Consider the following 111,352-nt stretch of genomic DNA (forward strand, 5'->3'; position numbering starts at 1 on the left):
CAAGTCCTTCCTTGAAGGGGCCAAGGCCGCGTATGAAATGATCATTACAGCCTATGCGGAAGGTGATCGCCAGACGCTCAAGAACCTCCTCGAAAAGGACGTGTTTGAAGGCTTCCAACGCGCCATCGCCGATCGTGAAGCTGCTGGCCATAAGGTAGACTTCACCTTTGTCGGTCTGCCAAAGATCGAGTTTTCTCAGGCTGAGTACGATCGCAAGAATGTGCTGGTCACGATCCGTTTCCACGCTGAAGTGGTGTCCGCGACGCGCAACGCAGCGGGTGACCTTGTCGAAGGCAACGCCGATCAGGTCCAGATGATTGCCGATGAGTGGACCTTCGCTCGCAATCCAAAGTCGCGTGATCCTAACTGGAAGGTCGTTACGACCAACCAGCTCGACTAATTCTTAATTCTTCTGTTGCGGCAGGCACATGTCTAAACGAGACCAACGGCGCCTGCCGCACGACTTTCACCTCTGGACCCAAGTCTCGGAAACGGTTGATCCGTTGCGGCGGAAAGGCTTAATGAAATTGGGGGGCGGTCCGCTCCCCGTTCCTGAGGAGTTTGCCCCTCCCACAGTTCCCGAGAAAAAGGCACCGCCGAAAAAACTCACACCCGGCAAGCCATTCCTTCCCCCTTATGTAGCGCCTAAGCCGATTGCGAGCGTGCCTGACAAGGCGCTAGACCCTGACATTCATAAGAAGGTGCGCCGTGGTCGGATTGAGATCGACGGCAAGATCGACCTCCATGGCATGACACAAGCTGAGGCGCGCGGGGCGCTTTATCGGTATATTGTCACGCGAGCGTCCTATGGAGCGCGGACTATTTTGGTCATTACCGGCAAGGGGATCAAAACAGACAATGACTATATCTCAGCGATGAGTGAGCGGGGGATTTTGCGCACAATGCTGCCAATCTGGCTTTCTGAGCCGGCTTTGGCTCCATTGGTTTCGGGCTGGAGCATGGCAGCGCGTGGTCATGGTGGCGAGGGGGCGTGGTATGTGCGCCTGCGGCGGACATGACACCACTGGGTATGAAGTTGCGTGCCATGCGTGAGGCGCGTGGCATATCGCTCAAAGAAATGGCTGCCGCGTTGAACGTGTCGAGCGCCTATCTCTCGGCCCTGGAACATGGCAAGCGCGGCGTGCCGACCAGTTTCCTTCTCCACCGCATCATCACATTTTTCAATGTGATTTGGGATGAGGCTGAGGAGCTCCAGCGCTTGGCAGAAATCTCTGATCCCAAGGTGACTATAGACACGGGTGGTATGGCGCCCGAGGCAACGGAACTATCCAATCGCTTGCGCGATAACCTCCACCGCCTCGAGCCTGAAGATTTTAAGTACCTTCGCGATGAGCTGATGAAGCGAGCCACGCGAAAGAGGTGAGATGTAAAAAGCCCCGGCACTGTGTCCGGGGCTTTCTGTTAGAGAACGTATTTCGACAGGTCGGTATCCCCGGCCAAGATGCCAACCTTTTCTCTTACGAACGCAGCGTCGATGCTAATCGTCGTCCCAGCGCGGTCCGGGGCATCAAAGGAAATCTCTTCAACGAGACGTTCCATAACTGTCTGCAGACGACGGGCACCGATGTTTTCAACGGTAGAGTTGACCGTCACCGCCGCGTCAGCGATGGCTTCGATAGCGTCCTTCGTAATTTCAAGAGCGACGCCTTCGGTACCCATCAGCGCAACATATTGCTTGATGAGGCTCGCCTCAGTGTCCGAGAGGATGCCGATGAAATCTTCACGGGTGAGAGCCTTCAATTCCACACGGATCGGCAGACGACCCTGAAGCTCTGGCAGCAGATCGCTTGGTTTGGCGACATGGAAAGCGCCCGAGGCGATGAACAGAATATGGTCGGTTTTGACCGGGCCATATTTGGTCGCAACGGTTGTCCCTTCGATTAGCGGCAGGAGGTCGCGCTGTACCCCTTCACGCGACGGACCACCCTGCGGGCTGCCTTCGCGAGCCGCGACCTTATCGATTTCGTCGATGAAGACGATGCCGTCGTTTTCGACCAGTTCGATGGCTTCGGTCTTGAGTTGATCCTGATCGAGCAGCTTGTCTGCCTCTTCAGCGATCAGCGGCTCATAGGCATCCTTCACCTTGACCTTGCGCTTAACCCCGCGACCGCCCATTGCCTGCTTGAACATGTCAGAAATATTGATCATGCCAATGCCGCCATTTGGCATGCCTGGCATTTCAAATCCGCCGGTGTTCGCCGCTGGCTGCAATTCGATCTCGATCTCTTTGTCGTCGAGCTCGTTATTGCGCAGCTTGTTGCGGAAGCTGTCGCGCGTCGATGGTGTGGCCGAAGTGCCAACCAAAGCATCGAGCACGCGCTCTTCTGCATTATGATGGGCCTGAGCCTCGACATCACGACGGCGCTTGTCGCGCAGAACGGTTATGCCGGCCTCAACGAGATCGCGGATGATCTGCTCGACGTCGCGACCAACGTAGCCCACTTCCGTGAACTTAGTCGCTTCAACTTTGACGAAGGGTGCCTGCGCAAGGCGGGCAAGACGGCGAGAAATCTCAGTCTTGCCAACGCCGGTTGGCCCGATCATCAGGATATTTTTAGGGGTGACCTCGCGGCGCAATTCGGGAGGAAGCTGCTGGCGACGCCAACGATTGCGCAAAGCCACGGCGACGGCGCGCTTGGCGTCGGACTGACCCACAATGTGGCGATCAAGCTCAGAGACAATCTCGCGCGGCGAAAAATTGGTTTCACTCATCTTTGTCACTTTCGGAAGTGCGCTGGGGCGAAGCTGGATGATTATCCAGGAAGCGCACCATCAGGTGTTCGTCGATAAATCGACCGTTCACATAGAGATAGCGGGGCTCTGTCCCATAGACCGTAAAGCCCAGCCGCTTGTAGAGTTTGAGCGCTGGTTCGTTCTCCGACCACACACCGAGATGAAGTTGGATAACGCGGGTCTGCGCATACTCCACAACAGTATTGATCAATGTTTCAGCCATGCCCGAACCGCGATGTTCGGGGCGGACATAGACCTGAATGAGCCAGCCGCGATGTTGTTCTTTCCTGCCTTCGGCTTGATAAAAGGCTGCAATACCACCGAGCGAACCGGTGTCGGTCTCCGCTGCAAAGACAGAGAGACTTTCAAGCGTTTCGGTCAGCTCGGCATCGGTCTTTTGCAAAAAGCCCTCTGCTGACGCGACGAAAGCTTCCGGATGATTGGTGAGGGCTTCAAGCCGAATGGCGCGATAGCTTGCCTCGTCCCCTGCCCGCAATTGCCGGATAGAATGGGTCACGATTAGAGCTCGATCGTTTCGACCGTCACATTGCCATTGGTGTAGACGCAGATTTCTTCTGCAATCTTCATGGCGCGACGGGCAATATCTTCGGCATCAAGTTCGGTCGCCTGATGGAGAGCAAGTGCAGCCGAATGGGCGTAATTGCCGCCTGAGCCGATTGCGATAACGCCATGGTCTGGGGTCAGCACGTCGCCATTGCCGGTGAGTACCAAAGTGTCGGTGTTGTCGGCAACGATCATCATGGCTTCGAGTTTGCGCAAATAGCGATCGGTGCGCCAATCCTTGGCTAGTTCCACCGCCGCCCTCATCAACTGATCAGGATATTGCTCAAGCTTGGCTTCGAGCCGTTCGAAGAGGGTGAAGGCATCAGCGGTCGATCCGGCAAAGCCGCCGATCACCTTGCCACCAGCCAAACGACGCACTTTGCGTGCGCCATGCTTCATAACGGTTGGGCCCATGGATACCTGACCATCGCCAGCTACCACGACCTTATTGCCCTTGCGCACCGACACGATGGTTGTGCCATGCCACCCGGGAGATTGATGTTCACTCATGTTGGGAAAGTCTCCAAACTGTTGATACCTATTTAGGAGCCTTAACCGAGATTGCAATGCGTGGTCGGTGCATCGACCAAAGCACAAAGCAACGCAATCTTTATGCATCCCCGCATATCTGGTAGGGACGATCCGTCCGCTCGGAGAAAAGACATATGCGTACCGCTTCCATCGCTCGTAAAACCAATGAGACCGAAATTTCGGTCAGCATCAATCTCGATGGCACCGGCGCGCATTCTATGAAGACCGGCGTTGGCTTCTTCGACCATATGCTCGATCAGCTTTCCCGCCACTCGCTCATTGATATGGAAATTGTCTGCAAGGGCGACCTGCACATTGATTTCCACCATACCGTGGAAGATGTCGGCATTGCGCTTGGCCAAGCAATTCGCGAAGCACTGGGCGATAAAAAGGGCATTTGCCGTTATGCCTCTTGCGACCTGCCGATGGATGGCACGCTGACCCGCGCCGCGCTCGACGTTTCAGGGCGCGCCTTCTTGGTGTTCAAGGCAGAGTTCAGCCGCGACAAGATCGGCGATATCGACACCGAGCTGTTCATGGAGTTTTTCCAGGCTTTTGCGGTCAACGCTGGGATCACCCTGCATATTGAGAACTTTTACTTCGACAATAACCACCATCTGGCGGAGTCGATGTTTAAGGCCGTGGCTCGTGCCCTGCGCGACGCAGTCGAGATAGATCCACGCACTGCAGATCGCATTCCCTCCACCAAGGGCACGCTCTAGCCCTTTTGTTCTCGGGCGTTTTGCACTAAGTCAGCCCTAACCCCAGCACTCTCGCTCTTTGCGTGAGGGTGCTCAGTTTCCTTCTGCGGCCCCTCGTGCGCAGAAGCTATCCTTGAGAAAGGCCATTACCATGAGCACAGTCGCCATTATTGACTACGGCGCTGGCAATCTGCATTCGGCAGCCAAAGCGTTCGAACGTGTGGCAGCAGAACGCGGTCATGGTGAAAGCGTCATCGTCACCAGCGACCCAGACCTCGTCCGTGCGGCCACGCGCATCGTCCTCCCCGGCGTCGGCGCCTATGCCGATTGTAAGGCAGGCCTCGATGGCGTCACCGGCATGGTCGACGTGCTGGAAGAAAAAGTGCTCAACGGTACCACACCCTTTTTGGGCGTTTGTGTAGGCATGCAATTGCTGTCCACCGAAGGTCGCGAGAAGGTGGTGAGCAAGGGCCTCGGTTGGATCGGCGGCGCGGTGGAAAAAATCACCCCGTCTGACCCAAGCCTTAAAATTCCGCACATGGGTTGGAACACGCTGACCATCACGCGCCCCCATGCGCTCTTGAAAGACATTCCGGATGGACCCGATGGGCTACACGCCTATTTCGTTCACTCCTACCACTTCAAAACCGACGCGGCAGAACACCTCTTTGCCACCACCGAATATGGTGGCTCGTTCACCGCATGCGTCGGCCGCGATAATATCTTTGGCACGCAGTTCCACCCGGAAAAGAGCCAAGCGCTTGGCCTGCGTCTCATCAATAACTTCTTGGACTGGACCCCATGATCCTCTTTCCTGCAATCGATCTTAAAGATGGTCAGTGCGTTCGCCTCAAGCTAGGCGATATGGACCAGGCTACTGTCTTCAACGATAACCCGGCGGCTCAGGCCAAGAGCTTTGAAGACCAGGGTTTCGAATACCTGCACGTCGTCGACCTCAACGGCGCTTTCGCTGGTGAAAGCGTCAATGGCGGCGCCGTTGAAGAGATTTTGCAAACCGTCAAATTCCCGGTGCAGCTGGGCGGTGGTATCCGCAATCTCGGTCATATCGAAAGCTGGCTCGATAAGGGTCTTGCCCGCGTGATCCTCGGCACTGTTGCCGTGCGTGATCCAGCCCTCGTCAAGGAAGCCGCGCAAAAATGGCCGGGCCAAGTTGCTGTTGGTATCGACGCGCGAAAAGGCATGGTCGCCGTTGAAGGCTGGGCGGAAACGTCTGAACTTTCCATCCTTGAATTGGCCAAGCGTTTTGAAGGCGCAGGCGTTGCCGCCATCATCTATACCGACATCGACCGTGATGGTGTTCTGGCTGGCATCAATTGGGATTCAACTCTTGAGCTTGCTCGCGCCACCTCGATCCCCGTTATCGCTTCGGGCGGTCTGGCGTCCATGGATGACATCGAACGCATGACCCAGCCGGAATATGCTGTTCTTGAAGGCGCGATTTCGGGCCGAGCGCTTTACGATGGTCGCATTGATTCACGTGAAGCATTGGCACGATTGAAGGCCAAATGAGTTCATTTCGGCACCACCTATTTCCCTGGTGGGGCTATGGCCAAGCCTTGGTTGTGATTGCTGTGTTTGCCTCAGCCCCACTTCTGGGGACGCTGGTTGCGAACACTCTTGCTGCCTTGGCTGGCTGTCAGCTCGTTGATCATAGTGTCATGAGCTGTCATTTATTCGGCATGGATTGGGGCCCCGGTCTCTTCATCCTGTCGTTGCTGACTTGGTTTACGACGATCACCTTCCCCATCGCCTGGGGCGCGCTTTTGGCGTTGATGGTGATCATCACCACCCACCGCATCGCCTGGCGGCTGATGCCGAAAGCGCACTGATCATGAGCCTGAAAACCCGTATCATCCCCTGCCTCGACGTTGCCGGTGGCCGCGTTGTTAAAGGTGTACAGTTTGTCGATCTCGTCGATGCTGGCGATCCGGTTGAAGCCGCGATTGCTTATGACGCCGCGGGTGCCGATGAGCTCACCTTCCTCGACATTACTGCCAGTCACGAAGGCCGGGACACGATTTTTGACGTTGTCGCCCGCACGGCTGAACACTGCTTTATGCCGGTGACCGTTGGCGGTGGTGTTCGCACGATTGAAGATATTCGCAAGCTCCTGCTCGCAGGCGCGGACAAGGTCTCGATCAATTCCGCTGCCGTGAACGACCCTGACTTTATCGCCCGTGCGGCTGATAAATTTGGCAATCAGTGCATCGTGGTTTCGGTCGACGCCAAGCAGCGTCTCGATGCCAAGGTTGGCGGTGACAATCGCTCTGAGTGGGAGATTTACACCCATGGCGGTCGCAAGCCGACTGGCATTGATGCGGTGGAATTTGCCCACCGCATGGTTGAACGTGGCGCGGGCGAGTTGCTGGTGACCTCCATGGACCGCGACGGCACCAAGTCTGGTTTCGATCTCCAACTCGTGCGCTCTATTGCCGACAGTGTCGATGTGCCTGTTGTTGCCTCGGGCGGTGTTGGCAATCTCCAGCACTTGGTCGATGGCGTGAAAGAAGGTCATGCGAGCGCTGTGCTCGCGGCCTCGATTTTCCACTTCGGCACTTACACCATTCCTGAGGCGAAGCAGTATATGGTCGATCATGGCATTCCCATGCGCATGGACCGCACCAAGCCCTAAGTCAAAGGTGGCGGATGACGCCTCCCCAAATGTGTGATTTAAGCCCACTTCAAAGGGGCGGGAGTAATCCATGACACTTGAAGAACTCGAACAGCGCGTCGCTGTGCGCGCTGCAGCTTCACCTGACGAAAGTTACACCGCCAAATTGATTGCGCGCGGCATCAACAAAGCCTCGCAAAAGCTAGGCGAGGAAGCCACGGAAGCCGTCATCGCTGCGGTGACTGGCGACAGGGCTGAACTCGTCAAGGAAGCGGCTGACGTTCTCTACCATCTCTTGGTTGTTCTCAAAGCCGCTGACGTGCCTCTCGCTGAGGTCATGGCTGAGCTTGATGTGCGCACAGCCCAATCTGGCCTCGCCGAAAAAGCCTCTCGCAAGGAGCACTAGTGATGGCTAAGCGTCAACGGCCTGACCCCTATCGCACTTTCTCAAAGGCGGAATGGAGCGCATTGCGCAACGGTCAGCCGATGACGCTGGATGAGGCCGATATTGATCGGCTGCGTTCGCTCTCAGACCCTATTTCTTTGGCCGAGGCTGAAGAGGTCTATCTGCCGCTTTCGCGCCTTCTCTCCTATTACGTCGAGGCGATCCAAGGCCTGCACCGCGTGTCGAGCCGGTTTCTAAAATCGCCCGATGCTAAGGTCCCCTTCATTATCGGTGTTGCGGGTTCTGTCGCGGTCGGCAAATCGACCACCGCCCGTATTCTGCAAGCCCTGCTCTCGCGCTGGCCGTCCAACCCCAAGGTCGACCTTGTCACCACCGATGGCTTCCTCCACCCCAATGCTGTGTTGGAAGAGCGTGGCATCATGCACCGCAAGGGTTTCCCTGAAAGCTATGATCGCGCTCGATTTGTCAGCTTCCTGGCCGATATTAAATCGGGCAAGCGCAATGTGCAGGTCCCGGTCTATTCTCACCTTGTCTATGACATTGTGAAGGGTGGCGATGTCACCATCGACCGGCCAGACATTTTGATCGTTGAAGGGCTCAATATCCTGCAGCCCGGCGAACTGCCCAAGACGGGTAACCCAATTCTGTTCGCTTCTGACTTTATCGATTTCTCGATTTATATCGACGCAGAGTTGGAAGACCTCGAGGCTTGGTTCCTTGAGCGCTTCTACCGTCTGCGCGAAACCGCATTCCGTGATCCCAATTCCTTCTTCCGCAAATTCGCTGAGATGAGCAAAGAGGAAGCGGGCGAATATGGGCGCAATGTTTGGCGCACCATCAACCTGCCTAACCTTCTCGAAAACGTACAGCCGACCCGGGGTCGCGCTGACCTCGTTTTGAAGAAGGGTAATAATCATCGGGTTGATGAAGTCCGACTTCGTCGTCTCTAACGACGCTATCCAAGCCCGCGCATGTCGCGGGCTTTTTTGTGCTTAGTAGGTGCCCTGTTGCGGTTGTGACAGCACAATCAGATTGCCGTCTGGATCACGAAATTTAGCCGTTTTGAAAAAGTCGCCAATCGCTTTGGATACTGGCTTAATGCCGAACATGTCGAGGCGGCTGATCTCTTCGGCAATATCGTCGACGATCAGGATCACCATGCTGGCCCCTGCCCGATCCTCATCGGTCACGACGTGCACCCAGCCTCCGCCGGGTAGCTTCCATTCAGCAACATTGCGCATGGTTTGAGCATCAGCGGGACGGCCGAACAAATACTCATACCACGCGAGCGACTGGCTCAAGTCCTCCACGGCGATGCCAGCCAGCACATTCGTCAGTGTCATGACAGGGTCGACTTTCTTGGCTTTTCTCCGAATCGTAGCACAGTGTTCGACTTGGAGCGACGCATCAGCACTGCTATAGGCATCAACCATATTCTCGTGGAGGTTCTTATGACCAAGTTGCGCACCATCGTTGCAGGTGCCGGGGGCCGAATGGGCGCTGCCAATGTGCGTGCTGTCGCCGCTCATCCTGAACTGGAGCTTGTTGGTGCTCTCGATCGGTCTGGATCTCCCGCGTTGGGCAAAGACGTCGGTGTACTCGCCGGTCTCGAAGAGCTTGGTGTCATCGTCAGCGATAATGCCGATAGCCTGCTCGACAATGCCGATGTGATTATCGACTTCACCGCTCCAGCAGCCTCCGTCGCTTTGGCGCAGAAGGCTGCTGCCAAGGGTATCGTTCACATCATTGGCACGACAGGGTGCCTTGAAGCAGACGACGCCGCCATTGCCGAAGCAGGCAAGGCCGGTGCGCGGATCGTTAAGTCAGGCAACTTCTCGCCAGGCATGGTGGCCCTGACGGTCCTCGTCGAAAAGGCTGCAGCCGCGCTGTCTGACTACGACGTCGAAATTCTCGAGATGCATCACAATCTGAAGGTGGATGCGCCTTCTGGCACCGCCTTGATGTTGGGTGAGGCAGCGGCAAAGGGCCGTGGCATTTCGTTGAAGGACAATTCGGTTCGCTCTCGTGACGGCCACACCGGTCCGCGTGAGTCTGGCACCATTGGCTTTGCCACCCTGCGTGGCGGCAATGTCATTGGCGATCACCACGTCATCCTAGCCGGTCCATCGGAGCGCATTGAGCTCAATCACCTTGCTCAGGACCGCACCATTTATGCCAATGGCGCCGCTAAGGCAGCGCTCTGGGCACACCGCCAGCCGGCGGGTCTTTACTCCATGGCCGATGTACTCGGCCTCAACAGCTAAGGGAATTTTCTATGACCGGCACGCTGATCCTGGTCCGTCACGGCCAGAGCGAGTGGAACCTAAAAAACCTGTTCACCGGGTGGCGCAATCCAAACCTCACCGAACAGGGTGAAGGGGAAGCTCGCGCAACGGGTAAGGCTTTGAAGGCTGCGGGCATCGCCCCCGACCTCTACTACACCTCGGGCCTGCGTCGTGCTCAGCACACGCTCGATTTGATGCTTGAGGAAATGTGCGTTCAGAACGTCACCATCACTCGCAATATCGCGCTCAACGAACGCGACTATGGCGATCTCTCTGGCCTCAATAAGGATGATGCGCGCGCCAAGTGGGGCGAGGAGCAGGTCGTCATTTGGCGCCGTTCGTTCGACGTTCCTCCACCAGGGGGCGAAAGCCTTAAGGACACGGCGGCTCGTACCGTGCCCTATTATGAGGCTGAAATCCTGCCGCAGCTCAAGGCGGGTAAGACTGTCCTCGTTGCAGCGCACGGCAATTCCCTGCGGGCTCTCGTCATGGCCATTGAAGGTCTGACCCCTGACGAAATTCTGGCGCGCGAAATTGGCACTGGCGAACCCACGATCTACAAGATCTCCGCTGATGGAAAATTCGAAGAGCGCGTGACGCTCTAAGCGACAAGACAAGAGTTTGATGAAGGGGCCGAGAGGCCCCTTTTTCATTTTGGATTCACGTGGAACACTTTTAGCTCCTGGTCGAAATCACCCCAGCTTCCCAACCCAATATGGCGCGTTTGCGAGGCACGCCCCAATGATAGCCGGTAAGGGCGCCGGTTGATCCAACGACACGGTGGCACGGGATGACAAAGCTAATGGGGTTCCGTCCGACGGCTGCCCCCACCGCCCGTGAGGCTTTGGGCTTGCCAATCGTGCGCGCCACCTCGGCATACGTCGCCGCCTGCCCCACCGGAATTTTGAGCAGCGTCTGCCAGACACTCACCTCAAAGTCAGTGCCGATCATGACGAGCTTGACGGGCTGTTCCGCCGACCAATTTTGTGGCGCGAAGATTTTTGCGACCTCGGGTCCAACACGGGCATCGTCCCGAGAAAAGCGTGCCATAGGCCATCGGCGGGCAAGATCTAAAAATGCGTCTTCGACACTGGTCTCTTCGTCGGCAAAACCAATGCCGGAAATGCCGTACTCGGTCATCGTGACCACAGCCGTTCCGAAGGGCGATGGCGCTGTGCCCCAGATCATATCCAGCCCTGCCCCGCCAGTACGGAAAACGCCAGGCGGCATGGCTTCATAGGTGACGAAGAGATCATGAAGCCGCGAGGTTGAGGAGAACCCAACTTCATAGCTCGTGTCCAATACGCTGACATTTTCCGAGAGAAGTTTCTTGGCGTGATTGAGCGCGACAGCTTGGGCAAAGCTTTTGGGAGATAGGCCGCACCAGCGCCGGAAAAGATCGGTCAGCTGGCGCTCGGTGAGGCCAATAGCGCGCGCAAAGCGGTCCAGCGCCAACTCGTCGGCACCCCGCTCGCTGAGATAGCGAATAGCAGCGCGGATGGTGTCATAGTCTTGTGCGGGAGAAATTTCGGGTCGTTGGTTCATCGCTCAATTCACCTCAGGGGCTGGGCTTAGTTTAGCCAGCTTGGAGTGGAACAAGCGACCCGTTTTTGACCTATTGATTACGTCGAGCTTGCCGCAAGGCGGCGCCAAAGGCTTTGGCAAAACTGCCCTTGTCATCCATCGATAGGAAGGCACCAAGCTCATGGATTTCGTCTTCATGCTTGAGCAGGATTTGGGTGGTGCGCTCAAAAGCATCGCGGTGCAGCACGAGACGGACAGTGTTGGGATCAAAGCGCTGCATGCGTTTGGGCTTGGCAAAACCCTGCTCAACAACTTCGAGCTGTTCGGGCCACAGCGTCACGGTTTGGGTTTGATGGGTTCTACGGCGTTGGCTCTGTCCGTAAATAATCAGACCTACTGCCGCACAAGCGAATGCTAAAGCTCCGGTGAGCAAATATTCTGACGCGATCATCAAGACCGGCATCACGCCCAAAAAGGTCACGACCAGTGCCGCCCAACCGCCGGTCAGTCGCACGGCGCGATCAGGGCGAAGTGTAGCAGCAAACAGGGGTTTGTTGGTCGTGACTTGCATGGTTATGCCTCTTACCGGAAATAGTGGCAGAGATTCGGAAGCGAGAGAATGGCAGCAACACAAAAAGTGAAGAGGCTCACCCGGGCTCAAGCCGAAGCTGTATTTGATCGTTTCCACGAAATCGAGCCCGAACCCAAGGGTGAACTCGATTATGTGAACGCCTTCACTCTGCTAGTGGCCGTGGTTTTGTCCGCGCAGGCCACGGACGTCGGGGTCAACAAGGCGACGAAAAATCTCTTCAAGCTCGCACCCGACCCGGCATCTATGGTGGCGCTTGGTGTTGAGGGCATTGAGAACGAGATCAAGACAATCGGCCTCTACCGCAACAAGGCCAAGTTCACCTATGAGCTTTCCAAGCAGCTGATCGAAAAGCACGGCGGGGAAGTGCCAGATGTGCGCGAGGCGCTAGAGGCCCTACCCGGCGTCGGTCGCAAGACGGCCAATGTCGTGCTCAATATTTTCTTCAAGCAGCCGACCATTGCCGTGGACACCCATCTCTTCCGCGTCGGCAATCGCACCGGCATGGCCATAGGCAAGACCCCGCTTGAAGTGGAAATGGCACTGACCAAAATGGTACCTGACCGCTATATGCTCCATGCCCATCATTGGTTGATCCTCCACGGTCGCTATATTTGCAAAGCGCGAAAGCCGGAGTGTTGGCGTTGCCCGATCATCGAATGGTGCAATTTCTCGCCCAAGACTGGGAACCCTGCACGCAGTTAATTGGACGTTTGTTGACACTGCCAACATCGCCGCGCGATATGTGGTTCATGTCAACATTTCATCTGAGCTCTTATCATCACGGCAATCTTCGCAGCGTCATGCTGGAGGTTGCCATGGGCATTTTGGAACGCGATGGCGAGCAAGGCGTCGGCCTGCGCGATTTAGCGCGATTGGTTGGCGTCTCCCCAGCAGCCCCATATCGGCATTTTGATAGCCGCAACTCGCTGCTCGAAGCTCTGGCCATCACGGGCTTTCATCGCTTCTCAGCGCGCATGGTAAAGGTTGCGGAAGAGCATCCCGATAATCCGCTGTCGGCCATGGGCAAAACCTATGTGCTGTTTGCGCTCGAAAACGCCAATCTCTTCCGTCTCATGTTCTCGCCGCAGCTGACCAAGATTGCGCGGCCAGGATTGAAAATGGCGTCAGACACGGCTTTCGATAGTCTGCGACAGGTTATCGGTGGCGACGATGAATTTGACCGTGTGAAAGCCCTGTCTGCTTGGGCCAAAGTTCATGGTCTGGCTATGCTCTTGCTCGATGGTCAGGTGAAGGTCGAAACACCTGAAGAAACCAAGGCGCTCATCGCCGATGTTTTGGCCAGCCTTTAGGCCAAGCTGGCCAGCTGCGACATGCTGACGGCATTGCCCGCACCGGACGCTTAGCATAAGACTTTTTCGGTTTTCCTATCACCTCGGACCTTTTCAATGACGCAGACTCGCTTTGACGTGCTGACTATTGGCAATGCAATCGTCGACATCATCACGCCAATCGAGCCCGGCTTTATTGAACGCGAGGGTATGACCGAAGGCATTATGCACCTCATCGATGGGGATCGCGCCGAGTATCTCTACGGCAAAATGCCTGCCAGCCGTCAACAGAGCTCCGGTGGTTCGGCGGGCAATACGGCCGCTGGCGTAGCCTCGCTCGGCGGGCGCGCTGCCTTTGTCGGCAAGGTGGCCGATGACGGTCTTGGGGATGTGTTTGACACCGATATGCGCGCGCAGGGCGTGCATTATTCGACGACCCGCCTCATTAACGGTGCGCGCACCGCCCGCTGCATGATCTTCGTCTCCGACGATGGCGAGCGCACTATGAACACCTATCTCGGTGCCTGCCATGAGCTGACCGAGCGCGATATTCTGGAAGATGAAATCGGCGGTTCAGCCGTCACCTATATGGAAGGATTTTTGTGGGATCCGGTGGAAGCCAAGAAGGCATTCGTCCGCGCCGCCCACTATGCCCATAAGCATGAACGCGCTTCCGCATTCACCCTTTCCGATCCGTTCTGCGTCGATCGCTTCCGTGCTGAATTCCTCGACCTCATTCGCTCAAAAACTATCGACTATGTCTTTGCCAATGTGAATGAATTGAAGTCTCTCTATGAGACCGATGACCTTGGTGCTGCGGTTCGCCAGATCGCTCAGGACGCCGAAGTTGCGGCCATCACCATGGGCGCCGAAGGTGCGATGGCGATCTGCAATGGCGAAGTGATTTCTGTTCCAGCCTTCCCGGTCGACAAGGTGATGGATGCGACCGGCGCTGGGGATCTATTCGCCTCAGGCTTCCTGCTTGGCCTCGCGCGTGGCCAGAACCACGAAATGGCCCTCAAGGCTGGTTGCCTTGCTGCGTCCGAGGTCATTTCGCACATCGGCGCTCGCCCGCAGCAAAGCCTTGCTGATCTGGCTAAATCCCACGGCCTCGCAGTTTAAAGCGATAGGCTTTGGCGCATTTGTGCCAGAGCCGCATCCGTTGATCCGGTGGGGCGGAATTCGAGCCCCACAAATCCATCATAGCCTTCACCATGTAGCCACTCGAGCTTACGCTTGAGATCGAGCTCACCACTCCCCGGCTGATTGCGGCCGGGGTGATCGGCGATATGAAGATGGGTGATGGTGTCGATATTGCCCGCCATAATTGCCTCTGGGTCCTCCCCCATGACCATCGAGTGGTAGAGGTCATAGGTAAGCCCAATCTCCGCCCGGTTCACATCGCGAATGATATCAAGGGCTTCGCGCGTGTCGGTGAGGAAATAGCCTGGGTGATCAACGAGATCGTTGAGCGGCTCTAGCGCCAAGCGTACGCCTGAGCCTTTCAGGACATCAGCCGATTTTTCCATGGCCAGCGCCAGCGCGTCGCGTTGGGCATTGCGATCCATGCTTTCGAGCAAGGGGCCAGATTGGCAAATGAGTATCTTGGTGCCGAGATCGAGCGCCACGTCACGGCTCTTTTCGAGCCCGGCTAGAAAGCGACCGTGGTCAGCGGATGTTGTGAGCTTGGCAAAGGGTTCGGCAACAATCCCGGCCAAGGCGACCCCGGTTTCTGCCAGTACGTCTTTGATCTGGCTGAGGTCTTTATTGGACCACAGCCAGAATTCCACGGCGTCAAAGCCAGCGGCTTTTGCTAGCCTGATCCGATCTGCCACCTCTCCAGTTTCGGGGACGAAGAGCATTTCGACACAGGCTGAGAGTTTCATGATGTTAGGCCAAGCTGATGCGAGGGCCGTTCATTTCTGCAAGAATTGCCTTGGCAGCTGCGGCCGGATCGGCAGCTTCTATGATTGGACGCGCGACGACAAGATGGGTCGCACCAGCATCGAGCGCAGCACCGGGCGTCATGGCGCGCTTCTGGTCGCCCAGAGGGGCGCCGGATGGGCGAATGCCTGGCGTTACGATGGCCATTTTGGGGCCCAGGATGGGGCGTACCATGGCCGCTTCCTGCGCCGAGGCCACGATGCCACCAATGCCAGCAGCCCTTGCCTGTTCAGCACGCTGCGCGACTAGACCGACGGCGTCACGTTCATAACCGGCTTCGCGCAGATCAACATCGTCCATCGAGGTCAGCACGGTCACGCCGAGCACGCAGAGGGTCGAGCCCGCTGCAGCCTTCGCGGCCGAGCGCATGGTTTTGGGATAGGCATGGACGGTCAGCATTGCTGCGCCGGTTTCCGCAATCGCGGCCACGCCCTTTTCGATGGTGTTGTCGATGTCGAGGAGCTTGAGGTCAAAGAAGACCTTCTTGCCGGCAGCGATCAGCTCTTTGCCGAGCGCAAAACCATCGGCGCCATAAAAGCACTGATAGCCAATCTTGTAGTACTCAACGCTATCGCCGAGGAGCGAAACGATCTCTTCAGCGCGTGCACGCGTCGGGACGTCAAGACCCACGATGAGATGGCCAGCCATTATAAAACTCCGCGATGTCTAGTGTTGGTGCTGTATGGACCAAATCGCATTTGCCGACAAGGCGTCACTCCGTCCAAGACGCGGTGAGGCTTTCCATAGCCATCCAATCGGATTCCAGCGTCTCGGCGTGCGGATCAAAGATGAAGCAATTGCCGCCACCGGCGGCGCCCAGATGCTGCTGATCTTGGCTGCGAGAAATCGGGAGCGCGCCAAGGTGGCATTTGAGAAGTGTTCCAACGCCACCATGGCCGCAAAAGATCAGGGGGCGATCGGGTTCGGCAAAGGCGATGGCGGTCCGAATGGCCGCAACAATTCGCGCTTGCGCATCGACCGCCCTCTCCCACCCGGCAACACTTTGATCTGGGTGTGCGAAGAATTGGTTGGCGTGCTCCTCAAAGAGTGGCCCGGCCAGAAACCCCGTGGCGGAGCGATCATTCTCATCCATGCTGGAATGGGAAATGATCTCCGCGCCCAAGGGCGCACCGATGATGTGAGCCAACTCGATGGCTTTGCGTTCCGCGCTCGAAAATATCTGTACCGAGCTCGGCAGCAGATTGCGTTGCGCAAAGTGTTGCGCGCGGTCCCGACCGACAGATGAAAGCCCCCATTGGGGGACCGCAACATCTGGATCGATCTCTACCTGCGGGTGGGTGATGTAAAGGGCGCGAATGATTAGCCTCGGTTGAAGTGGGTCATCTCGATGGCGATGGTATCGATCTTTTTGATCACGCCAGCTTCTGTGAGATTGCCCGCCTCGTCAAACGCTTGGCTGGCCGGACCAATGCCCAAAAGTGTTGGCACGACCAAAGCGCCGACCTTGGTCAATGACTCGCGGAGGTGGCTGAGGCTCCACAGCGTTCCATATTTGCCCGAGCTGACGCCGCCGATGCCAAAAGTGGCGTGACGGAAGGGGCTTGGACTTTGGCGCGAGAGCCAGGCCAGCGTGTTGACCAAAAGCGGGGTGTGCGAGCCGTTATATTCTGGGCTAGCGATGAAAATAATGTCGGCCTCGCGCCAAAGCTGGGCGAGTTTAACCGCTGCCTCCGGAACATTGTCCGGCTCTAAGTCTTCATTGAATATCGGCATTGGGAAGTCGCCGAGATTGAGTGCATTGACCTCCACCCCTGCTTGGCTCAGCTTATCGCTGACGATGTGCTGCAGTTTTTGGTTATACGAACCGGCGCGAATAGAGCCGGAAAGAGTGAGTGCTGTCTTCATTGTGAATTCCTAAAACCTCTATCGAGACGTTTGGGCAGCTCGGATGTTCCATTGCTCGAGGAGAAAAATGCGAGGAAGCCGTTATGCCTGAAATGATCTTCATCAATGTGCCGGTGCGCGACCTACCAGCCGCTATGGCTTATTATCGTGCTCTGGGGTTTGCACATAATCCGCAATTCACCGACGAGACTGCGGCCTGTGTGGTGATCAGCGAGACGATTTTTGTCATGCTGCTGACCCATGACAAGTTCCGCTTCTTCTCCCCCAATCCCATCTCTGACACAAAATCCTCGACCTCCGCTCTTTATGCTTTGTCGCGCGAAAGTCGCGCCGATGTCGACAAAATCGCTGAGGCAGGGCTAGCCGCTGGTGGCCGCGAATATCGCGACATTCAGGATCTCGGGTTTATGTATTCTCGCGCGATTGCCGATCTCGATGGGCACGTCTGGGAATATATGTACATGGATATGAGCCAGATGGGTCAAGGCTAACAGCTCTGCTCGATCGACACAAAAAAGGCGACCCTTGGGCCGCCTTTCGTTTTGGGACGCTTAGGCGTCGAACATTTTCTTGAGCTTGTCGAAGAAGCCACCCGAGGTTGGGCTGGTGTCGCTGGTTTCGAGCTTGGCAAATTCTTCCAGGAGCTCGCGCTGGCGCTTGGACAGGTTCTGCGGCGTCTCAATATCGAGCTGCACGTAGAGATCACCAACATCCTTGCTGCGCAGAACTGGCATGCCCTTGCCCTTAAGGCGAACCCGCTGGCCCGGCTGCGTGCCTGTGGGCACCTTTACCTTGGCGCGGCTATTGTCGAGGGTCGGCACTTCGAACTCGCCGCCCAGCGCTGCTGTGGTCATTGAGATCGGGATACGTGCGTAAAGATCGGCACCATCGCGCTGGAACAGATCATGCGGACGGGTGGAGACGAAGATATAGAGGTCGCCCGGAGGACCACCGCGGACCCCAGCTTCACCTTCATTGGCGAGGCGAATGCGAGTGCCGTCTTCAATACCCTTTGGAATATCGACCGAAAGCTTGCGGCTCTGCTGGCGACGGCCCTGACCACCGCAATCGGTGCACGGCTGGTCCATCATCTCGCCACGGCCGCTACATACTGGGCAGGTACGTTCGATGGTGAAGAAGCCCTGCGCTGCACGCACCTTGCCATGGCCATTACACTGGCGGCAGGTGTGGGTGCCGGTGCCAGGCTTAGCGCCCGAACCATCGCAGGTGTCGCAGCCAGCAAGCGTTGGCACGTCGATTTCAACCGTGCGACCCTCAAAGCTTTCTTCAAGCGAGATTTCGAGATTGTAGCGCAGATCCGAGCCGCGTGTTTTGGCCGAACCGCCGCCACCGCGACGACCACCGCCCATGAAGTCACCGAAGATGTCTTCAAAAATATCGGACATCGAGGAGTTGAACTCCGGACCAAATCCGCCACCGCCACGACCACCGCCGTTTTCAAACGCGGCATGACCAAAGCGGTCATAGGCCGAACGCTTCTGCGGGTCCTTTAGCGTGTCATAGGCTTCGTTGATTTCTTTGAACTTGGCTTCAGCCTCTGCATTCCCCGGGTTGCGGTCCGGGTGGAATTGCATGGCGAGCTTGCGATAAGCGCTCTTGAGGGCGGCATCATCGGCACCCTTTTGTGCGCCGAGCACCTCGTAGAAGTCGCGTTTGGCCAAGGTAGTCTATCTCCTGGATCGCGCCGGTCATGGTCGTCGCGCTGGACTTGAAACTGAAACAGCCGGTGTCATCCCGGCGAGTACTGCCGATATGGGCAGTTGTATGCGTCTTAGCAAGGGGTAAGGCTGCGATCAACCGGCGCAGGCTTTTGTCTTTTTGTCCAAAACGGATTCACGTGAAACTATAGCGATGGCCTGTGCGAGCACCCGTCGCCCAAAATGGCTTGGGATCTGCGGCAGGCAGGTCCTGAAGCCGAGCGCGCTGATGTGGGCAGCGGGCCAATACCCCAAAACAAAAAAGGCCCGGTGTTGCCACCGAGCCTTCAAAAACGCCGTCGAAGTTATTCTTACTTCTTGGTGTCGCTGTCGTTTACTTCTTCGAAGTCGGCATCAAGGATGTCGTCATCGTTGTCGTCAGCAGTACCAGCGGCCTTGGCTTCAGCTTCAGCCTGCGAAGCCTTGTACATGGCTTCGCCCAGCTTCATGGACGCTTCTGCCAGAGCATTGGTCTTTTCCTTGATCAGCTCTGCGTCGTCGCCGTCGATGACAGCGCGCAGATCGGTGATCGCGGTTTCGATCGCGGTCTTGTCAGCAGCAGGAACCTTGTCGCCGTAGTCCTTGAGGGATTTTTCGGTCGAGTGGATGAGCGATTCACCCTGGTTCTTGGCTTCAACCGATTCGCGCTTGCGCTTATCGGCTTCAGCATTGGCTTCTGCGTCCTTGACCATCTGCTCGATGTCAGCGTCCGAAAGACCACCCGATGCCTGAATGCGGATCTGGTGTTCCTTGCCAGTGCCCTTGTCCTTAGCGGACACGTTCACAATGCCGTTGGCGTCGATGTCGAACGTCACTTCGATCTGCGGAACGCCACGCGGTGCTGGTGGGATGCCGGCGAGGTCGAAATTGCCCAAGAGCTTGTTGTCTGCAGCCATTTCGCGTTCACCCTGGAACACGCGGATGGTCACAGCCGACTGATTGTCTTCGGCGGTCGAGAAGGTCTGGCTCTTCTTGGTCGGGATGGTGGTGTTACGGTCGATAAGACGGGTAAACACGCCACCCAGAGTTTCAATGCCGAGCGAGAGCGGGGTCACGTCGAGCAGCAGAACGTCCTTAACGTCGCCCTGCAGAACGCCGCCCTGAATTGCTGCGCCAAGGGCCACAACTTCGTCAGGGTTTACGCCCTTGTGTGGTTCCTTGCCGAACAGCTGCTTTACAGCTTCCTGGACCTTAGGCATGCGGCTCATACCGCCAACGAGAACGACTTCGTCGATCTGCGAAGCGGTCAGACCCGCGTCCTTCATCGCCTTCTTGCATGGCTCGATGGTGCGCAGGATGAGGTCTTCAACCAGCGTTTCGAGCTTGGAGCGCGAGAGCTTGAGGGTCAGGTGCTTTGGACCGGAAGCGTCTGCAGTGATGAACGGCAGGTTGATTTCGGTCTGAGTGGCGCTCGAGAGTTCGATCTTTGCCTTTTCAGCAGCTTCCTTGAGGCGCTGCAGAGCAAGCTTGTCCGAACGCAGATCGATCCCCTGTTCCTTCTTGAACTCGTCAGCGAGGTAGTCGACCAGACGCATGTCAAAGTCTTCACCGCCGAGGAAGGTGTCGCCATTGGTCGACTTCACTTCGAAGACGCCATCGCCGATTTCGAGGATCGACACGTCGAAGGTACCGCCGCCAAGGTCATAGACCGCGATGGTGCCGGAATTCTTCTTGTCGAGACCGTATGCAAGCGCAGCTGCAGTCGGCTCGTTGATGATGCGCAGAACTTCAAGGCCGGCAATCTTGCCTGCGTCCTTGGTGGCCTGGCGCTGGCTGTCGTTGAAGTAAGCCGGAACGGTGATGACTGCCTGAGTAACGGTCTCGCCGAGGTAAGCCTCAGCGGTTTCCTTCATCTTCTGCAGGATCATGGCCGAAACCTGGCTTGGGGAGTACTGCTCACCCGAAGCTTCAACCCATGCGTCGCCATTGCTTGCGCGTGCGATCTTGAACGGAACCAGACCCTTGTCCTTTTCGACCATCTTGTCGTCGAAACGACGGCCGATCAGGCGCTTTACAGCGAACAGGGTGTTTTCTGGGTTGGTAACGGCCTGGCGCTTAGCCGGCTGACCGACCAGACGTTCGCCGTCCTTGGAAAACGCAACCATAGATGGCGTGGTGCGTGCGCCTTCTGCGTTCTCGATAACCTTCGGGTTGCTGCCGTCCATGACGGCGACGCAGCTGTTGGTCGTACCGAGGTCGATGCCGATAACTTTAGCCATTCTCTAGCCTCTCTTTCAGCGAACCCGCCGTGAAGTCCTTTGCAACGAAAGCAACTTCTGGCCCTTCGGGGCCGGGGTCCCTCGTAGGTTCTGGATCAGTGCCCCGTTCGGGGCCTAGGGCCGTATATAGGGGGGTGTGGCGAGGGCTTCAAGCGCGGGGGCGTTATGATTTTCGTCCCCGCACAATCAGTGGAAGACCCGGTGGATTACTCGGGTCCTTTTACCGCTTAGTCTTGGAGCGTGTAGCTTGCCAGCGAGCAGATATCGACTTCGTTGACGATCAGCTCTTCCTCTTCGGCGCCAACAAACTTGAAGTCATAAAGGCACTGGTCCGAACCATCACCGATGGTGGCGGTGGCTTCGAAGCCAGCCTCGAGTACCCCGAGGTTTTCGAGCAGGTCTTCACCCCAAGAGTCTTCATTGGACGGGGTGGTGTAGAAATAATGCAGGTCAATGGAGCTGTTGTTGATGATTTGGAACTCAACAGTTTCTGCCATTGCAGGGGTAGCAGCGGCCAGGAGTGCGACAGCACCAATGGCGGCTAAGATATTCTTGGCCATATAAAACTCTCCAGAAAATAGGCATATAAAATCGCGTCGTCTTTTGCCATTTTCGCAAAACGGTGCCAAGGGGGGCAGTATCGGACAGCCGAGAAATCTTTTAGAAGGCGCCATGATTTCAAATGGCACAGTGCTGTTGCAGGACAGCGCTCACGCAGACAGTAAGAGCCTTTTATTTTCAGCGCCCTACCGCGTGCTGAGCGCCCATAGCTATGATCAGGCGCTATTGGTCATGGCGGAGATGGCCGAACTGCAGGCGCAGGGCTTCTGGCTGGCCGGCTATTTTGCCTATGAAATGGGTTATGGCTTTGAGGAACGTTTGCGCGGCTTTTTGCCTGCGCATTCTGCGTCCCCGCTGCTCTGGTTTGGCGTGTATGACGCCCCGAAATATCTTACACAAGATTCCGTCAACGCGCTTTTATCAGCAGCGCCTGTGGGCGCAGCCGCACGTTTGGCCCCTCGCACCGATTTCCAGACCTACAAATCAGCATTCGATCGGGTGAGAAATTATATCGAGGCGGGCGACGTCTATCAGATCAACCTCACCCTCAAGGCCGAGTTCGATTTGGTTGGCGATAGTCTCGGGTTCTATCGCAGTCTCGTGCAAAGCCAGCCCACCGCCTTTGGCGCCTATATCGATGCGGGTGACCACAAAATTCTCTCGGCCTCACCGGAGCTGTTCATCTCGGCAAAAGATGGCGCGCTCAGCGCGCGGCCGATGAAGGGGACGTTAAAACGCTCACCCCGCGCCGCTGACGACGCAGCCTATCGCGCTCGCTTGCAGAGTGACGAGAAAAACCGCGCCGAAAATCTCATGATCGTTGATCTCTTGCGCAATGACATGGCGCGGATTTCTGAGATCGGCTCGGTGCGGGTGACAGACCTTTTTACGGTGGAGACCTATCGTACGCTGCACACGATGACTTCGGGCATTGTTTCGCGCCTGCTTCCAGAGGTGACCGCCATTGGTGCTGTCGAAAATCTCTTCCCGTGTGGCTCAATCACCGGAGCCCCAAAATTGCGGGCCATGGAAATCATCCATGAGGTCGAAGACGGGGCGCGGGGCGTTTACACGGGCTCTATCGGCTTTATCGCTCCAAATGGCGATTTCAGTTTTAACGTCGCCATCCGTACCGCGGTTATTGACGCAGCGGGTAAGGGTGAGATCGGCGTTGGCGGGGGCATTGTTGCCGACAGTGTTGCCGAAGACGAATATCAGGAGGCTTTGCTCAAATTGCAGTTTCTGGCTGACCCGGCCCAACCGGTGACCCTTATCGAAACCTTTAAGTGGAGCCCCGAAGAAGGCTTCGTGCTGCGACAGCGCCATGTTGAGCGTCTGCTTGCCTCGGCTGAATATTTTGGCCTACCTGTAGAAGTCGACGCGATTGAAAAACTCCTCGACGATAACGCCAGCGCTTGGACGCAGCCCATGCGGGTTCGTCTCACTCTTTCTGCAGCTGGGCTCGATTTGACAGCGGTGCTTCTACCTCCGAGCCCAAGTCTCTTCCGCTTCGATATCGCCAGTGACGTTTTGCAATCGTCATCGGTGTGGGTCGCGCACAAAACCACCAATCGCGCCTTTTACGATGAACCGAAAAAGCGCGCCCATGATGAGCGTGGCTTGGATGAATTGGTTTTCACCAATGAGCGCGGAGAGCTGACCGAGGGCTCTTTTACCAATCTATTCATCGAGCGGGATGGTCGGCTGCTGACCCCTGCCCTCAGCTCCGGCTTGTTGCCGGGAACATTACGGGAAGAAGTTTTGGCGAGCGGGAAGGCGGAAGAAGCCATCCTGACCCTTGCGGATCTCGAAACGGCTGATGCAATCTATCTCGGCAATTCCGTGCGCGGTCTTATCCGCGCCGAATGGGTAAGGGGCAAGGCATGAGCTTTGAAATCAAATCCGACGACGTTCTGGTCGTTGTCGATGTGCAATATGATTTTCTGCCCGGTGGCAGTCTCGCCGTTGCCGATGGCGATGCGATCATTCCAGTGGTCAACGCCTTGGCCAAGAAGTTTGCCAATGTCGTGCTGACCCAAGACTGGCACCCTGCCGATCATATTTCCTTTGCCAGCCAGCATGTGGGCAAGTCGCCGTTTGAAACAGTAGATCTGGATTATGGAACACAGGTCTTGTGGCCGGACCACTGCGTATGGGGCACGCGCGGCGCCGAAATTTCGGCTGATCTCGACATCCCACACGCGCAAATGATTATCCGCAAAGGCTTTAATCGCGCCATCGATAGCTATTCGGGCTTTCAGGAAGCGGATCGCACAACGCTGACCGGTCTCGCCAGCTATCTCGGCGAACGCAATTTGGGTCGGGTTTTTGTCGTTGGCCTCGCCACCGATTTTTGCGTGGCCTGGACGGCTATTGATTCTGCCGCTGGCGGGTTTGAGACTTTTGTTATCGAAGACGCCACCCGCGCCATTGATGCCAATGGTTCGCTTGAAAAGGCTTGGGCTGATTTGGAAGAAGCGGGCGTGACGCGGATTACGTCTGCTGAGCTACTCAGCTAAGGATTCACGTGAAACTAAGCTGATTATCGTTCGGCAATGAGCATCGCCTTGATCGTGGTCGCTTTGACAAAATGATCAAGGCGGTGGGTTTTTATCCACCACGTCGCCATTTCCATCAGCAGATCAGGCGTGTCATTGCGGTTGGCGAAAAACGCATAAAACGAGAGGCCAACGCCCTCGCCCTTTAGTGCGATCTTGGCGGTACACACCGCGATGGCTTTTTCACGCAGTGCCGGTGTCATTGATAGTCCGTTCCCTGGATACATAAAAAAGGGCACCCCATGGCGCCCTTTCGAGTGTGAAGACAGAGCGCTTAAGCGTTCTTGTCAATCGCGTCGCCTGCTTCAGCAGCTGGACCGCCCTTGGCAACACCAACCATGGCCGGGCGCAGGACGCGCTCGCCAATGGCAAAGCCTTCCTGAACGACCTGCACAATGGTGCCTTCTGGAACGGCTGGGTTCGGCACTTCGAACATCGCCTGATGCTTATGCGGATCGAACTTCTGGCCAGCGGCTTCAATCGGCTTGACGCCATGCTTGGCAAGAAGACGGTTGGTTTCGCGTTCAGCCAGCTCAATGCCTTCGATCAGGCTCTTGAGTGAACCTTCAGCGCTCTCACGGACATCGGCTGGGATGACCAGCAGCGCGCGCGACAGCGCGTCGGTGGCGCTCAGCATATCGCGAGCAAATCCAGCAATGGCGTAGGTGCGGGTGTCAGCGACTTCGCGCTCCGTGCGCTTACGCAGGTTTTCCATTTCCGCAATGGTACGCAGAACGCGGTCCTTGAGGTCGGCGTTTTCCGCCTGCAATGCCTCAACGGGATCGACTTCTGGAGCGGTTTCGGTGGTCGGGATCTCGACTTCCGGATTTTCGCCCTGGGCGGCGTTTTCGTCGCTCATTGTGTCTTCTTCCGTTCGTTAAAACTTTCTGTCCCGCATATCGGTCAAGCGAGACGGTAATTCAAGCTCTCACTCACCGCGCTGCGCGCTTACGCGCAATCATCGCGGAAATGACGTTGGCCGTGTAGTCCACAACGGGGACAATGCGTGCATAGTTCAATCGCGTTGGCCCGATAACGCCCAAGACGCCAACGATCCGATCATTGGCATCCTTATAGGGCGAGAGAATCACCGAAGAGCCGGAGAGGGAGAAGAGCTTATTCTCTGAGCCGATGAAAATACGGACACCCTGCCCGCGCTCCGCATCGCCCAGGAGATCGAGCAATCCGTCCTTGCTTTCCAGCTCATCGAACAATTGCCGCATCCGTGCCAACTCGTCGCTGGCCATGGTGTCATTGATGAGATTGGCGCGGCCGCGAACGATCACCGTGGGAGCATTGCCCGACGCAGGGGTGGACAGGGTCGCAATGCCAGCGTCGACGAGTTTTTGTGTGAGCTCGTCCAATTCGGCGCGTTGTTCATCGCGTCGCTCATTGAGCAGCTTTTTGGCTTCCGCCAAAGTGCGCCCGACAATGTAGTTGGAGAGATAATTGCCCGCCTGCTGCAAGGAGCTAGCGGCGTAGCCGGGTGGCAATTCAAGGATACGGTTTTCGACCTGCCCATCTTCGCCGACCATGATGGCCATAGCCCGTGAATTATCGAGGCGCACAAATTCAATATGCCGCAGCACCATATCGGCCTTGGTGGCAATAACCACGCCAGCGCCATGGCTAAGGCCTGAGAGGAGCGAGGAGGCTTCAGTCAGCATGTCCTCGACCTGCCCGCGCCCGGCAGTGTGTTCCATCTGGCGGGCTATCCGGCCGCGCTCATCTTCATCCACCGCGCCCACTTCGAGCATCGAGTCGACGAAAAAGCGCAGGCCTTGCTGGGTTGGCGCACGGCCAGCGGAGGTGTGTGGCGCCGCAATAAGACCGAGGTCTTCAAGGTCTGCCATCACATTTCTGACAGAAGCGGGGGAAAGCTCCACCTGCAAAAGTCGGCTAAGATCACGCGACCCCACGGGCACACCGGTGTCGAGATAGCGCTCGACGAGGGTCCGAAAAATCTCCTGGGAGCGCGTGTTGAGCACGCTAAGGAAGTCTTCTGCCGGTCTGGTCATGGCTTTTATGCTAAATCTTTCGCTTTAACCCTGTACTCTCATTTAAGCGCTTCCTCCCCAAGCGCCAAGCTGCCGCAGCTTGTGAGTGGGGCCGTTGGAGGTTAAGAGGCGGTTAACACCATTTTCTAGCGGACAAAATATGCGCCCCTCCGGTCGACAGCCTTCAGATATGCGTACGGTGACCTTTGAACGTAAGGTCTCCATGAAAGCAGAAGGCTCGTGCCTTGTAACCTTCGGCAACACCAAAGTTTTGTGCACTGCTTCGGTTGAAACCAGCGTTCCGGGTTGGCTGCGTGGCAAGGGTCAGGGCTGGGTCACGGCTGAATACGGCATGCTCCCCCGCGCCACCGGTTCGCGCAATCGTCGTGAAGCCACAGCCGGCAAGCAGACGGGCCGCACCCAGGAAATCCAGCGTCTCATCGGTCGCTCGCTCCGCGCTGTTGTAGATTTGGCGGCGCTCGGCGAAGCTCAGATCACTCTCGATTGTGACGTGCTTGAAGCCGATGGCGGCACTCGTACCGCAGCCATCTCGGGCGCTTATGTGGCACTGGTTGATGCCATCGCCTGGATGGAAGAGCGCAAGCTGACCAAGGGCAAGGTTCTCAAGGACAGTATCGCAGCGGTTTCTTGCGGCATTTATCGCGGCACCCCGGTTCTCGATCTCGACTATCTCGAAGACGTTGAAGCGGAAACGGATGCCAACTTCGTCATGACCGGTTCGGGCAAGTTTGTCGAAATTCAGGGCACTGCTGAAGGCGCCCCGTTCGACCGCTCGGAGCTGGAAGCCCTCATGGGTCTGGCCGAAAAGGGCATTACCGAACTTTCCGCGCAGCAGCGCGCAGTTCTGGGTCAATAATGCACTGGTTGCGGAAGAAGCTACCGTTTCGTCTTGCTGACCGTCCTGCTCGCCCTGAGCAGGCGGCGCGGCCCAATGGCGAACGCCATTTTTCCGCTCACAATTCTCGCGTATGGAATGACATCGTCCGCGCACTCGAAGGTACAAAGAAATGACCATCCCTCGTCTTCGCCCCGGTGATCGTCTTTGCATCGCGACCCATAACGCGGGCAAGCTCAAAGAATTCCGCGAATTGTTTGAGCCCTTCGGTTTGGTTCTGGTCTCGGCGGGCGATTTGGGCCTCCCGGAGCCAGAAGAAACCGGCACCACCTTTGCCGAAAACGCGCGCACTAAGGCCCATGCTGCAGCGACGGGCGCCGATATGTTGGCTCTGTCCGACGACAGCGGCCTTTGCGTCGACGCGCTCAATGGCGATCCGGGTGTCTACACTGCCGATTGGGCTGGTGTGCCGCGCGATTTCAACCGTGCCATGAAGCGCGTGGAAGATGCCTTGCAGGCCGCTGGCGCGGGCTCTCCCGGCCAGCGTCGTGGCTCGTTTAATGCCACGCTTTGTCTCGCCCATCCTGATGGCCGCGATATGCTTTTTGTTGGCAAGTGCGAAGGGACGTTGATCTGGCCGCCACGCGGCGATGTCGGTCATGGCTATGACCCGATGTTCATGCCCGATGGCCACGACATCACTTTTGGTGAAATGGCGCCTGAGGTGAAGCATTCTTGGTCGCCCGGTCAAACTGGTCTTTCCCATCGTGCGCGGGCCTTTGCCCAATTCGTTGAGAACCAGATAGAGCATGCCTAGTCAGACCAATGTCTGGGCAGTAACAATTCTTCTGTCCCCGATGGGCGGGGCGGATCGGTGCATTATGCGAGGCGTTCGACCATGAACGGGAATGATCTCTTCGGCATTTATGTGCACTGGCCTTTCTGTGCCTCCAAATGCCCCTACTGCGATTTCAACTCGCATGTGCATCGCGGCCCCTTTGACGAAGATGCCTTCGTTGAAGGCTATAAGCGTGAGATCGCCCATATGGGGTCGCTCACGCCCGGCCGTCTGGTGCAGTCGATTTTCTTTGGCGGCGGCACGCCTTCGCTGATGTCGCCAAAGGCCGTTGGCACGATTTTGGATGCCATCTCCAATGAGTGGCAAATCGACAGCAATGCCGAAATCACCCTGGAGGCCAACCCAACCAGTGTTGAGGTGGATCGCTTTCGCGGCTTCCGGATGGCTGGCGTCAACCGCGTATCGCTCGGTGTGCAGTCGCTGCGCCCTGGTCCGCTGGCCGAATTGGGCCGTCGCCACTCTGTCGAAGAAGCCATTGCTGCCGTGCGTATCGCGCAGTCGATTTTCGATCGATCGAGTTTTGATCTGATCTACGCGCGTCCCAAGCAGACGCTTGAAGATTGGGAAGATGAGCTCAAGGAAGCCATCTGGCTGGCCGATGGTCACTTGAGCCTTTACCAGCTAACCATTGAGCAGGGCACGCGCTACTACGATCTCTATAATGCCGGTAAGCTCATCATGCCGAATGAAGATCTCGGCGCGGATTTTTATGAGATGACCCAGGAGCTGACGTCGGCTGCTGGCATGCCCGCCTATGAGATTTCCAACCATGCTGTGCCCGGCCAAGAAAGCCGGCACAACATGCTCTATTGGCGGTATGGCGAATATGCTGGCATTGGTCCGGGCGCACATGGCCGCCTCATGGTCAATCATCAGCGCTACGCGACAGCCTGCGAGAAAATGCCATGGCAGTGGCTCGACCTGACGGAAAAACACGGCCACGGCATGGTCACCAATGATGTGCTGAGCTGGGAAGAACAGGGCGACGAATATCTCGTCATGGGGCTGCGTCTTAAGGAAGGCATTTCCCCATCGCGTTTCATGGCTATTTCCGGCCGTGGTTTGGCGGAAAGGCAGATCGAGGTTTTGAAGGGCTATGGCTTCCTCGAAACCCTCCCCAACGGCAATCTGCGCGTCACGGAGAAGGGTTTTCCTGTTCTCGACGCGGTTGTCGCCGATCTCGCAGCGTAAAACCTTTTTGGGTGATGGCGCCCGGCGCCCTCACATGCTCCAAGTTTTGACTATTCATAAAAGGCGTTGTCATGAGTGAGACCAGCAAGAATTTCTTTATTGCGGGCAGTAGCTTTGACGCGCCGCCCTTGTTGCCGGGGCTTTATGTCGTTGCGACACCCATTGGCAATCTTCGCGATATCACCATTCGTGCGCTCGAAACTCTGGCTGCTGCCGACGCGATCCTTTGCGAGGACACCCGCACCTCGGCAAAGCTGCTCGATCATTTTGGTATCCGCGCCCGCCGCGTCGCCTTTCACGAGCACAATGAGCGCGAAAAGGCCGAAGATATCGCCAACCGCATTCGTGCGGGCGCGGTCATCGCTCTCATTTCTGACGCAGGCACCCCCCTGCTCTCCGATCCGGGTTTTCCGCTCATCCGCGTCTTGGCTGAACAGAACCTGCCGGTCTTCCCCATTCCCGGAGCCTCGGCGTTGCTTTCGGCTTTGGTGGTGGCGGGGCTGCCAACCGATGCTTTTGCCTTCCATGGCTTCCTGCCGCCCAAGGCCGGTGCGCGTAGCAATGCGCTCGGTCGCCTGAAGGATTCACGTGAAACCTTGGTGTTTTACGAAAGCCCCCGCCGCATCGCAGACACGCTTGCCTCCATGGCTGAAGTGTTTGGCGACCGTCAGGCTTCGGTCTCTCTGGAGCTGACCAAGCGCTTCGAGCGCACGTTTCGCGGGCCTCTTTCCGAATTGGCTCAACAGTTCGCCGAAGATGACACCAAGGGCGAAGCTGTTATTGTCGTATCCGGTGCGAGCGAGCCAACCGCCCCAGCGGCAGAAGATTGGCAGGCAGCACTGACCCAAGCCATGGCCGATGCGCCCCTGCGTGCCGCCGTCGATGACATCGCCGCGCGTTTCAATTTGAAGCGCAAGGAGGTTTACGATGCTGCCCTCGCGATCAAGGCGCAGTCGGAATAAGAGCATTCTGGCCGAGAAATTTGGCCAGCGCAGTGAGGCGCTGGCGGCGCTCTATTTGCGTCTCAAATTCTATCGCATTCGCAATCGCCGCTACAAAACCCCTGTGGGCGAGATCGACATTGTTGCCGAAAAGTCCAAAACCTTGATCTTCATCGAGGTCAAAGCGCGGGCAAAGACCTCGGATTATCTTGAGGCCAGCGAAGCGGTTAACCGCGAACGCATCACACGGGCCGCAGAATTTTGGCTCATGCGCCACCCCCACGAAGCGGGCCGAGATTGCCGCTTTGACGTAATTTTCCTTGCACCCGGCCGTTTGCCGGTTCATCTCATCAACGCTTTCTAGTGCGAGATTTGCTCATGTCCCTCAAAGTCGCCGTCCAAATGGATCACGTCTCAACCATCAATCCCAAGGGTGACAGCACCTTTGCTATGATGTTGGAGGCGCAATCGCGCGGCCATGAACTGGTGCACTATACCGCCGACACTCTGGCGCTGCGGGACAATGTGCTCAGCGCTTTGGTCCAGCCGATCAAGGTCATTGACGCCGATAAGGGTGAGCACTTTGAGCTCGGTGCGGCCAGCCGCATTGATCTGTCGAGCCAGGACGTGGTGCTGATGCGCCAAGACCCGCCGTTCGACATGAACTACATCACCATCACCCATATGCTTGAGCGCATTCACCCCAAGACCTTGGTGGTCAATCCGCCAGCGGCGGTGCGCAATGCACCAGAGAAAATTCTGGTCACCGAATTCCCCGAGCTGATGCCGCCAACGCTGATTACTCGCGATCGCGCTGAAATCGAAGCGTTCCGCGCTGAGCACGGCAATATCATCGTCAAGCCGCTCTACGGCAATGGTGGCGCTGGCGTCTTCCTCATTCAGGAAAACGATCAAAACCTCGCCAGCCTTCTTGAGCTGTTCGAAGACAAATATCGTGAACCCTTCATGATCCAGCGTTACCTGCCGGATGTGCGCAAGGGCGATAAGCGCATCATCATCATCGATGGTGAGCCTGTCATGGGTCTCAACCGCGTGCCGGCAGAGGGCGAAGCGCGCTCCAACATGCATGTTGGCGGTCGTCCGGAACTCTCCCCGCTGACCGAACGTGAGCTGGAAATCTGCGCGGCCATTGCGCCAGCGCTGAAGGCTCGCGACATGATCTTCGTTGGCATCGACGTCATCGGCGGCTATCTCACCGAAATCAATGTCACCTCGCCCACCGGCCTGCGTGAGATTAAGCGCTTTGGTGGCCCCGATATTACGGCCATGATCTGGGACGCAATCGAAAAGCGTCGCTAAGCGTTTTTGTGAAGGGGGCGAAGGCTCATGGATGTTTTTCTGGTCGCTTTCGTCACCCTCTTCGCAACCGTGGGTGTCGCCGACATTCCCTTTATCTTTGCGGCGCTGACCAAAGATAATACGCCTGCGGAACGCAGGATTTTTGCCACGCGCGGTGTGCTCATCGCGCTGGGCATTCTTTTGTGCTTTGCCTTTCTCGGCAATTCCATTCTCGAAGTCTTCGGCATCACCATTCCGGCTCTGCGCACGGCAGGTGGCATCCTGCTGCTGTTGATTGCGATCGACATGGTGTTTGCTCGCCATTCCGGTGCGACGGGCACCACCTCCGAAGAAGAAAACGAAGCCCGTCAGTCCAACGATATTTCGGTGTTCCCACTGGCTATGCCGCTGTTGAGCGGTCCCGGCGCTATTAGTGCCGTCATCCTGCTGACGACCGGAGCCGACAATCGTTTGGCGTTCTGGATGGTTGTTGCGGCTATCGTCGCCATTATGCTGGCGGCCTGGCTCACCTTGCTGGTCGCTATCCCGATCCAGCGCCTCCTCGGTATCACTGGGCTGGCAGTGGTCACTCGTGTGGTCGGGGTGCTTTTGGCAGCCCTTGCCGTGCAGTTTATCTTCGATGGCGTGCGCACCAGCGGACTATTGGGTGTCGTCGCTAGCTGACCCCACTCCTTGAACGCTGGTCGTGGTGCACGTGACGCATCATGACCAGCGCCTTAGAGCGCTTCGGTCTCACTGCGCGCCCGCTCGGCTGGATCATAGCCCAAGCCAAAGTCATCCACACGGCCGTGCGGAGCATCCATCAGCTGCTCGAGCGTGAAGGCTGGTGCCGTGTGTGTAGCGCTCAGGTCCATCAAACTGTTGGCGCGCTGGGCTAGGCGCCCAAGCGGGAGCACGGGGCCGGCAACTTCCAGCAACCGGATTTGCCCTAGGCCCTGATAGGGCGGGCGCTGCATTAAGGCGGCATCTGTGCCAGCGAGCGGATCAACGGCCGCAAGGGTAATGGTACCACCGCGATAGAACACGCTGAGACTTTGGCTGACGTAAAACGCGATCTTATCGGCGCCCGCATTGGCAAAGTGAATGCCATCGTCTTTGCGCATGCGTGCGTTCTGCCCGTTCAGATCCGGTCCGAACGCGGTGTAGCGGCCGTCCTCGCTCAAGAAGCGGTCAAAAATATCGATGAACTCTGCGCCGCCAGAGAATGCCGCCATGCGTTGCAGGGCATTGATCTGGGCGATGTCGGCAGAATATTGACTGCGCTCCATAGGCGGCAACCCAACCCAGAGAACAGGTTTGCGGGCGCTCCTGAGCTGGCTCAGAAACTGATTCAACTGCGCCTGATAGCTGGCCGACCAGTTTGGTGAGAGAACAATGTTGTCGGATGCAGCGCCGGGAAACTCTTGGCGATCGTTGACGCCAATGCTGATAACGGCGACGTCGAAGCTATTTTCGGCAATAGCGCTGCCGATCTTTGCGCCCCAATCAAAGAAATCCGCACGAACAAATCCTGAGGCGCTGACACCTTCATCGAGGACCACAAGGTTTGGATCTTCTGCATAGTGTCGTTCGAGCGCCTTTGCTAAATCAATGGCCAAGCTGTCGCCGAATACGGCCAAGCGCGTTGCGTCTACGCTTTTGACGACCACTGGCTTGGGCGGGGGCGGCGGCGGGGTTGGCGCGGCTTGCCGGCGTGGCTGTGTTCGTTGGACCGGCGGCGGCGCAGCGGGCTCCTCACCAAACAACAGATCAAAAAGCGTGCGGCGGCGCGGTTGTTCCTGCTGGGCAATAACAATCCGCTCGTCCCCGACCACCTGCGCCCACGCGGGTGCGGTGTCGAGCCCGACAATGCTCAAGAGCACTACAAATACGCCTAGCCGCTTCATCGGCCTCTCACTGCAATTTTCGCCGCGAGTTTAGCATAGCCGCTTGGCTCAAGACCATGCGCTTCTTGGCTTAACGCAGTGCCTCATAACTGGCGCGCGTGACAAAGCCGTCGGCGCGTTGGCCTTGCGCTGCCTGAAATCGCGCATAGGCAGCCTGGGTCACCGGCCCGATGCGGCCGTCAACAATGCCGTCATAATAGCCAAGCTCTTTCAGTTTTTGCTGGATGTGCTGGCGCTGGGCGAGATTGGGAAATTGCGTATTGCGTGGCCAGTTCGTGGCAAGATTGCCCCCGCCTTTGAGCCGGTCGGTGAGATGGCCAATGGCCAGGGCATAGCTGTCGGAGAAATTATAGCCTTTGAAGGCAAGGTAATTGGCGGTCAGCAGAAATTTGGGACCCGTATGGCCTGCTGGAACGTAGAGAAAAACCGGCGTTTCGAGCGATTGAAATTGCCGCCCGGCAACGCGCGCAATGCCGCGTTCGGCGAAGAAGCGGATTGGGCGAAGCTGGTCGCGCGTCGCCAGCAGATAGTCGAACCCTTCCGGCACGTCCACCTCAAAGCCCCAGTCCATACCGGGCTGGTAGCCGAGCGCGCGCAGATAGGTCGCGCTGGTGACCAGAGCGTCGGCAAGCGAGTTATGAAGATCGACCTGCCCGTCGCCGTCTCCATCCTTACCATGGGCAAGAACATTGCTGGGGTTCACTTGGAGATGGCCAATCGCCCCGGCCCATGACCCCATCGGCGAAACACCGCCACTGCGCTCGGTCAGTTTTAGTGCCGCGATGAAATCGGCCTTGTCTTCGGCAAAACGAACGCGTCTTTGCCAGACAACTGTTGCGAGCGAACGGACAATGGGGCGGATCAGCTTTGTCTGACTGAGCACAGCGCCATAATCGGTTTCCATCCCCCAGATCGCACCGAGCACATAAGGATCGACGCCTGAGGCCGCTCCCACGCTTTGGAACAGATCTTTTTGGCGGGCCATAGCCGCCCGGCCCCGTTCAACGCGATTATTGGATATGCGCTGATCGAGATATTCCCAGACCGGCGTGGTGAACTCTGGCTGGCTCGCCACCAGATTGGGCACGTTGGGATCCGGGGTGAGCCCCGCAGTGGCGCTATCATATACAGAGGCGCTGACCCCGTGGGTGAGCGCCTCTGCGCGGAATTCACCGATAAACTGCTCAAAGCTCTCCCTCGGTTGGGCGAGTGTGGCGCCGGTACAAATCAACCAGATCACAATCGCCAAACGCATGGGAAAGCTCCTTTAGCGGTTTCGCGTCATCAAGTGACGTTCCCAAGCATACGCTGTTTCGACGATTTCGTTGAGATCGTCGTGTTCTGGCACCCAGCCGAGAAGCTGACGCACTTTTTCACCAGTGGCTGTGATGGACGCCGGGTCGCCAGCACGGCGTGGGCCTTCTTCGGCAACGAAGTCGACGCCGGAAACCTTGCGCACGGTGTCGACGACTTCACGAACGGAATAGCCACGACCATATGCACAGTTCAGGGTTGTGCTTTCGCCACCTGAACGCAGATGCTTGAGCAGCAAGGCATGGGCACTGATCAGGTCGGTAACGTGAATATAGTCCCGAACACAGGTGCCATCCGGTGTTTCGTAGTCGGTGCCGAAAATGTTCATTTTCTCACGCTGACCAAGCGCCGTTTGGCACGCGACCTTGATGAGGTGAGTGGCCTCAGGCGTTGACTGACCCGAACGCTTGCCCGGATCCGCACCAGCAACGTTGAAATAGCGCAGGACGCCATAGGTCATGTCATGCGCATCGGCGACGTCGGCGAGCATCCACTCGGTCATGAGCTTCGAGCGCCCATAGGGCGACATCGGGTTGAGCTGTGTATCTTCGACAACCGGTGCAAGCCCGGTCATGCCGTAGACTGCGGCGGTCGAGGAGAAGATGAAGTGTTTCACGCCACCCTTGACCGCAGCCTCAATCAGGCTGCGCGAAGTAGACGTGTTGTTGGCGTAGTATTTTAGGGGATTGGTCACCGATTCCGGCACGACAATAGAGCCGGCGAAGTGAACGATCTCCGTAATGCCATATTTTTCGATCAGCGATATGACGAAAGGAATGTCGTTTGCGTTCCCTTCAACGAACTTCGCCCGAGCATCAATGGCCCAGTCAAAGCCGGTAACAAGATTATCCAAGACCACAACGTCTTCGCCAGCATCAGCGAGATTGAGGACCATGTGGCTGCCGATATAGCCGGCGCCCCCAGTAACCAGAACGGCCATGAAAGCTCTCTCCTATGGCGAAACGCTAGTTTTAAAACTTATCCTGTGGCAGATAGCTGTAAAGTTTTATGCCGACTACCCCTAAGAATTCATTTGGAGTGCCCACGTGACCAAGCGTGTACGTACCGCTGTCTTTCCTGTTGCCGGACTTGGCACGCGTTTCCTGCCCGCCACTAAGGCCATGCCTAAGGAAATGCTGACGGTCGTTGACCGCCCCCTGATCCAATATGCCGTGGATGAAGCGCGAGAAGCTGGTATCGAGCATTTTGTGTTCGTGACCGGTCGCAATAAGGCTGTGATCGAAGACCATTTTGATCGTCAATTTGAACTTGAAGCCACACTTGAAAGCCGCGGCAAGAATGCGGCTTTGGAAGAGTTGCGCAAGGATCTGCCCTCTGCGGGTCGCACCAGCTTTACCCGCCAGCAAGAACCGCTCGGCCTTGGCCATGCGGTGTGGTGCGCGCGCGATATCGTTGGTGACCAGCCATTTGCGCTGCTGCTGCCCGATATGATTTTCCGCGCCAAGCCGGGCGTGTTGCGTCAGATGATGGACGCGTACGAAGAAACCGGCGGCAATGTCATCGGCGTTGAAGAATGCGCTTGGGACGATGTTTCGTCTTATGGCGTTGTTGTTCGTGGCGATGGCGATGACAAGGGTTTTGCGATCAGCGGCATGGTTGAAAAGCCAAAGCGCGAAGAAGCCCCGTCTAATCTCTTCATCTCCGGCCGCTATATTCTGCAGCCAGAAATCTTCTCGCTTTTGGCTGAACAGCCACGCGGTGCGGGTGGTGAAATCCAGCTCACCGACGCGATGCAGACCCTTATGGGCCAGCAGAAGTTCACCGGCGTAAAGTACGAAGGCAAGGTGTTCGACTGTGGCTCCAAGCTGGGCTTCCTCACGGCCAACGTCGTCTTCGCGCTCGACCGTGAAGACATCCGCGCTGGTTTCCTTGAGGAGCTGCGGGCGCTCGATCTGAGCGACAAGCTTTAAGGACTACCGCTTGAGCGTCACACCGACGCTGAGCTGATGACTATCAAATGTGCCCGTCGCGCTATTGGTGCGGTGGGCATAATTGTAATCGGCGCTGAGTTTTGTGCGCGTGTTGAGGCCATAATCGGCCCCGAGGCCCGCACTGCGGCGATCTTCAGTCTCGCCACTATTCTCAACGCGAGAATGTGCGAGCTCGCTACTGGTGCGCAACGCCAGAGCGTTGTTCACCTGATAGCTGGCTGACAGCTTAGCGCTATCAATCACGCGCACAGAACCTGCACTATCCGCCCCTGTCGGCTCGATATTGCGCGCCAAAAGGCCGGTAACGCTCAGGGTTGGATCGGGCTTCCAAGTCACACCCGCTTCATAGAGACGGGCCGTTACTTCCGGCTGCGTCGCCGAGGTGAATATGTATTGGCCCATGCCAACGGCGGCATGGGCGGTAATCCGCTCTTGCCAGTTCCCGCTCACGCCCATTTTGACGTTCCGCGTATAGGCATCTGCGAATTGGCCGGAGCTTTTCCCTGCCTGGTCAAACCAATGGCGGCCGAGCTGGCCTTCGCCATAGACTTCAACGATTGGGGTGATCTGATAGCCGAGGCGCAGTGTGCCCTCCGCGCTCCATCGGTTCTGATCGGAATTATCGGTTGTGCCTGTGTCGCGCCTCTCGGTCGGGCCATAGGCAACGCGCTCTATCTGGCCATTGAGCCTGAGATTGAACTGGCCAAAGCGATGAGCCATGCCAGCATCAATATGGCCGGTGGTGATATCTGCGGGTCGAATAATTTGAGGATCAAAGCCGGGCGTGCCGAGCAATTCACGATCGAATTTTAGGCTGGCCTCGCCCTCTACCCGCGTGTTTTCGTTCAACTGCGAGCCTGCCGTCACCGAAATTGCCGCGGTGGTTGGGGTGATCTGCGGGTCACTGCCGCGCGCCAATTCGGCGTGGGCATTGATATGAGTATCAACGACATTGCCCAGGCTGCGCAAATCGAGCTCGGGGCGCAGGTGGGCGCTAAAACTATTGCCATCGCTGGACGAGATCTGCGTGCCTCTTAGACCGAGTGACCAGTCTATCTCAAAGGGGGGCGCCCCTTCCTCTGTCGGGACAAAGCTTGTAGGCGCAGCCGGGTAAAGCCCTGGCTGTAGGCGGTCGTCACTAATGGGGTCGGCAAGCACTGACCCCGCGCACAGGCACGGTGCCAATGCGAGCAGCGTCAAATTCAGCTTCTTTACCAACAAAACTCATGGCTCCGCCGTCAAGCAGGGCGTTTCTTCGACCGCGTCGAAAACCCCTGTCATGCCCATAAGGAACCCTTGCACGTCATGGTTAAATACTGGTTGAGACGGGCCTAAAACGCCTCCACTCTGAGGATATTACCGTCGGCGCCAACTACTCGCACTTTGCTCCCGGTGGTCAAGTCAGGCCCTGAGACACGCCAAACCGTGTCGCCGATATGCATTCGGCCCAAGCCGCTGATGATCGGTTCGGAGAGGAGCCCTGTTTGCCCGATCAACTGGTCAGTCCGTTGATTGAGCAGTGGTTTGTCACTGTGTGCCTGCCGACGCTTTGCACTCTTGGTCCAGATGAAAATAGCGCTCAAAGAGAGGGCCGCGAAGGCTAGCCATTGGAGCGGCCAACTGACCGCGACCACCAGCGTCAGCGCGCCAATGACCAGAGCGGAGACACCGAACCAAATGAGGAAGCCGCCCGGCACTGCCAACTCAAGGCCGAGCAAGATCAGGCCAAAAACCATCCAGCTCCATGGTCCAAAGCTAGCGATAAGAGCAATAAGGTTCATGTTTTAACCCGCGTTTGGAGGACGACCAGTGCCGCGGGGCTGGGACGAACCCGAGCCAAAGGCTTCGCGGGCGATTTCGGCAATGCCGCCGATCGAGCCGATCACGCTGGCGGCTTCCACGGGCAGCATCAGAACCTTTTGGTTTGGCGAGGTGGCGATGCCCTCGAGGGCTTTGATGTAATTGTTGGCGACAAAATAATTGATCGCCTGCACGTCACCCGAAGCAATTGCCGCCGACACCAGCTGGGTCGCGCGCGCTTCGGCTTCCGCCGCGCGTTCACGCGCTTCAGCGTCACGGAAGGCAGCCTCTTTGCGGCCCTCCGCTTCGAGCACTTGCGCCTGCTTTTCGCCTTCCGCCTTGAGAATGGCAGCTTGGCGACGGCCCTCGGCTTCCAAAATTGTCGCGCGTTTCTCGCGCTCCGCCTTCATTTGGCGACCCATCGATTCGACAAGATCCTTGGGTGGATCAATGTCCTTGATTTCGATGCGGGTAATTTTGACGCCCCAGGGCGAAACAGCGGTGTCCACCACCCGCAACACGCGGTCATTGATTTCATCGCGATGGCTGAGCAGCTCGTCGAGATCCATGGAACCCATGACGGATCGGATGTTGGTCATGGTCAGATTGAGGATGGCATTTTCCAAGTTCGACACTTCGTAAGCAGCTGCTGCAGCGTCGAGAATTTGGTAAAATGTGACGCCGTTGGCTGTCACCGTGGCGTTGTCGCGTGTGATCACCTCTTGATGTGGAACGTCGAGGACTTGTTCCATAACATTGAGCTTTTTACCGATGACATCGATAAAGGGCACGATCAAATTAAGCCCGGGCTTCAGTGTGCGAATGTAACGGCCAAATCGCTCGATGGTGTAGTGGTAGCCCTGCGGCACGGTCTTGGCGCCAGCAAACAAGACAATGATCAGCAGTATCGCAAGTGCGATTAGAACTGTGTTCAAACCGCCTAGGCCCAATTCATCCAAAAATCCCATCGCCGCGCTCCCATAACAAAAGTGCTGCCACGTTACCGCAGCAGCACTCTATTGGGGATAGGCTATTCGCTAAGATTTACTGAGCCTGGCTATTTGGCGTAGCCGCAGCGGCCAGTCTGCTGCAGCGCTGGTATGGCGCGTGGATCACAGCCGGTCGAGAGGAAGGTCATCCATTCGTTCTGTGAGCCATAGAAGACGTTGCGATCCACCTCGCCCCGCACACCGGCCACAAGCCCAGTCTGGGTATACTGCCAGAAGGTCCAAGGACGGTTCTTATAGCGCTCATGCGGCTCGGCAGCGGTGGAGCGCAGCCAGAAGCTATTGGGGAAGTACTCGCCTTCGAGAATGTCGCGGTGGAAGTTCATGTCAGTGTAGATGATTGGCAGCTTACCGCTGTGGCGCTCCATCACATCCAGCATCAGACGAATTTTTTCCAAGGCATCGGCCTTGCTCGGCTTGGTCTTGCAGCTCGAGTGATTGTTCCATTCGAGGTCCAGAACCGGCGGCAGTGCCGATGGGTCTGCTGGCACATTGGCAACGAACCAAGCGGCCTGCTCGGAGGCCAGCGAACACCACGTCATAAAGTGATAGGCGCCGCGTGGCATGCCGGCCTGAGCGGCGCGCTGCCAGTTCACACGGAAGTCAGGGTCAAGATAGTCCTTGCCCTCGGTCGCTTTCATGAAAACGAATTGAATGCCAGCACCACGAGCGCGGGGGAAATCGACGTTTTCCTGATAGCGCGCGACGTCAATGCCCTGCACCGGCATCGAGCGGGCTCGATCAACGGCCTTATGCGGACGGTTGTCGCCCGGAATAGCTCCATAGAGCCCACCGCCAGTAGCACAAGCAGCCAATGCAACGCCGACGAGGGCGAAGACAGCGCCTTTCGCAAGGGTGGAGAGGCGGGGAGATTTCAAAACCGGTTTCATCAATGAAGGCACACGCTACGCACAACTTAAGCTGGCCTTTGTTTCAACATTTCTGGGTTAATGGAGTTTTAGGGTAACCAATATGGCAGTTCGCATGGTTAATAGACCATATTGCGTTCTCTTTGCGTTCTGTTAGCCTGCCTTTGGCTAGGGGGACATACCTATGGTGACACGCGTTGGCACCGTGGCGTTTCAGGGGATCGAAGCTGTTCCGATTGAGGTGCAGGTTCAGATAGCGCCGGGTTTACACCGTATTTACATGGTCGGGCTGCCGGATAAGGCAGTCAAAGAGGCCAGCGAGCGTGTCCGCGCGGCGCTCGTCGCCTCGGGACTTGGTCTGCCCGCCAAGCGCATTACGGTCAATCTGGCCCCCGCTGATCTTCCCAAAGAGGGTAGTCATTACGACTTGCCGATCGCGCTGGCGATGATGGCGGCTATGGGCGCCATCCCCAGCGATGCGCTCGATGGCTATCTGGTCCTGGGGGAATTGGGTCTTGATGGCCGCATCGCTCATGTCAGTGGCATTTTGCCCGCCGCACTTGCCGCCAGTGAAAAGGGCATGGGCGTTATTTGCCCCGCCGCCTCTGGTCCTGAAGCGGCCTGGGCGGGCGAAGACATTGATATTATTGCTGCCGATAGCCTGCTTGCGGTAGCCAATCACCTCGTTGGGCACCAATTGCAGGCTCGGCCCAAGCCTGCCCGCCAATCCGATGAGCGCAGCAATTTGCCCGATCTCAGCGATGTGCGGGGACAAGCTGTCGCTCGTCGTGCCCTCGAAGTGGCCGCGGCCGGAGGGCATAATCTCCTATTCGTTGGCCCGCCCGGTGCGGGAAAATCCATGCTGGCGGCCCGCCTACCCTCTATTTTGCCACCCCTTAGTCCGCGGGAATTATTGGATATTTCCATGATCCAATCCATTTCCGGCGAGTTGGTCGGCGGCGTCCTCTCCGATCGTCGTCCCTTCCGTGCCCCGCACCATTCTGCCTCAATGGCAGCCCTTGTTGGCGGCGGCTTGCGCGTCAAACCCGGAGAGGTCAGCCTTGCCCATAATGGCGTGCTCTTTCTGGATGAGTTGCCAGAATTTGCGCCCAATGTTTTGGACAGTCTGCGCCAGCCTTTGGAGAGCGGCGAAACAGTCATCGCCCGGGCAAATGCCCGCGTCACCTATCCTAGTCGCTTCCAACTCATTGCCGCTATGAACCCCTGTAAATGCGGTTACGCCGGAACGCCGGGTCATATTTGTAAGCGTGGCCCGGCCTGTGCCGGTGATTACCAGGCCCGTATCTCTGGCCCTTTTCTGGATCGCATTGATATCCGCATTGATGTGCCAAGCGTATCGGCCGCCGAGATGATCGGCGCCGTTGGGGAGGCCGAGTCTTCGGCCGTTGTGGCTGGCCGTGTGGCACGGGCACGAGAGTTTCAGCGCCAACGCTATGACGCCGCTGGACACCCTGAGGTCCTCACCAATGCGTCAGCCACGTCAACGCTGATAGAGCGACTTGTTGAGCCTGATCGGGAAAGTCAAAACTTGCTGCTGCAAGCGGCAGACCGGTTCAATCTTTCGGCTCGCGCCTATCACCGCGTTCTCAAAGTCGCGCGGACCCTGGCTGATTTGGCTAGTTCTGAAAAAGTCTCTCGCCCGCACATCGCGGAAGCGCTGAGCTATCGATTGAGCTTTGAAACACGTTAGCGTTTAGGCCGATACAAAGCAGTTGTTTAAGCTTTGGCCTTACCACTTGAGGACCGGCAATAAGGACGAATTGAATGGCGAAAAAGCACACGAGCAAGTTTCGCTATTTTTGCGTCGCGGCGCTGCTTTTGGCGCTCTGCTTTGGCCTTGTCACGTTCCGCCTGCCCTTCTGGGTCGCCGCACTGTATTTCGGCATGGGACTCGTTAGTCTGGTGCTTTATGCCATCGACAAATCATCTGCGCGCGGGGGGCTTAGACGTATCCGGGAGCTGCATCTGCTATTTGCGGACACAGCGTTTGGTATTCTGGGCGGGCTACTCGGGCAGCAATTGTTCCGGCACAAAACGCAAAAGCAGCTTTTTGTGGTGTCGGCGCTCGCACTTACCGCGTTCCATTTGCTGGTTATTTTCGCTGTCATCGAGATGACACCAGGTCCGGTGCGCTCGCTCAACTAGTGCCGTGTTTCACGTGAATCCAAAATTCCAAATCCGTGATTCACGTGGAACATCAGGTGTTCCCTTCGGTGTACTTCACATCGTGCTCCCACGAGGCGCGCCATTCCTTTTCGAGCTGTCCCCGACGCTTGCCGTAGCGTTCTTCGGTGAGCTGAAGGCTGACAATACGATCCGTGCGGAAGTTTCGGAACGCGTTGCGTAGCAGGCACCACGCTGCAATGGTTTGTTTTCCTTCGTAAAACGCGAGCCCGACAGGCCAGATCGTCCTTGAACTCGCGCGCGCCTGCTCATCTTGGTAGTCGATGATGACAGCGCGCTCCTGCCGCATAGCTTGGCGAATATCGCCGAGCACGGGCACGGGTTTTCTCTGGCCCCAAATGGCGACGGGCCAAAGAGCGGTGTCGCTGATCCGATCGCGCAAATCATCCGGCGACGCGGTCGCAATTTTTGCCAAGGCATTGCGCGCGGCTGCACCCAAGCCATCATCGGGTTGCGCCTCGACCCAGCGTGCGCCGAGGACGAGTGCCTCTAGCTCTTCGGGCGTAAACATGAGCGGTGGGAGGAAAAATCCGGGTTTCAGCATGTAGCCAATTCCCGCTTCGCCATCGATTGGGGCGCCCAGCCCAATAAGGGTTTGGATGTCGCGATAAAGCGTGCGCACAGAGACTTTTTGTTCCTGCGCCAAAGCAGCGGCAGTAACCGGCATACGGTGACGCCGCAAGGCGTCCATGATCGAGAAAAGTCGCTCGGTCTTATCCATAGAGGCGTTCCCATATTCCGCTCCTGAGCAGTGTGGCTCAGGAGCGTAACGAAGGGAACGCTCATATCTTGTCAGCAGAGCACTGCGTTAGGAAATTTCGATTTCGCACCAGTGGCTGTACGGCTTGTCCGGACCGCAAATGATATTGGGGAAATGCGGGTTGTGCAGCGCGTCGGCTGGGCACTGGTCTTCTAGGCAGAAGCCAGAGTGCTTGCCGTAGATTTTGCCCTCAAGGCCCGGCATTTTCATATCGGTCCATACCGCATTGTAGAACTGCACGCCCGGACGATCCGACCACAACTTTAGGGTCAGATCCTTGTCTGGCGAAACAACGGTTGCGAGCGGTTCGGAGAATTTTCTACCGTTATCAAGCACCAGCCCCATATCGTAATCGACCCCCGTGCCCTTTTCGTCGCGCATGGTGCGCGGCTTACGGAGATCGTAAATTGTGCCGCGCGAGGGGAGAATGGCTCCGGTTGGCGCCAGATCATCACCCAGGATCGTATAGGCGCTCGAGTTGATCTGAACGGTGTGGTCGAGGACCGTGTCGGTCGTGCCAAGATTGAAATACTGGTGCTGCACGAGGCTGATCGGCGTGTTGCGGTCCGTGGTGGCGCGAAGCTCCAACCGCAGGCGGTTTCCGATCAACGTATAGGTCGCATAAAAATTCACATTGCCCGGATAGCCCATGGCTCCATCGGGCGAGAAATGGCTGAAGCGAACCGAGTTGTTCGACGAATCAACTTGGCCCTGCCAGACCTGATGGCCCAAGCCATCAGTGCCGCCGTGCAGCTGAAGTTTGCCAACATTGGCTGCGAGTTGATAGGTCGTGCCATCGAGCTCGAAACTGGCGTCTTTAATCCGGTTGGCGACGCGTCCCGCGATCGCGCCGAAATGGGCGCCATGGTCCAGATAGGCCTCAAGATTATCGAATCCGAGAACGACGCTTCTCTCGCCCCCATTGACTGGAACGCGCCAATCGCGGACAGAAACGCCATAGCCGATAATGTCGACAGAGACGCCGGTGTCGCTGGTCAGGCGAAACTGATCGACCCTCTGGCCGCCGATTTCGCCGAATTGTGAGACGGTTACGCCCATAATGTCCTCCACTTTGGCACAAGGGTCTAGCTTTATTGTCTCTTCACCGCAACGGGACACTTGACCTTTGCTAGGCGCGCAACAACTCTGCAAAAGCAGACGCAAGTGTGGGGAAGCAGTTTGTCAGAGGAAAGCTTGAAACGTCGAGCAACTGTACATGACGTTGCTCGTGCAGCTGGCGTCTCTCTCGCGACTGTCGACAGGGTGCTCAATGGCCGCCCCGGGGTGCGCGCGGCAACAGCCACGAAGGTCGAAGACGCTATCGCCGAGATCGGGTTTACCCGTGATCTCAACGCTTCGCTAATGGCCCGAGCGCGCGATCTGCACCTCGTTTTCTTTATCCCCGAGAGCACCAATGAGTTTATGGAGAGCCTTGCCGACGCTGTGTCGCGGCGTGTTCTGTCTGCCCAGTCGGACAGAATTCATCTCGAGTTGGTGCGTATAAAAGCTTTTGACGCGGTCGGCTTGGCGGAGCGCTTGGATAGGCTTGATCCCAAAACCACCGATTACGCCATTGTCGTTTCGGGCGATGAACCAGAGGTAATCGCGGCAATAGATGGCGCTCATCGTCGCGGCATTAGTGTCATTACGCTGGTTTCTGACCTGCCCTTGTCGGCGCGGCGGAATTTCATCGGCGTTGATAATGTTGCGGCTGGACGCACGGCAGCCTCGCTCATGGGGCGTTTCCTGCCCCAAGGGGGCAAGGTTGGTGTTATGGCGGGCTCGCTCCACCTGCGCGATCACCTGGATCGTCTCGAAGGGTTTCGGAGTGTGATCGCATCCGAGTTTGCGCACATCGAACTTATTGGCCCCAAAGAAGGCCATGATGAGCGCAGCTTAACGCAAGCCTTTGTCGCAGAACTTATCAAAGAAAATGAGGGACTTGCCGGCATTTATAACTTGGGTGCAGGCAATGCTGGTCTTGTCGCTGCGCTAGAGGCGTCTGGGCGCGGTGGTGATATCAAAGTGATCACACACGAACTGACCGGGCCAACACGTTTGGGGCTCATGGGTGGAACTATCGATGTGGTTCTGGATCAGAACCCTGATGGTGAGATTCGTGAAGTTATTGCCGCTGCGCGCAGCCTAACCTTGTCAGGCGCTCGACCTGTACAGAGCGAGTCTATTGAATTAGCGATTTTCCTTCGCGATAATTTGCGCTAGATAGCGCTATCGATGTCAGCGGTGCGCTCCAAAACGGAGCTTGGGGAGTTGAGATGTTTTTGTTGATTGCTTCTGAGGTACGTGCCTCATGACCTTTCTTGGCATTGATATCGGCACTTCCGGCGTTAAAGCGCTGTTGATCGACGCGTCCGGGAAAGCGCTGGGCGAAGCGACGGCCGCGGCCGTTGAGCCGACCCGTCCCCATCCCGGTTGGTCGGAACAAAACCCTCAGGATTGGTGGGCGGCAACGCTTGCCGCGATCGACAAGCTTCACGCCTCCCATCCGCAGGCTTTGGCGGCGGTGAAGGGCATCGGCCTTTCCGGTCATATGCACGGCGCGACCCTCTTGGGGGCCAATGACGAAGTTCTGCGCCCCTGCATTTTGTGGAATGACGGTCGCTCGGCCGCCGAATGCGCGGAAATGGAAGCGGCCCTGCCCAGTCTGCGCGATATTGCTGGCAATATCGCCATGGCGGGCTTCACTGCGCCTAAGATTGCTTGGGTGCGCAAGCACGAGCCAGAGATCTTCAAAAAGCTCAAAAAGGTTCTTTTGCCTAAGGCCTATGTGCGCTTGCTGCTGACCGGCGAGCATGTCGAGGACATGTCCGATGCCGCTGGAACGCTCTGGCTCGACGTCGCCAAACGCGGTTGGTCTGATGAACTGCTCGCAGTGACAGGTCTCACGCGCGAACACATGCCGCGTCTGGTCGAGGGCTCACAAAGCTCGGGTCAGCTTAAGGCTGAATACGCCGCGCGTTGGGGCATGGCGGGTCCGGTGATCGTTGCTGGTGGCGCAGGCGACAATGCTGCTGCTGCTTGCGGGATCGGCGCTATTCGTCCCGGCGAAGGTTTTGTCTCGCTGGGTACTTCGGGCGTGTTGTTCGTCTCGAACGCCAAGTTCAGTCCGAACACCAATGGGGCCGTACACGCGTTTTGCCACGCGATACCAGATACTTGGCACCAGATGGGTGTTGTTCTTTCGGCGACCGACTCGCTCAATTGGCTCGCCCGCATCACCGGCAAAAAGCAAGCGGAGCTGGCGGGCGACGCGGAGGCACAGTTCAAAGGTCCGGGCGAAGAAATCTTCCTGCCTTACCTCTCCGGCGAACGGACGCCGCACAATGCGCCTAAGGCGCGAGGCTCGTTTGTTGGCCTCAGCCAATCAAGCGATACCGCGCAAATGGCGCAAGCGGTCATGGAAGGCGTCGCTTTCGCCATGCGCGATAGTCAGCGCGTTTTGGCTGATGCGGGCACAAACATCTCGCGGCTGTTGGCCGTGGGCGGCGGCACCAGATCCGCGCTTTGGCTCAAATTACTCGCCACCAATCTCAACATGGAAATCGCCCTACCCGCGGACGGTGATTTCGGTGGGGCATTGGGCGCAGCCCGGCTCGGGCTCTGCGCTGCCACCGGCGCTTCGCCTGCAGAGGTGATGACCATGCCGCCTGTCAAAACAGTTATCGCACCCGACACAAAGCTGTCGGCTGCTTATTCCGAACAATACGAGCGCTATCGCGCCCTATTCCCGGCTATTGAGGAGATACGCCAGTGACCGACTTTTTCCAGGGTCTGAGCCAAGTTAAATTCGAAGGTCCAGAGAGCAAGAATCCGCTCGCTTACCGTCATTACAATAAGGACGAGCTTGTTGCTGGCAAGCGGATGGAAGACCACATCCGCCCGGCCATCGCCTATTGGCACACGTTCGCGCAGGAAGGCGGCGACCCCTTTGGCGGCCGTACTTTTGATCGTCCTTGGTTCGATAAGGGCCTCGAAGGCGCAAAGCTCAAGACCGAAGTTGCCTTCGAGTTCTTTAATCTCATCGATGTGCCCTTTTTTGCCTTCCACGACGTGGATGTGGCACCAGAAGGCGCAACTCTAGCCGAGAGCAATAAGAACCTGCGCATTATCGGCGATCTCATTGCCAGCAAGATGCAGAGCTCGGGCAAGAAGCTCCTGTGGGGCACTGCCAATCTCTTCTCTAACCGTCGCTATATGGCGGGCGCTGCGACCAATCCAGATCCAGAAATTTTCGCCTATGCCGCCGGTCAGGTGAAGGCCGTTCTCGAGCTAACCCATGAATTGGGTGGCGAGAACTATGTGCTTTGGGGCGGCCGCGAAGGCTACGAAACCCTGCTCAATACCAAGATCGGCCAGGAACAGGACCAGATGGCCCGCTTCCTGACGCTGGTTATCGAGCATGCCGAAAAGATCGGCTTTACCGGTCAGATCCTCATCGAACCCAAGCCACAAGAACCGTCCAAGCACCAGTACGACTTTGACGTCGCAACGGTGTTCGGCTTCCTCCAGAAATATGGCCTCGACAAGAAGGTGAAGTGCAACATCGAAGTTGGCCACGCCTTCCTCGCCGGTCACTCCTTCGAGCATGAGTTGGCTGTGGCCTCCTCGCTGGGCCAGCTTGGCTCCGTCGACGCCAACCGCAATGACTTGCAGTCTGGCTGGGATACCGACCACTTCCCGAACAATGCCGGGGAAATGGCCCTCGCCTTCTACTACATTCTCAAGCAGGGTGGTCTTGGCAAGGGCGGCTTCAATTTCGACGCCAAAGTGCGCCGCCAGTCGCTCGACCCAGCAGATTTGTTGCACGGTCATATTCTGGGTCTGGACACCTTGGCTCGTGGTCTCAAGGGCGCAGCTGCCCTGATCGCAGATGGCGAATTCGATAAGCTGCTCGATGACCGCTACGCCGGTTGGGACAATGGCTTGGGCAAGGATATTCTGGCTGGAAAGCTGTCGTTGGCAGACATTGCCGGCAAGGTTGACGCACAAAGCATCAATCCGCAGCCGCGCTCTGGCCGCCAAGAATATCTCGAAAATCTGGTCAATCGGTTCGTCTGATGATCCGAGCGATCGAACAGAGCGACCATCGGGTGTGGACCCAATTGTGGACTGCCTATTTGCAGTTCTACGAAACGGTACTGCCGCAAGAGGTTTTTGCCTCGACGTGGTCGCGCCTGCTCGATCCTAACGAGCCAACCTGGGGCGCGCTCGCGCTCCAGGACGGCCAGCCTATTGGCCTCGTTCACTGGCTATATCATCGCACCAATTGGGCGGTCGCCGACAATTGCTATTTGCAGGATTTGTACGTCATGCCCGACGTGCGTGGTGGCGGCCACGGTCGCGCACTGATCGAACATGTCGCGACAATCGCGCGGGCCAGACCCTGCGCGCAGCTCTATTGGACCACCCACAAAACCAATACGACCGCTATGCAGCTCTATGATCGACTGGCCAGCCAGACCGGCTTCGTCCCATATCGCATGACGCTGTCGGTCTAGGATTTAACGATGCCACAGATCACCAATCCCATTCTTCCCGGTTTTAATCCGGACCCGTCGATCCTTCGCGTCGGCGACGACTACTATATTGCCACGTCCACGTTTGAATGGTTCCCCGGCGTGCAGATCCACCACTCAAAGGATCTGGCCAATTGGGATCTGGTGACGCGTCCGCTGACCCGCAAAGCTCAGCTCGATATGCGTGGCGACCCGGACAGCTGTGGCGTGTGGGCGCCGTGCCTGAGCCATGATGGCGAGCGTTTTTGGCTGGTTTACACCGATGTGAAGCGCAAAGACGGCTCGTTCAAGGACGCCCATAACTACATCGTCTGGGCGGACAATATTGAAGGCCCGTGGTCAGATCCGGTCTATACAAATTCCTCGGGCTTTGACCCCTCGCTGTTCCATGACGACGATGGCCGCAAATGGTTCGTCAACATGGCCTGGGACCATCGCGTCCGCCCGCTGCTTTTTGCGGGCATCATGCTGCAAGAGTTTGATCCGGTGGCCGGAAAGCTCGTTGGCCCGATCACCAATATCTATCAGGGCACAGACCTTAAACTGGTCGAAGGCCCGCATCTTTATAAGCGCAACGGCTGGTATTATCTGCTCACTGCTGAAGGCGGCACGGCCTATGACCATGCCTGCACTTTTGCGCGCTCGCGCAGGCTGGATGGGCAATATGAAACCCATCCCGACAAGCATATTCTGACCTCAAAAGACTCGCCCTTTGCCGCCATCCAGCGCGCGGGTCATGGCGATCTCGTGGATACGGCAGACGGCAAAACCTATCTCGTTCACCTCGGCGGTCGCCCGACCACGCAAGAACGCCGCTGCGTTCTCGGCCGCGAAACCTCAATTCAGGAATGCTATTGGGGCGAGGACGACTGGCTCTATGTTAAGAACGGGCCGGTCCCCTCGCTTGAGGTGGACGTGCCGGGCACGCGCGACGAGGACAAATATTGGACCGAGCAGCGCTATAGCTTTGAAAATGGTCTGCACAAGGATTTCCAGTGGCTCCGCACGCCGGAAACCGAGCGCATTTTCACAACTGAAAACGGCAAGTTGCGTCTGTTTGGTCGCGAGTCGATTGGCTCGTGGTTTGAGCAATCATTGGTCGCCCGCCGCCAGACGCATTTTTCCTATGACGCAGAAACGCTCGTCGATTTCGCCGCCACGGACGAACGCACCATGGCCGGGCTGACGGCCTATTATAGCCGCTACAATTTCTTCTATCTCGCCGTGACCGCCCATTCGGATGGTCAGCGCGAACTGCTGCTGATGACTTCGGAAATGAGCTGGCCAGACGGAAAGCTCAAATTCCCGGCGGCCCCTGTGCAAATCCCCAATGGCGGCAAGGTCAGGCTCAAGCTCACCGTTCGCAATCGTGACCTTCAGTTCTATTACGCTCTTGAAGGGCAGGAATTGCAGGCCATTGGGCCGGTGTTCGACGCGTCCTTGCTGTCCGATGAATGTGGTGGTCACCAAGCGCACGGCAGCTTCACTGGCGCCTTCGTTGGCGTTGCCGCTCATGACTTGAACGGCACGGCCTCGCCGGCGGACTTCGACTACTTCACCTACACGCCGCAGCACGGGTCCTTGGATCGTTATAAGCTCGATGCGGTAAGTTAAGCGCTTTATTTCTCTCGAACAGGGCGCGGAGGAGAACGACTTGTCTCTTTCGCGCCTTGTTATTTTTTTGGTGTTGTCAGAGTCTTCTCATCCGTTCTTAGGGAGAAGACTATGAAGCCCGAAACTATTGCCCTGCACCACGGCTATACCTCTGAAGCGACGACGAAGTCCGCTGCTGTGCCGATCTATCAGACGACCTCCTATACCTTCGACAATACCCAGCATGGCGCTGATCTGTTCGATCTGAAGGTTCCGGGCAATATCTACACCCGCATCATGAACCCGACTCAGGCCGTGCTCGAAGCGCGTGTGGCTGCGCTCGAAGGCGGGATCGCAGCACTGGCGCTTGCCTCGGGCATGGCTGCCATCACCTATGCCATTCAGACCATTGCTGGTGTCGGCGACAATATTGTTTCGGTCTCCCAGCTCTATGGTGGCACCTACAATCTCTTCGTTCACGCCTTCCCACGCCAGGGCATTGAAACCCGTCTCGTCAGCCATGACGATTACGAAGGCTTTGAAAAAGCCATCGACGACAAGACTAAGGCGATCTTCCTCGAATCCATCGGCAATCCAGCGGGCAATGTCGTCGACATTCAAAGGATCGCCGAGATCGCCCATCGCCATGGCGTGCCAGTGATCGTCGATAACACTGTCGCGACCCCCTATCTGACCCGCCCATTCGATTTCGGCGCGGACATCGTTGTGCACTCGCTGACCAAATACATCGGCGGCCACGGTGTCGCCATCGGTGGCGCGATTGTCGACAGCGGCAAGTTTGATTGGAAGGCCAATGCCAAGCGCTTCCCAATCCTCAATGAGCCCGATCCGTCCTATCACGGCGTGGTCTACACTGAGGCGCTTGGGCCGGCAGCCTATATCGGTCGTGCTCGCGTTGCTCCGCTGCGCAACACTGGTGCTGCGATCTCCCCTCACAATGCCTTCTTGATTTTGCAGGGTCTGGAAACGCTTGGTCTGCGTATCGAGCGCCACTCTGAAAATGCGCTCAAGGTGGCAAAGCACCTCAAGAGCCATCCCAAGGTAAAGTGGGTGAATTATGCCGGGCTTGAAGACAGCCCTTACCACGCCGTTGCGCAGAAGATTTCCAAGGGCTCGGGCTCGGGCATTTTGTCCTTTGGCATCGACGGTGGGAAGGAATCTGGCGGGCGATTTATCGACGCCCTGCAGTTGATCTTGCGCCTCGTCAACATTGGCGATGCCAAGTCGCTCGCATGCCATCCGGCCTCCACCACGCACCGTCAGCTCTCGCCGGAAGAATTGGCGAAGGCCGGTGTGTCGGAAGATTTGGTCCGTATCTCGGTGGGCATCGAGCACATCGACGACATCATCGCCGACATCGATCAGGCGCTGGCCAAGGCATAATCACAAATTCTGGAGCCGGGGGCGACAGCCTCCGGCTTTGGGCGTAGTCTGAACTCTTTAGCGGTCGCAGGTTCTGCGTATCGCGCTTGAGGCAGCGCCACGCGGGTCACGCGACTTCCATTGTTGGAAGGAGGACGACTATGGCGCGAATTCATCTCATGTCCGGTGTGGGCGAAAAGCTCGATCTGCCGGCAATCGCGAAAATTTCGTATGCAGACCTTGGCGATGCCCTCAGCAAAGGGGCAGCAGATTTTTGGGCTAAGCCCAGTCATTATCTGCTCTTGGCACTGATCTACCCGGTCATCGGCATTGTGCTGACCGTGTGGATGAATGGCTATCAGACCTGGCCCCTCCTTTATCCACTCATCGGCGGTTTCGCCCTTCTCGGTCCGGTAGCGGCGCTGCCGCTTTACGAAATCTCCAAGCAGCGCGAAGAGGGGCGGCGACCCAGTTGGCGAGATGCCTTCCGCGTCATGAGCTCACCTGCCATTGGCAGTATCGTCGTGGTTGGCGTCATGCTGCTCGTTCTGTTCACCCTCTGGCTCACTGCCGCGCAGTCGATCTACCAAGGCATTTTTGGCTCCGTCGCGCCGCGCACTTTAGATGGTCTGTTTGCGCAAGTCTTCGGCTCGCCGGACGGGATGAGCCTGCTGGTGATGGGCACGGGCGTGGGCGCGCTATTTGCTCTTGCGGTGCTGTGCACCAGTGTCATCGCCTTCCCGCTGCTCATTGATCGCGATGTCGGCGCCTATGTGGCCATTGAAACCTCTGTCCGCGCCGTCACGAAGAACATTGGACCAATGTTGGCTTGGGGGCTAATCGTTGGCGCGGCAGTGTTTATCGGCTCCGCCCTGCTGTTCGTTGGGCTTGCGGTGGTACTGCCTATTCTGGGCCACGCCACGTGGCACCTTTATCGCAAGCTGGTCCCACAGACCTCGCTCATTCGATAAAGCGATAAACGCACGGAAAACGGGTGCTCTGCCGGTTGGCAGAGTGCCGTGAATTGCCTAAGCTCGGCACTTCCGACTAGCGCCCCAATCTCCCGAGCTCATGGACCAAATTTCGCCAGACGCAACACTGAGCGCCGCATCTGGACTGACGCCCATGATGGCGCAGTTCTTTGAAATCAAATCGGCCAATCCGGGCTATTTGCTGTTCTATCGCATGGGCGATTTCTATGAGCTCTTCTTTGAAGACGCCGAGATCGCCAGTGCGGCGTTGGGCATCGTGCTCACCAAGCGCGGCAAGCATTTGGGCGAAGATATTTCCATGTGCGGCGTGCCGATCCACGCTGCCAATGATTATCTCAATAAGCTGATCCGGCTCGGACACCGCGTCGCCATTTGTGAGCAGATGGAAGACCCGGCAGAAGCCAAAAAGCGCGGCTCGAAGTCAGTGGTGAAGCGTGGCGTTGTTCGCCTTGTCACCCCTGGGACGCTGACCGAAGATGACCATCTCGACGCGCGGTCGGCCAATTATTTGGCAGCGCTCTCCATGGTCCGTCACGGCGACACCGACTTTGCACTGGCTTGGGCCGATATTTCAACCGGGGAAACCTTTGTTTCCGACCTGACGGCGGAACAGCTTTCGGACGAAATGGCCCGGATCGCTCCGGCCGAATTGCTCCTGACCGATGCGACGCGCGCTGCACTTGTCGAGCGGCATTTGTTCGCTCCGGCCTGGGCCGCGATTGCGTCTTCTCTGGCGCCAGAATTGGCTGACAGCGAAAACGCTTTTGCAGCACTGCGAAAAGTGTTTGATCCGTCGGTTTTTGATCCCTCTGCTTTGTCGCGTGCATCTCGCAGCGCCGTTGGCGCTTTGGTGGGTTATGCGCTGGAAAGCCAGAAGGGTCGCTCCACAGCGCTGCGCCCGCCGGTGAGTGGCGCCAATGAGCTGACCTTGAGCATCGATGCGGCGACCCGTTCCTCGCTCGAAATCCTGCAAACCCAACGCGGCCAGGCCAAGGGTTCTCTGCGCCAGAGTATTGATCTGACGGTCACCGCACCCGGCGCGCGTCTACTGTCCAATCGACTGGCCGCGCCGCTGAGCAAGTCTGAGCCCATCAATGAGCGTCTCGATGCAGTGGAGCGTCTGTTCGATGATACGCTCCTGCGGACGCGATTGCGTCAGGATTTGAAGGCTGCGCCCGATGTGGCGCGCGCGCTCTCGCGTTTGACACTGGAGCGCGGTGGTCCGCGCGATCTGGCCTCCATCGGCAAAGCCGTGTCGGCAGCGCTCGATGTGGCGGCGCAATTGGCCGCACATGATGACCTACCCCCGATCCTGTCGCGTTTGCAGGCCGTTCTCGGCGCTGCCCCGCGCGACATGGCGCTGAACCTTTCGCTAGCTCTCGACGATGATCTGCCACTGTTGGCGCGCGATGGCGGGTTTGTGCGGCCCCATTACGATCCGCGTCTCGATGAAGAACGGGCTCTGAGCCGCGAGACCCGCGAGGTTGTCGCCGCTCTGCAGGCGCGCCTCACGGACGAGACCGACGTCCGCTCGCTCAAGATCAAGCACAATGGCGTTCTGGGGTTCTTTGTTGAAGTCCCGGCCGCCCATGGTCAGAAATTGCTGGAGCCGCCGCATCGCGAGGTTTTCATCCATCGTCAGACCATGGCCAATGCCATGCGCTTTACCACGACGGAACTGGCAGAGCTTGAGGGCCGTATCTCGCAGGCGCAGGGTGCTGCGCTCGAAATCGAGCATGCGATTTTTGCGCATCTGCGTGAAAGCGTCTTGGGCCACACGACTGCTTTGCAGGATCTGGCCGATGCCTTGGCCGAACTGGACGTCACAGCGGCCCTGGCGGAAGTCTCGGCAACGCGCGGCTATCATCGTCCCTTGGTCGACGACAGCCTAGCCTTTGCTATTGAAGGCGGGCGCCATCCGGTTGTTGAACTGATGGTGAAGGCCGAAGGGCATAGCTTTGTCGCCAACAATGCCGATCTGTCTGGTTCGGAAGAAACAGGTGGCGGTGGTCTTTGGCTCGTCACTGGCCCGAATATGGGCGGTAAGTCGACTTTCCTCCGTCAAAACGCCCTGATCGCCATTCTCGCGCAGATGGGCTGCTTCGTTCCAGCGGATAGCGCCCATATCGGCGTCGTTGATCGCCTTTTCTCGCGTGTTGGCGCCTCTGACGATATTGCTCACGGCCGCTCGACCTTCATGGTCGAAATGGTTGAAACTGCCGCTATTCTTAATCGCGCGACCCGCCGTTCGCTGGTGGTGCTTGACGAAATTGGCCGTGGCACAGCGACCTTCGATGGTCTTTCCATCGCTTGGGCCGCCGTTGAGGCCTTGCATGAAACCACCGGTTGCCGCGCTCTGTTTGCCACCCATTTCCATGAGCTGACCTCTTTGGCCAAGACGCTCTCGCGTGTTGCCAATGTCACCATGAAGGTGCGTGAATGGGAGGGCGAAGTTGTCTTCCTGCACGAAGTTGGCCCCGGCGCTGCCGATCGATCCTATGGCATTCAGGTCGCCCGCCTTGCGGGTTTGCCTGAACCTGTCATCTATCGTGCTAAGCAAGTCCTAGACATACTTGAGAAACGATCCTCCGGTACGGCCTCTTCCAGCGACAAGGCGAGCGTGCTAGACGATTTGCCGCTCTTCGCGCATCAGCCTGTTCCGGTTCCAATCCGAACAGACGCGGTGCACGAGGCACTCGACGCGGTCCGGCCGGATGAAATGACCCCGCGCCAGGCTATAGAGGCTCTGTATCACTTGAAGAAACTCCGCGATGACGCTCGCCGAAACTGAGGCCCGGCCCAAAAAGCCACAGTTCGCGCTCAAAACCGCGCCGACCATTCTTGCCGAACTCGATAGTATCGTGGGCGACGAGGCCGCTGGCTCGCCCAAGGCTCGTGCGCTGGTTCTGGCCCATATTCGTCAGACGCTCCAGACCGCCCGCAAGGCTGCCGAGGTCGACCTAATCGCCACCGGCAAGGGGACGCGCTGTGCGCAAAACCTTTCGGCTGCGCAGGATGAGATTATCCGAGCGGTCTATTCCTTCGCAACAATGCGCGTTTATCCGGTCGATAACCCCTCTGGCGCTGAAGCCATCGCGCTCTCGGCTGTTGGCGGCTACGGCCGTGGCACGCTGGCGCCTGGTTCGGACATCGATCTGCTGTTTATCCTGCCCTATAAGCAAACCCCTTGGGGCGAGCAGGTCACAGAATATGTGCTCTACATGCTCTGGGATTTGGGCCAAAAAGTTGGCCACGCCGTGCGCTCGGTGGATGAGTGTATTCGCATGGCGCGCGCCGACATGACGGTGCGCACCGCGACGCTCGAATCCCGCTATGTGACCGGAGATAAAGAGCTGTTCTCGCAACTGGTCTCGCGTTTTGAAACCGAGATCATGCCGAAGACCGGCCCGGAATTCATCGCTGCCAAAATGGCCGAGCGCGATGAGCGCCACCGACAAATGGGCAATACTCGCTATGTGGTCGAGCCCAATATCAAAGACGGTAAAGGGGGCTTACGCGATCTCAATACCCTCTTCTGGATCGGCAAATATTTCTATCAGGTCAAAACCAGCCAGGAGCTGGTGGACAAAAAAGTTCTCAGCGCCGCGGAATACCGCCACTTCTCTCGCGCTGAAGATTTCCTTTGGGCAGTGCGCTGCCACCTTCACTACATCACCGGTCGCGCTGACGAAAAGCTGACCTTTGACGTGCAGCCCGATCTGGCGCGCCGCATGGGCTATGAGCAGCGCCTTGGCATGCTTGGGGTTGAGCGCTTTATGAAGCGCTATTTCCTTGTGGCCAAAGACGTCGGTGATCTCACCCGTATCATTTGCGCCAGCCTCGAATTCCATCACGTTAAAGACATGGACGTGGTTGGCCGCATGCTCTCGCCTTTCCGTAAGGGCAAGAGCAAGATCAAGGGCGAAGCCGATTTCGTCATCGACACCGGGCGTCTCAATATCGCTGCAGCCGATGTGTTTGAAAAAGACCCGGTCAATCTCATTCGCATGTTTATGGTCGCCGGGCGCGAGGAACTGCTGTTCCACCCTGACGCCATCAAGGTTATTCGCGACTCCCTCCATCTCATCGACAACAAGCTGCGCAATGATCAGAAGGCGAATGCCTTCTTCCTGACTGTTCTCACCAGCTCCACCTATGTCGAGCGGATGCTGCGGCAGATGAATGAGAGCGGCGTTCTGGGCAGGTTTGTGCCCGATTTCGGCAAGATCGTCGCCCTGATGCAGTTCAACATGTATCACCACTATACGGTGGATGAGCATTTGATCCGCTCGGTTGGGATTATGGCGGATATCGCCAATGGCGGTATGCGCACTGAATTGCCGCTGACTCATGAGTTGCTGCCGCAGCTCAACGACACCAAGCTGCTTTTTGTCGCGCTGTTCCTGCATGATATCGCCAAGGGCCGTCCGGAAGATCACTCCATCGCTGGTGCGCGGATCGCGAAAAAACTATGCCCACGCTTTGGCCTGACCCCAGCCGAAACAGATACCGTCGCTTGGCTGGTCGAAAACCATTTGGTGATGAGCGAGATTGCGCAGGCGCGCGATATTCAGGATCCTGAAACCGCCAAGGCATTTGCCGAAATCGTGCAATCGCCACAACGTCTGGCCCTGCTGATGATCCTTACAGCTTGCGATATTCGCGCTGTGGGTCCTGGCACGTGGACGGGTTGGAAAGGCTCGTTGCTGCGGGCGCTTTATTACGCGACCGAACCCCTACTGTCGGGCGGTCACTCACAGGTCAGTCAATCGGATCGCGTCAATCAGGCGAAATACGCCTTGAAAGAGGCGCTGTCGGCCTGGCCTGCTGAAGACGTCGACGCCTATATCGGTCGTCACTACGACCACTATTGGCTCCGTGCTGAACCAGAATTGCAGATCGAGCACGCGCGCATGATCCGCAATGCCGATCAGTCGGGTAACCCCTTTGCCGGGTCGATCCGGGTGAAGGCGTTTGAGAGTATCACCGAGGTGAGCTTTTATACGCCCGACCATCCGCGCCTGCTTTCGCTCATCGCGGGTGCCTGCACCATGCAGGATGCGTCGATTATTGGGGCGCAGATTTTCTCGACCCGTGACGGCCGCGCCATCGACACTTTCCGTCTTCGTCGTTCGTTCACCTCCGATGAGGACGAAAAGGTCCGCGCCACCCGAATTATCGATACGGTCAAGCAATTGCTGCAAGGCCAGCGTCAGGTGACCATCGATCTGGGCAAGGAAAGTCGCCACAACAAGCGCCTCAAACCTTTCGCCCTGCCCGCTCAGGTTTCGGTGTCCAATGCCATCTCGGAAAAGTTCACCGTTATTGAAGTGGCTGGGCTCGATCGCATTGGCCTGTTGTATGCCCTCACCCGCGAGATTTCCGATTTGAGCCTGACCATCGGGTCGGCTCATATCGGCACATATGGGGAAAAAGCGGTCGACGTTTTCTACGTCACGGACCTGACGGGCCAGAAGATTCACGTGAAACAGCGCCAGAAGAAAATCCACGATTCTCTTCTCGCCGTTTTCGAAACACCGGACGCGAAGAAGCCAAGTAATGGCTAAGCGTCGAGGACGCGCATGAGCCTATTTCGCAACTTCGTCTCTGTCGGTTCCATGACATTAATCTCGCGCGTGGCAGGCCTCGCGCGGGACATGTTGATGGCGGTGGTCTTGGGCGTTGGCCCGGCCGCCGACGCCTTTTACGCGGCCTTCCGCTTCCCCAATCTGTTCCGACGCTTATTTGCCGAAGGCGCGTTCAACACCGCCTTTGTGCCGATGTTCTCGGGCGCGCTTGAAACGCAAGGCAATGCCGGGGCCAAGGAACTGGCCTCGCGGATCATGAGCTGGCTGGTGGTGGCGCTGATCATCGTCACCGTTCTGGCCGAAATTTTCATGCCCCAGCTGATGGCGCTGTTTGTGCCGGGGTTTGTCGGCGATAAGGAAAAATTCGATCTGACGGTTTTGCTGACCCGGATCATGTTCCCCTATCTCGCCTGCATGTCGCTGATGGCGGCCTATAGCGCGATCCTGAATACGTTAAACCGCTATTTTGCTTCGGCTTTTGCGCCGGTTCTGCTCAATCTCGTCAATATCGCCGCCCTCATTCCGCTCGCCACATTCTTCGTCCAGGCGCCGCAACAGGCGACACTGTGGGTGGCACTTGCGACCATGCTCGGCGGCGTTGCCCAGCTTATTTTGGTGTGGGGCGCGATCCAGCGCACCGGCATGAAACCCAAGCTGCGCCTGCCGCGCTTTGATGCAGATGTGCGCCGGTTCTGGGTTCTAGCGGTTCCGGCGATCCTTGCTGGGGGCATTACCCAGATCAATATCTTCGTCGGCACTATCATCGCCTCTGGCGGTGAGAACACCATTTCGATCCTCAATTTCGCCGATCGGCTCTATCAGTTGCCGCTCGGAATCATTGGCATCGCCATTGGCACTGTGCTTTTGCCGGAATTGAGCCGCCACCTCAAAGGTGGTCGCGAAACTGAAGCGCGGGCCTCTCAAGACCAGGCCCTCTTTATCTCCATGCTGCTCACAATGCCGGCGGCCTTCGCGCTGGTCGCGCTGGGGGAGCCAATTGTCCGCGTGTTGTTTGAACGTGGGCAATTTGGTGCGATGGATACGCTCTATACCACTGAAGCGCTTATTGGTTTTGCTATCGGCCTGCCCGCCTTTGTGCTCATCCGCATCCTCCAGCCAGGGTTCTTTGCGCGCGAGGATACGGTCACACCGACCATGTTTGCGCTGGTGAGTGTGGGTCTCAATATCGGGATTTCGCTGCTCCTATTCCCTAGCTTAAAACACCTTGGCATCGCCTTGGCGACCAGTGTCTCCGCCTGGGCCAATGTGGCCTTAATGGGCGTCACATTGGCATATCGTGGGCACTTCAAGCTCAGTTGGGCCCAATGGCGTGGTCAAGTGTCGATCCTGCTGGTCAGTGCCATCATGGGTGGTGGCCTGTTCATTCTCGCCGACCAAGGTCGGGGCCTTCTGGCGACTGGCTCCCCCTTCTGGATACAGGCGGGTGTGCTCGCCATTTTGATCACGTTCGGTGTCGTGCTCTATTTCACACTCATACACATCACAGGCACACAACGCCTCGGTCAGCTTTTGCGACGGTTCAAACGTCGCTAATTGGTTTTCATCTTCTGTCGGGCCGTATAAAACGGTCCTCAAATTTCCCGTCTTGGGTTGAAGGACATCATGAATTTTAGCCCCCGCGTTTTTTCTGGCATCCAGCCTTCCGGTGATTTGCACTTGGGCAATTATCTCGGCGCCATTCGCCGTTTTGTGCCCCTGCAGCATACGCACGAAACCATCTATTGCGTGGTTGATATGCACGCCATCACGGTCTGGCAGGAGCCTGATGCGCTGCGCCGCGCGACGCGTGAAGTGGCCGCGGCTTTCATCGCTGCCGGTATCGACCCGAAGAAGTCGATCATTTTCAACCAGTCTCAGGTCGTTCAGCATGCTGAACTGGCTTGGATCTTTAACTGCGTCGCGCGCATCGGTTGGATGAACCGCATGACCCAGTTCAAGGATAAGGCCGGTAAGAATTCCGAAGCGGTCTCATTGGGCCTCCTCGCCTATCCTTCGCTCATGGCCGCAGACATTCTGCTCTATAAGGCGACGGAAGTGCCGGTTGGCGACGACCAGAAGCAGCACCTTGAGCTCACTCGCGACATCGCGGCAAAATTCAACAATGACTATGCCAAGTCCATTGCTGAGACCGGCGCGGCCAATGTTGATGGCGAATTCTTCCCCATTACCGAGCCGCTGATTGCCGGTCCTGCGACCCGCATTATGTCGCTGCGTGACGGCACCAAGAAGATGAGCAAGTCGGACCCGTCCGATCAGTCGCGCATCTCGCTGCTCGATGACGCCGATGCGATCTCGAAAAAGATCAAAAAGGCGACCACCGACCCGGCCGAGCTGCCGAGCGATGTCGAGGGCCTGGCGGGTCGTCCGGAAGCGGACAATCTCGTCGGCATCTATGCTGCACTCAGCGACAAGACCAAGGCCGAAGTGATTGCCGAATATGGCGGCGCCGGTTGGGGTAAGTTCAAGCCAGCTCTGGCCGAGCTCGCGGTTTCCGTTCTCGCTCCAATGAACAATGAAATGCGTCGTCTGCTCGACGATCCCGCGACCATTGATGCCATTCTGCGCGATGGTGGCGAACGCGCTGGCGCGATCGCTGAGGCGACCATGAAGGACGTCCGCAACATCGTTGGCTTTATCCGCTAATCGGAGGCGCTCATGGTCGCTGAAGTTGAGTACAAACGCAAATTTCTGGTTGTCATCGACGAGACGGAAGAATGCGAACGCGCGCTGACTTTCGCGGCCTATCGCGTCAAACGCACGGGCGGCACCGTGGTGCTCATGACCGTCATTCCCTCCCCCGAGTTTATCGGCTTGGGGGTGGAAGACGTTTTGCGCGCGGAAGCGGTGGAGCAAGCTGAGCGGAACCTCGACTTGCGTTTGGCGCGTATCCGCGAAATTGGCGATGTCCGTACGGAATCTGTGATCCGCGAGGGCAATGGCCCTGAGCAGATTGAAGAGGTCATCGCTCGCGATAAGGATATTGCTATCCTTGTGCTCGCGGCCTCCAACTCTTCAGATGGTCCGGGGCCATTGGCGACGCATTTTGCGGCGCGCGCCAATGTGCTCCCAATCCCACTGACTATCGTTCCCGGTCACATGACCGACGAGGAAGTGATCGCTGTGTGTTGAAGACTTAGGCGGCCTCGGCCGCCTTTTGTTTGCGCTTCAAGAACGGGTCATTGAGGAATGTCCCGAAGGGGAAGAACGAAGCAATGGTCGTTCGTGCCCATTCCACCGGCGTAAAGCCCTTGCCCCAAAGGCAGAACACCATAGCGACGATGTAGAGTACGAAGGCGAGGCCGTGAATGCGGCCAGCCGGGGAAATAAGGTCGGGATAGCCGAACCAGTATTTTGCTGGCATGGCGACGCAAAACAGCGCGAGGGTTGTAATACCCTCAAAGACGCCGATATATCTGAATAAGCGGATCATGTTATGTCTCTAGCGCTGCATGGTTGTCCGCGCAATCGTGACGCTCTGTCGCAAATGCAGCTTGCAAGACCCTTGCAATCGCCGCCGAAATAGCTATTTTAGAAGCATTCTAATTTACGAGCAGCCTCCATGTTCATCCAGACTGAAGCCACGCCGAACCCGGCAACTCTGAAGTTTTTGCCTGGGCGGGATGTGCTCACCGGTGAGCCACGCGATTTCCGCGACGCCGATGCCGCGACAGCCTCCCCGCTCGCGACCGGCCTGTTCGCAATCTCTGGCGTGACCGGCGTTTTCCTTGGTTCGGACTTTATCTCGGTCACCAAGGACGAAACCAATTGGGCCCATATCAAGCCGGCTATTCTTGGCGTGATCATGGATCATTTCCTGTCGGGCAAGCCGGTTATCGCTGAAGGCGTTGAAGCGCCGCTCAACTTCGACGAAGTCGAAGAGTTCTTCGAAGAAGAAGACAAGGAAATGGTCGAAGTCATCAAGGAATTGTTGGCGACCCGTGTCCGTCCTGCTGTGGCCATGGATGGCGGCGACATCATTTTTAAGGGCTACAAAGAAGGCACCGTGTTCCTGCATATGCAGGGCGCGTGCTCGGGTTGCCCTTCTTCCACGGCTACCCTAAAGAACGGCATTGAAAACCTCCTGCGCCACTTTGTTCCCGGCGTAGAGGCCGTTCAGCAGGTTTGATATTTCTTAGGGCTCAGTCCTGAGATAAACAATTAGCAGCAAGCCAGAAGCCCGATGAGTAATCGTCGGGCTTCTGGCTATCTGGTGCCCCAGCCAGACCCGATACAAGAGTTGAGTTCGCCCATGTCCACCACCGTCACCATCGAAACCCTCGGACAGCGGGGCGAAGGCGTCACCAGCATTGATGGCCAGCGTGTTTATGTGCCCTTCACCCTGCCGGGTGAAGAGGTTGTCATTGAGCACGAGGGGGAGCGCGGGCAGCTGCAAAACGTCACGACCGCTTCAGCTGATCGTATTGAACCCTTCTGCCCCTATTTCGGTGAGTGCGGGGGCTGCCAGATCCAGCATCTTTCGCCCGATGCTTATAAAGCCTTCAAAATTGGCTTGGTGGAGACAGCGCTCCAACACGCCGGTCTTGAGCACAAGGTTGAGGTTTTCCACATCGCGCATGGCGAGGGACGCCGTCGGGCGACGCTTCATGCCCGTAAGGATGCTGCTGGCTATATGCGCATTCGCTCGCATGAACTGCTCAACATCGAAAAATGTCCGATCCTTGTGCCTGCTCTCGTTCATGCTCCCAAGATCGCGCGGATTCTGGCGGCGTCTATCGGGGAATGCGATGTCAGCTTTACAGCGACCAGCACGGGCCTAGATGTGCACGTCCGCAAGGCCCCAAAGGGCTTGAAGTTGGAGACGCTCGTGCCATTGGCCGCCCAACTGCGTTTGGCGCGTCTCTCCATTGATGGCGACATGGTATCGGTGCGCCAGCAGCCAACGATCACGATGGGACGCTCGGAAGTTGATCTGCCGATTGGTAGCTTCCTCCAAGCGACTGCACAGGCCGAAGACGTTCTGGCCAGCTATGTGATCGCCGCAGTTGGCAAGTCCAAGTCCGTGGCCGACCTTTTCTGCGGGATTGGTCCATTTGCCCTGCGTCTGGCCGAAAAGGCGCCGGTTTACGCCGCCGATAGCGATAAGGCCGCAACCCTTGCGCTCGCAAAGGCCACACGATTCACCAAGGGGTTGAAGGCTGTCACCAGCAAGGTGCGAGATCTTTTCCGCGACCCACTTACCCAGTTCGAGCTCAACTTCGAAACAGTCGTTCTCGATCCGCCTCGGGCTGGTGCCGAAGCGCAGATCAAAGAGCTGGTAAAGTCGAAGGTGAAGAACGTGGTCATGGTCGCCTGCGATCCGAAAACTTTTGCTCGAGACGCAAAAACGCTTGTTCAGGCCGGGTTCATTCTCAGTGAGCTAATAGCAGTAGATCAGTTCGCTTGGTCCACTCACATTGAAGTCGCAGGAACCTTCCGTCGGTAAATTTAGCAACCGATAACGATGTACCCGCGTTTCTTCCATCAAGGGCTTGAACGAGACACGCACGTGCCTTCAATTAGGCGCGTTTTGATAAGGAGCATTACTTAATGATGCTGAAGACCATTATTGCCGCCGCTTCGTTCGCAGCTTTGTTTGCTGCGCCAACCTTTGCTCAGGACGCTTCGCCGAACGGGACCTGGGTTGATAAGTGGGGCACGAGCTTCACATTCAAGCTTTGCGGTAGTGGCACCGACCTGTGCGGTACGCTGAACGACATTCAGGGCGACTCGCGTACCCCTGAAAACCTGAAATTCGTGAATCAGCAGGTTGTGCAGGGTAAGCAGACTGGCCCGAACAAGTGGGAAGGCAATATCTCGCTCAACGGTGGTGGTGCAAAGGCCATTGTTGAACTTAAGAATGCCACCACCATCAAGCTCACCGGCTGTAAGGGCGGCATCTTCTGCTCCAGCATCGATTACATCAAACAGTAATCGATAGATGAATTTGAAAAGCCCCGGGAGACCGGGGCTTTTTTTGTTTAGCAGACAGTGGCAACGCGTTCCTTGATCACCTGAAGCACTTCGTCACCGTCGCGCTTCCACCAATTGTTTTGGCTGAAAATCTCCACCTCTTGCGGGCCGGAGAAACCTGCGTCCTCGATCATTTTGCGGATGCCAGGAAGGTCGATAACCCCATCGCCCATCATGCCGCGATCGAGCAAAAAGTCCGAGGTTGGATTGAGCCAATCGCAAATATGATGCGCGAAAATACGCTTCATCCGCCCTGCCCGCGCAATGGCTTTGGCCAGATTGGGGTCCCACCAGACGTGATAAACGTCGATTGCGACGCCAACCGTTTCGCCCAGCTGTTCGCAAATATCGAGCGCTTGGTCGATGGTGTTCACGCAGGCGCGGTCCGCAGCATACATAGGGTGCAGCGGCTCGATGGCGATCTTCACATTGGACGCTTTGGCGTGTGGCAGGATGGCGGCAATGCCGTCGGACACCTGCTTGCGGGCTTCAACGATATTGCGGCTGCCCTGCGGAATGCCACCGACAACTAACACAAGACAGTCTGCATTAAGCGCCGCGGCTTCGTCGATCGCGCGCAAATTGTCTTCAATATTGGCCTTTAGCCCTTCTGCGGTGAGGGCTGGGAACATGCCGCCACGGCAGACGCCCGTCACTTGCAGCTTGTTGTCCCGAACAATCCGCGCGGCTTCTTTGAGGCCAATGGCCTGGATTTGATCGCGCCACGGCGAGATGGCGGTAATTCCAGCCCGCAAGCACCCATCGACAGCTTCGGCAAAGCCCCACTGCTGGCGCGTTGTGGCAAAGTTAAGCGAGATGCCACGGTCGGTCATGCTGAAACTCCATTGACGGCGAGGAAGGCCTTCATGCGGCTCGTGGCGAGTTCTGGGTCGGCCAGCACGCGGGCCTTATCAGCAAGGCGGAACAGCTCGGCAAAGTGCTGGACGGAGCGGGTCGACTGCTGCCCGCCGACCATCTGAAAATGATCCTGCAATCCGTTGAGATAGGCGAGGAAGACGACGCCGGTTTTGTAAAAGCGGGTGGGCGCTGCAAAGATGTGACGGCTCAACGGGACCGTTGGCTCCAAAATGTCGAAAAACTCATTGGTATTGCCACGGCCCAAGGCCGCGAGACCGGCTGATGCTGCGGGGGCTATGGCATCAAAAATGCCAAGCAGGGCGTGCGAAAAACCTTGGTCGTCGCCAGCGATCAACTCGGCATAATTGAAATCGTCGCCCGTATACATTTTGACCTGGCTCGGCAGGCGGCGGCGCATGTCGATCTCTTTTTCTGCCGAGAGCAGAGAGATTTTGATGCCGTCGACCTTGTCGGCGTGAGCGGCGATCACATCGAGGCACACGTCCATGGCTTCGTCATGCGTGCCCTTGCCCCAATAGCCGAGCAAAGCTGGATCAAACATTTCACCCAGCCAATGCATGATCACCGGTTGCTTCACCTGGCTCAGGACATGACCATAAACGCGGGCATAGTCGTCTGGCGACTTGGCTGCAGCGGCGAGCGCGCGGCTGGCCATGAGGATGACGCGACCACCCTGCCCTTCAACGAAATCAACCTGTTCGTCATAGGCGCGCAGAATATCGTCAATGGTGACGTCCGGGCCGGGCGCGAGATGGTCGGTGCCGGCGCCATAAGCGATGAGACTGTCTGAGCGACTGCGGGCTTCCACCTGCGAGCGGCGGATCAGTTCCTGCGCTTCGGTCCAGGTGAGGCCCATACCACGCTGGGCAGTGTCCATGGCTTCGGCAACGCCGAGCCCAAGGTCCCACATGCGATGGCGGAACTTGAGCGTCGTGTCCCAATCAATTGCGGGGGTCAACCAAGGGTCAACAACTGCCAGCGGGTCGGCGACGACATGCGCTGCCGAATAGGCGATGCGCGGAAAGTCGCTGGCTTTGAATTTCACGAATGGGATCGGATCGCCCTTGAGCACATAGGGCGTAATCGAACGACCAGCATTGGGTAGGTTTAACTGTGGCATCGGCATCTCCTCAAGCCTTTGCAAACGCCCACCGCCGCCTCAAAACACGTTCGAGGCGGCGCCGGGAGGGTTGAGCGAAATTAGAATTCGAGCTTTGGCACATCGAGCCAGCGGCGCTCGGCCCAGCTCTTGAGGCCCAGTTCGGCCAGCTGCACGCCCTTGGCGCCGGCCTCAAGGCCGTATTCCCAAGGCGCGTCTTCGGCGACATGGCGCAGGAACATTTCCCACTGCGCCTTAAAGCCGTTGTCGGCTGGCCAGTTGTCCGGAACTTCTTCCCAATCGTTGAAGAAATTCATGGTCTGGGGCTGATCGGGGTTCCACACCGGCTTTGGCGTGTTGACGCGATGCTGGGTCCAGCACTTGTGGAGGCCAGCAACGGCGGAGCCGTGAGTACCATCGACGTGGAAGGTCACGAGATCGTCGCGACGGACGCGCGTGGTCCAGCTCGAATTGATCTGGGCAATGATGCCGCCTTCGAGCTCAAAGGTGGCGTAGGCAGCGTCGTCGGTATCGCAGTCGAAAGTATTGCCCTGCTCGTCGACGCGCTTTGGAATATGGGTCGCACCCAGGCAGGAGACGGCCTTCACTTCACCGAAGAGATTGTCCATCACATAGCGCCAGTGGCACAGCATATCGAGGATGATGCCGCCACCGTCGTTCTTGCGATAGTTCCAGCTTGGGCGCTGCGCCTTCTGCCAGTCGCCTTCAAACACCCAATAGCCGAACTCGCCACGCACCGAGAGAATGTCGCCGAAGAAACCGCTGTCGCGGAGCATTTTAAGCTTCATCAGCCCGGGCAGGAACAGCTTGTCCTGCACTACGCCGTGCTTGAGGCCAGAGGCGCGGGCAGTTTTGGCCAGGTTGACCGCGACTTCGAGATCGTCCGATGTCGGCTTTTCGCAATAGACATGCTTACCAGCGGCAAGCGCCTGTTCGATCAGGCCGGCGCGCATCAGCGTCGTGCCAGCGTCGAAGAAAATCTCGTCGTCCTTATTGGCCAGTGCGGCCTCAAGATCGTCGCTCCAGCGGGCGATATTGTGCTTCTTCGCCAGCGCTCCGATCTTGTCGCGATTGCGACCAACGATGATCGGATCGACTACGAGGCGGTCGCCATTGGCAAGGCTGATGCCGCCTTGATCCCGTATGGCCAGAATAGAGCGCACCAGATGCTGGTTATAGCCCATGCGCCCCGTGACGCCGTGCATGATAATGCCTACCCGCCGAACCGCCATCAAAACCTCCTCAGGATCGCGCTGTGTAACTGTGTAGTTACTTAGGCGAGGAGAATGACGGCCGTCAAGCGGGTTTGCGTAGGCATAAAGTGGTGAGGCTAGAGGCCCACCACCATTTTTACGCCCATCAGACCGAGAAAGATCAGGATCATTCGGTCAAAGGCCTTACGACTCAGTTTCCCAGCAACGCGCTGTCCGAGGGGCATGAAGATGGCGATCGGGATCAGCGCCAGAAGCGCTTCCAGCATCCAATCTGGCTTCATAATGCCGGAGATGAATAGCGCGGGGAGGTGGATAAGTCCGAGTAGTAGGAACATGGCCGAGACGGCATAAACATGCACGCGCCGGTCCAACCCCATGGCATGGATAAAGGTCACGCCAACGGGTGCCGAAATGCCGGTTGCGCCTTGCAATATGCCCGTGCCAACGCCGGTGAAGGGTGCCAGTTTTTGCGCCACAGTGGGGGCAATGGAGAAGTGCGGGTTCTTAATTTTGAGAACAAAATAGACCAGCAGCACAATGCCAAGGCTGAAGATCAAATAGCGCTCTGGAAGATTGCCCAAGAGCCATGTGCCGAAACCAACGCCGACGGCGCAGGTCACCAAAAACATCGGCATAAACTGCAAGCGCACGTCCTTGGCGCCATCACGAAATTGCCAGACCTGAGCAATATTGGTAACGATCTGCACCACGGCCATAATGCCCACAGCATGTTGCAAACCAAAGGCCGAGGTCAAAACCGGCAATGCGATCAGGGGCAGCCCCATACCTGTTGCGCCCTTCACAAAAGCGCCCGCTGCCAAAGCCAAGCCCAAGATGGCCAAGCGTTCCAATTCCATGATTGCCCCGAAGAGATGTGTTCGTCCGCGCCACCATACCAAGGCGGACTTTCGCCAAGCAATTACCGCATGGCGTGATCCTCTAATAGGCCAGAGTAAGCGCTCACTAAATCACTGATCGGTTACTTCTGGCTTGACACATAGTTTTTACGCACCCAATCTGCCCGGGTGAGCACCAGAATACTGGGCTCCAACGGGAGGAGTTTTAGGATGAAGCAGTCACTGCTGCGCGTCGTCCTCGCGTCGAGCACTGCTGTGTTCGCGCTGGGCGCAACTATGGCCATAGGTCAGGAATGGAAGCCTGATCGTCCAATCAATCTCATCGTACCGTGGGGCGCTGGTGGGTCGACCGATCAGGTGACCCGTGTCACCGCGCCGATCCTTGCTGAAGCCCTGGGTGTTGAAGTCGTCGTCGTCAACCAACCTGGCGCATCCGGTGCCATTGGCACGCAGGAAGTGCTCAACGCTGAGCGCGACGGCTACACCTGGACTGCCAATGCGATCGCCAACAACGCCACCTATTCGGTGACGGGGCTTTTGGAAAACACCAATATTGACGACTGGCACATCTATCTCTCCGTTGCCAACGTGCCGGTAGTCTCGGTGCCGATGGACAGCCAGTTCAAGGATTTCGGCGAACTTTTGGCGGCGTTCCAGTCGGACGCTGGTAGCGGCATTTCCGTGGCGACAGCCGGTATCACCTCATCTGGAGGCACAGCCATCGGCGCGCTTTCGGGTGCGGCGGGCGGCTTTGACTACAACATGATCACCTATGATGGTGGCGGCCCAGCTGCGATTGCAACAGCCGCTGGCGAAGCCATGGTCACCACCCAACTTGCCGTTGAGCAAACCGAGCTGATCCGCGGTGGTCGTCTGAAAGCTCTGGCCGTGTTGTCCAATCAGCCGCTTGTTATTGAAGGCGCTGAGCCGATCCCACCGATCACAAACTGGCTTCCAGACATGGAGTTGGCGCCGGATTACTTCGGTATTTTCGTGCCAAAGGGCGTGCCGGCCGAGGTTGTAGCCACACTCGACAAGATTTGGGCTGAAAAGGTCTCAACATCTGAAGCGGTAAAAACCTACGCTGAAACCTTCGGTGCCGTTTTCGCTCCATCTTATGGCGAAGAAGCGCGCGCTCTGGCGATGCCGGTTGTGATTCTTGAGGCCTGCGATTCAGTTGGTCGCGGCGAAGCGGTCAACGATCCGTCCACCATTGGCATCGATTGCGAAACCCGCACTGAGATGGCCAAGAACTGACACTAACCAACCAACCGCTGGCTTTTCTGAAAGCTAGCGGTTGGCTCGATGTTGGTGGGGCCGTACCAAACTTTAGGCACATAAAATGACCCTCTCTGCTCAGCACGAGGATGCTGCGCGCATACGCGCCGATCTTATCACTGCGATTATTCTGATCGCACTCGGCCTTGCCGTTACGTATCTGTCTTGGACCATGGATCGGCTCGCCGTGCGCCGTATTCACCCAGCAACGATACCGGGTCTCGTGCCCTTCGTGCTCGGCGTTGCCCTGACCCTGTGTGGGTCCCTGCTCGCCTTTCGGTCATGGAAGCTCGATACCAAGGCTGGCGGGGTAGCGCTGCTGAACCTGCTGCTTTCGTGGCAAACTATTCGCGTTGTCACCGTGGCCGCTCTCGCCTTGGTTTACACATTGGGACTCGTGGGCCGCATGCCGTTCTGGCTGGCGTCGGCGCTCTTTGTGTTCGCCTTTATCGTCTTGTTTGAAACCGTACTGGCAGATCGACCCGCGAACCTCGTGCGGACACTGATCTGGGCACTGGTGGTCGCGCTCGTTGCAGGCGTGGGCGTCAACTATGTGTTCGGCCAGATTTTTCTGGTTCGGCTGCCTTAGGAGACGGCTTCCATGTTTGACGGACTTATTCTCTTAGGCCAGGGCGTGGCGCATTTCATAACCCCCTCCGGCCTTTTCAATGTGGCGTGGGCCACACTGCTCGGTCTGACCATCGGTATTTTGCCCGGCCTTACGGCCACCATGGGCGTCGCGCTCTTGGTGACGCTCACCTATAAAATGGCGCCAGACCAGGCCATTCTCACCCTGATGTGCGTCTATTTGGGTGCCATCTATGGGGGCAGCCGTACTGCCATTCTGCTCAATATCCCCGGCACACCGGCCAATGCGGCCGCGACGCTCGATGGTCATCCTCTGGCCAAGCAGGGCAAGGCAGGTCTTGCCATGGGCCTTGCGACGACCTCCTCCACTTTGGGAACTTTGGTCGGCATTTTCTTTCTCGCCATTATTGCTCCGGTGCTTTCCGAAGCGGCGCTGAAATTTGGCTCCTATGAGTTTTTCTGGCTTGCCCTCTTCGGTGTGGTTGTATCGGGTCAGATGACGGGCTCAGATACGCCGCTCAAGGGCTACATCGCCGGGATCATTGGCCTGTTGGTAGCCATGATCGGCATGGAAACGCTGCATGCGCATCAGCGCTTTACCTTTGGCATACCGGCGCTTGGTGGCGGCATTGATTTGATCCCTGCCATGGTTGGCGCCTTTGGCTTGGCCGAAATTCTCTCCACCATGAAGCGCACAGCCATCGCCAATATCGCCCCCGTGAATGATCGTGTCGTGCCGACCTTCCGCGAGATTTTCCAATATTGGAAAACCATTATTCGCTCCGGCATCATTGGCACCTTTGTTGGTATCATCCCGGGTGTCGGTGAGGACGTGGGCGCTTGGAGTTCCTATGCAGCGGCCAAAAAGCTGTCCAAGAACCCCGAAGAGTTCGGCAAGGGCAGTCAAGAAGGGCTGATCGCGGCAGAAACCGGCGACAATGCCGTAGTGTCGGCCTCGATGATCCCGACACTTACTCTGGCCCTGCCCGGCTCTGCTGCGGCCGCCGTGCTCATCGCAGCCATGATGATCCACGGCATCCGCCCTGGCCCCATGCTGATGATCGAGAATGCGCCCTTCCTCTATCAGGTCGTGGGCATGCTGCTGTTGGCAACGCTCGCCAATTTGATCTTCGGCCTGTCGCTGACCAAGGTCTTCATTAAGGTCCTTTCGGTCCCACGCGAACGGCTCATGGCGGTCATCTATGTGCTCTGCGTTATTGGCTCTTTTGCCATCACTCAGCGCATGTTCGACGTCTACGTTATGTTGGTCTTTGGCATTGTTGGCTTCTTCCTTCGGGAGATGAAATACCCAATGGCGCCACTGGTTTTGGGCATCGTGCTCGGCGATCTCTTAGACCTGAACCTGCGTCGCGGCTTGGCGCTTACCAATGGCGACCCAACGCCCTTCTTTACCCGGCCGATCAGCGCTGTTATCTGCCTGATCATTGTCTTCACCATTCTGATGTCCATTCCGGCGGTAAATCGACGTGTCCGATCCCTCTTCGCCCGCAATCGTGGAGCCGTCCCAGCCAAAAGCTGAGACGTCAAAACGCCCAAGGAATTCGGTAAAGACCAAAGCCTCCATTCTGGCAGCAGCCAGAGTGGAGTTTGCCGATCGGGGCTTTGAGGGCGCGCGCGTCGATGCCATCGCCGAGCGGGCTGAGGCCAATAAGCGGCTGCTCTATCATTATTTCGGCAATAAAGAGGAGCTCTACCGGGCCGTCCTCTTGGAAGCCTATACCGAGATCCGCGCGGGTGAGAGGGCCCTGTCCTTGGGGCGCTATGACCCGGTGGAAGCTATGGACCGCCTTGTGCGGTTCACCTTCCGTCACTTTCTGGCGAACCCATGGTTTCCGCGCCTCTTGGGCACGGAAAACATCGAGAACGCGCGGTTCCTCAAGACCCTGCCCGATATCAAGGCGCTGCACTCGCCGCTGGTCGGGCAAATCGCCGAGATTATCGAGCGTGGCGCCGAAGCGGGGCTGTTCCGCCGCGATGTCGATCCGGTGCAGCTTTATATTTCCGTGGCGGCGCTCGGCTTCTTCTATGTGTCGAACACGGCCACCCTATCGGTGATCTTTGAACGCGATCTCTCAAGCGTTGCTATGGTCCAGGAGCGCGAGGCGCACGCCGTGCAAATGGTTCTCGACTTTTTGAAAACCAAATCGCGGCACGGCTAAATAGCAAAAAGGGCAGAGGTTTCTCCCTGCCCTTACTCATGCCGTTCAGCCCTTAAAGGTCGACGTCATCGTCCTGACCGAGCGCTTCAATATCGGCTGCGGCGCGACGCAAAATCTCAGCGGCGCGTAACTGCACGTCGTCCGAACCAGTGCGGGCCTTTTTAATCGCCTGCTTAACCGCTTTGCGCGCCGCATCCAGTTCCGGCACCACGTCATGCATAGGCCGGTCGTCTGGCGCCCAAGCGGGGTGTGACGGCGTTGCTTCCGGCTCCCCTTTGCCACCAAAAGGCCAATCGGCGGCAACAAAATCGCGGAACTTGTTCACCTGCTCGCCCGTCCGCGCCAGAAACTCTAGCGTGGCGGCCACTGCCTCGCGATTGTCTTCCAAATGCGCGCGGCCTTCGTCGGTAATGGCATAAAGCTTCTTGTTGCCGTCAACGCTTGAGGTCGCGAAGCCCGCCTCCTCAAGATAGGTCAGCGCCGGGTACACAATGCCGGGGCTCGGCGAATAGACGCCATTTGACGCTTCTTCTACGGCTTTGATCAGATCATAACCGTGGCGCGGCTGCTGCTCGATGAAAAAGAGCGCCACGAGGCGTAAGTCACCCGAGGCCAGCATTTTGCCGACGCGGGCCTTGCCACCCCATTCGCCGAAATCGACGCCAGCAGCACGCTGCATACGGCCCCAGCTGCGACGCGCCAATTGGTCTACAGTGCTCCAGTCAAAATCACGAAAATCGCGAGATGCCATGATATGTCTCCAAGATATATCTTAACGCCCTTGAACAAGAGATTGTCCCTGCAAGATCGGTTTCAAGATATATCGGGGAAACAAAAAGGCGCTCCGAGCCTATGAGCTTGAAGCGCCTTCAAAAAATATTTTGCGATAATTAGGTGGCAAGACCTGTATTGGGGCCGCGATCGGCTCGGTCGAATTCGCCATTACGACGGAAGCGCCACATATAGGTCGGTAGCACTTCGCCCATGCTAGTGGGAGTAATGCCAAATGCCGCGAGAGTGCGCTTGTCTCTGATAGCGTCGTCCGAAACCACATTATCGACCCCGAGCAAATCGACCTGGTCGCTGGTCACCACTGGCTTGAAGGGCAGAATACCCAAGAGGTTCGCGCCAAGTTTGGCGAGGCCAGCTGGGAATGGCACCAGCGGACGGTTGCGGCCAGCTTCGGCGAGAATGCGTTCCATAAGAACCTTGTGGCTTTCAACGTCTGGGCCACCCAGCTCGTAAATCTTGCCAGTCTTCACCTCGCCCTTTGCAGCCTTGGCAATGGCTTCCGCCACGTCGCCCACGAATACGGGCTGGAACTTCGTATTGCCAGCAATCAGCGGCATGATCGGCAAAATGCGCGACAGCGTACCCATGAGGTTAAAGAAGCCATCGCCAACGCCGAAGATCAGCGAGGGGCGCAAAATGATGGCCTGCGGATAAGCCGCCAGCACAGCTTCATCACCAGCAAGCTTGCTGGCTGCATATTTTGATACCGACGCAGCCTTATCAACGCCGAGCGCCGAGAGATGAACCAGCGTTGAAACCCCAGCGGCCTTGGCGGCGCGAGCGACAGTTGCAGCGCCTGTGGTGTGCACGGCGTCAAAATTCTGTTTGCCGCTCTGGTGGCCAATGCCGACCAGATTGATCACAATATCGGCGCCGGCGATGGCGCGCTGGACGGAAGCTTCATTGCGCAAATTGGCTTGGATCGGCACGATCTGACCAACAGAACCCGGAGTGCGCACAACACCTGCTAGGTCAGGACGACGAACAGCAACGCGAATACGGAATCCTTCGCGTGCCAACACCTGCACCAGATGGGTCCCGACAAATCCCGATCCACCAAAAATCGTGACGAGCTTCTGGGCATTGCGAGTCATAGACGGCACTCCTGCGACAAGTTGACCGGTTTTAGCCAAGCCCGGTCCGCCTGTCGAGTGTTTCGGCCCGCTTTGATGGCCGATTGTTTGCGCCCGATGGTGCTTTAGGCGCGCAGTTTTCCACTCAGCGCAGATTTTTTCAAATCCGATATTCAGCCCAGTTTTCAAGGGCCTTCGCTGTGGAAGAAATCGGGATAAGGGTTTGTATGGGTGCAAAGTTTTAGGCTGGCCCGCAAAGCGCGTTGACTTCGGAAACACCCTAATCTAGATAGTCACTCGTTGCCGCAGCACTGCTGCAAAAGCGACACTGCCCAGATGGCGGAATTGGTAGACGCGCACGGTTCAGGTCCGTGTACCGCAAGGTGTGGAAGTTCGAGTCTTCTTCTGGGCACCAATCCTTCTCGAAAACCCGTGTATCCCTCGTGGATGCGCGGGTTTCGTGCTTTAGGGCACTGAGGTTTCTCCGCTTGGTACAAAACTCTGGTACAAAGCGGCCTATTCCATGGGTTACCTTGTTAGAAACCTGACGTTCGACCAAAGCGCTGGTCGGTGGAAATATCGTCGGGTCATTCCCGTTGCGCTCCGGCAGCATATCGACCGGAACATCACTGAGTTTGTCCGCTGGCTCGGCGCGAAAGAGGGCACCTCCAAGACACCTTCGGCTTCCGTTCTAGCCGCCTGCGCTCAAGCTGTGGCCGAGTGTGAGGCTCTCCTATCCCTTGCCCGTAAGCGCCTCCTCGGTGAGTTCGATCAGCTGGACACTGCTGCGATCCGGCAGGTCATCAAACTCCTTCGGGATGATCTCGCGGAGCCAAGCCGCCGAGGGGCGCTGCTGAAGGCCTTGGGTGTTGCGCTGCATGATCCTGTTGAAGCTGTGGCTGATCTGCGGAAACTGATGAACTCAGGCGATTCGCTAGAGCATCTGCGGGCTTCTGTGGCGGCGCTTTGTGAGCGTTTGGGGTTGATGGTCGACAAGGACACGGAAGGCTTCCAGAGGCTCGCTCGCCGATGTCTGGCTGTGGTGCTTGAGGTGCTCTACCCAGAGGTTGAACCTCTTCCTGTCGCTGCTCCCACCAAGGTCGAACCTTCAAGAAAACCGATGGCTTCTGTAGCGCGTAAGGCCAAGCAGACCATTACTGGCCTTCCTGAGGCATGGTGGCGCGAGGCTGAGAAGGCGGGCCTGTCTGCCAGCACCAAAGAGGCTTACTTCCGAGTCACGCGGCAATTCCGGGCGTTCATTGGACATGATGATGCTGAGCGCGTAACGGCTGCTGATGTGGTTGCTTACAAGGACCATCGACTAGCTCAAGGGACGAGTCTTAAGACCATCAAGGGAACCGACATCTCCGCCCTGCGAGTGCTTTTTGGCTGGGCTGTCAGTCAGCAGCTGCTTGGTCACAATCCCGCAGACGGCATCAAGGTGATGAAAGCCAAGCGCAAGGTTGAGCGCTCCAAAGGTTTCACCGACGAGGAGGCGCGAGCACTGCTTACTGCGTCCTTCAAATACCAACCGTCAGGCTGGGAAAGCCCGCAGGTGACTGCTGTTCGCCGCTGGGTGCCTTGGCTGATGGCCTATACGGGTGCTCGTGTTGGTGAGGTCGTGCAGCTCCGCAAGGAAGACATCAGGCAAGAAGGTGATCATTGGGTTATCCGACTGACCCCTGAGGCGGGGACCATCAAGACCAGTGTCTTCCGAGACGTTGTCCTACATCCGCATCTGGTGGCCCTGGGGTTCATCACGTTCGTCCAAAGCCGTCCTTTCGGGCACCTCTTCCTCAAGCTGCTGCAGAAGACCGACAAGGCGGTGCATGGGGGCTTGGAGACCGCCAAGAACCGCGTCCGTGAGTTCGTCAGAACCATCATTACTGATGAGAGGGTGCAGCCCAACCACGCTTGGCGTCATCGGTTTGAGACCACTGCCAGAAGCCTCGGGAAGCGTGAAGACGTCACCAATGCAATCACCGGACATGCCACGGCTGGCGCTGCTGCGGGCTATGGCGAGGTGACCTTGGCGGCTCAGGTGAAGTTCTTCGAGGATTGGCCGAAGGTGGAGGTCTGAGAGCGGGGAGGGGGATTGGGGCCCCAGTTAGTAATAAGAAGGTCGATGTTCGGTCGACGCTTGCCAATTACGGACCCATATTACTGTAGCTAAGAAATCGCGGCCTAACGTGGCCCACGCTACAGCTCAACTCCCCCATATCTTCTGTAACCCGGTGACCCTCTACGAGGGGCCGGAAGGATTTCTCTATGACCACCAATAACAATTCTGGGCGCAGCCTCGTGCTGGCCATCGATGGCGCTTGCTTTGGCAACCCTGGCCCCGGCGGCTGGGCTGTGATTGCCTTTGAATACCAAGGTGACACTCTTGTCAGTCGCTCTGCCGTTGCAGGTAGCGCCAAGCGTAGCACGACCAATTGCCGATCCGAGTTGAAGGCCGGAGTGGAAGCCTTGCGGCTCACCAAAGACCTTTCCTATTCGAGCGTGACGATCCTCTCAGACAGCCAATACGTCACCAAGGGGGCATCTGAGTATCTGGCCGGATGGAAAGCCAATGGCTGGCGTAAGAGTGACCGCAAGCCTGTACTAAACAAGGACCTCTGGGAACAACTGGATCGCCTTGCGGAAGGGCTTGATGTCAACTGGAAGTGGGTCAAAGGCCACTCCGGCCACCCCATGAATGAAGCTGCGGACACACTGGCAAGTGATGCTGCCGCTGGGCTGGCCGGGTCACAAGACCAACTCCGCCAGTCACACCCTGAGCTGTTTTTCGAGGCAGCTTAAGCGACGATGGAGTACTTCGAGGAGGTGCTGGACCGGAAGACAGGCAAGCTGCTTTCGGTGTCCCAAGGTGACTGGATCACCGTGACCGAACTGGGGGAGTCCATGGGGCTGGGACCAAAAGAGACACGTTCTGTTTTGGCCAAAATGCAGTTCCTGCAGGTTGAGGGATCTGCGACCCATTCTCGTTATCGCCTCCCTCTCTGGGCGGTGGATGAAGGGCTGGGGCGGAGGATTGAGCGAAAGGGCAAACCGCCATTCGACGTCATCAGTCCCCTTGGGCAATCTTGGGTTGCAGAACGATGGGAAGAGACAATGGCAGCTATGGCTGCCGCCAAGGGCGAGCCTGTGAGGATCGCTCAAGCCGCCCTTGCCGCATTCAAGCAGGAGCGAAACGCTTACGCAGCAACTTGGGAGCGCCCTGAGATGACCACCAAAGAGGAGGTTTATTGGGTCGTTTATCACTTCCCTGAATTGACCCAATCAGAGATTGCTCAGGTTGTGCATGTGTCTCAGCCTCTGGTCCATCGGCTTCTGGCAGAACAGCGGAAGCGCTTAATTGAACTGAAAGAGAGGCGAGAGCGTGTCCTTGAGGTGAAGCCAAAAGTCGTCACTGGCGGTTAGCCCCTAGGTTACCTGTCGGATCTCCGTGAGTGATACCCCGGTTTATTACCCATGATTATAACATGCGTGAAAGGCTGGGGAGGGACAGCGTCTAATCGCAATTGACCGCCCACCTCTTCCCTGACAGCCTGTCTTATAGACTTATGCGCTGGGGAGGCGTGGGTGAGTTTTCAGTTGTTGGTTCATTGCGACTGGAGTCTAGACTCTCGCAAGCGTTGGATGGTTGTCGCGCAACGACAGGGCAGCTTGTGGCGTGTTGAACCACCAGAGTTGGTAGGTGAAGGGAGCAGTCTGCTTAGTCGTCTCCGAAAGCGTCTTCATCAAGAGGGGGCGATATTGGTTGGCTTCGACTTTCCAATCGGCCTCCCGGCAGCCTACGCGAAGCTGGCTGGCTTTTCGTCATTTAAGCAGGCATTGGCAACTCTTGGGCAAGGCGAGTGGGCGAATTGGTTCAATGTTGCTCAGAGCCGCAATGAGATTGCCATTCATCGTCCATTCTACCCGATGCGACCGGGAGGGACCAAAAAGTCTCACCAGCACGAAGCTCTAGGTGTCTCTGATTCAAAGACATTGTTGAGGACGTGCGAGCTGGCTACGACCGACCGGCAGGCTGCTTGCAGTCTCTTTTGGACGTTGGGCGGCAATCAAGTTGGAAAGGGAGCTATCTCAGGGTGGTCCGAAGTTGTAATCCCAAGCCTTAATCAGGCGGGGATATGGCCATTTGATGGACCGCTGTCGCAGTTGGAGTCCAAGTTTCCTGTGGTTCTCGCAGAGACTTACCCGGGTGATGTCTACGCTCAGCTTGGTATTTCGCGTGGGGGCTGGAGCAAGCGCCGACAAGCTGACAGGAGTAAAGTCGGTCGAGTTATCGCTACGTGGCTAGTTGAGCATCCGCAGGTCGATGCATCGGGCCTGTTGGCGGCTCTAGAAGATGGCTTTGGTGAGGACAAAACCGGGGAAGACCGTTTTGATGCGTTTGTCGGGCTACTGGGCATGCTTTCAGTTGTCACTGGTGAGAGGGCAGAGGCGATCGGGGTTGATGAGTCCATTCTTATCCATGAAGGCTGGATACTGGGGCACCATCGTTAGCTAACGTCGAGCCTCGCCTGTGCGGGACGAAAGCAGACAGCGGCAAGAGCAGCGTGAAATAGAAGCGGACATTCGTTTTTCAGAGAGGGTGGGGCTACCAATACGTGATGTCGTCGCTCCCTTCATAGGCCCGAGCTTGCTGCTGGAGCGATGTGCCTTACCTAGGGGGGCGCAAAACTCTGGGTTTTGGCGGGTCCCATCGCAACACAGGTGCCTTAACTCACTATTCGTATTTTAGATGTTGACCTGCATTTTTACCCTAATCGGATATCCGCAAAGAGTGTCCAAGTGTAATCTGATTACACGTGCCTTCGTTTAATGAGCCTTGGTGTGGGCCGTCGTTAGCTTTCCTCTGATTGGGGCTAACTTCAATTCAGGCCCTTTTGTGGTGGCAAGCGATCGACGTTTTGGTCTGTTGCCGCTGTACTCGCCCCACCTAGTGGTTAAAGCATTAGGTGGACGCTAGCATTCGGAATGCGTCGGCAAGCTTGTTACGTATGCAAGGACCTATTGGGTGTCTCGTGTTCTAAATATGAGAGATGACCGATTGGGCCTAAGCGCGTCCTGCTTTGCGTAGTCACTGTGTTCGTACCGATGGTCACTTGGACAATAAACATCCCTGATGATTTTTGCGAAAAGTCTGTGAGCGTATTCGTATATGGCCCCTCAGGGATTTTCCCCCGGTGCCCCATGTCGGTCGATGTCAATTCACCTATGCCGCCAACGATCAGTGGGTTGCCTTGGGCCTTGTTCAACCGCTGGTACCGGTGCTGCTGACTCCTTCAATCTGCCCACAAGGTATACCTCTATGGGCAGGGCGGTGGATGCGCTGAGAGGTGCCCACAAGGGTTGACTTCGATTTGTGGGCGCATATCTTTGTAGGCAGAACCTTTGTTGGCAGTTGCTCGTATGTCTCGCACCATCCTCTATGCTCGTGTCTCCACCGTCGATCAGAACCTCGATCACCAGCGTACCCAAGCCGAAGCTGCTGGGTTCGTCATCGATGAAGTCATTGCCGACCACGGGCAGTCAGGTGTCACCACGGCACTGGCCGAGAGGCCTGAGGGCAAGCGCCTATACGATAAGCTCCGGCATGGGGATGTACTGGTCGTTCGCTGGGTGGATCGCTTGGGGCGCAACTATCAGGACGTCACAGACGCCATACGTCACTTCATGAGACAAGGCGTGATCATCCGGACGGTGATCAACAATCTGACCTTCGACGGAGCGACCACAGACCCGATGCAGGAAGCTGTCAGGGACGCGCTGATCGGCTTTATGGCAGCGACGGCTCAGGCCCAAGCAGAGGCCACCAAGGAGGCTCAGAAGGCTGGTATCGCTGACGCGAGAGCAAAGGAGCCGGTGAAGTACCGAGGGCGTAAGCCAAGCTTTACTCGGGATCAGTTGGACACCATGCGGGACATGCTGGCGGCTGGTTCAGGGGCTTCTGCCATTGCGAAGGCCACGGGTCTCACTCGGCCTACCGTCCAACGGCTTCGGGACGATCTGGGAGCAGCTGAGCTGGTGCTGGCGAAATGGGATTGCTGAGGCTCAAAGGCTTAGCTTTCTGCTCCCACATTTTTTGGTCCTCGGGGCCGTAAGCAGCACCTAGCCCGCCCGGATTACCGGCAGCAGCCTGTTGAGGTCGATCTGCAAAGGGCTTTCTTCCCTGTACTGGTGCCTGATCTGAACCGCGCGTTATGCTGCTTAAATCTTGTCGCGGATACTTTTTGCAGTGTGATCCTAGACGCTGCTAAGCTGACAGCGATCTGCATCCGAGGGCATGTGTGTTGCCCGGTAGGTGCATGTGGGGAGAAGTGTATGAAGAAGATATTGGCGACGGCAACAGCTATGCTTCTGGTCTTTACGGTCGCAGCTGACGCGCACGGCGGTGGGTGCCGCAAGAATTCGCCTCCGGGCCAGTGCTGTCACAACGAAACGCGGACAGGGCAGGTTCATTGCCACTGAGCCCCACAATTGGGGACTAAAAGGTCGAGAAGCATCTACCCAAGGTGACGCTGATTGTCTTCCGGCGGGCGGCTAGGCGGATATCTTCAGGGGTCACGGAGCTGAGGAGCAGTTCAGCGACAAGTACAGCGGCAATTCTCTGGATGGTCGTCCCAAGCTCGAAGTAGCAATCCGTTTTGCTCGCTCTTGCGATGGCCTGCTGGTGACACTGCTTGATCGTCAGGCCCAATCCGCTGTCGATCTCCATAGCATCAGCAAGGAGCTTGAGGCGAAAGGCGTTGACGTCATCGCGACTGAGCCGAGCATAGACACGACGACGCCAAACAAGCCGCCTGACGTTCAACATGCTGGCCGTCATCGCAGAGTTCGAGACGGACTTACGTAAGGAAAGCTAGCTTGAAGCGATCGCCAAGGCTAAGCAGGAAGGCCGCTACAAGGGGCGTCCTGTGAGCGTTGTGCTTGAGAGGCCATCCGCTCAGCTTTGACCGGTGGTGAGCTTCCTTTGGTCGTTGCAAAGAGACTGAACGTGGCAAGATCAACTGTATATCGCTTGTCTTGGATCGATCAGTCGTCAGGTTGCCCAAATTCTCTCTATGAGGCCGCAGATCACTGGCAGTTCATGAGTGCAAAATCGACCGTTTCGTGACTGAATAGGCCTTCGACTTTTACGGGAACAGCACTTTGGACCAAGCTGGCTATACGCGAAGCATGGTCGCTACAGGGGTTCAAAATGTGCACCTTGAACACCCCGTCGCCGCACAAGTCCTTCAGAACGTATCTAAGAAGCGACGATATCATAAAATCATCGTTGCCAGCACTAAAACCAATGATCGAACAGCCTCTCGACAGCGAGACCTTAATCAAGGTTGACCAAACCCATTGAAGTTGATTGACGGCCGTCAACTTGCCGTAGCCTGGAAGCATAATCAGGGGAAGATGACAGCGTGGCTGCAGCCAACTATCGTGGCTCATAAAAGCGTTGTTGGCAAATGTGTTTGTGCCTATACCCAGCCATCCTGAAGGCTGTTTACTAGGCTCGAAGTAGCTCCAGTGGATAGACCCGTGTGGCTTCATCAGGTGCAGTTTTCCGGCTTCTCCACGATATGAGTATGGGATGCCATGTTTAACCAGCAAAACCTCGAGCAGGACATCCCAGTTTAAGGAGATGACGAAATCCGTTGTCGCTAGCCCTTTCACAAAATCATCGTAGTAAGGAGGGATACTGACACCTTTTTCAGGGAGATGCACAGCTTTGGCCAAAAAGTACTTGAGTGCATACAGCCTCTGCGCAGAAAAGTTTGCTCGATCGAAGTAATGCATCATCTCGATCTGAGTGCACAAGTCCACCACTAGGTCGCCCCCTACACGGCTACTTCCCACATCAGCACGTTCCCAGCTACTCAGTTCATCAAAAAGCGCTGGCTCTTCCAGCTGCCAGAAATTCATAGCTCTGGCCCAAAGTTTATCTAAAGTCGAATAACCAGCAGGCGCCGAAAATCCCGCCCCGAGGACAAACGTCCGCCCGTCACGCACCTCACCGCCTCCATGTATTATTCATTTGCCCTCGAGTGTTTCTGCTGCCCTTAAAGAAGAAATAAGGCTTGCTGCAATGAGGTCCGCAACCCTTCTATCTGCTTTTCAGCAACGCTAACGTATATACGTCGCGCCAATATCGATCCGCTTTGCAGCCCTGCGCATGACGTCGGATTGGGCCCGACAACTCGACCGGCACACCGCGAGCCACTGATCAAAGACGAGGTCAGATGGCGAATGGGTCTGCAGCTTTAGGCGACGGCCGAGTAATCGGCTTCTCCTTAGGAGGGGAAGCGAAAGGATCGGTAATGGCGTCCTCAATTTCCAATTGGCATTTGGATATCTCAGCGGTCGCCCTGTGAGTATCCTTCAGGCTGAAGCCGCCAATGTTACGACTGCCCCAATGCACTGTTAGAAGGTGTTTTTTGGTAAACTCAGTCAAGAAATCGAAGTTGCTGCCTGACAGAATTAGAACAGGGAGATTTCCCATCATTGACCCGACAGCTGTGACACCCCAAGGCGCGGCACGATCAAGCTGCAATGACAGCTCGTAATCTTTCCCTGGTTCAATCGAACCCCAGCTCGGATTACCAAACATCAAATAGTAGGGGTTATTGCCGTCTACGCCGTCATAGCCGAACCGCAAAATAGTACCGCTATTATAACTCGTAACGGCAAAGCACCCCCGGATCGAGCTGTCGTAGGCTATCGTCCAATTTCCTACCGTCGTAATCGGGGTGCTATCCTGTGCTGTCGTCGTTGAAACCGAGAGTAACAGCGCTCCAATGGCGACAGCCAAGCCAACGTTATTTTTCATCTATCCCTCCCAAATTCCGCAAATTAACAGTGCGTGTACGCAAATCCGTCTATAGGGCCACCGCTAAGGCGGTTGTAGTGTTAATGTTTAAGTGTATGACGTCAGCCCTACTGCACAAAAGATCACGCACATAGTGAACATACGCATCACTGTGAGGTCGGTCATTATGACCGCTACGCACCTATAGTTATCGTATTATGGCATCAGAACTTTTGCCTTTTCAATCTACTCTTTGCGCAACACTACCGGATACCCACCGCTCGTAACGCGCTCAGCCTCGCCGCCCTACGCGTGACCTTCGATGGCGATGGCATTCTCCAGCGGAACCCGTCAGCGTGACATACAGCCTCGAATGCGGGGCGAGCACATTGGTGACCTCCCACAATATTCAGCGGTGGGAGGGGGCTGATTAGGGGTTAGCCGCCTTGAACGGTATAATCTTTGCGAGTTCACGTGCTAGCCCGGGAATGCGGACGAGAGTTTCGCCGTAGTCCTCGCCCGACGAGCCCTTTGCCCTTCCAGTTATGTAACGCTTGGCGCTGTCGCCATCGCCATCGCCTATGCAGATGTCTTCGAATAGATGCCGCCAGCCGTGGCTTAGGGCAACGCCCTCGCGCTGCACGTTCGCGCCCTTGGGATTGCGAAACCACCTTTGAATGGCGCCGTCTCCGTCCTTGTCGAATAGTCGTTCAATCTTGATCGACAACACGAATGACAGAAGGCTCTCTTCAATGAGCTCGGGATACAATGGGACGTAACGGATAGAGCTTGCCGTCTTCATCGATCTTTTAGGTGTCTGGTTGATCTTGAAAAACCAATAGCCCTCAACCTCGACAAAGTCCTCGCGCTCCCAAGGAGCCAGCTCTTTAATACGGGCGCCCATGTAAGCACCGACCCTTAGCACCGGACCTAACAGCCCCAGCCGCGTCCTATTGCTAACCTAGGGCTGCTTGGGATGCGAGGTATGTTTAAAGCACCTCGTAAGGCCACGCGTGGTACGAGTAGAGAAAGTCCTTACTGCCTTCACGGTCAGTCAGCTTCACCCTGATTAGAAAGCGTGTGCCCAACGGATAGCGTTTGGTGTCGCGCATTTCTCGTGGGCACTCGACGTGGAGAGACGTGGGGTAAATGCCGTCGGGGCATGGACGAACGCGGACTTTCTTTTCGGCCTCATCATAGAAGCTTTCTGCTTCGATCACGCGGAATGGCTCGTTCGGTTTCGCCAATGTATGCTCCTGATATTGCTGGAGTTTATTTCGCCACACTAGCGTGGAGGTCAATAGTCGTTTGACGTTGTCTCGGTGATTTTTACCGTTGTTGTCCAGCCCGGGTTGTCCCAAAGCGTGAATTGGCTTTGCGTTTAGGGAAAGCAGAAGATGGCAAGATATGAAGCGTTGAGGGCCACGTGCGTACATGCGGATAAGCTGTATGCAGCAACAGGTCTGCTAATAGACCGATATCGAACTCCAGTTTGGTACCATGAGTTAGACAAGGGATTTCATGATCTGCAGACAAAGGGCATTGATAGCCTTGGTTTCATTCTGCGTCGGGACTTGTGGCTGGTGGAGAGGCCTCGCCTGAAGTTGAGCGCGGAGATCAACGGGCCTAGGAATTTAAAGGTTAGGTGGGCACCCTTTGATGAAAATTTCTTCTCTCGCCCGGGGGTGGACCAAGAGTTCAGTCCCCGAGTGCTAGAGTTCAGTTGCTCCAGCGCTAGTGAATTGATCTTTATGCGCAACCCATGGGTCATGACGCGCGAGGAGGATATTCACTTCCTTGCATCTAAACTCTTAATGTTCGCTCTATCCGAGTACTGGCTCTGGATGATTGGTATCCTCCATGAGAACTTCGATCTGACTATCGAAAGTCACTTCGACGTCACCCCCTGCATCGATGGTGAATACTTCACTGCTCGTGATCTCAATGGAATGGATCCAGCTTCCGCTCTTGACCACGCCCGCAAACCCTTGATACAAACCCGTTGAACGCGGCGGACCTAAGTGTTTGATATCGCGAAGATTTGGTGAGAAAACCCGTTAATCTTCTTCTGGGCACCAATCCTTCTCGAAAACCCGTGTATCCCTCGTGGATGCGCGGGTTTCGTGCTTTAGGGCACTGAGGTTTCTCCGCTTGGTACAAAACTCTGGTACAAAGCGCGGGTGTTTACCCTTCTAGGGTCAGATCAGGCGCTGGCGTCTGATCCGGGCGTGGGCGACAAAGCCGGCCAAGATGCTTCCCAAAACCGCGAGTAAGAACGGCCAGTGGCGCAGCTGTGCGAACAGCGTGCTGTCTAGCCGCTCATAGGGACGGACATCGAGAGCCCCCATTTCACCCGGCGCGAGCTGTGCTGTGATGCGACCCAGTGGGTCGGTGGCATAGGTGAGGCCGGTATTGGCGACGCGAATGAGGCTCATGCCTTCTTCGACGGCGCGAATTCGGGCGTGGTGCGCGTGCTGGCTGGGGCCGTAGGACGCATCGAACCAAGCGTCATTGGTGACATTGAGCAGGAAGCCTGCATTGGCGGTTTCGCCGAGATCACCGGAAAACAAAATTTCGTAACAGATCAGCACCAGAGCGTTGATGCCGCCGGGTAGGGTCATCAAGCGGCGCTTGGCGTCGCCTGCGGCCCAACCATCCGACCCGGGCACGAATTGCTGCACGCCAATTTTGGCAAGGAGCTCGTCGAACGGCAGATATTCACCAAAGGGGACGAGATGGGATTTGTCGTAGCTAGAGACGATCTCGCCTTCAGTGTCGACAACGATCACTGAATTGTATGGTTTGCCTGAGGCGTCCGCTGCATCCAATGCATAGGGACGACGTGGCGCGCCGGTGATGAGGCTGGCTTGCGGGGGCAGGAGACGTGCGATCCGGGTGAGGGCCTCTGGATAGGCTTCGAGATAGAAAGGGAGACTCGATTCTGGCCAAACGAGATGGGTGATATCGGCTAGACCCTGATCGATCGGGTCCATGCGCATCTCCGACAACATGGTGAGGCGGTCGATGAGTGCGACTGGGTCGACATTGCCAAAATCGCTGTGCTCATAAACCAGTGGCTGCACGAGGCGCATATGCATGTCGGTGCGCTGGGTGACCGGTGTGGTGTTGAGCCGGTTCCAGCCATAGCCAAGCATGGAGGCGACGACAAAGATGGCGCCAACGAAGGGCGACAATCGCCGGGACCAATTGCGATCATCCGCCGGCCAAATCAGGGCAGGGGTCGCGGCAATCAACGGCGCGATAAAGCTTAGGCCATAGACGCCGACCAGTGAGCTTGTCTGCATCAATTCTTCAATTGCGGTGAGGCTGTAGCCGAGCAGATCAAACGGAAAGCCGGTGAGCACATGGCCGCGAGCAAATTCTGCAGCGGCAAGCCAGCCAGCGAGAGTAAAAATACGCGTGCCCCCGTGGCTCCAGCTCATATGAGCAAAGGCACTGGCCAGGCCCCAGAAGAGAGCGATCAGCGCTGAGAGCGCCAGGATGGCAAATGGCATGGCTGCGACGAACCAGCCCCCATCGACGAAAAACGCTGCGCCCAGCCAATGAAAGCTAACGAGGAAATAACCAAGGCCGAAAGCAAAGCCAATGGAGAAGGCGGGGCCGAAGAGGCGCTTATGCCCTTTGCCGCGTTCCGCACCATCGAGAGCCCAGATCCAAATGGGCATGGCGACGAACAGCGCTGGCAGAAGGAAAAACGGAGGGACAGAAAGCCCTGCAACAAGCCCTGCCAGCAGCAGGATCAGGAACCGGCGCCAACCCTGGCTCAGCATCGTCGTTTCAGCGAGCCATGTCATATCGAGATACGCAGCGAATCAATGGGCATAAAGGCAAGGTGGTCGCAGTGGGGTGAGGCGTCAAGGCGGTGGACTCAAGCCATTTTGAGCGATAGTGCCTGTTAGAACCCGCCTTGGGAGATCCTCGCTTGCCCGCAATTACCCTTGCTATCGACACAGCTGCTCCGCGCCTTCAGTTGGGCCTGCTCTTGGCAGACGGTACCAGTGATTTCATCGTTGATGACATCGCCAAAGGGCACGCGGAAATTCTCTTCGCGCGTCTCGACACTTTGCTGTCGCGGAACAACGTCTCCAACGCTGATATTGAGCGCATCGCAGTCACCACTGGCCCAGGTTCGTTCACCGGTCTGCGCATCGGCCTTTCCGCAGCGCGCGGCCTTGGTGTCGCCCGCAAGATACCCGTGCTGGGCATCCCAAGCTTACAAGCGCTTTCGCTGACCGTGGCGAGCGGTCCTGTTGCAGTTTTCCTGGATGCCCGTCGCGACGAAGCCTATTTTCAGACGTTCTCGGCGCCCGGCGTCCCGGAAACTGCCGCGCGACTGCTGCCGTTTGAAGAGGCGCGCGCTGCTATTTCCCATGAGGCGACCTTGGTCGATAGCCCCTTTATCGATATCGTCGCTATGGCTCGTTTTGCTGCCGAACAAGATGTCGCCGACTATCCGCCACATGCGAGCTATGTGCGCGATGCCGACGCCAAGCCGCAAAACGCGTCTCGCATTCCAAGGCGCGTCTGATGGATAAGCTGTGGTTGGCCCCGCAAGGGCTGCATATCGAACCGGCAGAGCCTTCTGATGCGGCCGCCTTGGCGAGAATCCATGCTGGATCATTTTATCGCGGCTGGTCGAGCGAAGAGTTCTCCAACTTTATCGCCGACAAGGCGACACCAACCTATGTGGCTTGCGATGCCAAGCGCCGCATCGCCGGCTTTGCGGTTATTCGCACAGTGCTTGATGAGGCCGAGCTTCTCACCATCGCGGTTGATAAAAAGTGGCGCAACAAGCGCTTAGGACGTGCGCTGCTCGATGCGGTGTTTGCTGATCTGCTGATGAGCCCAGTGACCACCATGTTTCTGGAAGTCGACGAGCAGAACACCCCCGCGATCCGCCTCTACGAACATCACGGCTTTAAGGCTGTCTCGAAGCGGAAGGGGTATTATCCACGCCCCGATGGCTCGGCAGCCACCGCGCTTGTCATGACGCGCGATCTTGGTTAACCCGGTTGTTTAGAGTGCGCGCGGGAGCGGAAACATGACCAAACTCACATCTGATCCCACCCTCGAGGAAGCATGTGTTGCTAAAGGCATGCGCATGACGGATCAGCGGCGCGTAATCGCTGCGGTGATCGAAGAGAGCACCGACCATCCCGACGTGGAAGAGCTTTACCGTCGCGCCTCGGCGATTGACGGACGCATTTCGCTGTCGACGGTCTACCGCACCGTTAATCTGTTTGAAGAAGCTGGCTTGGTTACCAAGCATGATTTCAAGGACGGTCGCGCCCGTTTTGAGCTCATCCCTGATGAGCACCATGATCATCTGATCGACATTCGCACTGGCACGGTCATCGAGTTCCGAAATGAGGAAATCGAGGCTATCCAGGAAGTTATCGCAAAGCGACTTGGCTATAAGCTCGTCGACCATCGGCTTGAGCTCTACGCTGTGCCTCTAAACGCCCCCAAGACTAAGCAGGACTAACGCGTCTCATGATTTTCAGGACTATCTTTTTCCTGTTCATCCTTGTCCCCTACATCATCATCGCCTTGCCGATCCAATGGGTGATCGTCAAGCTGGATATGAAGTGTTGGCAGTATGTCCCGCGGGGCTTCCATAAGCTCAGCTGTATTCTGCTCGGCCTGCGCGTCCGCGCCATTGGGACGCCGTCCGAAGGACGCCCGACGCTCATGGTGTCAAACCACATTGCTTGGACCGACATTATCGCTATCGGCTCACAAGCGCCGGTGACATTCGTTGCCAAGCGCGAAGTTGGTGACTGGCCGATCGTCAAGCAGCTCGCCTATCTGCAGCGCACGATTTACGCTGACCGCAATCGACGCTCGGAAACCGGACGCACCGCAGAAGCCATGGGCAAGCACATTGCCGACGGTCATTCTGTCGTGTTGTTCGCCGAAGGCCAATCGGACATTGGCACCCACGTGTTACCGTTCCGCTCGGCGCTCGTTGGAGCCGCTCAGATGGCGATAGCTGGAGCTGGGGCGAAGGACGTTGTGCTGCAGCCCGTGACGATTGCCTACACCAAGCTGCAGGGCCTCCCCATCAGCCGCAATGAGCGCTCGCTAATCTCGTGGTCGAAATCCAATTCCCTTGGTCAGAACCTACGCGAAATCTTTGGCGGCTCGATCAAGGACATTACAGTAGCCTTTGGCACGCCCATGCCGCTGACGTCGACCACTGATCGCAAGCTGGTCACCAAAGCCGCCGAAGACGTCGTTCGGGCCAATCTGGTGGCGCTCAATCGCGGTGGTGAAGTCCGCGTTTAGCCGTCTCAGCCCGGCTATCGAAAACATTTTGGGCGCGCTCATCCTGCAGGTGGCGCGCCCAAGTTTTATTCAGGGGTGCTGTTTGAGGCCGCTGGATGCGGAATATCGCTCGGCGCAGCGAAGTCATCATTTGAAGCCATCGGCGCATCCGCTGGAAATACGTTGCCCGATAGTGGCTCTGGGCTAGAGGAGAGGCGCGATTTAAGCCGACCGATGATGTCGGCTGCCTTCACCATCAGGGACAACTCAATATCGTCCTCAGGCGTGCCTTCAACTGCGTCTATCCAGACCGGTACAAAAATTTCATGCTCGATGAGGCGTCCGCCGATGGTCTCGGCAAGAACGGCGCGCACTTTACCCGTGATCCTATTTTGCAGACGAGGATGGCTGTGGCGCTCTGACAGCGCAATGTCGATCAGCTCTAAGGTCATGAATTCCTACGGCTCTTTGCGAGCTCGTGACCAAATTGGCCCGGTTAAGTTCATAACCCCTTAACGACACAAGTGTGGCTTTAGTTCTCCCCAGCTGGGAATTTTTGGTCACAGTTTTGTTAGCTGGTTAAACGACGACAGCCTTCTCGACGCGCCCAGATTCTCCGAACACTCGTAGGTATCTTTCAATCTGAGATTTTTCGCCGGTGGCCTTCGCTGGATTGTCTGAGAGCTTAACCGCAGGTCGGCCATTTGCCTCACTCACCTTGGCAACCAGTGAGATGGGTTTGAGCGCCCTTTGCGGGACGGGAGAGCATCCCTCAAAGTCGTTTGTGAGGTTGGTGCCCCAGCCAAAGCTCATGCGCACCTTGCCCTCAAAGTGCAAATAGGCTTCCTCGATCATGTCGACGTCGAGCCCATCCGAAAAGATCAGGAGCTTTTCTTTCGGGTCGCGGCCACGCGATTTCCAGAAATCGATAATCTTTTCGCCGCCTTCAATGGCCGGGGCGCTATCGGGCCGGAAACCAGTCCAATCGGCGACCCAATCAGGCGCATCGCGGAGGAATGCGTCTGTGCCAAAGGCATCTGGCAGGACGATGAGGAGATTGCCCCCGTAATAGCTCTTCCAGTCCTGTAGGACGCGGTAGGGCGCTTCGCGCAATTCCTCGTCGGAACGTGCAAGGGCCGCAAGCACCATAGGGAGCTCATGGGCGTTGGTCCCGAGCGCTTCGAGGTCGGTATCCATCGCCAGCTTTACGTTGGACGTCCCGGTGAAATTATCGCCAATCCCTTCCTTGAGCGCTTCAACGCACCAGCGCTGCCAAAGGAATGAGTGACGACGACGCGTGCCGAAATCTGAAATTTTGAGGTCGGGCAGTTTCTTGAGCCGCTCGACCTTGTCCCACATTTTAGCTTTCGCACGGGCATAGAGCACGTCGAGCTCAAAGGGGCCAAATTCCTTCATGGCGGCGCGGGAGCGCAACTCGTTGATGATCGCGAGGGCCGGAATTTCCCACATGGTGGTTTCAACCCACGGGCCGGGGAATTCCAAAATGAACTGGCCATCGCGCTTTTCGAGGCGATACTCGGGCAGCTGGAAGTTTTCGAGCCAGCGCAAAAAGCCAGGCTGGAAAATCTGCCGCGAACCATAAAAGCTGTTACCGGCCAGCCAGATCATTTCTTTTTTTGAGAGGCGCAGAGTGCGGCAGTGGTCAAGCTGGGCACGCAATTCGTCAATGTCGATCTCTTCCGCCAGCTTAACGCTATTGGTCCGATTGATCAGGGAGAAGGTGGCTTCAACCTTGGGATACAACCCCCAGATCATCTGCATCATCAACAGCTTATAGAAGTCCGTATCCAGCAGGCTGCGCACGATCGGATCGAGCTTCCACGTGTGGTTATAAACACGACGGGCAATATCGGTATAAGTCGCCAAAAGCAGCCTCCCAAGATCGGCGGCAGTTTGTACCGTTTTGTCTTCGCAATGGAAAGTCGTCAGAGCACAGCTTCGTCAGATGCACCCGTTTTATCCGCGCAGTTGAAACGATTCAAACCGGCCCAATTCTGCATCGATCGCCGCTTTGCTCTCGGCTGTTGGCGTTTCACGCCAAACGAAATGCTGCACTTTTAGCGTTTTAGTGCTGCGGTCGGTTTTGAGGTCGACCACGGCGGCAACGCGGTCTCCGATCAAAACAGGTAGAGCGAAATAGCCGTATTTGCGTTTTGCTGCTGGCACATAGGCCTCAAACACATGGCTATAATCAAAGACCATCTCGAGGCGTTTGCGCAGAATGATCAGCGGATCAAAGGGCGATAGAATATGCACGAGCTCTGGGTCGATTGAGTGTTCTGTTTCGAGCGTCTCAGGCTTTGCCCAATGCGCGATTTTTTCTGCGCCTTCCAGCGCTACAGCCACCAATTGCTTGCGTCTGACGCGTGCTTCGATCGCCTCGCTGGCCGCCTTCTTCATGCCTGCGTTGAGGTGACACACGGAGGCGAGTGAAACAAAACCCTGCGCTTTCAAGGCGCGGTCGAGGAGATAATTGGCCGTTTGTTGCTCAGTTGCGCGTCTTGGCGGTGTTTGCCATTCAAAATGCCGATGGGTCAGCTCATAGGTTTTGAGCATGCCAGCGCGTTCTGAAATGGTCACGAGCCCTTGGAAGAACATCAACTGAAGCACGCGTTTAGACGGCTTTTTGCTACCCCAAGCATGGGTCTTCTCGACGAGGACATCATCCTCAATGTCTCGGATCGAGAGTGGGCCTTCGTTGAGGAGGCGCTGGGTCATGGCTTTGACTTCAGCGGTGGTGACAGACCCGAACCAGGTCGACGGGGTGTCGCGAAACTTTTGCATGGCCGCGCCGAAGAACCGAAAATCAGCACTGGGCACATAGCTCAACGCATGGGTCCAATATTCAAATATGCTTTTGCTCTGGCTTTGGAGCTGCGCGAGGTCCGCTCGTGAATAGTCTGGTATGCGCGAAAACAGTATGTGGTGGTGGCAGCGTTCGATCACATTGATCGTGTCGATTTGCACATATCCCAAGTGCTCGATTGCCGCTTGTGCCGCGTTGGGCCCAGCCCCAAATGGCGCGCGCTCATCGAGCCTTTGCGCTGCCATCCAAATGGCGCGGGCGTGACTGCGTGGGATGACGCGTTTTGTTTCGATTGCCACAACTGTCTCCCCAGGACCGCAACTAAAGCGCGTTCATGGTTTGATCTTATATTGCGTCGGGTTGCAGTCAACCAAGAGGCGAACGCAAGAGGGCTGTTGCGCCACATACGATCAATAAATTTCGGAAAAGAAGGATGGTGGAGCCTAGCGGGGCCGAACCATGCGGGAAAATTTACGAAACTTCTCAATAAGTTATTGATCTTGCTACATTCCTGAGGCAGGGAGTGGGGGCGCATTTGGGGGCGCAGTAGGATCATATGGCACTTTCTCGGAACGCTGATCGCAAGTTTCTTGAGCTTCACGGCAACAAATGGCGGGTCGTGGTTCCTGTCCCGAGGAAGGCTCAAGCTGCCATTGGGAAGACCAAGCTTCGGCAATCGCTTCCGACCGATAGTTTGGCCGAGGCAAACAGGTTGAAGTGGCCAGTTGTTGCCAAGCTCCAGCGTCAGATAGATCGGGCCTTGAGGCCTGATGATCACTTGGGACAGGCCATGCACCTTGCTCAGCAGCGTAGGGATGCCGTGGCTGCCACTGGAGACGCGGAGCCTGAGGAAAACCAGATTGATGACTACATCGAGGAAATCCAAGGACCTGTCATCGCGGAGGATGAATTCGGTGAGCCGATTTATGATCCGCAACGCGAGGCAGCAGCGCACCGCTTCGCGGATATCGCCTATAGTCGCGCTACGCCATTAAGTGCATCCCGTGAGAAGTATGAGGCGCAGCTCACGGTTGCTCCGCGGACAAGGGCGGATGACGTCAGGGCTTTTGCTTATCTTCTTGAATGGTGTGACCGCGAAGGCATCCCGGCTTTTCGCGAGACTTTCGGGCGGCGAGAGGCTGTGCGTTTTCACGACGACTTCGCTACGTCTGGCGAAAGGCATCCTGTCACTTTGAACAAGTACATGCGCCGCCTTTCCACCTTCTGGAAGTGGATGGTTCGTAGAGGAGAGGTGCAGTCCGATATCTGGCAGACGCTCACCTATGCCGTTCCGCATGAGACCGACGAAACCGAGGAACGGCCTTTTAGCGACACAGAGCTGAAGGCGTTGCTGAGGGGACCGGCGGTGCAACACATGCATGACCTTATGCGCCTAGCGGCACTCACGGGCGCTCGTTTGGAGGTGTTGGTCAGTCTAAAAGTGGGTGATTGCCATGACGGCTCGATCCGCTTCAAGGCGGCCAAGAAAGAAAAAAGAGCCCGCCTCGTTCCAATCCATCCTGATCTTGAAGCAATCATTTTGCGGCGGACTGAAGGGAGGCAGGATGAGGACGATTTGTTCCCCGAGTGGCCGCCAGTTGTTAAGAAGGGGTCTTTGCGCGAGCGATCGTTCAAAGCCTCTCAGCACTTTACAATTTACAGGCGGTCCGTGGGCGTCACTGATCCCGTGGAAGGTAAGCGCCGCGACCGCGTCAACTTTCACTCCTTCCGCCGATGGTTCATCACCAAGGCTGAGCAGGCCGATCAACCGGAGAGCACAATCGCAACGGTAGTTGGGCACAAGCGCGAAGGAATGACCTTCGGTGTTTATTCTTCTGGGCCGAAATTAGAGCAAGCAAAACGGTGTGTCGAAGCGGTCTTGTTGCCAGAAGTCTCTGATATTGCCGTGTTACCGTTTAAAAAGCCTCGCGATTAGCGATAATCAATTATGTCCCCATATATGAGAAGGGAGCGCTTTTTTCTCATGTCTGGTCTGTGGTTTCTATAAGGTTGTTCCATCGTTGGTTCTAGTTGTTGATTTTGATAGCCTGAATTCTGGGCTTCGGCATTATGAGGCTTTGGCTGATCTGGCCTCGGGTGAGGGCGGGCCGCACGTGGAAGAGCTTCGCCTCGATCAGTTATCGCTCTGCCCTGCCGTCTTCCAACCTCGGAATACGATAGCGATCTCTTATGATAGCGAGAAGCACGTCCGCGAGCTCATGAGGGCGATCAAGGAGGTGAAATCCCTCGAGCCCATCGTTGTTTGGTGGGGTGGTGATGGTTGGGTCGTGATCGACGGGCATCACCGGGTGGCCGCATATGATCGCTTGGAGCGCAGCAAGCCTATCCCGGTGGTGGTCTTCGAGGGAACGCCTCAGGATGCTTTGCTCGAGAGCATACGCCTCAATGGCCAGAATAAGCTGCCGATGACTACGCAGGAGAAGGCTAACGCGGCCTTGAGGCTCTGCCTGCTCACCAGCAAGTCCAAGGCGGATATCGTCAAGGCCACGGGCACATCTTCAGGTACAGTTGCAGAGATGCGCAGGGTGATCTCAGAGCTGAAAGGCCAAGGGCTTACGGTGGAGGAGATGTCCACCTTCACGTGGAAAAGCCTCAGAGAGCGCCTCAGTGGGCCGCGAGAAGCTTCTGGGGATTTCTCCGAGTACACTGAGAGGCGAGCCGCTGAGATCAAGGCAGGGCTCTTGGACTTGCTCCACAAGAACCCGCTCAATGACGCTGATGCCTTGGCTTTGGCAATCTCGGAGGTGTCGTATGAGTTCGCTCGAAGGCTCATGAATAGCGAGCACTGGCCTATCCCGTGGAGCGAGCCAGAGGATGACGATGAGGAGGAACTCGCTGAGGTGGCCTACTGACCTCCTCTAGGAGCCACGGGGTGCACACTAAGGTATGTGCAAATTGTACAGGTTAAGCCTCCGTCCTGACCCTGGCTCATTTTCTCTGAAAAGTTTGTGAGCTCATTCAATAGGTAGGCTCATGTGAGTTTCCCCCGGTGTGGGGTGGTCTGGTGTTGGAGACCGCGTGGGCTTTCATTGCTGGCGAAGCTAGAACTTCTCGAACCAAGGTCCGTGCCCTGACGCCATCTCATCCATCAGTAAGTATACGGAACGCATGGCTTTTATGTGCTCAGGTGTGCCGATAGTTTCGATTGGGCGCTTCGTATTGCTGAAACCATTTATTACCCGGAGTAGGAGCGCGAAGGTCAGGTAGATATTCTCGAAGGTCTGCAGGTCACCAGATAACGACGCTTCGGGTCGCTTGCGTATTTCACCATACCAAGAGCGATTTCGATGGAAGCTCGCGGCACCCCACTCTCGGAATGCAGCGCCATGCGCTATGCTGTGTCGAAACTCGAAAGCTGTACGTGCTGTCTTGCACCACAGCTCCGCAAGGTGTTTCGCAGGGCGGTCGGGTAGCTTTGCAACTTCCGCTTCGAACATGCCGATCAAGACACCAATTGGCTGTGCGTCGGTAGTGTGCTTCTCGCCCTTTGGTGAGTGGCCTTGCAGTCTCCAAATCGCGAACTCCAGTCGAAACTCAATATTGGCTGCGAAGACCGTTATCGCGCCAATCTTCTCGGATATTTGGGGGGTTAAGCCGTGCTGACCTTCTAGTAGGTCCGGTCTGATGACTTCAAAATCAGGGTGTGAGCTCATGATTTCTTATATCCTGTCCGGGCTTTGATCGTCGCTCGATCTCAGCTTGTAGCACGTACTCTTTGCTGAATTTGAGCATGTCTTTGAGGTACGCCTCAAGCGAACCGGGGTAATCTGTGGTTCGATAAGTCCATTTGACAACTCAAAGCGAACTATCATTTATGAGACCATCCAAATCGAACTGATGGTGCTTGTCTATGTTTGTCCGTGCCTATCTCCGCGCTTCCACCAAGGAGCAGGATGCGAGTCGTGCTCGTGCTGACCTTGAGGCGTTCACTGAGGCGCGTGGGCTGGTTGTGGCGGCGACCTATCTCGAGAACGAGAGTGGGGCCTCACTGCAGCGCCCTGAGCTTTTTAGGCTACTTGCTGATGCTCGGCCGGGTGATGTGCTGCTTGTCGAGCAAGTGGATCGTCTTAGTCGTCTAAACGCTGCGGATTGGGAGCGTCTGCGCTCAGAGATACGAGCTCGCCAAGTTCGTGTCGTGGCGCTGGATTTGCCTACTTCGTGGCAGCTTGCAGCAACTCATAGCGATGACTTCACTGCTCGAATGGTCGAGGCAATCAACGGAATGCTGTTGGACATGCTCGCTGCTATCGCGCGGAAGGACTACGAGGATCGGCGTCGGCGTCAAGCTCAGGGCATCGAGAAGGCAAAGGTGAAGGGGAGCTATCGAGGTCGGCCCGAGGATACGCAGAGAAACGAGGCGATCCTCTCCATGCTTCGCTCAGGACAGAGCTGGAACACGATCATTCAAGCGACAGGGTGTTCTCGCTCAACGCTTTCGAGGCTGTCTCGGCGGAAAAGTGGCGATACACAAGGTTAGCAGCCGCTGTGTCAGCCCACATTTTTAGTCATGAGTTGTAGTCAAACTCAATGGTTGCATCCCAGTCCCAGATCACGTCGCGTATTTCGTCACGCGGATGCCCCAGAGTTTTGCTCAGACTTTCAAGTTGCGCGTCACCGACAAGTTTCAGTGTGTTCTTGAGCATCGTTTGGCTGTTGTGGACGTCTTGCTCGTTGAAAACGCCGTGTGGGCTAACCGTGGGGTTGAGGCTTTCGTTAAGGTGCGGCGTGGCGACTATCGAGCCGTCTACGCGCCAGTCGATGTCGAAAGCTGCAACATTGTTGCCGATCTTCCGGCTTCTAACCGCGACAATCTCTATCATTCTGATGCTCCACGTAATTGTCTAACACTTGGTGGTGTCATTACATGGTTTCAAGTGGGGGCGCAGAATGGGGGCGTGATTGGGGGCGCATGTAATTTAAGGGGCTTACTAAGCCTTTGATATTCCAGCGATTTTGGGGATATCGAAAAGGATGGTGGAGCCTAGCGGGATCGAACCGCTGACCTCTTGCATGCCATGCAAGCGCTCTCCCAGCTGAGCTAAGGCCCCATATTCCTTGGGTTGTTCCGTCCGGGTTACTGTCTGGAACGAGGGGGAAACTAGTGGAAGGTTTTGCTGGGCGCAAGGCCTTCGTTTCACTTTTTTATCTGGCCGGTGGAAAACTCCATCCGGCCAGAAAAGTGTTTGGAATCAGCGCTCTTCGTCGCTGCCAACGTCGAAGCCAAGACCATCGTCTTCGTCTTCGTCTTCTTCAAGGAACACGTCCTCTTCGTCGTCGCCGAGGTCTTCTTCAACCTCTACGTCTTCGACGTCAGGGATGTCGTCACCGGCTTCTTCGGCGTCAGCGTCTTCGAGGCTGACGATTTCTGGGCCGGTGTCTTCGATCTCTTCTTCATCGTCCAACTCGTCTTCGTCATCGGCCTTGCGCGCCGTTGCCGGGCCGGCCTTGCCGGTCAGCTGTTCGAAGAACGAACGCGGATAGCTCTTGCCGGTGTAGGGCGAAACGATCGGATCCTGATTGAGGTCGTAGAACTTCTTGCCGGTATCGGGGTCAGTGCGCTTGGTGCCGCGCTCAGAGTTGGCCATTTTCCATGCCTCGAACGAAAAGGGAAAGGACGGGCGCGGCAATAACGCCGCTCGCGCCCAAGTCGGTCAGTTCGGTTAGGGGAGAAGAATTAGGCTGTCAAACGTTAAATGTTTGCGGGCCTATCTGCGGGGCAGTGGGCCGCAGCTCTTGCCGCATCACTCAGCTCTCGTTATCGCTTTGAGAACAACCAGATGGCAGCCGGAGCTTGGCCCATGATTATCGCTGTTGATGGCCCCGCTGCATCGGGCAAAGGAACGCTCGCTGTTGGGCTCGCCAAGCATTACCAACTGCCTCATCTCGACACGGGCCTGCTTTATCGTGCTGTCGGACTCGCAATCGCAGACAAGATCGACACCCCTGAGATGGAGGCAGCTGCCATTGCCGCCGCGAAGAATCTAGATGTTGGTCATCTCGGCGATGTGATCGCGCTGACCACGGCAGAGGTTGGCGTGTTCGCGAGTAAAATCGCGGTCATCGGTGCGGTGCGTGAGGCGCTGTTTGATTTTCAGCGTGATTTTGCCCAGCAACCGGGCGGCGCTGTGCTGGATGGGCGTGATATCGGCACCAATATCTGCCCAGATGCCGATGTGAAGCTCTTCATCCAGGCAGACAGCAAGGCGCGTATGGAGCGTCGGGCGCGCCAGCTTGAAGCGCGCGGGGAAAGCGTCGACCGCTATGCTCTCTTCCATCAGATCGAGCAGCGCGACGCCCGAGACATGCAGAATCCCAATGGCGGGTTCTATAAGGCGCAAGACGCGCACTTGCTCGATACGACTCTTCTCGGTATAGAAGCGGCACTTCGCGCTGCCGTTGCGATTGTCGACGAGGCTATGGCGCTCAAGGCAGAGAGATAACTCTCTCTAATTTCCTCCTTGGGCCCGGCACTTGTGGCAATCACCTAAAGCACGGGCCGAACCGGACTAAAGAAATCTCCTGATGTTGGAAGCGGTGCTCCGTGCGCCGGCTTTGGTTTTTCCAAGGCGGACCCGTACCACTCAGGTGAATAACCCCAAACCACCGGCGCTCTGGAGACAGAATTTGGCACAGAACACTGTGACGAAAGACGATTTCGAATCCATGCTGCTCGACTCCTTTGTCGACAACGATGCCGCTGAAGGCACCGTTGTACGCGGCAAAGTCGTCGCCATCGAAAAAGACCTCGCGATCATCGACGTTGGTCTGAAGACCGAAGGCCGCGTGCCGCTGAAGGAATTCGGCGCAGCAGGCCGTGACGGCACCATCACTGTAGGTTCGGAAGTCGAGGTCTATGTTGACCGCGTCGAGAACGCTATGGGTGAAGCCGTTCTTTCGCGCGAAAAGGCTCGCCGCGAAGAGAGCTGGGTCAAGCTCGAAGTTAAGTACACCGCTAACGAGCGCGTTGAAGGCACCATCTTCAACCAGGTTAAGGGTGGCTTCACCGTTGACCTCGAAGGCGCAGTTGCCTTCCTGCCGCGTTCGCAGGTCGATATTCGCCCAATCCGCGATATCGCTCCGCTGATGAACGTTCCGCAGCCGTTCCAGATTCTCAAGATGGACAAGCGTCGCGGCAACATCGTTGTCTCGCGTCGTGCAATCCTGGAAGAATCGCGCGCAGAACAGCGTTCGGAAATCGTCCAGCAGCTCGAAGAAGGCCAGGTTGTTGACGGCGTCGTCAAGAACATCACCGACTACGGTGCGTTCGTTGACCTCGGCGGCATCGACGGCCTGCTGCACGTCACCGACATCGCTTGGCGTCGTGTTAACCACCCATCTGAAGTGCTCACGATCGGCGAAACCATCAAGGTTCAGATCGTTCGCATCAATCATGAATCCCATCGTATTTCGCTGGGCATGAAGCAGCTTCAGGCGGATCCGTGGGAAGGCATCGAAGCCAAGTACCCAATCAACGCTAAGTTCACTGGCCGCGTGACCAACATCACCGACTACGGTGCTTTCGTTGAACTGGAACCAGGCATTGAAGGTCTGATCCACGTCTCCGAAATGAGCTGGACCAAGAAGAACGTTCACCCAGGCAAGATCGTTTCGACTTCGCAGGAAGTTGACGTGGTTGTGCTCGAGGTCGATGCTGACAAGCGTCGTATCTCGCTCGGTCTCAAGCAGACCCTGCAGAACCCATGGGAAGCGTTTGCTGAAAAGAACCCAGTTGGCTCCACCATCGAAGGTGAAGTCAAGAACAAGACCGAATTCGGTCTGTTCATCGGTCTTGAAGGCGACGTGGACGGCATGGTTCACCTTTCCGACCTCGACTGGCAGAAGTCTGGCGAAGTTGCTCTGGAAGACTACAACCGCGGTGACATGGTTTCGGCCAAGGTCCTCGATGTTGACGTCGAAAAGGAACGCATCTCGCTCGGTATCAAGCAGCTCGCTGCTGACGACCTCGCAGAAACTTCCGCTGCTGGCGGCGAAACCGGCGGTCTGCGCAAGAACGCTGTTGTCACCACCGAAGTCATCGAAGTCAACGAAGGCGGCATCGAAGTCCGTATCGCTGACAGCGAAGTCACCTCCTTCATCCGTCGTGCTGACCTCTCCCGCGATCGTAACGATCAGCGTCCAGAGCGTTTCAGCAAGGGTGAAAAGGTCGACGCACGCGTCACCCAGTACGACCGTAAGTCCGGCCGCATCCAGCTTTCGATCAAGGCGCTCGAAATCGCCGAAGAACGTGAAGCAGTGGCTAACTTCGGTTCGTCCGATTCGGGCGCATCGCTTGGCGACATCCTCGGCGCAGCTCTCAAGGGCCGCGACGACAAGTAAGAGCTTCTGCTCATATTTGACAAAAATTCGACCCGCGCCATTTGGTGCGGGTCGTTTCTTTTAGAGGAATAAGATGATCCAAATTCGTGATGTCGCGTGGCGTGCCATGACCGGCTATGACATGGATGCGGTGAACGCAATTGCGGGCCGCGTCCATCCTGGATTCTTTGAGGCCCCAGAAGTTCTTGCCGAGAAATTTCAGCTCTATCGAAACGGCTGCTATCTTTTCGAAGTTCAAGAGCGCCCGGCCGGTTACATGCTGTCTCATCCGTGGAAGCTTGGATCCTTGCCGGCCCTGAATGCCCTCCTCGGCCAGCTCCCCGATGATTTGGACACCTATTACATCCACGATCTCGCCTTGCTACCGCTTGCCCGCGGCGTCGGTGCGGCCGGTAAGATCGTGTCGGCGTTAACAAAACACGCCGCTGCCATGGGCTATCCGACCATGAGCTTGGTGGCCGTAAATGGCTCGGTGTCGTTCTGGGAGAAGCAAGGTTTTCAAGTTGAAGACCGCCCAGAACTGGCGGAAAAGCTGTCCGCTTATGAAGCTCATGCCGAATTTATGGTCAAACGGATCGCCTGAATTTGGTCACAAGGCCGTGATTGTGGCGCAAATCTGCCACATATGAAACAGCAGCAAGTAACCTCAACCCATTACTATGCTTGACGGTTTCGTTCTGCTTTGGCAGGTTGGAATACCCCTCCAAATGGGTCTGAACCGGAGCCTTTTATGATCAAGTCTGAACTTGTCGAGAAGCTTGCAGCGGAAAATCCGCATCTGTTCCAGCGCGACATCGAAAATATTGTCAACGCCATCCTCGATGAGATTGGCGATGCAATGGCGCGCGGTGATCGGGTTGAATTACGCGGTTTCGGGGCCTTTTCGGTCAAGAACCGACCAGCGCGTGTTGGCCGCAACCCACGCACGGGTGAACAGGTTGAAGTTGGCGAAAAGTACGTGCCCCAGTTTAAGGCGGGCAAAGAAATTCGCGAGCGTTTGAACCACGAATAAGCTAGACTGCGATCAAGAACGGGGCCTTCGCCCCACGGAATATGCATGGTCAACAAGATCGTCGGCTGGCTGGTTCTGGTGCCCCTTTGCGGGCTCTTGATCGCTTTCGCCCTAGCTAATCGACAGCTGGTTGCTGTCAATCTCAATCCTTTTGGCGTTCCCGCGCAGGCGGGCGCGTCGGGCTATGGCGTGCCTTTGTTCGTCATTCTCTATGTTGTGCTTCTGGTCGGAGTTCTGCTTGGGGGCGTGGCGAGTTGGTTTGCGCAAGGGCACCATCGCCGCCGCGAGCGCCATTGGCGCCGTGAAGCCACTCAGTTGAGCCAGGAGTTGGAAACGCTGCGCCGCCGTACCGGTACGAGCGCGGTTTCTGCCGCCAACGAGGTAGATGATTTGCTTGAGCTGCGGTGATGGACGGCGCAGTTCGGCAATTCCGATACATCCCGTCCCGTTGAGCCCGACCATATTATGGCCGATAATCAGACAATCAAAATTTGTGGCATCAAGACGGAAGACTTGTTGGACGCGGCAATAGACGCCGGGGCCGATATGGTCGGTTTCGTCCATTTTTCGCGTTCGCCGCGCCATGTGACCATTGAGCAATTGGGCAATTTAATTTCTGCCGCCCGTGGACGCGTGGAGAGCTGTGTTTTGCTGGTTAACCCAGATAATTCCTGCGTCGCTGAAGTCGCAGCTCTCGGTCCTGATTGGATCCAGTTGCACGGTCCCGAGAGCCCGGCACGGGTCTCCGCCATTCGCCATTTGGCAGGCGTCGAGATCATGAAGGCCCTGCCCATCGGTTCGGCTGAAGACGTTGCCCAGATTGCGCTGTTTAACGACGTTGCCGATCGGATACTCGTTGACGCCAAACCACCCAAGGGTGCCGATCGGCCCGGAGGGTTGGGCCACGTGTTTGATTGGTCGCTTCTAGCGGGCATTGATCCCAATATTCCATTGATGCTCTCTGGCGGGCTGACTGCGGACAATGTCGCTGAGGCGATCAAAACGGTCCGGCCGAGCTTTGGCATCGACGTTTCCTCTGGCGTCGAAAGCGCACCCGGCGTCAAGCAAAAGCATCTGATGGAAGCCTTTGTCCGCGCGGCCCGCTCGGCGATGTGAACCTGTCGATTAAGGCCTGCTCGGAAGAGTGGGCCTTATTCTTTTTCGAGGGGACGGGCGCAATCCCCGAAATTCCCCTTTCTCATCAGCCCCTGCACCTGCCAAATCTATTGCACTCACCGGCCATGCCAGCTTATTGAAGCCCATACCCTGGGCTTGAAAAGCTCGACGAAGAAGTCCCCATCGGGATTTCGACGGAGGATACGCGATTGACCATCACCAATTCCCTGCGCAATGGCCCCGATGAACACGGGCGCTTTGGTATCTTCGGCGGACGTTTCGTCGCCGAAACTCTGATGCCGCTCGTTCTCGATCTTGAGGTAGCCTATCGCGCCGCCAAGACCGATCCGGCCTATCTGGCAGAGATGAAGGATCTCGCGACCCACTATATCGGCCGCCCTAGCCCGATCTACCACGCCAAGCGCTTGTCCGAGCAGCTCGGTGGCGCACAAGTCTGGTTCAAGCGCGAAGAGCTCAACCACACTGGTTCGCACAAGATCAACAATTGCATTGGCCAGATCCTTCTCGCCAAGCGCATGGGCAAGACCCGCATTATCGCCGAAACCGGCGCGGGCCAGCATGGCGTGGCAACGGCCACCGTTTGTGCCAAGTTCGATATTCCCTGCACCATTTTCATGGGTGCAACCGACGTTGAGCGCCAGAAGCCAAACGTTCTGCGCATGAAGATGCTGGGCGCTGAAGTGCGCGCCGTCACCGCTGGCGCTGGCACACTCAAGGACGCGATGAACGAGGCGATCCGCGACTGGGTCACCAATGTCGAAAACACCTATTACCTGATCGGCACTGCCGCAGGCATGGCGCCCTATCCAGAAATGGTCCGCGATTTCCAGTCCGTCATCGGCACGGAAATCAAGCAGCAGTTCCAGGAACTCAACGGTCGCCTCCCGGACGCAGTCGTCGCGTGCGTTGGTGGCGGCTCGAACGCCATTGGCTCCTTCCACGCTTTCCTTGATGACGAGAGCGTCGCGCTCTATGGCGCAGAAGCTGGCGGTCACGGTATTGACGTTGAAAACGGTCACGCCGCGTCCATGACTGGTGGTCGCCCGGGCGTGCTGCACGGCAACCGCACCTATCTTTTGCAAGATGACGCTGGTCAGATCCTTGAAGGCCACTCGATCTCGGCAGGTCTCGACTATCCCGGCGTTGGCCCAGAACACTCGTGGCTTCACGACATCAAGCGTGTTACCTATCAGCCGATCACCGACAATGAAGCGCTCGACGCCTTCCAGCTGTGCACCCGCACTGAAGGCATTATCCCGGCGCTCGAATCCGCTCACGGCCTCGCGCAGGTTTGCAAGATCGCGCCGACCATGGGCAAGGATAAGCACATTGTTCTCTGTCTCTCCGGTCGCGGTGACAAGGACGTCGAATCTGTCGGCAAGCATCTGGGGCTGCTCTAATTATGTCGCGTATTGAAAAGCGCTTTGCCGCGCTCAAGGCAGAAAACCGCCCCGCACTCGTCACCTTCATCATGGGCGGCGATCCGGATCTGGCCACCAGCCAGGCGATCCTCGAAGCCCTGCCACAGGCCGGTGCGGATGTGATCGAACTGGGCATGCCCTTCTCCGATCCGATGGCCGACGGTTTGGCCATTCAGCTCGGTGGTCAGCGCGCCCTTGCCGCCGGTCAGACACTGCTGGGCATTCTCGGCATGGTCGAAGATTTCCGTCGCAAGGACGAAAACACCCCGATCGTTCTAATGGGCTATTACAACCCCATCTATTCCTTCGGCGTCGACAAGTTCCTCGTGCAGGCCAAGGCAGCCGGAGTTGATGGCCTGATCGTTGTCGATCTTCCCCCGGAAGAAGACAGCGAGCTGTGCATTCCAGCGCTTCAAGCAGGCATCAACTTTATCCGTCTCACCACCCCAACCACCGACGACAAGCGCCTTCCGGCTGTTCTCAAAAACACCTCGGGCTTTGTCTACTATGTCTCGATGAATGGCGTGACGGGCGCTGAGATCAAGTCGCGCGCTGCCGTTGGTGACGCAGTGGACCGGATCAAGGCCCACACCGCTCTTCCGGTTGCGGTCGGCTTTGGCATTAAAACCGCCGACGACGCTGCCATGATTGGCAAGCATTCCGACGGCGTTGTTGTCGGCTCGGTGCTTGTGGACGCCGTCCGCACCTCGCTGGTTGACGGCAAGGCCACTGACAAAACCGTTTCCGCAGTCCGCGATATCGTCGCGGACCTCGCATCGGGTGTGAAGCGCGCTCGCGTCTAACCCCGCCATGTGGATAAGAGAAGCGTGCATATTTTGCGCTTCTCGTTTCCGCCTGATAAGAAATGCCACAATCGACTGCTACGTGGGCCGTTAAGAGTCCATCGCGAAAGGCCGCGCTATGAACTGGATCGACAATTTCGTCCGCCCCAAAATTCGCTCGTTGCTGACCAACAAGCGCGAAACCCCTGAGAACCTCTGGGTTAAAGACCCCGAGTCCGGGGAAATGGTGTTTTACCGCGATCTCGAAGCGAACCAGTGGGTTGTGCCCAATTCTGGCTATCACATGAAGATCAAGCCGGCGGACCGCCTGGCGACCTTCTTGGACGATGGCAAGTATGATCTCGTGCCCGTCGCTGACGTTCCGGTTGATCCTCTGAAATTCCGCGATCAGAAGAAATACGTTGATCGCCTCAAGGAAAACCGCGCCAAGACTGGCAATACCGACAGCGTGATCGTCGCCACCGGTAAGCTCTATGAGCGCGCTATCACCGTGGGCATCCAAGACTTTGACTTTATGGGCGGCTCGCTCGGCATGGCCGCAGGGCAGGGGATCATCACTGGTCTCGAAACCGCTGTGAAGAACAACACCCCCTTCGTGCTCTTTGTCGCTTCTGGCGGCGCGCGCATGCAGGAAGGCATTTTGAGCCTGATGCAGATGGCCCGCACCACGGTTGCGGTCTTGCGTCTGCGTGAAGCTGGCCTGCCATTCTTTGTCGTGCTCACCAACCCGACCACGGGTGGCGTTACTGCATCCTACGCCATGATCGGCGACGTGCATCTGGCCGAGCCGGGCGCACTCATCGGCTTTGCCGGTCAGCGCGTTATCGAGCAAACCATTCGCGAAAAGCTGCCTAAAGGTTTTCAGCGTTCCGAATATCTTTATAGCCACGGAATGGTGGATATGGTTGTGCACCGCCACAATCTGCGTTCGACCATTGGCTCGCTCGCAGCAATCCTCACCAACGCTCCAGAAAACCCAGCCCTTTCGGGTTCGGCTACTAAGGCTGTTGCGGCTCAGGCCAGCCTGCGCGCTGCCGCTGTCGCCGCTGAAGGCGATGACGATATTGATCCGCCGGTTCCGGCCCACGCCGAATAAGCTGTTTCAGAAGGGCGCCGCGAGCGCCCTTTTTCTTGTCCGCTCAGCATTGCAGGCGTCTCGCCAAACTGGACAGATCAGCTCTCCGCCTGTTCTATCCGTTCATGGAAAAACCTGCCCGATTCCCCGATGTTATGCTGCTTGCCGCCGGTCTTGGCACGCGGCTGCGCCCAATCACCGAAGCCGTCCCAAAGCCGCTTGTGCCGGTGGCTGGTATTCCTTTGATTGAGCGCGTCATCGGCACCGCTCGGGCAGAAGGGGCAAAGCGCTTCGCTGCCAATGCCCATTATCGCGCGGACCAAGTGCTGGCCCATTTTGGCGGCCTGCTAAAGGTCAATCGCGAAGACACCCGCCTCGGCACGGGTGGCGGCGTCAAAGCCGCGCTGCCCATGCTGCACTCCGATCCGTTCTTCGTCATGAACACGGACGCCTTCTGGCCGGAAGGGGCGGATACGCCTTTGGCCCGCATGCAGGCCAAGCGAGAAACCGAAGATCAAATCGTGCTCCTATGCGTCCAGCCTTCGCGTGCTTCAGGCTTTTCCCGCAGCCACGATTTTTGCCTTGATCCGTTTGGGCGTATTACCCTCGATTACGGCGCTCCGGTCATCTATGCGGGCGTGGCTCTTCTGGGCAAAAACCTCTTCGCTGACACGCCTGACGGCGAGTTTTCCTTGAACCTCTTGTTCGAGCGTGCCCTCGAAGAGGAAAATCTTCTCGGCGTCACCTTGGACGCGCCATGGTTCCATGTCGGCGATGCCGAAGGGCTCGCCGCAGCCGAAAAGGCGCTTTCGGCATGAGGCTCTTTTCGATCGCCCCCCACACCCCATTTCTGCAGTGTCTCGCCGATGCAGTGATGGATGGTCGGCTGCTACACGATTGGAACCGCTCTGGCCCCTTCTGGCTGTCCGACGTCACCATTGTCGTCCCCACCCAACGCGCCCGCGCGCTGCTCGCAGATTGTTTTGCTGCGCATCCTGAATACGCAGGCCTTCTGCCGGATATTCGTACCTTTGGTGGTGACGACGCCGAAGAAGAACCTTTCCTGCCGCCCTATGATGCTCCACCCATGCCGCTGGGCGTGACCGGGCTAGAGCGCCGCCTCGTGATGTCACGCCTTGTCGCCGCCTGGGCCCATAGCCCGGCGGGCATTCAGGCTTTTTCGACCCCGCCAACGGCCGCTGAAATCTTTTCTATGTCGGACTCGCTCGGCACCGTCATTGACGATCTTCAGATCGAAGAAAAATCCGCTTCCGATCTCTATGCCATCAAAGAGGGCATGGAGCATGAGGTCAGCAATTACTGGCAGCAAACCTTAGAGTTTCTCAATATCGCGCTGACCCTTTGGCCACATCACCTTGGTCCCGGGCGCGCCGATCCGCAGGAAATCCGCCGTCAGCGCCTTGATCGACAAGCGCTGGCTTCAACCCATGTCTATGCGGACCGTCCCGTCATCGCCGCCGGTTCCACCGGGTCGATTGCTGCAACCGCCCGCCTTCTCGCTGCAATCGGCAGCCTGCCGCGTGGCGCGGTTGTGCTCCCCGGCCTCGACATGGATATGAGCCCGCAGATGCACGAGGCGCTGCTCAATTCCGACAGCAATCCGCATGGCCACCCGCAATATGGCCTCGCCCGCCTTTTGCGCCGTCTCGGTGCTGGCGTGGGCGATGTGGTGGAGCTGTGTGCGGTCGATCACCCCCGCACCTCCATCGTCAACCACGCCCTCGCGCTCACCGAAGACACAGCGCTTTGGTCGAGCCTACGCCCCGACGACGACATCATCGCGGCGGCATTTGACACTGTGTCCGTCATCCGCGCCCGCACCGAAGACGAGGAAGCGCGCTCCGTCGCCCTCGCCAGTCGCGCCGCTCTCGCCGCGAACAAAACTGTCGGCATTATCACGCCCGACCGAAACCTTGCGCGCCGTATCGCTGCCGAATTGCGTCGCTTTGACATTGAGGTCGACGACGCCGCAGGCGCGCCGCTCTTCCAATCGCCCGCAGGCCGTCTTTCCCGTCAGGTCTTGAGCCTTGTTACCGGGCAATGCGCTCCCGTGGATCTCGTGGCGCTCCTGCGCAATCGCTCTGCCCTCTTTGGCCTCGAGCGCGCCGACATCACCATCTTCGCCGATATTGTCGATCTCAAAATTCTGCGCGGTCAACGCCTCGCCCCCGGTGTCGCGGGACTGCGCAAAGCCGTCGAAAAGCAGACGGGTCAAGACGTTCCGGGTGGTCGTCGCATCAGCGAAGACGCGGCCGAAAAGCTTCTCGGCTTTTTCGATAAGCTCGAAAAGGCCAATTCCGGGCTCAACGCCCTTTCAGCCAAGCCTGAGATAGGAGCCGGGCAACTTGCCGCCGCGCTCTTTGCCGCTGTCACTGCGGTCAGTCAGGGCGCGCCGCTCCATGGGCGAGATGAATTGGCGCGTTGGGCTGCGGACATGGAAAAGCTCGCCGAGGAGGGCCATCGCTTCGCCCCGCGCGGTCTTGATGCAGTCCTTTCCGCGCTTATGACCGGATATCAGGTGCGCAACCGCGAAGCCCGCCGGGCCGATATTTCCATTTGGGGGCAGATTGAAGCCCGCCTCATGGCACCCGATCTGGTTATTCTCGCCGGGCTCAACGAAGACAAATGGCCTGCCGCCGCCGACCCCGGCCCTTGGCTCAGTCGAGGCATGCGCCTTGCTGCTGGCATGGAGCCGCCCGAGCGTATGCAGGGCCTCGCCGCGCATGACTTTGCCCAGGCCATGGGCCGTGACGCCGTTATTATTTCCTATTCAGACCGCGTCGGCTCCAGCCCTGCTTTGCCCTCGCGTCTCGTCCAGCGTCTAGACGCGTTCATCGGCGCTTCGGCAGTGGAGACCATGCGCGAGCGCGGCCAGTTCTGGATTGCCCAATCGCGTGCGATCGACGCTGTAACAAGCGTCACCCCCGCCAAGCGTCCGCTTCCCAATCCACCGATTGTCCCTCGCACCCAAAAACTCTCGGTGACCGAAATCGAAACGCTGATGCGTTCGCCTTATGACATTTACGCCAAGCACGTTCTCAAACTGCGCCAGCTCGATCCTTTGGGCGAAGAGCCTGATGCGCGCGAACGCGGCACCATTATCCACGCCATCTTTGCCCGCTTTGTCCAAGAAGGTTTTGAGGTTTCTGCGCCTGACGCGCTCGAAACCCTCAATCGCCTCGCCGCGGAAGAATTTGCCAATCTCGACGCCATTGGCGAACGCCGGGACATTTGGCTTCGACGCTTTGCCACAGCGGCCGAACAATTCCTCAACTTCGAGCGGCAGCGCGATCCTCTGGTGCGCAAACGCCACGCGGAAATCGAAGGGCAGCTTGAGCTCAAACTGGCGTATGATTTTCTCATCACCGGCAAGGCCGACCGTGTCGATGAGCTGTATGACGGCACGCTCGAAATGCTCGATTTCAAAACCGGCTCACCGCCGTCCGGCGCGGCGATGAAGGCGTTTGAGGCCCCGCAGCTCCTGTTGGAAGCGGAAATGGGTGCCAATGGCGGCATGCGCGGCGTCGCTTCTGCCGACACCTCAGCCCTCACCTATATCAAGATCGGCCTCGGCCCCGACGCCCTTAAAGTCTCGGGGTTTGCCTTGCCGCCCAACACCAGCCTCATGGAGGCGGCCGACGAGATCAACCGTCGCATGCAGTCGCACATCGAGCATTTCCTTTTGGCCGAAACACCGCTTCCCGCCCGACTCATGCCGCTCAAAACCCAGCGTTTTGCAGGGACTTATGATCACTTGGCGCGTGTTGCCGAATGGACCGCTGTTGATGGGGATGACGAGGCATGAGCGATCGCGGCAAACTTTCCGTCCCCTTCGACACCACATCGAGTCAAGCGCGCGCTTCCGACCCCACCTATTCCATCTGGGTGGAAGCCAATGCGGGCTCGGGGAAAACTTTCGTGCTCACCCGTCGCGTCTTGCGCTTGCTGCTTTCCGGCGTGCGGCCGCAATCGATTCTCTGCCTCACCTATACCAAGGCCGCAGCCGCAGAAATGCGCCGCCGCGTCGGCAATGAGCTGGCCGCTTGGGCGGTTGCCAGCGAAGAGGCGCTCTATAAAACTCTCAGCGACGTGTCCGGCAGCGCGCCCACAAAAGAGCAATTGCGCGATGCGCGAACCCTCTTTGCCCGCGCGCTTGAAACCCCCGGCGGGTTGCGCATTCTCACCATCCACGCCTTCTGCGAGGCCGTGTTGCACCGCTTCCCTATTGAAGCCGGTGTCCCCTTTGACTTCGCCGTCATCGAAGACGATCGCCAGGAGCAGATGATCCTCTCGGCCCGCGAAGGCGTCATGGCCGATGGCTTGCGCGGCAAGGAAAATGCCCAAGCGGTGGAAAGCCTGTTCGGGCTCATGAGCGATCACGCCATCTCCGAAGCTATTGCAGTGGCCCTCTCGGAAGGGGCACGTCTTGAGCCCGTGCTGGCGGACATTGGTGGGGCGAAGGCGCGCTTGCGCAAGATTGCTGGTTTTTCGGGCCGCTCCTTTGCCGAGATCCGCGCCGATATTCCTGCCCATACGCTTCTCACCGCCGACACACTGACCCAGATTCGCTCTCGCTGTGCGGTTAAGCCTGAAGGCGACGGGTGTGTGGATGTGCTCGCGCGCCTCACGCCCGAAACGCTTACCGCTGAAGAGCTTCGCCGCGCCTTCTTCACCAAAGCAGGCGATCCGCGCAAAAAGCTGCTGCTCAAGGCGGATGATACAGGCAATCCCGGCCTCAACGATCTGCTCACCCGCGAGCAAGAGCGCATTATCGCGCTCGAAGAAGAAGCCAAGGCGTCCGCTCTCGTTGAACGTAGCGAAGCGGTGTTGGATGTCGTCGCCGCCATCCACGCCCGTTACGAAGACGAAAAGCGCCGCCACTCGCTGCTCGACTTTGACGATCTCATCGAAAAGCTCGGCACGCTCTTTGCCAATAAAGAGCTTGGCCCGTGGGTCCAGTATAAGCTCGACGCAGGCATCGACCACATTCTCGTCGATGAAAGTCAGGACACCAATGGTCGGCAGTGGCGCGTTGTTCGTGCTCTGGCCGATGAGTTCTTCACCGGCGAAGGTGCGATAGATCGTCCTCGCTCGCTGTTTGCCGTGGGCGATCAAAAACAGTCGATCTATTCCTTCCAAGGCGCTCAGCCTGTGCTGTTTGGCGAAACCGGTCGCGAAATAGCCCGCCGCGCCCAGCTCGCCTCAAAGAACTTTCAGGCCGTCAAACTGCACACCAGTTTCCGCACCCTCGGCTCCATATTGAACGCGGTCGACAAGGTCTGCTCGCGCGACGATATCCGGGCGGCGCTTCTGTCGGTGGAGCCCATCGGTCACGCCGCAGCCCGTATTCAATCGGGCGGCAGCGTCACGCTCTGGCCTCCAGTGCAGGAGCAAAAAACCGAGCGCGAAACCACCGAATGGCCGCTTGAGCCCGT

At 57.2% G+C, this 111,352-nt stretch carries 116 protein-coding genes and 2 tRNA genes (2 of these 118 cut by a window edge); 74 read left to right on the forward strand and 44 right to left on the reverse strand.

What is annotated here, in order from left to right; all coding sequences use genetic code 11:
• From JHL21_RS10910 to JHL21_RS10920, 3 genes are all read left to right on the forward strand, one after another.
• Positions 1 to 400: the 3' portion of a Tim44/TimA family putative adaptor protein gene (locus JHL21_RS10910; RefSeq protein ID WP_200213460.1), read on the forward strand. The gene continues 326 nt to the left of window position 1, outside the view; 400 of the gene's 726 nt are visible here — the last part of the coding sequence; the start codon falls outside the window, past its left edge; the stop codon is at positions 398 to 400.
• 121 nt (positions 401 to 521) lie between these two features.
• A complete protein-coding gene (locus JHL21_RS10915; protein ID WP_200213462.1) occupies positions 522 to 1,019 on the forward strand; it encodes a Smr/MutS family protein in 498 nt (165 codons plus the stop codon).
• Positions 1,016 to 1,384: a helix-turn-helix domain-containing protein gene (locus JHL21_RS10920; RefSeq protein WP_200213464.1), complete on the forward strand. Its 369-nt coding sequence runs from the start codon at positions 1,016 to 1,018 to the stop codon at positions 1,382 to 1,384. Before JHL21_RS10915 ends, JHL21_RS10920 begins: the two co-directional genes overlap by 4 nt.
• Before the next feature lie 38 nt (positions 1,385 to 1,422).
• On the opposite strand, the gene hslU is transcribed toward JHL21_RS10920, so the two are convergent.
• Genes hslU through hslV form a run of 3 tightly spaced genes read right to left on the reverse strand, consistent with a single transcriptional unit; the run spans position 1,423 to position 3,828 of the window.
• Positions 1,423 to 2,733, reverse strand: coding sequence for an ATP-dependent protease ATPase subunit HslU (gene hslU / locus JHL21_RS10925; RefSeq protein ID WP_200213466.1), 1,311 nt, complete (start codon positions 2,731 to 2,733; stop codon positions 1,423 to 1,425).
• Positions 2,726 to 3,271, reverse strand: a complete 546-nt coding sequence (locus JHL21_RS10930; protein WP_200213467.1) for a GNAT family N-acetyltransferase — start codon at positions 3,269 to 3,271, stop codon at positions 2,726 to 2,728. Before JHL21_RS10930 ends, hslU begins: the two co-directional genes overlap by 8 nt.
• Positions 3,272 to 3,273: 2 nt before the next feature.
• Entirely contained in the window at positions 3,274 to 3,828 is a 555-nt protein-coding gene (gene hslV / locus JHL21_RS10935) for an ATP-dependent protease subunit HslV (protein ID WP_200213469.1), read from the reverse strand.
• A 155-nt stretch (positions 3,829 to 3,983) separates the two neighbouring features.
• Between hslV and hisB the strand changes: the two genes are divergently transcribed.
• The 7 genes from hisB (at position 3,984) to coaA (ending at position 8,538) form a co-directional block, all read left to right on the forward strand.
• On the forward strand, positions 3,984 to 4,571 hold the full coding sequence (gene hisB / locus JHL21_RS10940; protein ID WP_200213471.1) for an imidazoleglycerol-phosphate dehydratase HisB: 588 nt from the start codon (positions 3,984 to 3,986) through the stop codon (positions 4,569 to 4,571).
• Positions 4,572 to 4,701: 130 nt separating this feature from the next.
• Positions 4,702 to 5,355, forward strand: coding sequence for an imidazole glycerol phosphate synthase subunit HisH (gene hisH / locus JHL21_RS10945; protein WP_200213771.1), 654 nt, complete (start codon positions 4,702 to 4,704; stop codon positions 5,353 to 5,355).
• Positions 5,352 to 6,080 carry a 1-(5-phosphoribosyl)-5-[(5-phosphoribosylamino)methylideneamino]imidazole-4-carboxamide isomerase gene (gene hisA, locus JHL21_RS10950; RefSeq protein WP_200213473.1) on the forward strand — a complete coding sequence of 243 codons (729 nt, stop codon included), beginning with the start codon at positions 5,352 to 5,354 and terminating at the stop codon, positions 6,078 to 6,080. The genes hisH and hisA overlap by 4 nt, the downstream gene beginning before the upstream one ends.
• A complete protein-coding gene (locus tag JHL21_RS10955; protein WP_200213474.1) occupies positions 6,077 to 6,400 on the forward strand; it encodes a hypothetical protein in 324 nt (107 codons plus the stop codon). Before hisA ends, JHL21_RS10955 begins: the two co-directional genes overlap by 4 nt.
• Positions 6,401 to 6,402: 2 nt before the next feature.
• Positions 6,403 to 7,203 carry an imidazole glycerol phosphate synthase subunit HisF gene (gene hisF / locus JHL21_RS10960; protein ID WP_169194440.1) on the forward strand — a complete coding sequence of 267 codons (801 nt, stop codon included), beginning with the start codon at positions 6,403 to 6,405 and terminating at the stop codon, positions 7,201 to 7,203.
• 70 nt (positions 7,204 to 7,273) lie between these two features.
• Positions 7,274 to 7,588, forward strand: coding sequence for a phosphoribosyl-ATP diphosphatase (locus tag JHL21_RS10965; protein WP_200213476.1), 315 nt, complete (start codon positions 7,274 to 7,276; stop codon positions 7,586 to 7,588).
• Between the two features lie 2 nt (positions 7,589 to 7,590).
• The gene (gene coaA, locus JHL21_RS10970; RefSeq protein WP_169194438.1) at positions 7,591 to 8,538 is read left to right on the forward strand and encodes a type I pantothenate kinase; all 948 of its coding nucleotides are present in this window, start codon (positions 7,591 to 7,593) and stop codon (positions 8,536 to 8,538) included.
• 42 nt (positions 8,539 to 8,580) lie between these two features.
• On the opposite strand, the gene JHL21_RS10975 is transcribed toward coaA, so the two are convergent.
• A complete protein-coding gene (locus JHL21_RS10975; RefSeq protein WP_200213477.1) occupies positions 8,581 to 8,931 on the reverse strand; it encodes a VOC family protein in 351 nt (116 codons plus the stop codon).
• Between the two features lie 108 nt (positions 8,932 to 9,039).
• Between JHL21_RS10975 and dapB the strand changes: the two genes are divergently transcribed.
• Positions 9,040 to 9,852: a 4-hydroxy-tetrahydrodipicolinate reductase gene (gene dapB, locus JHL21_RS10980; RefSeq protein ID WP_200213479.1), complete on the forward strand. Its 813-nt coding sequence runs from the start codon at positions 9,040 to 9,042 to the stop codon at positions 9,850 to 9,852.
• Between the two features lie 11 nt (positions 9,853 to 9,863).
• Positions 9,864 to 10,478: a 2,3-bisphosphoglycerate-dependent phosphoglycerate mutase gene (locus JHL21_RS10985; protein ID WP_200213481.1), complete on the forward strand. Its 615-nt coding sequence runs from the start codon at positions 9,864 to 9,866 to the stop codon at positions 10,476 to 10,478.
• A gap of 70 nt (positions 10,479 to 10,548) precedes the next feature.
• On the opposite strand, the gene JHL21_RS10990 is transcribed toward JHL21_RS10985, so the two are convergent.
• Together JHL21_RS10990 and JHL21_RS10995 are read right to left on the reverse strand one after the other, a co-directional pair.
• A complete protein-coding gene (locus JHL21_RS10990; protein ID WP_200213483.1) occupies positions 10,549 to 11,418 on the reverse strand; it encodes a bifunctional helix-turn-helix domain-containing protein/methylated-DNA--[protein]-cysteine S-methyltransferase in 870 nt (289 codons plus the stop codon).
• A 70-nt stretch (positions 11,419 to 11,488) separates the two neighbouring features.
• Positions 11,489 to 11,968: a DUF2244 domain-containing protein gene (locus JHL21_RS10995; protein ID WP_200213485.1), complete on the reverse strand. Its 480-nt coding sequence runs from the start codon at positions 11,966 to 11,968 to the stop codon at positions 11,489 to 11,491.
• Positions 11,969 to 12,016: 48 nt separating this feature from the next.
• On the opposite strand from JHL21_RS10995, the gene nth reads away from it, so the two are divergent.
• The 3 genes from nth (at position 12,017) to JHL21_RS11010 (ending at position 14,400) form a co-directional block, all read left to right on the forward strand.
• Positions 12,017 to 12,691 carry an endonuclease III gene (gene nth / locus JHL21_RS11000; RefSeq protein WP_200213487.1) on the forward strand — a complete coding sequence of 225 codons (675 nt, stop codon included), beginning with the start codon at positions 12,017 to 12,019 and terminating at the stop codon, positions 12,689 to 12,691.
• Between the two features lie 47 nt (positions 12,692 to 12,738).
• Positions 12,739 to 13,299, forward strand: coding sequence for a TetR/AcrR family transcriptional regulator (locus tag JHL21_RS11005; protein WP_200213492.1), 561 nt, complete (start codon positions 12,739 to 12,741; stop codon positions 13,297 to 13,299).
• A gap of 96 nt (positions 13,300 to 13,395) precedes the next feature.
• Positions 13,396 to 14,400, forward strand: coding sequence for an adenosine kinase (locus JHL21_RS11010; protein WP_200213494.1), 1,005 nt, complete (start codon positions 13,396 to 13,398; stop codon positions 14,398 to 14,400).
• On the opposite strand, the gene JHL21_RS11015 is transcribed toward JHL21_RS11010, so the two are convergent.
• The 4 genes from JHL21_RS11015 to JHL21_RS11030 all read right to left on the reverse strand — a co-directional run bounded on the left by JHL21_RS11015 (position 14,397) and on the right by JHL21_RS11030 (position 17,088).
• Positions 14,397 to 15,164: a TIM barrel protein gene (locus tag JHL21_RS11015; protein ID WP_210338890.1), complete on the reverse strand. Its 768-nt coding sequence runs from the start codon at positions 15,162 to 15,164 to the stop codon at positions 14,397 to 14,399. The genes JHL21_RS11010 and JHL21_RS11015 overlap by 4 nt on opposite strands.
• 4 nt (positions 15,165 to 15,168) lie before the next feature.
• Positions 15,169 to 15,870, reverse strand: a complete 702-nt coding sequence (pyrF, locus tag JHL21_RS11020) for an orotidine-5'-phosphate decarboxylase (RefSeq protein WP_182394565.1) — start codon at positions 15,868 to 15,870, stop codon at positions 15,169 to 15,171.
• 64 nt (positions 15,871 to 15,934) lie between these two features.
• Entirely contained in the window at positions 15,935 to 16,543 is a 609-nt protein-coding gene (locus JHL21_RS11025; protein WP_367948184.1) for a histidine phosphatase family protein, read from the reverse strand.
• Entirely contained in the window at positions 16,543 to 17,088 is a 546-nt protein-coding gene (locus tag JHL21_RS11030; RefSeq protein WP_200213495.1) for an NADPH-dependent FMN reductase, read from the reverse strand. Before JHL21_RS11030 ends, JHL21_RS11025 begins: the two co-directional genes overlap by 1 nt.
• A gap of 83 nt (positions 17,089 to 17,171) precedes the next feature.
• On the opposite strand from JHL21_RS11030, the gene JHL21_RS11035 reads away from it, so the two are divergent.
• The gene (locus tag JHL21_RS11035; RefSeq protein WP_169194427.1) at positions 17,172 to 17,579 is read left to right on the forward strand and encodes a VOC family protein; all 408 of its coding nucleotides are present in this window, start codon (positions 17,172 to 17,174) and stop codon (positions 17,577 to 17,579) included.
• A gap of 60 nt (positions 17,580 to 17,639) precedes the next feature.
• On the opposite strand, the gene dnaJ is transcribed toward JHL21_RS11035, so the two are convergent.
• The 3 genes from dnaJ to JHL21_RS11050 form a co-directional block, all read right to left on the reverse strand.
• Complete coding sequence (gene dnaJ, locus JHL21_RS11040; protein ID WP_182394566.1) at positions 17,640 to 18,770, reverse strand: molecular chaperone DnaJ; 1,131 nt, start codon at positions 18,768 to 18,770, stop codon at positions 17,640 to 17,642.
• Between the two features lie 347 nt (positions 18,771 to 19,117).
• Positions 19,118 to 21,025: a molecular chaperone DnaK gene (gene dnaK / locus JHL21_RS11045; protein WP_182394567.1), complete on the reverse strand. Its 1,908-nt coding sequence runs from the start codon at positions 21,023 to 21,025 to the stop codon at positions 19,118 to 19,120.
• 227 nt (positions 21,026 to 21,252) lie between these two features.
• On the reverse strand, positions 21,253 to 21,585 hold the full coding sequence (locus tag JHL21_RS11050; protein WP_169194424.1) for a hypothetical protein: 333 nt from the start codon (positions 21,583 to 21,585) through the stop codon (positions 21,253 to 21,255).
• 112 nt (positions 21,586 to 21,697) lie between these two features.
• On the opposite strand from JHL21_RS11050, the gene pabB reads away from it, so the two are divergent.
• Together pabB and pncA are read left to right on the forward strand one after the other, a co-directional pair.
• Positions 21,698 to 23,473 (forward strand): aminodeoxychorismate synthase component I, encoded by a 1,776-nt coding sequence (gene pabB, locus JHL21_RS11055; protein WP_200213497.1) that lies wholly within the window; start codon positions 21,698 to 21,700, stop codon positions 23,471 to 23,473.
• Positions 23,470 to 24,105, forward strand: coding sequence for a bifunctional nicotinamidase/pyrazinamidase (pncA, locus tag JHL21_RS11060; RefSeq protein ID WP_254082026.1), 636 nt, complete (start codon positions 23,470 to 23,472; stop codon positions 24,103 to 24,105). The genes pabB and pncA overlap by 4 nt, the downstream gene beginning before the upstream one ends.
• 23 nt (positions 24,106 to 24,128) lie before the next feature.
• Here the strand turns inward: pncA and JHL21_RS11065 are convergent, their stop codons facing one another.
• The 3 genes from JHL21_RS11065 to hrcA form a co-directional block, all read right to left on the reverse strand.
• Positions 24,129 to 24,347 carry a DUF6500 family protein gene (locus JHL21_RS11065; RefSeq protein ID WP_200213500.1) on the reverse strand — a complete coding sequence of 73 codons (219 nt, stop codon included), beginning with the start codon at positions 24,345 to 24,347 and terminating at the stop codon, positions 24,129 to 24,131.
• Between the two features lie 71 nt (positions 24,348 to 24,418).
• On the reverse strand, positions 24,419 to 25,003 hold the full coding sequence (gene grpE, locus JHL21_RS11070) for a nucleotide exchange factor GrpE (protein ID WP_169194420.1): 585 nt from the start codon (positions 25,001 to 25,003) through the stop codon (positions 24,419 to 24,421).
• A gap of 73 nt (positions 25,004 to 25,076) precedes the next feature.
• On the reverse strand, positions 25,077 to 26,162 hold the full coding sequence (hrcA, locus tag JHL21_RS11075; RefSeq protein WP_200213502.1) for a heat-inducible transcriptional repressor HrcA: 1,086 nt from the start codon (positions 26,160 to 26,162) through the stop codon (positions 25,077 to 25,079).
• Between the two features lie 139 nt (positions 26,163 to 26,301).
• On the opposite strand from hrcA, the gene rph reads away from it, so the two are divergent.
• From rph to JHL21_RS11110, 7 genes are all read left to right on the forward strand, one after another.
• Positions 26,302 to 27,018: a ribonuclease PH gene (rph, locus tag JHL21_RS11080; protein WP_169194418.1), complete on the forward strand. Its 717-nt coding sequence runs from the start codon at positions 26,302 to 26,304 to the stop codon at positions 27,016 to 27,018.
• A gap of 151 nt (positions 27,019 to 27,169) precedes the next feature.
• Positions 27,170 to 27,814: a non-canonical purine NTP pyrophosphatase gene (locus JHL21_RS11085; RefSeq protein ID WP_200213503.1), complete on the forward strand. Its 645-nt coding sequence runs from the start codon at positions 27,170 to 27,172 to the stop codon at positions 27,812 to 27,814.
• An 81-nt stretch (positions 27,815 to 27,895) separates the two neighbouring features.
• Positions 27,896 to 29,047 carry a radical SAM family heme chaperone HemW gene (hemW, locus tag JHL21_RS11090; protein ID WP_169194416.1) on the forward strand — a complete coding sequence of 384 codons (1,152 nt, stop codon included), beginning with the start codon at positions 27,896 to 27,898 and terminating at the stop codon, positions 29,045 to 29,047.
• Between the two features lie 71 nt (positions 29,048 to 29,118).
• The gene (gene rsmI / locus JHL21_RS11095) at positions 29,119 to 30,009 is read left to right on the forward strand and encodes a 16S rRNA (cytidine(1402)-2'-O)-methyltransferase (protein ID WP_200213505.1); all 891 of its coding nucleotides are present in this window, start codon (positions 29,119 to 29,121) and stop codon (positions 30,007 to 30,009) included.
• The gene (locus tag JHL21_RS11100) at positions 29,975 to 30,352 is read left to right on the forward strand and encodes a YraN family protein (protein WP_200213507.1); all 378 of its coding nucleotides are present in this window, start codon (positions 29,975 to 29,977) and stop codon (positions 30,350 to 30,352) included. Before rsmI ends, JHL21_RS11100 begins: the two co-directional genes overlap by 35 nt.
• Positions 30,353 to 30,366: 14 nt before the next feature.
• On the forward strand, positions 30,367 to 31,308 hold the full coding sequence (gshB, locus tag JHL21_RS11105) for a glutathione synthase (RefSeq protein ID WP_200213508.1): 942 nt from the start codon (positions 30,367 to 30,369) through the stop codon (positions 31,306 to 31,308).
• 27 nt (positions 31,309 to 31,335) lie between these two features.
• Complete coding sequence (locus JHL21_RS11110; RefSeq protein WP_169194412.1) at positions 31,336 to 31,971, forward strand: MarC family protein; 636 nt, start codon at positions 31,336 to 31,338, stop codon at positions 31,969 to 31,971.
• Between the two features lie 53 nt (positions 31,972 to 32,024).
• Here JHL21_RS11110 and JHL21_RS11115 read toward each other — a convergent pair whose 3' ends face one another.
• The 3 genes from JHL21_RS11115 to galE form a co-directional block, all read right to left on the reverse strand.
• Positions 32,025 to 33,194: a DUF459 domain-containing protein gene (locus tag JHL21_RS11115; RefSeq protein WP_200213509.1), complete on the reverse strand. Its 1,170-nt coding sequence runs from the start codon at positions 33,192 to 33,194 to the stop codon at positions 32,025 to 32,027.
• A gap of 70 nt (positions 33,195 to 33,264) precedes the next feature.
• Positions 33,265 to 34,449, reverse strand: coding sequence for a lytic murein transglycosylase (locus tag JHL21_RS11120; RefSeq protein WP_200213510.1), 1,185 nt, complete (start codon positions 34,447 to 34,449; stop codon positions 33,265 to 33,267).
• A gap of 12 nt (positions 34,450 to 34,461) precedes the next feature.
• Entirely contained in the window at positions 34,462 to 35,448 is a 987-nt protein-coding gene (gene galE, locus JHL21_RS11125; RefSeq protein ID WP_169194409.1) for a UDP-glucose 4-epimerase GalE, read from the reverse strand.
• A gap of 106 nt (positions 35,449 to 35,554) precedes the next feature.
• Between galE and galU the strand changes: the two genes are divergently transcribed.
• Positions 35,555 to 36,439: a UTP--glucose-1-phosphate uridylyltransferase GalU gene (galU, locus tag JHL21_RS11130; protein ID WP_169194408.1), complete on the forward strand. Its 885-nt coding sequence runs from the start codon at positions 35,555 to 35,557 to the stop codon at positions 36,437 to 36,439.
• A gap of 3 nt (positions 36,440 to 36,442) precedes the next feature.
• On the opposite strand, the gene JHL21_RS11135 is transcribed toward galU, so the two are convergent.
• The 4 genes from JHL21_RS11135 to JHL21_RS11150 form a co-directional block, all read right to left on the reverse strand.
• Positions 36,443 to 37,681 carry an outer membrane beta-barrel protein gene (locus JHL21_RS11135; protein ID WP_200213511.1) on the reverse strand — a complete coding sequence of 413 codons (1,239 nt, stop codon included), beginning with the start codon at positions 37,679 to 37,681 and terminating at the stop codon, positions 36,443 to 36,445.
• A 110-nt stretch (positions 37,682 to 37,791) separates the two neighbouring features.
• Positions 37,792 to 38,241 carry an NfeD family protein gene (locus JHL21_RS11140; protein ID WP_200213512.1) on the reverse strand — a complete coding sequence of 150 codons (450 nt, stop codon included), beginning with the start codon at positions 38,239 to 38,241 and terminating at the stop codon, positions 37,792 to 37,794.
• Positions 38,242 to 38,244: 3 nt separating this feature from the next.
• Complete coding sequence (locus JHL21_RS11145; RefSeq protein ID WP_199531071.1) at positions 38,245 to 39,228, reverse strand: SPFH domain-containing protein; 984 nt, start codon at positions 39,226 to 39,228, stop codon at positions 38,245 to 38,247.
• A gap of 89 nt (positions 39,229 to 39,317) precedes the next feature.
• Positions 39,318 to 40,145, reverse strand: coding sequence for a glycoside hydrolase family 25 protein (locus JHL21_RS11150; RefSeq protein WP_248305894.1), 828 nt, complete (start codon positions 40,143 to 40,145; stop codon positions 39,318 to 39,320).
• Positions 40,146 to 40,320: 175 nt separating this feature from the next.
• Here JHL21_RS11150 and JHL21_RS11155 point away from each other — a divergent pair, with 175 nt between their 5' ends.
• Positions 40,321 to 41,847, forward strand: coding sequence for a YifB family Mg chelatase-like AAA ATPase (locus JHL21_RS11155; RefSeq protein WP_200213513.1), 1,527 nt, complete (start codon positions 40,321 to 40,323; stop codon positions 41,845 to 41,847).
• Between the two features lie 74 nt (positions 41,848 to 41,921).
• Complete coding sequence (locus tag JHL21_RS11160; RefSeq protein WP_200213514.1) at positions 41,922 to 42,302, forward strand: DUF1294 domain-containing protein; 381 nt, start codon at positions 41,922 to 41,924, stop codon at positions 42,300 to 42,302.
• A 52-nt stretch (positions 42,303 to 42,354) separates the two neighbouring features.
• On the opposite strand, the gene JHL21_RS11165 is transcribed toward JHL21_RS11160, so the two are convergent.
• Together JHL21_RS11165 and JHL21_RS11170 are read right to left on the reverse strand one after the other, a co-directional pair.
• On the reverse strand, positions 42,355 to 43,062 hold the full coding sequence (locus tag JHL21_RS11165) for a YafY family protein (protein WP_200213516.1): 708 nt from the start codon (positions 43,060 to 43,062) through the stop codon (positions 42,355 to 42,357).
• A gap of 87 nt (positions 43,063 to 43,149) precedes the next feature.
• Positions 43,150 to 44,160: an aldose epimerase family protein gene (locus JHL21_RS11170; protein ID WP_200213517.1), complete on the reverse strand. Its 1,011-nt coding sequence runs from the start codon at positions 44,158 to 44,160 to the stop codon at positions 43,150 to 43,152.
• A 135-nt stretch (positions 44,161 to 44,295) separates the two neighbouring features.
• Between JHL21_RS11170 and JHL21_RS11175 the strand changes: the two genes are divergently transcribed.
• From JHL21_RS11175 to JHL21_RS11230, 12 genes are all read left to right on the forward strand, one after another.
• The gene (locus JHL21_RS11175) at positions 44,296 to 45,324 is read left to right on the forward strand and encodes a LacI family DNA-binding transcriptional regulator (protein WP_200213518.1); all 1,029 of its coding nucleotides are present in this window, start codon (positions 44,296 to 44,298) and stop codon (positions 45,322 to 45,324) included.
• 88 nt (positions 45,325 to 45,412) lie between these two features.
• Positions 45,413 to 46,876, forward strand: a complete 1,464-nt coding sequence (xylB, locus tag JHL21_RS11180; protein ID WP_200213519.1) for a xylulokinase — start codon at positions 45,413 to 45,415, stop codon at positions 46,874 to 46,876.
• Positions 46,873 to 48,180: a xylose isomerase gene (gene xylA, locus JHL21_RS11185; RefSeq protein WP_169194397.1), complete on the forward strand. Its 1,308-nt coding sequence runs from the start codon at positions 46,873 to 46,875 to the stop codon at positions 48,178 to 48,180. The genes xylB and xylA overlap by 4 nt, the downstream gene beginning before the upstream one ends.
• Positions 48,180 to 48,620: a GNAT family N-acetyltransferase gene (locus tag JHL21_RS11190; RefSeq protein ID WP_200213520.1), complete on the forward strand. Its 441-nt coding sequence runs from the start codon at positions 48,180 to 48,182 to the stop codon at positions 48,618 to 48,620. Before xylA ends, JHL21_RS11190 begins: the two co-directional genes overlap by 1 nt.
• Positions 48,621 to 48,629: 9 nt before the next feature.
• A complete protein-coding gene (locus JHL21_RS11195; RefSeq protein ID WP_200213521.1) occupies positions 48,630 to 50,252 on the forward strand; it encodes a glycoside hydrolase family 43 protein in 1,623 nt (540 codons plus the stop codon).
• Positions 50,253 to 50,363: 111 nt separating this feature from the next.
• A complete protein-coding gene (locus JHL21_RS11200; protein WP_200213522.1) occupies positions 50,364 to 51,635 on the forward strand; it encodes an O-acetylhomoserine aminocarboxypropyltransferase/cysteine synthase family protein in 1,272 nt (423 codons plus the stop codon).
• A gap of 140 nt (positions 51,636 to 51,775) precedes the next feature.
• Complete coding sequence (locus JHL21_RS11205) at positions 51,776 to 52,585, forward strand: DUF2189 domain-containing protein (RefSeq protein ID WP_200213523.1); 810 nt, start codon at positions 51,776 to 51,778, stop codon at positions 52,583 to 52,585.
• Positions 52,586 to 52,685: 100 nt separating this feature from the next.
• A complete protein-coding gene (gene mutS, locus JHL21_RS11210; protein WP_254082027.1) occupies positions 52,686 to 55,397 on the forward strand; it encodes a DNA mismatch repair protein MutS in 2,712 nt (903 codons plus the stop codon).
• Positions 55,378 to 58,173 (forward strand): [protein-PII] uridylyltransferase, encoded by a 2,796-nt coding sequence (locus JHL21_RS11215; RefSeq protein ID WP_200213524.1) that lies wholly within the window; start codon positions 55,378 to 55,380, stop codon positions 58,171 to 58,173. Before mutS ends, JHL21_RS11215 begins: the two co-directional genes overlap by 20 nt.
• A 15-nt stretch (positions 58,174 to 58,188) precedes the next feature.
• Positions 58,189 to 59,748, forward strand: coding sequence for a murein biosynthesis integral membrane protein MurJ (gene murJ / locus JHL21_RS11220; protein ID WP_200213526.1), 1,560 nt, complete (start codon positions 58,189 to 58,191; stop codon positions 59,746 to 59,748).
• 69 nt (positions 59,749 to 59,817) lie between these two features.
• Positions 59,818 to 60,858: a tryptophan--tRNA ligase gene (gene trpS / locus JHL21_RS11225; protein WP_169194390.1), complete on the forward strand. Its 1,041-nt coding sequence runs from the start codon at positions 59,818 to 59,820 to the stop codon at positions 60,856 to 60,858.
• A 12-nt stretch (positions 60,859 to 60,870) separates the two neighbouring features.
• Positions 60,871 to 61,344 (forward strand): universal stress protein, encoded by a 474-nt coding sequence (locus JHL21_RS11230; protein WP_169194389.1) that lies wholly within the window; start codon positions 60,871 to 60,873, stop codon positions 61,342 to 61,344.
• Positions 61,345 to 61,348: 4 nt separating this feature from the next.
• Here the strand turns inward: JHL21_RS11230 and JHL21_RS11235 are convergent, their stop codons facing one another.
• Positions 61,349 to 61,645, reverse strand: coding sequence for a DUF3817 domain-containing protein (locus JHL21_RS11235; RefSeq protein ID WP_169194388.1), 297 nt, complete (start codon positions 61,643 to 61,645; stop codon positions 61,349 to 61,351).
• Between the two features lie 129 nt (positions 61,646 to 61,774).
• Between JHL21_RS11235 and JHL21_RS11240 the strand changes: the two genes are divergently transcribed.
• From JHL21_RS11240 to JHL21_RS11250, 3 genes are all read left to right on the forward strand, one after another.
• Positions 61,775 to 62,341, forward strand: a complete 567-nt coding sequence (locus tag JHL21_RS11240) for a NifU family protein (protein WP_169194387.1) — start codon at positions 61,775 to 61,777, stop codon at positions 62,339 to 62,341.
• Between the two features lie 54 nt (positions 62,342 to 62,395).
• Positions 62,396 to 63,658 carry a class I SAM-dependent RNA methyltransferase gene (locus JHL21_RS11245; RefSeq protein WP_254082028.1) on the forward strand — a complete coding sequence of 421 codons (1,263 nt, stop codon included), beginning with the start codon at positions 62,396 to 62,398 and terminating at the stop codon, positions 63,656 to 63,658.
• 104 nt (positions 63,659 to 63,762) lie between these two features.
• On the forward strand, positions 63,763 to 64,146 hold the full coding sequence (locus JHL21_RS11250; protein WP_169194386.1) for a hypothetical protein: 384 nt from the start codon (positions 63,763 to 63,765) through the stop codon (positions 64,144 to 64,146).
• 47 nt (positions 64,147 to 64,193) lie between these two features.
• Here the strand turns inward: JHL21_RS11250 and JHL21_RS11255 are convergent, their stop codons facing one another.
• The 4 genes from JHL21_RS11255 to JHL21_RS11270 all read right to left on the reverse strand — a co-directional run bounded on the left by JHL21_RS11255 (position 64,194) and on the right by JHL21_RS11270 (position 68,255).
• The gene (locus tag JHL21_RS11255; RefSeq protein WP_200213528.1) at positions 64,194 to 65,018 is read right to left on the reverse strand and encodes a sugar phosphate isomerase/epimerase; all 825 of its coding nucleotides are present in this window, start codon (positions 65,016 to 65,018) and stop codon (positions 64,194 to 64,196) included.
• Positions 65,015 to 66,184, reverse strand: a complete 1,170-nt coding sequence (locus tag JHL21_RS11260; RefSeq protein ID WP_200213529.1) for a dihydrodipicolinate synthase family protein — start codon at positions 66,182 to 66,184, stop codon at positions 65,015 to 65,017. The genes JHL21_RS11255 and JHL21_RS11260 overlap by 4 nt, the downstream gene beginning before the upstream one ends.
• 80 nt (positions 66,185 to 66,264) lie before the next feature.
• Complete coding sequence (locus JHL21_RS11265) at positions 66,265 to 67,416, reverse strand: Gfo/Idh/MocA family protein (RefSeq protein WP_200213531.1); 1,152 nt, start codon at positions 67,414 to 67,416, stop codon at positions 66,265 to 66,267.
• A gap of 98 nt (positions 67,417 to 67,514) precedes the next feature.
• Positions 67,515 to 68,255, reverse strand: a complete 741-nt coding sequence (locus tag JHL21_RS11270; RefSeq protein ID WP_200213533.1) for a sulfite exporter TauE/SafE family protein — start codon at positions 68,253 to 68,255, stop codon at positions 67,515 to 67,517.
• 210 nt (positions 68,256 to 68,465) lie between these two features.
• Between JHL21_RS11270 and JHL21_RS11275 the strand changes: the two genes are divergently transcribed.
• From JHL21_RS11275 to JHL21_RS11290, 4 genes are all read left to right on the forward strand, one after another.
• Entirely contained in the window at positions 68,466 to 69,512 is a 1,047-nt protein-coding gene (locus JHL21_RS11275) for a tripartite tricarboxylate transporter substrate binding protein (RefSeq protein ID WP_182394586.1), read from the forward strand.
• 85 nt (positions 69,513 to 69,597) lie between these two features.
• Positions 69,598 to 70,122, forward strand: coding sequence for a tripartite tricarboxylate transporter TctB family protein (locus JHL21_RS11280; protein WP_169194380.1), 525 nt, complete (start codon positions 69,598 to 69,600; stop codon positions 70,120 to 70,122).
• A gap of 12 nt (positions 70,123 to 70,134) precedes the next feature.
• On the forward strand, positions 70,135 to 71,661 hold the full coding sequence (locus JHL21_RS11285; protein ID WP_169194379.1) for a tripartite tricarboxylate transporter permease: 1,527 nt from the start codon (positions 70,135 to 70,137) through the stop codon (positions 71,659 to 71,661).
• A complete protein-coding gene (locus tag JHL21_RS11290) occupies positions 71,636 to 72,301 on the forward strand; it encodes a TetR/AcrR family transcriptional regulator (protein WP_349236515.1) in 666 nt (221 codons plus the stop codon). Before JHL21_RS11285 ends, JHL21_RS11290 begins: the two co-directional genes overlap by 26 nt.
• Positions 72,302 to 72,353: 52 nt before the next feature.
• On the opposite strand, the gene JHL21_RS11295 is transcribed toward JHL21_RS11290, so the two are convergent.
• Both JHL21_RS11295 and JHL21_RS11300 read right to left on the reverse strand, forming a co-directional pair.
• Positions 72,354 to 73,052: a PadR family transcriptional regulator gene (locus tag JHL21_RS11295; protein ID WP_254082029.1), complete on the reverse strand. Its 699-nt coding sequence runs from the start codon at positions 73,050 to 73,052 to the stop codon at positions 72,354 to 72,356.
• Positions 73,053 to 73,191: 139 nt separating this feature from the next.
• On the reverse strand, positions 73,192 to 74,187 hold the full coding sequence (locus tag JHL21_RS11300) for a complex I NDUFA9 subunit family protein (RefSeq protein WP_200213535.1): 996 nt from the start codon (positions 74,185 to 74,187) through the stop codon (positions 73,192 to 73,194).
• A gap of 309 nt (positions 74,188 to 74,496) precedes the next feature.
• Between JHL21_RS11300 and JHL21_RS11305 the strand changes: the two genes are divergently transcribed.
• From JHL21_RS11305 to JHL21_RS18000, 7 genes are all read left to right on the forward strand, one after another.
• Positions 74,497 to 74,581 (forward strand) — tRNA-Leu (locus JHL21_RS11305).
• A 108-nt stretch (positions 74,582 to 74,689) separates the two neighbouring features.
• Positions 74,690 to 76,246: a site-specific integrase gene (locus JHL21_RS11310; protein WP_200213536.1), complete on the forward strand. Its 1,557-nt coding sequence runs from the start codon at positions 74,690 to 74,692 to the stop codon at positions 76,244 to 76,246.
• Positions 76,247 to 76,434: 188 nt separating this feature from the next.
• The gene (locus JHL21_RS11315) at positions 76,435 to 76,968 is read left to right on the forward strand and encodes a ribonuclease H (RefSeq protein ID WP_200213538.1); all 534 of its coding nucleotides are present in this window, start codon (positions 76,435 to 76,437) and stop codon (positions 76,966 to 76,968) included.
• A 6-nt stretch (positions 76,969 to 76,974) separates the two neighbouring features.
• Positions 76,975 to 77,589, forward strand: coding sequence for a helix-turn-helix domain-containing protein (locus JHL21_RS11320; RefSeq protein WP_200213539.1), 615 nt, complete (start codon positions 76,975 to 76,977; stop codon positions 77,587 to 77,589).
• A 336-nt stretch (positions 77,590 to 77,925) separates the two neighbouring features.
• The gene (locus JHL21_RS11325) at positions 77,926 to 78,678 is read left to right on the forward strand and encodes a DUF429 domain-containing protein (protein ID WP_367948180.1); all 753 of its coding nucleotides are present in this window, start codon (positions 77,926 to 77,928) and stop codon (positions 78,676 to 78,678) included.
• Positions 78,679 to 79,587: 909 nt separating this feature from the next.
• Positions 79,588 to 80,226, forward strand: coding sequence for a recombinase family protein (locus JHL21_RS11330; protein ID WP_200213542.1), 639 nt, complete (start codon positions 79,588 to 79,590; stop codon positions 80,224 to 80,226).
• 559 nt (positions 80,227 to 80,785) lie between these two features.
• Complete coding sequence (locus tag JHL21_RS18000) at positions 80,786 to 81,031, forward strand: recombinase family protein (RefSeq protein ID WP_210338899.1); 246 nt, start codon at positions 80,786 to 80,788, stop codon at positions 81,029 to 81,031.
• A 221-nt stretch (positions 81,032 to 81,252) separates the two neighbouring features.
• Here JHL21_RS18000 and JHL21_RS11340 read toward each other — a convergent pair whose 3' ends face one another.
• From JHL21_RS11340 to JHL21_RS11355, 4 genes are all read right to left on the reverse strand, one after another.
• Positions 81,253 to 82,179 carry a hypothetical protein gene (locus JHL21_RS11340; protein WP_200213544.1) on the reverse strand — a complete coding sequence of 309 codons (927 nt, stop codon included), beginning with the start codon at positions 82,177 to 82,179 and terminating at the stop codon, positions 81,253 to 81,255.
• A 226-nt stretch (positions 82,180 to 82,405) separates the two neighbouring features.
• Complete coding sequence (locus JHL21_RS11345) at positions 82,406 to 82,996, reverse strand: hypothetical protein (RefSeq protein ID WP_200213546.1); 591 nt, start codon at positions 82,994 to 82,996, stop codon at positions 82,406 to 82,408.
• A gap of 409 nt (positions 82,997 to 83,405) precedes the next feature.
• On the reverse strand, positions 83,406 to 83,879 hold the full coding sequence (locus JHL21_RS11350) for a hypothetical protein (protein ID WP_200213548.1): 474 nt from the start codon (positions 83,877 to 83,879) through the stop codon (positions 83,406 to 83,408).
• Between the two features lie 85 nt (positions 83,880 to 83,964).
• Complete coding sequence (locus tag JHL21_RS11355; RefSeq protein ID WP_200213549.1) at positions 83,965 to 84,222, reverse strand: hypothetical protein; 258 nt, start codon at positions 84,220 to 84,222, stop codon at positions 83,965 to 83,967.
• Between the two features lie 150 nt (positions 84,223 to 84,372).
• On the opposite strand from JHL21_RS11355, the gene JHL21_RS11360 reads away from it, so the two are divergent.
• Positions 84,373 to 84,981 (forward strand): hypothetical protein, encoded by a 609-nt coding sequence (locus tag JHL21_RS11360; RefSeq protein WP_200213550.1) that lies wholly within the window; start codon positions 84,373 to 84,375, stop codon positions 84,979 to 84,981.
• Between the two features lie 192 nt (positions 84,982 to 85,173).
• Here the strand turns inward: JHL21_RS11360 and lnt are convergent, their stop codons facing one another.
• A complete protein-coding gene (gene lnt / locus JHL21_RS11365) occupies positions 85,174 to 86,790 on the reverse strand; it encodes an apolipoprotein N-acyltransferase (protein ID WP_200213551.1) in 1,617 nt (538 codons plus the stop codon).
• A 128-nt stretch (positions 86,791 to 86,918) separates the two neighbouring features.
• On the opposite strand from lnt, the gene tsaB reads away from it, so the two are divergent.
• The 4 genes from tsaB to JHL21_RS11385 are packed head-to-tail and all read left to right on the forward strand — an operon-like array spanning position 86,919 to position 89,284.
• Entirely contained in the window at positions 86,919 to 87,524 is a 606-nt protein-coding gene (gene tsaB / locus JHL21_RS11370; protein WP_200213552.1) for a tRNA (adenosine(37)-N6)-threonylcarbamoyltransferase complex dimerization subunit type 1 TsaB, read from the forward strand.
• Positions 87,524 to 88,003 carry a ribosomal protein S18-alanine N-acetyltransferase gene (gene rimI / locus JHL21_RS11375; protein ID WP_200213554.1) on the forward strand — a complete coding sequence of 160 codons (480 nt, stop codon included), beginning with the start codon at positions 87,524 to 87,526 and terminating at the stop codon, positions 88,001 to 88,003. Before tsaB ends, rimI begins: the two co-directional genes overlap by 1 nt.
• Positions 88,004 to 88,037: 34 nt before the next feature.
• The gene (locus JHL21_RS11380) at positions 88,038 to 88,481 is read left to right on the forward strand and encodes a Fur family transcriptional regulator (RefSeq protein ID WP_182394597.1); all 444 of its coding nucleotides are present in this window, start codon (positions 88,038 to 88,040) and stop codon (positions 88,479 to 88,481) included.
• An 8-nt stretch (positions 88,482 to 88,489) separates the two neighbouring features.
• A complete protein-coding gene (locus JHL21_RS11385) occupies positions 88,490 to 89,284 on the forward strand; it encodes a 1-acyl-sn-glycerol-3-phosphate acyltransferase (RefSeq protein ID WP_199531093.1) in 795 nt (264 codons plus the stop codon).
• A gap of 65 nt (positions 89,285 to 89,349) precedes the next feature.
• Here the strand turns inward: JHL21_RS11385 and JHL21_RS11390 are convergent, their stop codons facing one another.
• The 3 genes from JHL21_RS11390 to JHL21_RS11400 all read right to left on the reverse strand — a co-directional run bounded on the left by JHL21_RS11390 (position 89,350) and on the right by JHL21_RS11400 (position 92,335).
• Entirely contained in the window at positions 89,350 to 89,715 is a 366-nt protein-coding gene (locus JHL21_RS11390; protein WP_200213555.1) for a hypothetical protein, read from the reverse strand.
• Positions 89,716 to 89,842: 127 nt separating this feature from the next.
• Entirely contained in the window at positions 89,843 to 91,150 is a 1,308-nt protein-coding gene (gene pncB / locus JHL21_RS11395; protein ID WP_169194369.1) for a nicotinate phosphoribosyltransferase, read from the reverse strand.
• 90 nt (positions 91,151 to 91,240) lie between these two features.
• Entirely contained in the window at positions 91,241 to 92,335 is a 1,095-nt protein-coding gene (locus JHL21_RS11400) for a winged helix-turn-helix domain-containing protein (RefSeq protein ID WP_200213782.1), read from the reverse strand.
• A gap of 311 nt (positions 92,336 to 92,646) precedes the next feature.
• Between JHL21_RS11400 and JHL21_RS11405 the strand changes: the two genes are divergently transcribed.
• Together JHL21_RS11405 and JHL21_RS11410 are read left to right on the forward strand one after the other, a co-directional pair.
• A complete protein-coding gene (locus JHL21_RS11405; RefSeq protein ID WP_200213557.1) occupies positions 92,647 to 94,026 on the forward strand; it encodes a DUF6538 domain-containing protein in 1,380 nt (459 codons plus the stop codon).
• A gap of 142 nt (positions 94,027 to 94,168) precedes the next feature.
• Positions 94,169 to 94,963 (forward strand): ParB/RepB/Spo0J family partition protein, encoded by a 795-nt coding sequence (locus tag JHL21_RS11410; protein ID WP_200213559.1) that lies wholly within the window; start codon positions 94,169 to 94,171, stop codon positions 94,961 to 94,963.
• Between the two features lie 189 nt (positions 94,964 to 95,152).
• On the opposite strand, the gene JHL21_RS11415 is transcribed toward JHL21_RS11410, so the two are convergent.
• The gene (locus JHL21_RS11415) at positions 95,153 to 95,764 is read right to left on the reverse strand and encodes a hypothetical protein (RefSeq protein ID WP_200213561.1); all 612 of its coding nucleotides are present in this window, start codon (positions 95,762 to 95,764) and stop codon (positions 95,153 to 95,155) included.
• Positions 95,765 to 95,961: 197 nt separating this feature from the next.
• Between JHL21_RS11415 and JHL21_RS11420 the strand changes: the two genes are divergently transcribed.
• A complete protein-coding gene (locus tag JHL21_RS11420; protein WP_200213563.1) occupies positions 95,962 to 96,588 on the forward strand; it encodes a recombinase family protein in 627 nt (208 codons plus the stop codon).
• A gap of 28 nt (positions 96,589 to 96,616) precedes the next feature.
• Here the strand turns inward: JHL21_RS11420 and JHL21_RS11425 are convergent, their stop codons facing one another.
• From JHL21_RS11425 to JHL21_RS11435, 3 genes are all read right to left on the reverse strand, one after another.
• Positions 96,617 to 96,931, reverse strand: a complete 315-nt coding sequence (locus JHL21_RS11425; protein ID WP_200213564.1) for a hypothetical protein — start codon at positions 96,929 to 96,931, stop codon at positions 96,617 to 96,619.
• 152 nt (positions 96,932 to 97,083) lie between these two features.
• Positions 97,084 to 97,159 (reverse strand) — tRNA-Ala (locus JHL21_RS11430).
• 141 nt (positions 97,160 to 97,300) lie between these two features.
• Complete coding sequence (locus JHL21_RS11435; RefSeq protein WP_169194363.1) at positions 97,301 to 97,696, reverse strand: TIGR02300 family protein; 396 nt, start codon at positions 97,694 to 97,696, stop codon at positions 97,301 to 97,303.
• A 213-nt stretch (positions 97,697 to 97,909) separates the two neighbouring features.
• Between JHL21_RS11435 and cmk the strand changes: the two genes are divergently transcribed.
• The 12 genes from cmk to addA form a co-directional block, all read left to right on the forward strand.
• Positions 97,910 to 98,551 carry a (d)CMP kinase gene (cmk, locus tag JHL21_RS11440; RefSeq protein ID WP_200213566.1) on the forward strand — a complete coding sequence of 214 codons (642 nt, stop codon included), beginning with the start codon at positions 97,910 to 97,912 and terminating at the stop codon, positions 98,549 to 98,551.
• 184 nt (positions 98,552 to 98,735) lie between these two features.
• Complete coding sequence (rpsA, locus tag JHL21_RS11445) at positions 98,736 to 100,448, forward strand: 30S ribosomal protein S1 (protein ID WP_169194361.1); 1,713 nt, start codon at positions 98,736 to 98,738, stop codon at positions 100,446 to 100,448.
• 73 nt (positions 100,449 to 100,521) lie between these two features.
• On the forward strand, positions 100,522 to 101,031 hold the full coding sequence (locus JHL21_RS11450; protein WP_200213567.1) for a GNAT family N-acetyltransferase: 510 nt from the start codon (positions 100,522 to 100,524) through the stop codon (positions 101,029 to 101,031).
• Between the two features lie 147 nt (positions 101,032 to 101,178).
• Entirely contained in the window at positions 101,179 to 101,460 is a 282-nt protein-coding gene (locus JHL21_RS11455; protein WP_169194359.1) for an integration host factor subunit beta, read from the forward strand.
• A gap of 45 nt (positions 101,461 to 101,505) precedes the next feature.
• Positions 101,506 to 101,868 carry a lipopolysaccharide assembly protein LapA domain-containing protein gene (locus JHL21_RS11460; protein ID WP_200213568.1) on the forward strand — a complete coding sequence of 121 codons (363 nt, stop codon included), beginning with the start codon at positions 101,506 to 101,508 and terminating at the stop codon, positions 101,866 to 101,868.
• Between the two features lie 57 nt (positions 101,869 to 101,925).
• Positions 101,926 to 102,576, forward strand: coding sequence for a phosphoribosylanthranilate isomerase (locus JHL21_RS11465; RefSeq protein WP_200213569.1), 651 nt, complete (start codon positions 101,926 to 101,928; stop codon positions 102,574 to 102,576).
• Positions 102,577 to 102,791: 215 nt separating this feature from the next.
• The gene (gene trpB, locus JHL21_RS11470) at positions 102,792 to 103,997 is read left to right on the forward strand and encodes a tryptophan synthase subunit beta (protein WP_367948185.1); all 1,206 of its coding nucleotides are present in this window, start codon (positions 102,792 to 102,794) and stop codon (positions 103,995 to 103,997) included.
• Complete coding sequence (gene trpA, locus JHL21_RS11475; RefSeq protein WP_200213783.1) at positions 103,997 to 104,821, forward strand: tryptophan synthase subunit alpha; 825 nt, start codon at positions 103,997 to 103,999, stop codon at positions 104,819 to 104,821. The genes trpB and trpA overlap by 1 nt, the downstream gene beginning before the upstream one ends.
• Positions 104,822 to 104,939: 118 nt before the next feature.
• Positions 104,940 to 105,917: an acetyl-CoA carboxylase, carboxyltransferase subunit beta gene (accD, locus tag JHL21_RS11480; RefSeq protein WP_169194355.1), complete on the forward strand. Its 978-nt coding sequence runs from the start codon at positions 104,940 to 104,942 to the stop codon at positions 105,915 to 105,917.
• A gap of 104 nt (positions 105,918 to 106,021) precedes the next feature.
• Positions 106,022 to 106,714, forward strand: a complete 693-nt coding sequence (locus JHL21_RS11485; RefSeq protein WP_200213571.1) for a nucleotidyltransferase family protein — start codon at positions 106,022 to 106,024, stop codon at positions 106,712 to 106,714.
• The gene (gene addB / locus JHL21_RS11490; RefSeq protein ID WP_200213573.1) at positions 106,711 to 109,722 is read left to right on the forward strand and encodes a double-strand break repair protein AddB; all 3,012 of its coding nucleotides are present in this window, start codon (positions 106,711 to 106,713) and stop codon (positions 109,720 to 109,722) included. Before JHL21_RS11485 ends, addB begins: the two co-directional genes overlap by 4 nt.
• A protein-coding gene (gene addA / locus JHL21_RS11495; RefSeq protein WP_200213574.1) for a double-strand break repair helicase AddA crosses the window boundary here: on the forward strand, positions 109,719 to 111,352 show its start. It continues 1,789 nt past the right edge of the window; only the first 1,634 of its 3,423 coding nucleotides appear in the window; it begins with the start codon at positions 109,719 to 109,721; the stop codon falls past the right edge of the window. The genes addB and addA overlap by 4 nt, the downstream gene beginning before the upstream one ends.

The organism is Devosia sp. WQ 349K1, from assembly GCF_016595685.1.
Classification (GTDB): Bacteria; Pseudomonadota; Alphaproteobacteria; order Rhizobiales; family Devosiaceae; genus Devosia.

Excerpts from the sequence above, each read along its gene's own strand:
- JHL21_RS11065 (WP_200213500.1), bottom strand. The coding sequence starts at position 24,347 with ATGACACCGGCACTGCGTGAAAAAGCCATCGCGGTGTGTACCGCCAAG.
- JHL21_RS11465 (WP_200213569.1), top strand. The coding sequence starts at position 101,926 with ATGGCCGATAATCAGACAATCAAAATTTGTGGCATCAAGACGGAAGAC.
- JHL21_RS11300 (WP_200213535.1), bottom strand. The coding sequence starts at position 74,187 with ATGACTCGCAATGCCCAGAAGCTCGTCACGATTTTTGGTGGATCGGGA.
- JHL21_RS11415 (WP_200213561.1), bottom strand. The coding sequence starts at position 95,764 with ATGAGCTCACACCCTGATTTTGAAGTCATCAGACCGGACCTACTAGAA.
- JHL21_RS11230 (WP_169194389.1), top strand. The coding sequence starts at position 60,871 with ATGGTCGCTGAAGTTGAGTACAAACGCAAATTTCTGGTTGTCATCGAC.
- pyrF (WP_182394565.1), bottom strand. The coding sequence starts at position 15,870 with ATGGCTGGCCATCTCATCGTGGGTCTTGACGTCCCGACGCGTGCACGC.
- JHL21_RS10965 (WP_200213476.1), top strand. The coding sequence starts at position 7,274 with ATGACACTTGAAGAACTCGAACAGCGCGTCGCTGTGCGCGCTGCAGCT.
- dapB (WP_200213479.1), top strand. The coding sequence starts at position 9,040 with ATGACCAAGTTGCGCACCATCGTTGCAGGTGCCGGGGGCCGAATGGGC.
- JHL21_RS11315 (WP_200213538.1), top strand. The coding sequence starts at position 76,435 with ATGACCACCAATAACAATTCTGGGCGCAGCCTCGTGCTGGCCATCGAT.
- hslU (WP_200213466.1), bottom strand. The coding sequence starts at position 2,733 with ATGAGTGAAACCAATTTTTCGCCGCGCGAGATTGTCTCTGAGCTTGAT.
- JHL21_RS11190 (WP_200213520.1), top strand. The coding sequence starts at position 48,180 with ATGATCCGAGCGATCGAACAGAGCGACCATCGGGTGTGGACCCAATTG.
- JHL21_RS10955 (WP_200213474.1), top strand. The coding sequence starts at position 6,077 with ATGAGTTCATTTCGGCACCACCTATTTCCCTGGTGGGGCTATGGCCAA.
- lnt (WP_200213551.1), bottom strand. The coding sequence starts at position 86,790 with ATGACATGGCTCGCTGAAACGACGATGCTGAGCCAGGGTTGGCGCCGG.
- JHL21_RS11085 (WP_200213503.1), top strand. The coding sequence starts at position 27,170 with ATGACCATCCCTCGTCTTCGCCCCGGTGATCGTCTTTGCATCGCGACC.
- JHL21_RS11165 (WP_200213516.1), bottom strand. The coding sequence starts at position 43,062 with ATGGATAAGACCGAGCGACTTTTCTCGATCATGGACGCCTTGCGGCGT.
- pabB (WP_200213497.1), top strand. The coding sequence starts at position 21,698 with ATGATTTCAAATGGCACAGTGCTGTTGCAGGACAGCGCTCACGCAGAC.
- JHL21_RS11115 (WP_200213509.1), bottom strand. The coding sequence starts at position 33,194 with ATGAAGCGGCTAGGCGTATTTGTAGTGCTCTTGAGCATTGTCGGGCTC.
- JHL21_RS11235 (WP_169194388.1), bottom strand. The coding sequence starts at position 61,645 with ATGATCCGCTTATTCAGATATATCGGCGTCTTTGAGGGTATTACAACC.
- JHL21_RS11245 (WP_254082028.1), top strand. The coding sequence starts at position 62,396 with ATGAGTAATCGTCGGGCTTCTGGCTATCTGGTGCCCCAGCCAGACCCG.
- JHL21_RS11110 (WP_169194412.1), top strand. The coding sequence starts at position 31,336 with ATGGATGTTTTTCTGGTCGCTTTCGTCACCCTCTTCGCAACCGTGGGT.
- JHL21_RS11050 (WP_169194424.1), bottom strand. The coding sequence starts at position 21,585 with ATGGCCAAGAATATCTTAGCCGCCATTGGTGCTGTCGCACTCCTGGCC.
- hisH (WP_200213771.1), top strand. The coding sequence starts at position 4,702 with ATGAGCACAGTCGCCATTATTGACTACGGCGCTGGCAATCTGCATTCG.
- JHL21_RS11380 (WP_182394597.1), top strand. The coding sequence starts at position 88,038 with ATGACCAAACTCACATCTGATCCCACCCTCGAGGAAGCATGTGTTGCT.
- JHL21_RS10990 (WP_200213483.1), bottom strand. The coding sequence starts at position 11,418 with ATGAACCAACGACCCGAAATTTCTCCCGCACAAGACTATGACACCATC.
- pncA (WP_254082026.1), top strand. The coding sequence starts at position 23,470 with ATGAGCTTTGAAATCAAATCCGACGACGTTCTGGTCGTTGTCGATGTG.
- JHL21_RS11265 (WP_200213531.1), bottom strand. The coding sequence starts at position 67,416 with ATGGCGGTTCGGCGGGTAGGCATTATCATGCACGGCGTCACGGGGCGC.
- JHL21_RS11420 (WP_200213563.1), top strand. The coding sequence starts at position 95,962 with ATGTTTGTCCGTGCCTATCTCCGCGCTTCCACCAAGGAGCAGGATGCG.
- JHL21_RS11295 (WP_254082029.1), bottom strand. The coding sequence starts at position 73,052 with ATGGCATCTCGCGATTTTCGTGATTTTGACTGGAGCACTGTAGACCAA.
- JHL21_RS11200 (WP_200213522.1), top strand. The coding sequence starts at position 50,364 with ATGAAGCCCGAAACTATTGCCCTGCACCACGGCTATACCTCTGAAGCG.
- JHL21_RS11250 (WP_169194386.1), top strand. The coding sequence starts at position 63,763 with ATGATGCTGAAGACCATTATTGCCGCCGCTTCGTTCGCAGCTTTGTTT.
- JHL21_RS11270 (WP_200213533.1), bottom strand. The coding sequence starts at position 68,255 with ATGGAATTGGAACGCTTGGCCATCTTGGGCTTGGCTTTGGCAGCGGGC.
- JHL21_RS11285 (WP_169194379.1), top strand. The coding sequence starts at position 70,135 with ATGTTTGACGGACTTATTCTCTTAGGCCAGGGCGTGGCGCATTTCATA.
- mutS (WP_254082027.1), top strand. The coding sequence starts at position 52,686 with ATGGACCAAATTTCGCCAGACGCAACACTGAGCGCCGCATCTGGACTG.
- trpS (WP_169194390.1), top strand. The coding sequence starts at position 59,818 with ATGAATTTTAGCCCCCGCGTTTTTTCTGGCATCCAGCCTTCCGGTGAT.
- JHL21_RS10995 (WP_200213485.1), bottom strand. The coding sequence starts at position 11,968 with ATGCAAGTCACGACCAACAAACCCCTGTTTGCTGCTACACTTCGCCCT.
- galE (WP_169194409.1), bottom strand. The coding sequence starts at position 35,448 with ATGGCCGTTCTGGTTACTGGGGGCGCCGGCTATATCGGCAGCCACATG.
- JHL21_RS11460 (WP_200213568.1), top strand. The coding sequence starts at position 101,506 with ATGGTCAACAAGATCGTCGGCTGGCTGGTTCTGGTGCCCCTTTGCGGG.
- xylB (WP_200213519.1), top strand. The coding sequence starts at position 45,413 with ATGACCTTTCTTGGCATTGATATCGGCACTTCCGGCGTTAAAGCGCTG.
- JHL21_RS11280 (WP_169194380.1), top strand. The coding sequence starts at position 69,598 with ATGACCCTCTCTGCTCAGCACGAGGATGCTGCGCGCATACGCGCCGAT.
- JHL21_RS11390 (WP_200213555.1), bottom strand. The coding sequence starts at position 89,715 with ATGACCTTAGAGCTGATCGACATTGCGCTGTCAGAGCGCCACAGCCAT.
- hrcA (WP_200213502.1), bottom strand. The coding sequence starts at position 26,162 with ATGACCAGACCGGCAGAAGACTTCCTTAGCGTGCTCAACACGCGCTCC.
- hisA (WP_200213473.1), top strand. The coding sequence starts at position 5,352 with ATGATCCTCTTTCCTGCAATCGATCTTAAAGATGGTCAGTGCGTTCGC.
- JHL21_RS11255 (WP_200213528.1), bottom strand. The coding sequence starts at position 65,018 with ATGACCGACCGTGGCATCTCGCTTAACTTTGCCACAACGCGCCAGCAG.
- hemW (WP_169194416.1), top strand. The coding sequence starts at position 27,896 with ATGAACGGGAATGATCTCTTCGGCATTTATGTGCACTGGCCTTTCTGT.
- JHL21_RS10985 (WP_200213481.1), top strand. The coding sequence starts at position 9,864 with ATGACCGGCACGCTGATCCTGGTCCGTCACGGCCAGAGCGAGTGGAAC.
- JHL21_RS11240 (WP_169194387.1), top strand. The coding sequence starts at position 61,775 with ATGTTCATCCAGACTGAAGCCACGCCGAACCCGGCAACTCTGAAGTTT.
- JHL21_RS11160 (WP_200213514.1), top strand. The coding sequence starts at position 41,922 with ATGGCGAAAAAGCACACGAGCAAGTTTCGCTATTTTTGCGTCGCGGCG.
- JHL21_RS11035 (WP_169194427.1), top strand. The coding sequence starts at position 17,172 with ATGCCTGAAATGATCTTCATCAATGTGCCGGTGCGCGACCTACCAGCC.
- JHL21_RS11360 (WP_200213550.1), top strand. The coding sequence starts at position 84,373 with ATGGCAAGATATGAAGCGTTGAGGGCCACGTGCGTACATGCGGATAAG.
- JHL21_RS11205 (WP_200213523.1), top strand. The coding sequence starts at position 51,776 with ATGGCGCGAATTCATCTCATGTCCGGTGTGGGCGAAAAGCTCGATCTG.
- grpE (WP_169194420.1), bottom strand. The coding sequence starts at position 25,003 with ATGAGCGACGAAAACGCCGCCCAGGGCGAAAATCCGGAAGTCGAGATC.
- JHL21_RS11275 (WP_182394586.1), top strand. The coding sequence starts at position 68,466 with ATGAAGCAGTCACTGCTGCGCGTCGTCCTCGCGTCGAGCACTGCTGTG.
- addB (WP_200213573.1), top strand. The coding sequence starts at position 106,711 with ATGAGGCTCTTTTCGATCGCCCCCCACACCCCATTTCTGCAGTGTCTC.
- JHL21_RS11030 (WP_200213495.1), bottom strand. The coding sequence starts at position 17,088 with ATGAAGACAGCACTCACTCTTTCCGGCTCTATTCGCGCCGGTTCGTAT.
- rph (WP_169194418.1), top strand. The coding sequence starts at position 26,302 with ATGCGCCCCTCCGGTCGACAGCCTTCAGATATGCGTACGGTGACCTTT.
- JHL21_RS11010 (WP_200213494.1), top strand. The coding sequence starts at position 13,396 with ATGACGCAGACTCGCTTTGACGTGCTGACTATTGGCAATGCAATCGTC.
- JHL21_RS11330 (WP_200213542.1), top strand. The coding sequence starts at position 79,588 with ATGTCTCGCACCATCCTCTATGCTCGTGTCTCCACCGTCGATCAGAAC.
- JHL21_RS11405 (WP_200213557.1), top strand. The coding sequence starts at position 92,647 with ATGGCACTTTCTCGGAACGCTGATCGCAAGTTTCTTGAGCTTCACGGC.
- cmk (WP_200213566.1), top strand. The coding sequence starts at position 97,910 with ATGATTATCGCTGTTGATGGCCCCGCTGCATCGGGCAAAGGAACGCTC.
- JHL21_RS11015 (WP_210338890.1), bottom strand. The coding sequence starts at position 15,164 with ATGAAACTCTCAGCCTGTGTCGAAATGCTCTTCGTCCCCGAAACTGGA.
- JHL21_RS11455 (WP_169194359.1), top strand. The coding sequence starts at position 101,179 with ATGATCAAGTCTGAACTTGTCGAGAAGCTTGCAGCGGAAAATCCGCAT.
- gshB (WP_200213508.1), top strand. The coding sequence starts at position 30,367 with ATGTCCCTCAAAGTCGCCGTCCAAATGGATCACGTCTCAACCATCAAT.
- JHL21_RS11260 (WP_200213529.1), bottom strand. The coding sequence starts at position 66,184 with ATGCCACAGTTAAACCTACCCAATGCTGGTCGTTCGATTACGCCCTAT.
- JHL21_RS11320 (WP_200213539.1), top strand. The coding sequence starts at position 76,975 with ATGGAGTACTTCGAGGAGGTGCTGGACCGGAAGACAGGCAAGCTGCTT.
- JHL21_RS11350 (WP_200213548.1), bottom strand. The coding sequence starts at position 83,879 with ATGGGCGCCCGTATTAAAGAGCTGGCTCCTTGGGAGCGCGAGGACTTT.
- JHL21_RS11385 (WP_199531093.1), top strand. The coding sequence starts at position 88,490 with ATGATTTTCAGGACTATCTTTTTCCTGTTCATCCTTGTCCCCTACATC.
- accD (WP_169194355.1), top strand. The coding sequence starts at position 104,940 with ATGAACTGGATCGACAATTTCGTCCGCCCCAAAATTCGCTCGTTGCTG.
- JHL21_RS11400 (WP_200213782.1), bottom strand. The coding sequence starts at position 92,335 with ATGGCAGCGCAAAGGCTCGATGAGCGCGCGCCATTTGGGGCTGGGCCC.
- nth (WP_200213487.1), top strand. The coding sequence starts at position 12,017 with ATGGCAGCAACACAAAAAGTGAAGAGGCTCACCCGGGCTCAAGCCGAA.
- JHL21_RS11345 (WP_200213546.1), bottom strand. The coding sequence starts at position 82,996 with ATGAAAAATAACGTTGGCTTGGCTGTCGCCATTGGAGCGCTGTTACTC.
- JHL21_RS11435 (WP_169194363.1), bottom strand. The coding sequence starts at position 97,696 with ATGGCCAACTCTGAGCGCGGCACCAAGCGCACTGACCCCGATACCGGC.
- JHL21_RS11120 (WP_200213510.1), bottom strand. The coding sequence starts at position 34,449 with ATGCGTTTGGCGATTGTGATCTGGTTGATTTGTACCGGCGCCACACTC.
- JHL21_RS10975 (WP_200213477.1), bottom strand. The coding sequence starts at position 8,931 with ATGACACTGACGAATGTGCTGGCTGGCATCGCCGTGGAGGACTTGAGC.
- JHL21_RS11195 (WP_200213521.1), top strand. The coding sequence starts at position 48,630 with ATGCCACAGATCACCAATCCCATTCTTCCCGGTTTTAATCCGGACCCG.
- JHL21_RS10920 (WP_200213464.1), top strand. The coding sequence starts at position 1,016 with ATGACACCACTGGGTATGAAGTTGCGTGCCATGCGTGAGGCGCGTGGC.
- hslV (WP_200213469.1), bottom strand. The coding sequence starts at position 3,828 with ATGAGTGAACATCAATCTCCCGGGTGGCATGGCACAACCATCGTGTCG.
- hisF (WP_169194440.1), top strand. The coding sequence starts at position 6,403 with ATGAGCCTGAAAACCCGTATCATCCCCTGCCTCGACGTTGCCGGTGGC.
- hisB (WP_200213471.1), top strand. The coding sequence starts at position 3,984 with ATGCGTACCGCTTCCATCGCTCGTAAAACCAATGAGACCGAAATTTCG.
- JHL21_RS11310 (WP_200213536.1), top strand. The coding sequence starts at position 74,690 with ATGGGTTACCTTGTTAGAAACCTGACGTTCGACCAAAGCGCTGGTCGG.
- JHL21_RS10915 (WP_200213462.1), top strand. The coding sequence starts at position 522 with ATGAAATTGGGGGGCGGTCCGCTCCCCGTTCCTGAGGAGTTTGCCCCT.
- rimI (WP_200213554.1), top strand. The coding sequence starts at position 87,524 with ATGGATAAGCTGTGGTTGGCCCCGCAAGGGCTGCATATCGAACCGGCA.
- JHL21_RS11140 (WP_200213512.1), bottom strand. The coding sequence starts at position 38,241 with ATGAACCTTATTGCTCTTATCGCTAGCTTTGGACCATGGAGCTGGATG.
- JHL21_RS11450 (WP_200213567.1), top strand. The coding sequence starts at position 100,522 with ATGATCCAAATTCGTGATGTCGCGTGGCGTGCCATGACCGGCTATGAC.
- JHL21_RS11425 (WP_200213564.1), bottom strand. The coding sequence starts at position 96,931 with ATGATAGAGATTGTCGCGGTTAGAAGCCGGAAGATCGGCAACAATGTT.
- JHL21_RS11170 (WP_200213517.1), bottom strand. The coding sequence starts at position 44,160 with ATGGGCGTAACCGTCTCACAATTCGGCGAAATCGGCGGCCAGAGGGTC.
- JHL21_RS11485 (WP_200213571.1), top strand. The coding sequence starts at position 106,022 with ATGGAAAAACCTGCCCGATTCCCCGATGTTATGCTGCTTGCCGCCGGT.
- dnaK (WP_182394567.1), bottom strand. The coding sequence starts at position 21,025 with ATGGCTAAAGTTATCGGCATCGACCTCGGTACGACCAACAGCTGCGTC.
- JHL21_RS11155 (WP_200213513.1), top strand. The coding sequence starts at position 40,321 with ATGGTGACACGCGTTGGCACCGTGGCGTTTCAGGGGATCGAAGCTGTT.
- murJ (WP_200213526.1), top strand. The coding sequence starts at position 58,189 with ATGAGCCTATTTCGCAACTTCGTCTCTGTCGGTTCCATGACATTAATC.
- JHL21_RS11005 (WP_200213492.1), top strand. The coding sequence starts at position 12,739 with ATGTCAACATTTCATCTGAGCTCTTATCATCACGGCAATCTTCGCAGC.
- JHL21_RS11215 (WP_200213524.1), top strand. The coding sequence starts at position 55,378 with ATGACGCTCGCCGAAACTGAGGCCCGGCCCAAAAAGCCACAGTTCGCG.
- JHL21_RS11100 (WP_200213507.1), top strand. The coding sequence starts at position 29,975 with ATGCTGCCCTCGCGATCAAGGCGCAGTCGGAATAAGAGCATTCTGGCC.
- JHL21_RS11145 (WP_199531071.1), bottom strand. The coding sequence starts at position 39,228 with ATGGGATTTTTGGATGAATTGGGCCTAGGCGGTTTGAACACAGTTCTA.
- coaA (WP_169194438.1), top strand. The coding sequence starts at position 7,591 with ATGGCTAAGCGTCAACGGCCTGACCCCTATCGCACTTTCTCAAAGGCG.
- rsmI (WP_200213505.1), top strand. The coding sequence starts at position 29,119 with ATGAGTGAGACCAGCAAGAATTTCTTTATTGCGGGCAGTAGCTTTGAC.